This is a genomic window from Agarivorans sp. DSG3-1, assembly GCF_046774965.1.
Lineage (GTDB): Bacteria > Pseudomonadota > Gammaproteobacteria > Enterobacterales > Celerinatantimonadaceae > Agarivorans.
On sequence record NZ_CP177241.1, the window covers coordinates 4,665,066 to 4,780,408 of the forward strand.

At 43.5% G+C, this 115,343-nt stretch carries 108 protein-coding genes, 1 tRNA gene and 1 pseudogene; 54 read left to right on the plus strand and 56 right to left on the minus strand.

Annotation, left to right across the window (positions count from 1 at the left end; translation table 11 throughout):
- Window positions 1–37 precede the first annotated feature (37 nt).
- The 5 genes from ACLD71_RS21660 (at window position 38) to ACLD71_RS21680 (ending at window position 4,729) form a co-directional block, all read left to right on the plus strand.
- Entirely contained in the window at window positions 38–883 is an 846-nt protein-coding gene (locus ACLD71_RS21660) for a DNA/RNA non-specific endonuclease (RefSeq protein WP_411992095.1), read from the plus strand.
- Window positions 880–1,554, plus strand: a complete 675-nt coding sequence (locus tag ACLD71_RS21665) for a hypothetical protein (protein WP_411992097.1) — start codon at window positions 880–882, stop codon at window positions 1,552–1,554. The genes ACLD71_RS21660 and ACLD71_RS21665 overlap by 4 nt, the downstream gene beginning before the upstream one ends.
- Window positions 1,555–1,629: 75 nt before the next feature.
- The gene (locus ACLD71_RS21670; RefSeq protein WP_411992099.1) at window positions 1,630–2,709 is read left to right on the plus strand and encodes a hypothetical protein; all 1,080 of its coding nucleotides are present in this window, start codon (window positions 1,630–1,632) and stop codon (window positions 2,707–2,709) included.
- A gap of 2 nt (window positions 2,710–2,711) precedes the next feature.
- Window positions 2,712–3,755 (plus strand): hypothetical protein, encoded by a 1,044-nt coding sequence (locus tag ACLD71_RS21675; protein WP_411992101.1) that lies wholly within the window; start codon window positions 2,712–2,714, stop codon window positions 3,753–3,755.
- Between the two features lie 716 nt (window positions 3,756–4,471).
- Entirely contained in the window at window positions 4,472–4,729 is a 258-nt protein-coding gene (locus ACLD71_RS21680; RefSeq protein WP_411992102.1) for a hypothetical protein, read from the plus strand.
- Between the two features lie 706 nt (window positions 4,730–5,435).
- On the opposite strand, the gene ACLD71_RS21685 is transcribed toward ACLD71_RS21680, so the two are convergent.
- The gene (locus ACLD71_RS21685) at window positions 5,436–5,960 is read right to left on the minus strand and encodes a hypothetical protein (protein ID WP_411992104.1); all 525 of its coding nucleotides are present in this window, start codon (window positions 5,958–5,960) and stop codon (window positions 5,436–5,438) included.
- A 559-nt stretch (window positions 5,961–6,519) separates the two neighbouring features.
- Between ACLD71_RS21685 and ACLD71_RS21690 the strand changes: the two genes are divergently transcribed.
- Window positions 6,520–7,764, plus strand: coding sequence for a hypothetical protein (locus ACLD71_RS21690; protein WP_411992106.1), 1,245 nt, complete (start codon window positions 6,520–6,522; stop codon window positions 7,762–7,764).
- A gap of 334 nt (window positions 7,765–8,098) precedes the next feature.
- On the opposite strand, the gene ACLD71_RS21695 is transcribed toward ACLD71_RS21690, so the two are convergent.
- The 4 genes from ACLD71_RS21695 to ACLD71_RS21710 all read right to left on the minus strand — a co-directional run bounded on the left by ACLD71_RS21695 (window position 8,099) and on the right by ACLD71_RS21710 (window position 12,717).
- Window positions 8,099–8,890: a DUF4145 domain-containing protein gene (locus ACLD71_RS21695; protein WP_411992107.1), complete on the minus strand. Its 792-nt coding sequence runs from the start codon at window positions 8,888–8,890 to the stop codon at window positions 8,099–8,101.
- 92 nt (window positions 8,891–8,982) lie between these two features.
- Window positions 8,983–10,977: an AAA family ATPase gene (locus ACLD71_RS21700; RefSeq protein WP_411992109.1), complete on the minus strand. Its 1,995-nt coding sequence runs from the start codon at window positions 10,975–10,977 to the stop codon at window positions 8,983–8,985.
- Window positions 10,968–11,489 (minus strand): hypothetical protein, encoded by a 522-nt coding sequence (locus ACLD71_RS21705; RefSeq protein WP_411992111.1) that lies wholly within the window; start codon window positions 11,487–11,489, stop codon window positions 10,968–10,970. Before ACLD71_RS21705 ends, ACLD71_RS21700 begins: the two co-directional genes overlap by 10 nt.
- Complete coding sequence (locus ACLD71_RS21710) at window positions 11,482–12,717, minus strand: hypothetical protein (protein ID WP_411992113.1); 1,236 nt, start codon at window positions 12,715–12,717, stop codon at window positions 11,482–11,484. The genes ACLD71_RS21705 and ACLD71_RS21710 overlap by 8 nt, the downstream gene beginning before the upstream one ends.
- 685 nt (window positions 12,718–13,402) lie before the next feature.
- Between ACLD71_RS21710 and ACLD71_RS21715 the strand changes: the two genes are divergently transcribed.
- From ACLD71_RS21715 to ACLD71_RS21735, 5 genes are all read left to right on the plus strand, one after another.
- Window positions 13,403–14,197: a metalloregulator ArsR/SmtB family transcription factor gene (locus ACLD71_RS21715; protein ID WP_411992115.1), complete on the plus strand. Its 795-nt coding sequence runs from the start codon at window positions 13,403–13,405 to the stop codon at window positions 14,195–14,197.
- 9 nt (window positions 14,198–14,206) lie between these two features.
- Window positions 14,207–14,701, plus strand: coding sequence for a protein-tyrosine phosphatase family protein (locus ACLD71_RS21720; RefSeq protein ID WP_411992117.1), 495 nt, complete (start codon window positions 14,207–14,209; stop codon window positions 14,699–14,701).
- An 11-nt stretch (window positions 14,702–14,712) separates the two neighbouring features.
- Window positions 14,713–15,723, plus strand: a complete 1,011-nt coding sequence (locus ACLD71_RS21725) for an ArsJ-associated glyceraldehyde-3-phosphate dehydrogenase (RefSeq protein ID WP_137671778.1) — start codon at window positions 14,713–14,715, stop codon at window positions 15,721–15,723.
- A 270-nt stretch (window positions 15,724–15,993) separates the two neighbouring features.
- Entirely contained in the window at window positions 15,994–17,214 is a 1,221-nt protein-coding gene (gene arsJ, locus ACLD71_RS21730; protein WP_411992119.1) for an organoarsenical effux MFS transporter ArsJ, read from the plus strand.
- Window positions 17,215–17,262: 48 nt separating this feature from the next.
- Complete coding sequence (locus ACLD71_RS21735) at window positions 17,263–17,628, plus strand: MmcQ/YjbR family DNA-binding protein (protein WP_137671780.1); 366 nt, start codon at window positions 17,263–17,265, stop codon at window positions 17,626–17,628.
- A gap of 96 nt (window positions 17,629–17,724) precedes the next feature.
- Here the strand turns inward: ACLD71_RS21735 and ACLD71_RS21740 are convergent, their stop codons facing one another.
- From ACLD71_RS21740 to ACLD71_RS21750, 3 genes are all read right to left on the minus strand, one after another.
- On the minus strand, window positions 17,725–18,282 hold the full coding sequence (locus tag ACLD71_RS21740) for a zf-TFIIB domain-containing protein (protein ID WP_411992121.1): 558 nt from the start codon (window positions 18,280–18,282) through the stop codon (window positions 17,725–17,727).
- A gap of 331 nt (window positions 18,283–18,613) precedes the next feature.
- On the minus strand, window positions 18,614–19,873 hold the full coding sequence (locus ACLD71_RS21745) for a DEAD/DEAH box helicase (protein ID WP_411992123.1): 1,260 nt from the start codon (window positions 19,871–19,873) through the stop codon (window positions 18,614–18,616).
- Window positions 19,874–20,005: 132 nt separating this feature from the next.
- Window positions 20,006–21,025, minus strand: a complete 1,020-nt coding sequence (locus tag ACLD71_RS21750) for a linear amide C-N hydrolase (protein ID WP_411992125.1) — start codon at window positions 21,023–21,025, stop codon at window positions 20,006–20,008.
- Window positions 21,026–21,276: 251 nt separating this feature from the next.
- On the opposite strand from ACLD71_RS21750, the gene ACLD71_RS21755 reads away from it, so the two are divergent.
- Both ACLD71_RS21755 and ACLD71_RS21760 read left to right on the plus strand, forming a co-directional pair.
- Complete coding sequence (locus ACLD71_RS21755; protein ID WP_137671783.1) at window positions 21,277–23,730, plus strand: EAL domain-containing protein; 2,454 nt, start codon at window positions 21,277–21,279, stop codon at window positions 23,728–23,730.
- 114 nt (window positions 23,731–23,844) lie between these two features.
- Window positions 23,845–24,615 carry a class I SAM-dependent methyltransferase gene (locus ACLD71_RS21760; protein WP_411992126.1) on the plus strand — a complete coding sequence of 257 codons (771 nt, stop codon included), beginning with the start codon at window positions 23,845–23,847 and terminating at the stop codon, window positions 24,613–24,615.
- Between the two features lie 71 nt (window positions 24,616–24,686).
- Here ACLD71_RS21760 and ACLD71_RS21765 read toward each other — a convergent pair whose 3' ends face one another.
- Together ACLD71_RS21765 and ACLD71_RS21770 are read right to left on the minus strand one after the other, a co-directional pair.
- Complete coding sequence (locus ACLD71_RS21765) at window positions 24,687–27,671, minus strand: ExeM/NucH family extracellular endonuclease (RefSeq protein ID WP_411992128.1); 2,985 nt, start codon at window positions 27,669–27,671, stop codon at window positions 24,687–24,689.
- A 255-nt stretch (window positions 27,672–27,926) separates the two neighbouring features.
- On the minus strand, window positions 27,927–29,138 hold the full coding sequence (locus ACLD71_RS21770) for an MFS transporter (RefSeq protein ID WP_411992130.1): 1,212 nt from the start codon (window positions 29,136–29,138) through the stop codon (window positions 27,927–27,929).
- A 121-nt stretch (window positions 29,139–29,259) separates the two neighbouring features.
- Between ACLD71_RS21770 and ACLD71_RS21775 the strand changes: the two genes are divergently transcribed.
- Entirely contained in the window at window positions 29,260–30,147 is an 888-nt protein-coding gene (locus ACLD71_RS21775; protein WP_411992131.1) for a LysR family transcriptional regulator, read from the plus strand.
- On the opposite strand, the gene ACLD71_RS21780 is transcribed toward ACLD71_RS21775, so the two are convergent.
- The gene (locus tag ACLD71_RS21780) at window positions 30,130–30,720 is read right to left on the minus strand and encodes an FMN-dependent NADH-azoreductase (RefSeq protein WP_137671788.1); all 591 of its coding nucleotides are present in this window, start codon (window positions 30,718–30,720) and stop codon (window positions 30,130–30,132) included. The genes ACLD71_RS21775 and ACLD71_RS21780 overlap by 18 nt on opposite strands.
- A 197-nt stretch (window positions 30,721–30,917) precedes the next feature.
- Here ACLD71_RS21780 and ACLD71_RS21785 point away from each other — a divergent pair, with 197 nt between their 5' ends.
- From ACLD71_RS21785 to ACLD71_RS21795, 3 genes are all read left to right on the plus strand, one after another.
- Window positions 30,918–31,751 carry an ion transporter gene (locus ACLD71_RS21785; RefSeq protein ID WP_303510665.1) on the plus strand — a complete coding sequence of 278 codons (834 nt, stop codon included), beginning with the start codon at window positions 30,918–30,920 and terminating at the stop codon, window positions 31,749–31,751.
- An 82-nt stretch (window positions 31,752–31,833) separates the two neighbouring features.
- Entirely contained in the window at window positions 31,834–32,559 is a 726-nt protein-coding gene (locus ACLD71_RS21790) for a glycerophosphodiester phosphodiesterase family protein (protein ID WP_411992134.1), read from the plus strand.
- A 29-nt stretch (window positions 32,560–32,588) separates the two neighbouring features.
- Entirely contained in the window at window positions 32,589–33,092 is a 504-nt protein-coding gene (locus ACLD71_RS21795) for a TetR/AcrR family transcriptional regulator (protein ID WP_137671791.1), read from the plus strand.
- A gap of 1 nt (window position 33,093) precedes the next feature.
- Here ACLD71_RS21795 and ACLD71_RS21800 read toward each other — a convergent pair whose 3' ends face one another.
- A complete protein-coding gene (locus ACLD71_RS21800; protein ID WP_137671792.1) occupies window positions 33,094–33,639 on the minus strand; it encodes a GNAT family N-acetyltransferase in 546 nt (181 codons plus the stop codon).
- 6 nt (window positions 33,640–33,645) lie between these two features.
- On the minus strand, window positions 33,646–33,990 hold the full coding sequence (locus ACLD71_RS21805; protein WP_411992136.1) for a DUF2956 domain-containing protein: 345 nt from the start codon (window positions 33,988–33,990) through the stop codon (window positions 33,646–33,648).
- A 172-nt stretch (window positions 33,991–34,162) separates the two neighbouring features.
- Between ACLD71_RS21805 and ACLD71_RS21810 the strand changes: the two genes are divergently transcribed.
- A complete protein-coding gene (locus ACLD71_RS21810) occupies window positions 34,163–35,383 on the plus strand; it encodes a uracil-xanthine permease family protein (RefSeq protein ID WP_137671794.1) in 1,221 nt (406 codons plus the stop codon).
- 62 nt (window positions 35,384–35,445) lie between these two features.
- On the opposite strand, the gene ACLD71_RS21815 is transcribed toward ACLD71_RS21810, so the two are convergent.
- Both ACLD71_RS21815 and ACLD71_RS21820 read right to left on the minus strand, forming a co-directional pair.
- The gene (locus ACLD71_RS21815; RefSeq protein WP_411992139.1) at window positions 35,446–36,792 is read right to left on the minus strand and encodes a DUF1501 domain-containing protein; all 1,347 of its coding nucleotides are present in this window, start codon (window positions 36,790–36,792) and stop codon (window positions 35,446–35,448) included.
- 9 nt (window positions 36,793–36,801) lie between these two features.
- Window positions 36,802–38,694, minus strand: coding sequence for a DUF1800 domain-containing protein (locus ACLD71_RS21820; RefSeq protein ID WP_411992141.1), 1,893 nt, complete (start codon window positions 38,692–38,694; stop codon window positions 36,802–36,804).
- Window positions 38,695–38,913: 219 nt separating this feature from the next.
- On the opposite strand from ACLD71_RS21820, the gene ACLD71_RS21825 reads away from it, so the two are divergent.
- Window positions 38,914–39,834 (plus strand): LysR family transcriptional regulator, encoded by a 921-nt coding sequence (locus ACLD71_RS21825; protein WP_411992142.1) that lies wholly within the window; start codon window positions 38,914–38,916, stop codon window positions 39,832–39,834.
- Between the two features lie 3 nt (window positions 39,835–39,837).
- On the opposite strand, the gene ACLD71_RS21830 is transcribed toward ACLD71_RS21825, so the two are convergent.
- The 3 genes from ACLD71_RS21830 to ACLD71_RS21840 all read right to left on the minus strand — a co-directional run bounded on the left by ACLD71_RS21830 (window position 39,838) and on the right by ACLD71_RS21840 (window position 42,142).
- Window positions 39,838–40,650: a phosphotransferase gene (locus tag ACLD71_RS21830; RefSeq protein ID WP_411992144.1), complete on the minus strand. Its 813-nt coding sequence runs from the start codon at window positions 40,648–40,650 to the stop codon at window positions 39,838–39,840.
- 32 nt (window positions 40,651–40,682) lie between these two features.
- Window positions 40,683–41,366 carry a hypothetical protein gene (locus ACLD71_RS21835; RefSeq protein WP_411992146.1) on the minus strand — a complete coding sequence of 228 codons (684 nt, stop codon included), beginning with the start codon at window positions 41,364–41,366 and terminating at the stop codon, window positions 40,683–40,685.
- A 182-nt stretch (window positions 41,367–41,548) separates the two neighbouring features.
- On the minus strand, window positions 41,549–42,142 hold the full coding sequence (locus ACLD71_RS21840; protein ID WP_137671800.1) for a LysE family translocator: 594 nt from the start codon (window positions 42,140–42,142) through the stop codon (window positions 41,549–41,551).
- Window positions 42,143–42,259: 117 nt separating this feature from the next.
- Here ACLD71_RS21840 and ACLD71_RS21845 point away from each other — a divergent pair, with 117 nt between their 5' ends.
- From ACLD71_RS21845 to ACLD71_RS21855, 3 genes are all read left to right on the plus strand, one after another.
- Window positions 42,260–43,645: a PLP-dependent aminotransferase family protein gene (locus ACLD71_RS21845; RefSeq protein WP_411992148.1), complete on the plus strand. Its 1,386-nt coding sequence runs from the start codon at window positions 42,260–42,262 to the stop codon at window positions 43,643–43,645.
- A 433-nt stretch (window positions 43,646–44,078) separates the two neighbouring features.
- Window positions 44,079–44,387 (plus strand): hypothetical protein, encoded by a 309-nt coding sequence (locus tag ACLD71_RS21850; RefSeq protein WP_411992150.1) that lies wholly within the window; start codon window positions 44,079–44,081, stop codon window positions 44,385–44,387.
- Between the two features lie 110 nt (window positions 44,388–44,497).
- The gene (locus ACLD71_RS21855; protein ID WP_411992152.1) at window positions 44,498–45,436 is read left to right on the plus strand and encodes a DUF6236 family protein; all 939 of its coding nucleotides are present in this window, start codon (window positions 44,498–44,500) and stop codon (window positions 45,434–45,436) included.
- A 389-nt stretch (window positions 45,437–45,825) separates the two neighbouring features.
- Here the strand turns inward: ACLD71_RS21855 and ACLD71_RS21860 are convergent.
- Window positions 45,826–46,981: pseudogene (locus ACLD71_RS21860) on the minus strand (IS110 family transposase).
- Window positions 46,982–47,103: 122 nt separating this feature from the next.
- Between ACLD71_RS21860 and ACLD71_RS21865 the strand changes: the two are divergent.
- Together ACLD71_RS21865 and ACLD71_RS21870 are read left to right on the plus strand one after the other, a co-directional pair.
- Window positions 47,104–47,553 (plus strand): hypothetical protein, encoded by a 450-nt coding sequence (locus tag ACLD71_RS21865; protein ID WP_411992154.1) that lies wholly within the window; start codon window positions 47,104–47,106, stop codon window positions 47,551–47,553.
- Window positions 47,554–48,022: 469 nt separating this feature from the next.
- Window positions 48,023–48,865: a 23S rRNA (adenine(2030)-N(6))-methyltransferase RlmJ gene (locus ACLD71_RS21870; RefSeq protein WP_411994897.1), complete on the plus strand. Its 843-nt coding sequence runs from the start codon at window positions 48,023–48,025 to the stop codon at window positions 48,863–48,865.
- Between the two features lie 9 nt (window positions 48,866–48,874).
- Here ACLD71_RS21870 and ACLD71_RS21875 read toward each other — a convergent pair whose 3' ends face one another.
- Entirely contained in the window at window positions 48,875–49,714 is an 840-nt protein-coding gene (locus ACLD71_RS21875) for a phosphotransferase (protein ID WP_411992156.1), read from the minus strand.
- A gap of 34 nt (window positions 49,715–49,748) precedes the next feature.
- On the opposite strand from ACLD71_RS21875, the gene thiB reads away from it, so the two are divergent.
- From thiB to ACLD71_RS21895, 4 genes are all read left to right on the plus strand, one after another.
- On the plus strand, window positions 49,749–50,732 hold the full coding sequence (thiB, locus tag ACLD71_RS21880; RefSeq protein ID WP_411992158.1) for a thiamine ABC transporter substrate binding subunit: 984 nt from the start codon (window positions 49,749–49,751) through the stop codon (window positions 50,730–50,732).
- Window positions 50,733–50,739: 7 nt separating this feature from the next.
- Window positions 50,740–52,311 (plus strand): hypothetical protein, encoded by a 1,572-nt coding sequence (locus tag ACLD71_RS21885; protein WP_411992160.1) that lies wholly within the window; start codon window positions 50,740–50,742, stop codon window positions 52,309–52,311.
- Entirely contained in the window at window positions 52,295–52,996 is a 702-nt protein-coding gene (thiQ, locus tag ACLD71_RS21890) for a thiamine ABC transporter ATP-binding protein (protein ID WP_137671807.1), read from the plus strand. Before ACLD71_RS21885 ends, thiQ begins: the two co-directional genes overlap by 17 nt.
- A 65-nt stretch (window positions 52,997–53,061) precedes the next feature.
- Window positions 53,062–53,400: a hypothetical protein gene (locus tag ACLD71_RS21895; RefSeq protein ID WP_137671808.1), complete on the plus strand. Its 339-nt coding sequence runs from the start codon at window positions 53,062–53,064 to the stop codon at window positions 53,398–53,400.
- Between the two features lie 4 nt (window positions 53,401–53,404).
- Here ACLD71_RS21895 and ACLD71_RS21900 read toward each other — a convergent pair whose 3' ends face one another.
- Window positions 53,405–54,163 carry a hypothetical protein gene (locus tag ACLD71_RS21900; RefSeq protein WP_411992161.1) on the minus strand — a complete coding sequence of 253 codons (759 nt, stop codon included), beginning with the start codon at window positions 54,161–54,163 and terminating at the stop codon, window positions 53,405–53,407.
- Window positions 54,164–54,429: 266 nt separating this feature from the next.
- Here ACLD71_RS21900 and ACLD71_RS21905 point away from each other — a divergent pair, with 266 nt between their 5' ends.
- The gene (locus tag ACLD71_RS21905) at window positions 54,430–55,929 is read left to right on the plus strand and encodes a hypothetical protein (protein ID WP_411992163.1); all 1,500 of its coding nucleotides are present in this window, start codon (window positions 54,430–54,432) and stop codon (window positions 55,927–55,929) included.
- Between the two features lie 80 nt (window positions 55,930–56,009).
- On the opposite strand, the gene ACLD71_RS21910 is transcribed toward ACLD71_RS21905, so the two are convergent.
- Together ACLD71_RS21910 and dapA are read right to left on the minus strand one after the other, a co-directional pair.
- Window positions 56,010–56,783, minus strand: coding sequence for a diguanylate cyclase domain-containing protein (locus tag ACLD71_RS21910; RefSeq protein WP_137671811.1), 774 nt, complete (start codon window positions 56,781–56,783; stop codon window positions 56,010–56,012).
- Between the two features lie 144 nt (window positions 56,784–56,927).
- Window positions 56,928–57,800, minus strand: a complete 873-nt coding sequence (gene dapA, locus ACLD71_RS21915) for a 4-hydroxy-tetrahydrodipicolinate synthase (RefSeq protein WP_137671812.1) — start codon at window positions 57,798–57,800, stop codon at window positions 56,928–56,930.
- 317 nt (window positions 57,801–58,117) lie between these two features.
- On the opposite strand from dapA, the gene rsmC reads away from it, so the two are divergent.
- The 4 genes from rsmC (at window position 58,118) to ACLD71_RS21935 (ending at window position 62,435) form a co-directional block, all read left to right on the plus strand.
- Window positions 58,118–59,149 (plus strand): 16S rRNA (guanine(1207)-N(2))-methyltransferase RsmC, encoded by a 1,032-nt coding sequence (gene rsmC / locus ACLD71_RS21920; protein ID WP_411992165.1) that lies wholly within the window; start codon window positions 58,118–58,120, stop codon window positions 59,147–59,149.
- 140 nt (window positions 59,150–59,289) lie between these two features.
- Window positions 59,290–60,510 (plus strand): glucose-1-phosphate adenylyltransferase, encoded by a 1,221-nt coding sequence (gene glgC / locus ACLD71_RS21925; RefSeq protein WP_137671814.1) that lies wholly within the window; start codon window positions 59,290–59,292, stop codon window positions 60,508–60,510.
- Between the two features lie 90 nt (window positions 60,511–60,600).
- Window positions 60,601–62,079 (plus strand): glycogen synthase GlgA, encoded by a 1,479-nt coding sequence (gene glgA, locus ACLD71_RS21930; protein WP_137671815.1) that lies wholly within the window; start codon window positions 60,601–60,603, stop codon window positions 62,077–62,079.
- Between the two features lie 77 nt (window positions 62,080–62,156).
- Window positions 62,157–62,435 carry a late competence development ComFB family protein gene (locus ACLD71_RS21935; protein ID WP_137671816.1) on the plus strand — a complete coding sequence of 93 codons (279 nt, stop codon included), beginning with the start codon at window positions 62,157–62,159 and terminating at the stop codon, window positions 62,433–62,435.
- Window position 62,436: 1 nt separating this feature from the next.
- Here the strand turns inward: ACLD71_RS21935 and ACLD71_RS21940 are convergent, their stop codons facing one another.
- Window positions 62,437–62,652, minus strand: a complete 216-nt coding sequence (locus tag ACLD71_RS21940) for a hypothetical protein (RefSeq protein ID WP_411992168.1) — start codon at window positions 62,650–62,652, stop codon at window positions 62,437–62,439.
- A 74-nt stretch (window positions 62,653–62,726) separates the two neighbouring features.
- The gene (locus tag ACLD71_RS21945; protein ID WP_411992169.1) at window positions 62,727–63,599 is read right to left on the minus strand and encodes an EamA family transporter; all 873 of its coding nucleotides are present in this window, start codon (window positions 63,597–63,599) and stop codon (window positions 62,727–62,729) included.
- A gap of 255 nt (window positions 63,600–63,854) precedes the next feature.
- Between ACLD71_RS21945 and ACLD71_RS21950 the strand changes: the two genes are divergently transcribed.
- A complete protein-coding gene (locus ACLD71_RS21950) occupies window positions 63,855–64,868 on the plus strand; it encodes a helix-turn-helix domain-containing protein (RefSeq protein WP_411992171.1) in 1,014 nt (337 codons plus the stop codon).
- Window positions 64,869–64,958: 90 nt separating this feature from the next.
- On the opposite strand, the gene ACLD71_RS21955 is transcribed toward ACLD71_RS21950, so the two are convergent.
- A complete protein-coding gene (locus ACLD71_RS21955) occupies window positions 64,959–65,366 on the minus strand; it encodes a GFA family protein (protein ID WP_137671819.1) in 408 nt (135 codons plus the stop codon).
- Between the two features lie 155 nt (window positions 65,367–65,521).
- Here ACLD71_RS21955 and ACLD71_RS21960 point away from each other — a divergent pair, with 155 nt between their 5' ends.
- Together ACLD71_RS21960 and ACLD71_RS21965 are read left to right on the plus strand one after the other, a co-directional pair.
- On the plus strand, window positions 65,522–65,992 hold the full coding sequence (locus tag ACLD71_RS21960) for a WbuC family cupin fold metalloprotein (RefSeq protein ID WP_411992174.1): 471 nt from the start codon (window positions 65,522–65,524) through the stop codon (window positions 65,990–65,992).
- A 153-nt stretch (window positions 65,993–66,145) separates the two neighbouring features.
- Window positions 66,146–67,267: a DUF481 domain-containing protein gene (locus ACLD71_RS21965; protein ID WP_137671821.1), complete on the plus strand. Its 1,122-nt coding sequence runs from the start codon at window positions 66,146–66,148 to the stop codon at window positions 67,265–67,267.
- A gap of 40 nt (window positions 67,268–67,307) precedes the next feature.
- On the opposite strand, the gene ACLD71_RS21970 is transcribed toward ACLD71_RS21965, so the two are convergent.
- Together ACLD71_RS21970 and ACLD71_RS21975 are read right to left on the minus strand one after the other, a co-directional pair.
- The gene (locus tag ACLD71_RS21970) at window positions 67,308–68,036 is read right to left on the minus strand and encodes a hypothetical protein (RefSeq protein ID WP_411992176.1); all 729 of its coding nucleotides are present in this window, start codon (window positions 68,034–68,036) and stop codon (window positions 67,308–67,310) included.
- A gap of 218 nt (window positions 68,037–68,254) precedes the next feature.
- On the minus strand, window positions 68,255–70,453 hold the full coding sequence (locus tag ACLD71_RS21975) for a malate synthase G (protein ID WP_411992178.1): 2,199 nt from the start codon (window positions 70,451–70,453) through the stop codon (window positions 68,255–68,257).
- Between the two features lie 295 nt (window positions 70,454–70,748).
- On the opposite strand from ACLD71_RS21975, the gene ACLD71_RS21980 reads away from it, so the two are divergent.
- A complete protein-coding gene (locus ACLD71_RS21980; RefSeq protein WP_411992180.1) occupies window positions 70,749–71,666 on the plus strand; it encodes a hypothetical protein in 918 nt (305 codons plus the stop codon).
- Window positions 71,667–71,706: 40 nt separating this feature from the next.
- The gene (locus ACLD71_RS21985) at window positions 71,707–72,006 is read left to right on the plus strand and encodes a 4a-hydroxytetrahydrobiopterin dehydratase (protein WP_137671825.1); all 300 of its coding nucleotides are present in this window, start codon (window positions 71,707–71,709) and stop codon (window positions 72,004–72,006) included.
- A 37-nt stretch (window positions 72,007–72,043) separates the two neighbouring features.
- Here ACLD71_RS21985 and ACLD71_RS21990 read toward each other — a convergent pair whose 3' ends face one another.
- Window positions 72,044–72,517 (minus strand): YHS domain-containing (seleno)protein, encoded by a 474-nt coding sequence (locus ACLD71_RS21990; RefSeq protein WP_137671826.1) that lies wholly within the window; start codon window positions 72,515–72,517, stop codon window positions 72,044–72,046.
- A 114-nt stretch (window positions 72,518–72,631) separates the two neighbouring features.
- Between ACLD71_RS21990 and ACLD71_RS21995 the strand changes: the two genes are divergently transcribed.
- The gene (locus tag ACLD71_RS21995; RefSeq protein ID WP_411992181.1) at window positions 72,632–73,471 is read left to right on the plus strand and encodes an AraC family transcriptional regulator; all 840 of its coding nucleotides are present in this window, start codon (window positions 72,632–72,634) and stop codon (window positions 73,469–73,471) included.
- On the opposite strand, the gene ACLD71_RS22000 is transcribed toward ACLD71_RS21995, so the two are convergent.
- A complete protein-coding gene (locus tag ACLD71_RS22000; RefSeq protein ID WP_411992183.1) occupies window positions 73,464–74,063 on the minus strand; it encodes a uracil-DNA glycosylase family protein in 600 nt (199 codons plus the stop codon). The genes ACLD71_RS21995 and ACLD71_RS22000 overlap by 8 nt on opposite strands.
- Window positions 74,064–74,075: 12 nt before the next feature.
- On the minus strand, window positions 74,076–75,119 hold the full coding sequence (locus tag ACLD71_RS22005; protein WP_411992184.1) for an NADP(H)-dependent aldo-keto reductase: 1,044 nt from the start codon (window positions 75,117–75,119) through the stop codon (window positions 74,076–74,078).
- Window positions 75,120–75,330: 211 nt separating this feature from the next.
- Between ACLD71_RS22005 and ACLD71_RS22010 the strand changes: the two genes are divergently transcribed.
- Together ACLD71_RS22010 and ACLD71_RS22015 are read left to right on the plus strand one after the other, a co-directional pair.
- Complete coding sequence (locus ACLD71_RS22010) at window positions 75,331–76,698, plus strand: pullulanase-associated domain-containing protein (protein ID WP_161985073.1); 1,368 nt, start codon at window positions 75,331–75,333, stop codon at window positions 76,696–76,698.
- 117 nt (window positions 76,699–76,815) lie between these two features.
- Window positions 76,816–77,472, plus strand: a complete 657-nt coding sequence (locus tag ACLD71_RS22015; protein WP_137671831.1) for an HAD family hydrolase — start codon at window positions 76,816–76,818, stop codon at window positions 77,470–77,472.
- Between the two features lie 71 nt (window positions 77,473–77,543).
- Here ACLD71_RS22015 and bfr (ACLD71_RS22020) read toward each other — a convergent pair whose 3' ends face one another.
- The 4 genes from bfr (ACLD71_RS22020) to ACLD71_RS22035 form a co-directional block, all read right to left on the minus strand.
- The gene (gene bfr / locus ACLD71_RS22020; RefSeq protein WP_137671832.1) at window positions 77,544–78,011 is read right to left on the minus strand and encodes a bacterioferritin; all 468 of its coding nucleotides are present in this window, start codon (window positions 78,009–78,011) and stop codon (window positions 77,544–77,546) included.
- Window positions 78,011–78,490: a bacterioferritin gene (bfr, locus tag ACLD71_RS22025; RefSeq protein ID WP_137671833.1), complete on the minus strand. Its 480-nt coding sequence runs from the start codon at window positions 78,488–78,490 to the stop codon at window positions 78,011–78,013. The genes bfr (ACLD71_RS22020) and bfr (ACLD71_RS22025) overlap by 1 nt, the downstream gene beginning before the upstream one ends.
- A 442-nt stretch (window positions 78,491–78,932) precedes the next feature.
- Complete coding sequence (gene mtgA / locus ACLD71_RS22030; RefSeq protein ID WP_411992187.1) at window positions 78,933–79,622, minus strand: monofunctional biosynthetic peptidoglycan transglycosylase; 690 nt, start codon at window positions 79,620–79,622, stop codon at window positions 78,933–78,935.
- A gap of 54 nt (window positions 79,623–79,676) precedes the next feature.
- Window positions 79,677–80,873 carry a benzoate/H(+) symporter BenE family transporter gene (locus ACLD71_RS22035; RefSeq protein ID WP_411992189.1) on the minus strand — a complete coding sequence of 399 codons (1,197 nt, stop codon included), beginning with the start codon at window positions 80,871–80,873 and terminating at the stop codon, window positions 79,677–79,679.
- Between the two features lie 117 nt (window positions 80,874–80,990).
- Between ACLD71_RS22035 and ACLD71_RS22040 the strand changes: the two genes are divergently transcribed.
- On the plus strand, window positions 80,991–81,560 hold the full coding sequence (locus tag ACLD71_RS22040) for a helix-turn-helix domain-containing protein (protein ID WP_411992190.1): 570 nt from the start codon (window positions 80,991–80,993) through the stop codon (window positions 81,558–81,560).
- A 64-nt stretch (window positions 81,561–81,624) separates the two neighbouring features.
- Here the strand turns inward: ACLD71_RS22040 and ACLD71_RS22045 are convergent.
- Window positions 81,625–81,700 (minus strand) — tRNA-Phe (locus ACLD71_RS22045).
- Window positions 81,701–82,042: 342 nt separating this feature from the next.
- On the opposite strand from ACLD71_RS22045, the gene ACLD71_RS22050 reads away from it, so the two are divergent.
- From ACLD71_RS22050 to ACLD71_RS22060, 3 genes are all read left to right on the plus strand, one after another.
- Window positions 82,043–83,410: an L-serine ammonia-lyase gene (locus tag ACLD71_RS22050; protein WP_411992191.1), complete on the plus strand. Its 1,368-nt coding sequence runs from the start codon at window positions 82,043–82,045 to the stop codon at window positions 83,408–83,410.
- Between the two features lie 179 nt (window positions 83,411–83,589).
- A complete protein-coding gene (locus tag ACLD71_RS22055) occupies window positions 83,590–84,039 on the plus strand; it encodes a Fur family transcriptional regulator (protein ID WP_303510538.1) in 450 nt (149 codons plus the stop codon).
- Window positions 84,040–84,126: 87 nt separating this feature from the next.
- Window positions 84,127–85,572 carry a peptidoglycan DD-metalloendopeptidase family protein gene (locus ACLD71_RS22060; protein WP_137671839.1) on the plus strand — a complete coding sequence of 482 codons (1,446 nt, stop codon included), beginning with the start codon at window positions 84,127–84,129 and terminating at the stop codon, window positions 85,570–85,572.
- Between the two features lie 78 nt (window positions 85,573–85,650).
- On the opposite strand, the gene ACLD71_RS22065 is transcribed toward ACLD71_RS22060, so the two are convergent.
- On the minus strand, window positions 85,651–86,736 hold the full coding sequence (locus ACLD71_RS22065; protein ID WP_411992193.1) for a BamA/TamA family outer membrane protein: 1,086 nt from the start codon (window positions 86,734–86,736) through the stop codon (window positions 85,651–85,653).
- A gap of 57 nt (window positions 86,737–86,793) precedes the next feature.
- Complete coding sequence (locus ACLD71_RS22070) at window positions 86,794–87,147, minus strand: glycine zipper family protein (protein WP_411992195.1); 354 nt, start codon at window positions 87,145–87,147, stop codon at window positions 86,794–86,796.
- A gap of 290 nt (window positions 87,148–87,437) precedes the next feature.
- Between ACLD71_RS22070 and ACLD71_RS22075 the strand changes: the two genes are divergently transcribed.
- Window positions 87,438–87,566, plus strand: a complete 129-nt coding sequence (locus tag ACLD71_RS22075) for a hypothetical protein (protein WP_303510529.1) — start codon at window positions 87,438–87,440, stop codon at window positions 87,564–87,566.
- A gap of 72 nt (window positions 87,567–87,638) precedes the next feature.
- On the opposite strand, the gene edd is transcribed toward ACLD71_RS22075, so the two are convergent.
- The 5 genes from edd to ACLD71_RS22100 form a co-directional block, all read right to left on the minus strand.
- A complete protein-coding gene (edd, locus tag ACLD71_RS22080) occupies window positions 87,639–89,444 on the minus strand; it encodes a phosphogluconate dehydratase (protein WP_411992197.1) in 1,806 nt (601 codons plus the stop codon).
- Window positions 89,441–89,980, minus strand: coding sequence for a gluconokinase (locus tag ACLD71_RS22085; RefSeq protein WP_411992199.1), 540 nt, complete (start codon window positions 89,978–89,980; stop codon window positions 89,441–89,443). The genes edd and ACLD71_RS22085 overlap by 4 nt, the downstream gene beginning before the upstream one ends.
- Complete coding sequence (locus tag ACLD71_RS22090; RefSeq protein ID WP_411992201.1) at window positions 89,967–92,432, minus strand: GH36-type glycosyl hydrolase domain-containing protein; 2,466 nt, start codon at window positions 92,430–92,432, stop codon at window positions 89,967–89,969. Before ACLD71_RS22090 ends, ACLD71_RS22085 begins: the two co-directional genes overlap by 14 nt.
- Window positions 92,433–92,465: 33 nt before the next feature.
- Window positions 92,466–93,461 (minus strand): LacI family DNA-binding transcriptional regulator, encoded by a 996-nt coding sequence (locus ACLD71_RS22095; RefSeq protein ID WP_411992203.1) that lies wholly within the window; start codon window positions 93,459–93,461, stop codon window positions 92,466–92,468.
- Window positions 93,462–93,644: 183 nt separating this feature from the next.
- The gene (locus ACLD71_RS22100; protein ID WP_411992205.1) at window positions 93,645–94,700 is read right to left on the minus strand and encodes a cation diffusion facilitator family transporter; all 1,056 of its coding nucleotides are present in this window, start codon (window positions 94,698–94,700) and stop codon (window positions 93,645–93,647) included.
- 171 nt (window positions 94,701–94,871) lie between these two features.
- On the opposite strand from ACLD71_RS22100, the gene ACLD71_RS22105 reads away from it, so the two are divergent.
- Both ACLD71_RS22105 and ACLD71_RS22110 read left to right on the plus strand, forming a co-directional pair.
- Window positions 94,872–95,504 (plus strand): glutathione S-transferase family protein, encoded by a 633-nt coding sequence (locus ACLD71_RS22105; protein ID WP_411992207.1) that lies wholly within the window; start codon window positions 94,872–94,874, stop codon window positions 95,502–95,504.
- A gap of 172 nt (window positions 95,505–95,676) precedes the next feature.
- Window positions 95,677–96,867 (plus strand): class I SAM-dependent methyltransferase, encoded by a 1,191-nt coding sequence (locus ACLD71_RS22110; RefSeq protein WP_137671847.1) that lies wholly within the window; start codon window positions 95,677–95,679, stop codon window positions 96,865–96,867.
- 109 nt (window positions 96,868–96,976) lie between these two features.
- Here ACLD71_RS22110 and ACLD71_RS22115 read toward each other — a convergent pair whose 3' ends face one another.
- The gene (locus tag ACLD71_RS22115) at window positions 96,977–97,357 is read right to left on the minus strand and encodes a hypothetical protein (protein ID WP_411992209.1); all 381 of its coding nucleotides are present in this window, start codon (window positions 97,355–97,357) and stop codon (window positions 96,977–96,979) included.
- Window positions 97,358–97,664: 307 nt separating this feature from the next.
- Complete coding sequence (locus ACLD71_RS22120; RefSeq protein ID WP_411992211.1) at window positions 97,665–98,696, minus strand: lipase family protein; 1,032 nt, start codon at window positions 98,694–98,696, stop codon at window positions 97,665–97,667.
- A gap of 189 nt (window positions 98,697–98,885) precedes the next feature.
- Here ACLD71_RS22120 and ACLD71_RS22125 point away from each other — a divergent pair, with 189 nt between their 5' ends.
- Window positions 98,886–99,659 carry a hypothetical protein gene (locus ACLD71_RS22125; protein ID WP_411992213.1) on the plus strand — a complete coding sequence of 258 codons (774 nt, stop codon included), beginning with the start codon at window positions 98,886–98,888 and terminating at the stop codon, window positions 99,657–99,659.
- A 181-nt stretch (window positions 99,660–99,840) separates the two neighbouring features.
- On the opposite strand, the gene ACLD71_RS22130 is transcribed toward ACLD71_RS22125, so the two are convergent.
- Window positions 99,841–100,605 (minus strand): exodeoxyribonuclease III, encoded by a 765-nt coding sequence (locus ACLD71_RS22130; protein WP_411992215.1) that lies wholly within the window; start codon window positions 100,603–100,605, stop codon window positions 99,841–99,843.
- 547 nt (window positions 100,606–101,152) lie between these two features.
- Between ACLD71_RS22130 and ACLD71_RS22135 the strand changes: the two genes are divergently transcribed.
- Window positions 101,153–101,887 carry a BRCT domain-containing protein gene (locus tag ACLD71_RS22135; RefSeq protein ID WP_411992216.1) on the plus strand — a complete coding sequence of 245 codons (735 nt, stop codon included), beginning with the start codon at window positions 101,153–101,155 and terminating at the stop codon, window positions 101,885–101,887.
- A 584-nt stretch (window positions 101,888–102,471) separates the two neighbouring features.
- On the opposite strand, the gene ACLD71_RS22140 is transcribed toward ACLD71_RS22135, so the two are convergent.
- From ACLD71_RS22140 to ACLD71_RS22170, 7 genes are all read right to left on the minus strand, one after another.
- Complete coding sequence (locus ACLD71_RS22140) at window positions 102,472–103,638, minus strand: glutathionylspermidine synthase family protein (RefSeq protein WP_411992218.1); 1,167 nt, start codon at window positions 103,636–103,638, stop codon at window positions 102,472–102,474.
- 2 nt (window positions 103,639–103,640) lie between these two features.
- Entirely contained in the window at window positions 103,641–104,240 is a 600-nt protein-coding gene (locus ACLD71_RS22145) for a DUF1190 domain-containing protein (protein WP_411992220.1), read from the minus strand.
- An 8-nt stretch (window positions 104,241–104,248) separates the two neighbouring features.
- Window positions 104,249–104,662, minus strand: a complete 414-nt coding sequence (locus ACLD71_RS22150) for a DUF350 domain-containing protein (protein WP_137671855.1) — start codon at window positions 104,660–104,662, stop codon at window positions 104,249–104,251.
- An 11-nt stretch (window positions 104,663–104,673) separates the two neighbouring features.
- Window positions 104,674–105,321 carry a YjfK family protein gene (locus ACLD71_RS22155; RefSeq protein WP_137671856.1) on the minus strand — a complete coding sequence of 216 codons (648 nt, stop codon included), beginning with the start codon at window positions 105,319–105,321 and terminating at the stop codon, window positions 104,674–104,676.
- Between the two features lie 5 nt (window positions 105,322–105,326).
- Window positions 105,327–106,280 (minus strand): ion channel, encoded by a 954-nt coding sequence (locus tag ACLD71_RS22160; protein ID WP_201798672.1) that lies wholly within the window; start codon window positions 106,278–106,280, stop codon window positions 105,327–105,329.
- 87 nt (window positions 106,281–106,367) lie between these two features.
- Window positions 106,368–107,063: a PspA/IM30 family protein gene (locus ACLD71_RS22165; protein ID WP_137671858.1), complete on the minus strand. Its 696-nt coding sequence runs from the start codon at window positions 107,061–107,063 to the stop codon at window positions 106,368–106,370.
- Between the two features lie 11 nt (window positions 107,064–107,074).
- A complete protein-coding gene (locus tag ACLD71_RS22170) occupies window positions 107,075–107,464 on the minus strand; it encodes a DUF2170 family protein (protein ID WP_137671859.1) in 390 nt (129 codons plus the stop codon).
- 113 nt (window positions 107,465–107,577) lie between these two features.
- Here ACLD71_RS22170 and ACLD71_RS22175 point away from each other — a divergent pair, with 113 nt between their 5' ends.
- Entirely contained in the window at window positions 107,578–107,853 is a 276-nt protein-coding gene (locus ACLD71_RS22175) for a DUF6471 domain-containing protein (RefSeq protein ID WP_137671860.1), read from the plus strand.
- 329 nt (window positions 107,854–108,182) lie between these two features.
- On the plus strand, window positions 108,183–109,760 hold the full coding sequence (locus ACLD71_RS22180; RefSeq protein WP_411992224.1) for a BCCT family transporter: 1,578 nt from the start codon (window positions 108,183–108,185) through the stop codon (window positions 109,758–109,760).
- Window positions 109,761–109,840: 80 nt separating this feature from the next.
- Here ACLD71_RS22180 and ACLD71_RS22185 read toward each other — a convergent pair whose 3' ends face one another.
- Both ACLD71_RS22185 and ACLD71_RS22190 read right to left on the minus strand, forming a co-directional pair.
- Window positions 109,841–110,557: a 3'-5' exonuclease gene (locus tag ACLD71_RS22185; RefSeq protein ID WP_411992225.1), complete on the minus strand. Its 717-nt coding sequence runs from the start codon at window positions 110,555–110,557 to the stop codon at window positions 109,841–109,843.
- Entirely contained in the window at window positions 110,557–112,446 is a 1,890-nt protein-coding gene (locus ACLD71_RS22190; RefSeq protein WP_411992227.1) for a DUF294 nucleotidyltransferase-like domain-containing protein, read from the minus strand. Before ACLD71_RS22190 ends, ACLD71_RS22185 begins: the two co-directional genes overlap by 1 nt.
- A 261-nt stretch (window positions 112,447–112,707) precedes the next feature.
- Here ACLD71_RS22190 and ACLD71_RS22195 point away from each other — a divergent pair, with 261 nt between their 5' ends.
- On the plus strand, window positions 112,708–113,208 hold the full coding sequence (locus ACLD71_RS22195) for a GNAT family N-acetyltransferase (RefSeq protein WP_137671864.1): 501 nt from the start codon (window positions 112,708–112,710) through the stop codon (window positions 113,206–113,208).
- Window positions 113,209–113,298: 90 nt separating this feature from the next.
- Here the strand turns inward: ACLD71_RS22195 and ACLD71_RS22200 are convergent, their stop codons facing one another.
- Entirely contained in the window at window positions 113,299–114,600 is a 1,302-nt protein-coding gene (locus ACLD71_RS22200) for an anaerobic C4-dicarboxylate transporter (protein WP_137671865.1), read from the minus strand.
- Between the two features lie 238 nt (window positions 114,601–114,838).
- Here ACLD71_RS22200 and ACLD71_RS22205 point away from each other — a divergent pair, with 238 nt between their 5' ends.
- Entirely contained in the window at window positions 114,839–115,333 is a 495-nt protein-coding gene (locus tag ACLD71_RS22205; protein ID WP_411992229.1) for a GNAT family N-acetyltransferase, read from the plus strand.
- Window positions 115,334–115,343 lie beyond the last annotated feature (10 nt).

The following is a 115,343-nucleotide window of genomic DNA, read 5'->3' on the forward strand; positions in this document are numbered from 1 at the left end:
ATTATTTAAGGTTAATTTCAGATGCAAGGATGGCGGGATGACAATGGGAGACTTTATGAAGCTCTTTAACAAGCGAATCGCAAACCCTTTAGTTGTTGCGCTTTTAAGCTTTTATTTAAGTGATTCACTTGCCGCTTGCAAACTAAATAAACCTACTAGTGATTTTGCAACATGCAGCTACAAGCGGTTTACCACTATTGTCTCATGCGAAAACAAAGGAACCATACTCTCATATTTCCAGATAGGTGCTGATAAAGGAAACCAAGATACTAGTGCGAGAAACTACTTCCTAGACCCTAGTCCAGACATGGCAGCCTGCCAGCAAACATCAAGCAGTACATATGCCTCGGTGAAGCCCGGCTTCGATGTTGGCCATATGACACCAATTGATATTTTTGATGACGATGCTGAGTCAGCTAGACAAACAAATGTCATGACTAATTTACTTCCCCAAGAACAAAATTTTAATAGAACAGGCTTATGGCGTAAGACGGAAAAAATTGTCGACTGCATGAGAGATGAACCTGACTTAGGCACGTTAGTTGTAATGTCCGGAGCAATTTATGGAAACAACTACAACAACGACTACTTTAGTGAAAGTCATGGCTTACCGTTAACCCCTGATTATTTTTGGAAAGTCGTATATTCCGAGAAAGCACAAGTCTACGATGCTTGGATATTTGTCAATAAGCTTGATGCAAATAGTGAAAGCTTAGTAGACCACTCTAGGACCTTAGAATCACTAATCTTAGTTTTGAAAAATAACAATGCCCAAGTTTACGGTCCGGCTATAAAAGAACTAAAAAACATACAGTTGAGGTCTAAGGGCTTGTCTAAGACACAACTGTCTCTTGAATCTAAATGTTATAGGAGAAGGGGATGAGTCAAGATGAACCTAAAAGTCGAAAGCTTGTAATCTCCAAGACCCAAGAATTAATAAATCGTTCTGGACAGACGGTAAAACCAGTGACGTTAACTTCTGATGATTTTCACTCATGGTTAGATAGAAAAGCAGCATTGTTGATTTTCTTTTTATTGGCAATATTAGGGGGAGCATTAGCCAGTTGGACAGGTTTAGCGCAACCCAAGATAGCATTAGACCTAATTTCAGAACACCCCATTATTGGCGTGGTCATATACCTAAGCATTATGATCCCAATAATAGAGCGTGTAGCAGAAACTTACAGACTCAATTTTCGAAGTGCCGCAAAAGAGCGCAAAGCTGAACAACTAAAATATTACCTAGACCACTATCAAGGTAGTGATAAAGAGGAGCGAATAACCTCTAAGATGAAATCGCTCAAGATACATACAATTTCAACTCAAAGACGGATGTTACAAATCACCTTTACTACAGGGTTTATTCTGTCTTCTATCGGCGCATTAAGGCTTATCCCTTATTTCACAAACAATGAATATCCCGGTTCACTCTGGATGAGCGTTACGATAGATACCGCCGATATTTTACTTTGCTCAGTGTTGGTCGCTGGTGGTTCTAAGGGGTGGAACACTGTTAGCAAAGGCATATTGGATTTTTTTACAAAAAGACCATGAAGAGCAACAAATTCTACCAGCGTAATTACAAACTTTTTATAGAAGTCTACATAATTCATGGAAGGAATTAGCAAAATGAATAAACCACTAGTTGTTGTTGTGCACGGCATGGGCGAGCATACCGCTGAATCAGTAGTCTCTGAAGTATCCAATGCTTGCAACGTAGCCTTAAAAAGCTACAAAAGCCGAAACAACCCCGAGAAACTAATTACAGATTTCGTAGATATTCACGCCATTGCATACGACCATATATTTCAAAAAGAACGGGAAGATATAGGAAAAAATGCTGAGAAATTAGAGGCGTTAACCGCAGGGCTTGGTCTCCCAAAACAGTTCCTTGAAGTACTTGGCAACATTACTGAAGATAACTTTGTCACAACACACATTCTTGACCTTATTTTCTATGCTTCAACTCATGGCCCAATGGTTCAGTTAAGTGTTGCTGAGCAATTAGCCACGCTTCTAGCTAAATACCCAGGTCGAGACCTTCATATCATAGGTCACTCACTAGGGACTGCCGTTGTTAATGATACTATTCACAAGCTTTACAGCTCAGGCATCATTGGTTCAGATGGTCAAAAATACGCTCTTAGTAAACAGCTACACCCTATAAGCAGTTTGTGGATGTTTTCAAATGCCAGTCAGGCATACTTCGACTTTAACCCCTTTAGAAATATTGCCAACATTGCCCCCTACATATCTATCGCAAAACCATCTAAAGATATGTCAACAGCGGTACGCCTTTACTACAACATTATGCACAAATTTGATCCTCTAAACCTTTATCCATTTGAACCTAAAGCTGGAGATGGATGGATTTCAGTTCGAAATTACAAGAACTACTACCTATACCGAGAAACCGAGCACTTAGAACATGACCTGAACCCTCATAGCCTTAGTAATTATATTTTAGACCCACTCGTGAGAACGAGGTTTTTATCGAGAATCATTCCTGAGGGGGCATTTATTGCCTCTCAAGAAGATAAAGCATTAATAGCAAACCTCCCCATTACAGCACCGATACCAGATGAGGTTAGTGATGCTTTTTCTGCTATAAGAAGGCCTGAAAGCTTCAGTGAATGGATATCAAATTTAAAGGTAATCATTGAAGCGATCAAAGAAGGGTCAGACAGAATTAGTAGATTTGGAGGTTAGGCATGAAATGGTCAATAATTGGTATAACAACAGCTCTTTTTAGCTTCACCGCACTTGCAGAGACCTGTACAACCGAATCTATTTACGATCACTTCGATGAACTTAGGAAATCATCTGTAGCCTACGCCGTATCATTAGAAAAAGTAGATGACTCGACCACTCATCACTATATAGCTTGGTATAACGCCACTGAAGTCGCGGGATCGGAAGTCAGCTATGTGCTCAACGATGATAGGATTGGGTTACAAAGCAAAAAACTTGCAGCCACTGCCAAGCCAAACATAATCTCAGACACTTTCGTGCCGCAAATATTGTTTGATAGAAACATGAACGATGAATGGGAACTACAGTTCTTTGCCGGAAAGCAGGTAGCCCAAAATAATGAAGATATAATCACTATAAAGTCAAACGACGAAGTCGAAGAGAAGCTTACCAAAATTCTAAAATGCGATGCTACTGGTCTTCAATACTTATACATTGATACATGGGCTTCTTACTGGACGTTATACAAGTCAAAACTTGCAGAACTCAATGCCGCTGAAGTAGCAAAAGCGGCTATATCCGGTAGTAAGTTGTGGGACAAATACTATTATAAGTCGCGCTATATGTACCCCTGGGAAAAAGCGTTTTCATTAGTGATGAGTGAAAACGAACTCAACGACGGAAAGTTCAAATTACCACCTAAATATCAATATTTCTTACTCCGACCTTGGGCAGCATTAGAATATGTCGAAAATGCCGATGACGGAAGTCAGTTTAAAGGAACGATTACCTTTGAATGGGTAGGCATTAACAAATGGAATGGTTGCTTTGGTTCTGATATTGCCTGTGGCGTGTCACTTGTAAGCACTTATTCTGATAGGGCTGGAGCGGATGATTTTGGCCATGGTGTGATGCTTCATGTTGCGAATAAATACTCTTTTGGGGTGACAAGTAGAGATTCCAAAGCAGGTTTCTTTGTAACAGTAGACCTTCTTAAAGCATTCAACGATAAAGAAGATGAAGTGAAGTATTGGGTTGAAAAAGTAGATAAGTATTTGCCATAGCGATGGACATTAGGCCGCTCGATACTGATAGAGCGGTCTGCTTATACTGTCAAGGTCTCAAGCGCCATTGAAGATAAACATGGCTGAAATACTTAATACTCAGTCCGGTTTTCTAGTCTCATGGTTAACTCAACTGAACAGTTAGTTACCTTTGTCTTCAATTTGGAATATTTGCTCGATGTTATCGCATTCTTTTCAATCTTCACCAACTCCATATTGTGCTTTTCTGGAAAGAAGCCTTCGGGGAATCTCATATTGGTAAGATCTGAGAATCCTAGCCACTTTCTAGGTTCTCAAACAACTATTGAAAAGCACCATGGTTGAGCCAACTAAGCAAGTATATAAATCTGTTTAAGATGAATATTAAAATTATTCAAAAAATTTAGCCCCCCTCCCCATAAAGATAGCTTTTCAAAATCAGTGAAATAGACATGAATATTAGCAGCCATCAATATAAGCTGTTGTTTTATTAGCACTTTAGTATGGTTAAATTCATTGTTATTGCTATGCTACCCCCAAATTACAGCGCAGATCAAACAGAATGCACACAATATCTAGGGGCATAGAATATCTGCTTATAACTCTCAATTAGCACTAGTTCTTGAAGAATTGACAAGCACCAAATGAACTGAGGTCAAGTTGAGAAAAAATAGATAATTCTTTTACCAAAAATTACAAACTACCATTTAAATCAAAACTACAAAAAGGAATCAACTATGACAAAATCATATGAAACGGTATATAACCACCACATTCAACTCGCAAGAAAAGCAGCACGAGGGCAAACAGGATATGAACGAGCTAGAGTAATTTGGCAATACTTTGAAACTACAGAACACCCGCATCCATCTCATACCTTTCGACAAATGGCGATAAATCGCACAAGTGACAATCAGTTTCCGACTGATCTATTGCAAGCAATGGCTCACTTATGTGCGATAAATGAAGCGTACCCTAGTAGGGTTCAAGATTAACCGGTTTAAAAGTTGTAGTGTTCAAGTAAACTTGGGCTTCCCGTTTGTAAGTTCTAAAGCACTGTTGCTCAGCTTTCTAAAGTGAGCTTCCACCATTATCTTAGTGTTAGGCTATGCTGATTGTAATAGCCAACAATGTATTGAGTTATTGCATTTGCGGCCTTAGTGACGTTTTTATACCCAATTCTTGGCATTCAATCTATTTCGGAGCTACGTAAATACCTTTATATAGGGCTATTGACTCAGCAATTTACTGAGCGAATTCCAATCGGAACTTTGCTAATTATATTGCTCTTGTTCGCTTAGTCATAGGTTTCCCTACCTAGAGATAGAGATGATATCACCTCCAATTGGGTTGCCAAATTTATTGTGCAACTACAACAAAGTTGTTTTGATGAAATTAAAACGAAGACAAAATTGGTTAATTTTCATACGCCAATACATTTAGTCACTTGATTTATAATCACTTAGATTGTCTTCGTTTTCGTTCATAACCCTTTCAGCTAGATAGCTGAAGATGGGTTCCAAAAACAACCGCATCAAGTCACTCTGAAGCTTGACTCTTAACACATTTTACCCAAAGACGAGTCAGAGCAGAACGCACAGACTAATTGCTGGACATAAATTGGTTAGGGCTAACAACGCTGCCATAAATAGCGCGAGCGTCCGGTGACTGTAAGGAGCTAATTTAATGGCCTTGTTAGATTCATCTAGCCAGCTTGAAAGTTCCAAGTTCATTACAATCTCTATTTTGGACATTCGGGTGCTCTATATTTGTGCATTGACTATGCGTCGAAATTTGCCCTTGGCAACCGTACGACCCCCAAGCGCCTCCAGGGGTCCATCCTCCAGTTCCAACTGGGCATTTATAAAGTGTTACAACTTCTGAATTGGAAAGAAAATTCGATATCTCTTCTGATACCTCTCCATCAATGCGAGAGATTGCGCCATTTCTAGCTGAAGAAATCTTTGCTAGAGATTCCTTCTCTGAGGTGACAATGGCATTAACTGCATCCCTTTTTATCTCACCAATAACCTCGGCAAGTTTATCTTTATCAGCACTTAAAACGGCTATTTCGCTTTTTATTGAGGAAATTATGCTAGCTCCAAATGCGCCTGCCAAACCAAAAATTGCTGCAACAGCGAACGCCACCTTGAAATAGGTTTCAATTTTTAGGATTCGCTCTTTAGCTTGAGCCAATTCAGATCTTAAAGTGTGCAAACCAGCCATAGCTTTCTCCAAAAATCTATCAGTAAGTGGAAAGCACGAGCTTCCAACCCCATTCAATGAGCACGCTTCCTATCTCGGAAAGTGCGCTCTAGCGCAAAGTCGCCACTATCTCTTTAACTTATAGTCTATGGTAAATCCTTAGAAAACTAAAAACTCTTTCTGTAGCGATCTCTGAGAGCTTTTTAGAGGGGTGTAAAATAGGGGGTTTTATAGTGACTGAGACATATCCCTCCAATTTGTCTGATTCCATGCCTCGCTAGCTCCCTATCTATAAGGTATTGTTAACTAAGAGTCTTAAAAGATCCTTGCCAATTTACCCATTTCGCCGAGGGGCGAATAACTCTTTTAGCAACATAGTGATAGTCGAAGGTTTTCTTCAGCTTCCATAAAATTAATGGCAATCAGTTAGTTTTCGACATTTGATGCGCAACAAATGATGATGAGAGCATAAGGGGGGCGGCTCATTGACTTTGATATACATAGTAATTAACGGTTGTTTGGTGCTAGGCCTTCGTATTGCGCTATCTAAAAGAGACTAAATTTCTGGAATCGAATATTCATGAGTGTTATGCAAGAAAAATGGACAAAGCCTATATGTATTGAAAAGGCAAAACTGTTTAGTACGAGGCAAGAATGGAATCGAGGCCACAATCCCACTTATTCAAAAGCCCGAAGAAAGGGATGGCTAGATGAGCTGTGTGGGCATATGGTGCGTTACGAAGTAAAACCTAATAAACATACTTATTGTCGCTGTAAAATAGCTGCAAGCAAATTTAGAACTCGACAAGCGTGGAATAAAGGTGATAACGCTACATATCAGGCTGCTTATAAGAAGGGGTGGCTTGACGAAATGTGCGAGCACATGGAGCCTTCAAAAACGGCTTTAAAATGGACGTTAAAGTCATTGCTCAAGGATGCAGAACCATATTTAGTTCGCTATCATTGGAAATTAGCAAATCCCGCCGGGTACTTGACCGCTCGAAAAAAGGGGTGGTTGAATCAATGTTGTGCTCATATGAAGGAACCCCATGGACCTTTGTGGACCCTAGAAATGTGCATAGAAGACGCAAAGCTCTACCAATATAAGGGGCAATGGCAAAGAAATAGCTCTGCCTACAAGGCTGCTCTTAGAAACAATTGGCTTGAGAAATGCTGCAAACATATGACACCAGCCCCACCAACGATTAAATATTCCAAGGGTTACCTAAAGAAAACAGCGCTTAAATATAAGCGTATAGTTGATTGGCAACGAAACGATAATAATACCTATGCTGCCGCTCTTCGAAGGGGGTTTAAGAGCGAATGCACTAAGCATATGGAGCCAGCTTTTAAATGGACGAAAGAACTATGTTTGCAAGATGCTCTTCTATATGAATATCGAACTGAATGGAAAAACGCACCGGGCAATGCTTATGGCGTAGCATATAAGAATGGTTGGCAGGACGATTGTGTTAAACATATGAAATCGGGCCAAGGGACTGACAACGACTCATTGTATATTTGGCAAGCCCTTGGATTCTACGATGAATATGAGCTTCCAGTATATAAGATTGGGGTAACCTCTCACAGATTAGGGGTTACGCGAATATCTTCTGTAGCTGATAGGAATGGTTTGGAATACGAAATTGTTAGATTCTTAAAAGTAAAGAAAGGAGTTCGAGCGTCAGTTATTGAAGTGGATCTGCTTAAATTTGGCCAACAGTTTAACATAGGCGATTTCAATGGAAGTCAGGAGTTCCGTTCTCTTAGTGAATATGAGCTAGAGTCAGTATTAACTATTATGGATGGTCATGCTTCCGCTTAAAAATATCGGATAGGCTTTTAGGCATACTTAGACACTGTCGAAGCAATCAAACACCTCAACTATGATCTATAGTGGATTTGTAATTACTTGACCCAACACTCTTCGACAACAGAGCGTGACCAAACCAAACAAGAAGGCTTGTGTGATGTACAGGCGTCTAACAAACTCACTTTTGGACAAAAGCTTGTTAGAGCATTCACTTGTTAGAAGGCGTTTCGGATTAGAGAAAGTATGGAAAAATCGGAATTAACGCCTGCTAAGGTGCAGCTAAGCCACGGACCTCAAGCAAAGCCATCGTAATCACTAAAGCTAACCGAACCAAAAATGCCAAAGGTTAGCTGTCACTCTTTAGCAATTTGTTCAGTTTCTTTTTTGGACGTGAATCTTGTTTATCCGGGTGATAAAAGAAGTTTATATTACTAACTGAAAATTCTAATGACTCGGGCAGCTCTTTTCCGTTATATATTAGTTCAAGTACCGCTCCAAAAACCATTATTGCCTGATAAACAGTATTCTGAAAAACACCGTCACTACTATGGCTCGACTCGTTACCTAACCATTTTATTGCTTCCAGTGCAGTGACAGACTTGGTTTCTACTTTACCTCTTTGTTTAAACTGCTTTAAGCGAGCATGCAAAGAAATTGGCGTGGGATGACCTTTTTTGCTGAGAAGAAGTACACCGGCTCCATCTTTCCGGTATTGCTCTATACCTTTCTGATTTAAAAGCTCTTCAACAGCTATTCTTAGCTTATTTCCACACGATGAGTGGTCAATCCAAAATAGTGAAAATACCTGCTCTAGAAGCATTCTGACTTTGTAAGGGTATACTCTATGAAGCTCAAACATATTTGGAGCAGGGTTGACATAAGATGGCGTGTATAGCATCTCAGGCTCGCTCTGACAATCAGAGTAAACTTCCCCCATCATTACAATTACACCAACCTCGCCGCATTTATCATTCTGGCATAGCATATCACTTCGAAGCATTGCACGAATGTCCCCACCCGAACGCTCATCTGACTGCCTATTACTAACTTCACCTACAGGGAGCATGTCTTCTTGATTGCACGTTGGGCACTTGAATGATGGAACCTGTTCTTCTGAATATAGAGTACCCTGTCTCACTTATTTATCTCCAATAAACTTAACGCCGCATTCAGCGACTAGTCCGCTGCAATGCTTTGTTAACTTGTAAGCCCGACTATAAAAACAGTCACTTAGAGAGTCTTCTCCTTCAAAAGCATATGCTCCTTCTGCTTCCTATTTGGCATAAATAGTACACGATTGCCTTTTAAGGAATCTGGATATTTATTTAATCCTGTTGAAATAATAACCTGAAAGTCAACCCCGTATTTTTGTAAGTCTTCAAGCTGTCCAATACAGTTTTGTAGATAGTCTAATTCAATACCGGCAGTCTCAGGGGTATCTATCAGTAGAAAGCGAGGGAATGCCACCGATTTATCGGACAACGATAAATGCATTAAAGTAATAAAGTACATTAACCGGATCGAAACAAGTGCACTGGTCTCCCGATAGAGTCCATCGTTGATCGAAGGCAAATAGTTATCAAGCCTAATCTTTGCTGATCTGCAATCAGGTAAGGTATTTTTCATCAGCTCATTATAGATTTTACTAAATGCATTTACTTTTGAGGTAACATCTTGTTGAGCTTTAATTTCAAGCTCTTTTCTTTTAAGTTCGGCATTTTTTGCTTTTGAGCTAACCAAGTCAAAGTCTTCTTGAAAACTCTCCAGTTTTGACTCAACTTCTAACAATCGATGTAGATTCGCGACATCCTCTCTGAGTTGCAATATTTTATCGTCAATATCATTTAGGCTTTCAATATCAACAATTTCATCGACTCGCCCAAGCATTTCCTGTAGCTTTTCACGTAACGCCACTGATTGTTTCTCTACCTCCTCGATTTCATTTTTGGTCTCTTGAACTTCGGAGTCACAATCATCGTAAGCTGTTTTAATTGTTGATAAAGCCTTAAGCTTGGCTTTTAGAATATCCTTATATTCTTTTGACGTGTAGAAAAACCTTTCATACTGCTCTTCTTCAATCGAAGCACCACAAACACAATGCCCTTCAACACGATCAACATGCTTTAAGCAATATGGGCAAGTATCGGAAGTAAAAAGGTTTAGCTGATCGTGAGAAAAAATGACTTTTTCAATGCGTCTAATTTCTGTAACAGACTCGTTTCTAACTACGTTTAATTTGTACCTTTCATCGAGAAAAGAAACGAGACTTTCTTTCAATCGACTCAACTTGAGTTCACAATCAATTAACTCCGACTTGCACGACTCAATATCTTGATTGATAGTATTCGAACTAGACCGGTTACGCTTAAATGCCAGTCTTGCGTCATGTAGCTTGTCAATTTGCTTTTCATTGTCCAAAATTTCTTTTTGTAAAAAACTGACATTTTTAGCTTCGCCATTTTTTCGCATCTTATCGGCTAATAACTTATACTCACTTACAACCGCTTTAGCCAAGCTTTTTTTTCTCGACAATTTCTTTTCTTCGACAATTGAGTCGTAGTAATTAGAATAAGCTTCACCAACTAGCAGTTCGAAAATAGCCTTTCTAACCAACTCTGAATCAGATATATATGTTGAATTAGTATCTGGCTTTTTATAAATCCCCTCCGGGTTCGGCTGCTGGTCGTGATAAATCAACCGCATCAAATCGGATATATTAATCTTAAATGTATTGTAACCGTGAAAAAGCTCGACTACAGATATTTTCAGTTTCCCAAGAATCCAGTCAGAAAAAACATATGCATCTTTGCTTCTATTTACGGGATATATTTCAGTCTTATCCTCTGGCAGAACAAACCTTACCTTCTCTTCAAGCAAAGTATTTTTGTCTTCTGAGTATATTTTTTCAACCACCCGCTCATATGGAATTACTGTTACTTCATTATCTCCAAAGTAGCGCCTAAGCAAATAGTTTTCATTATTAATCGATATATAAAGATCAACATAGTTGTCGCTATCTGATGTAATTTCATCGTGTCGCTTATCACTGTTTCTTCGAAATATTGGAACTTCACCACCTAATGCAAAATAAATCAAATTACAAAAAGTGCTTTTCCCTGTTCCATTGTCACCCTCTATCAGGATGATATTTTTATCGAATTCTTTTGATTCGAAGTAATACTTGCTCCCCTCATAAACAAGCTTATTAACTCGCATTAGGCCCATGTTCGAACTCCATTATCAACATAAATTTTATTTAACATGGTATCCAGAGTTAATGATGCTAACCGTCCATATTTCTTTGATATATCTTTTATATTCTTAGATTCAGACGCAAAAACATTACTATTCAAAAAGCCACTGGGAAGATTATTTTTAGTCAAAGTTACATCAATCTCTTGCGCCTTGCCTCGATTCAAACTCACATAACCTCTCTTCTCAAGAACAAACAACAGCTTAAGAATTTCACTTCTTAGAGTTAATCCATTCGAATAGCTATCAAGCAAACACTCGTAATCTTTAGGGTTCAACTTTTCTCCTGAAGAATGAGAAAGCACATAGACTATTTTATCATCACCGATAATATCGGTTAGAAACGCCAACTTTCTATAATCTCTAAAATATTTACCATTACGACAGCCTAAAGAATCCAAAATGACAAAAATGGAATAGCAATAGTGATAGAAATCTTCACCGCTTAGGTACATTAGTCTTTTCTTTGCACTTATGTCAGTCATCGCTATACTCATCAAAAGCTAAAAAACACCCATCAAATAAATTCCAAATAATTCCTTCTATCGTTTTATCATTGGAAATAGTATATTTGTAATCGGTTTTTAACTTAGAAATATCCTCTACCGCTTTCGATACAAGTTTGTTAAGAACAGCATCCAAATCTTCACCACTTTCAGGAGCTGCATACCCATCCATCAAAAAATATTCCTCACAGGCCTCAAAAATACGATATTTCAAAGATAAAAATGATTTGTCCGCTTCACGCTCTTCATACTTAGAGGCACTTGCTTTTCTTGCCAATTGTTTAATTCGTCGGTCTGAAATAACTTCTATTACTGAAAGCACCTTCTCTTTCAAATTTCGCTTGTCGGTCACGTCCTTTTCCAACTCTGCAATGTGTCGCCATGTAGGATCTATACTTTCATCTGGAATTTGCGACTCTGCTTCTTTAAAAATTAGTTTTACATCTGAACTATGAACTAACTTATCAACTAAGTTTTTACTGTTCTGCCTTTCACTCAATTTATCCATTAATAAACAAAATATTATGTTTTCTTTGCCTATATGTTCATTGTTGTGAATAGGTGAATTTTCAATGTCTTTTAAAACCGTCTGTTTGAGTTCATCCTCATTTTCCTGACCGAAATGCCACAGGATTGTACTCAAAAACTCTTTAAACTTATCAACAGTTAGACCTTGAAGTGTACCTAAGTTTCCTGATGTTTTTTTTTCTTTATACTGCAAAGCGTACTCTTCAGAAACAATGTCTTTTACTAAGCTAACCGTCTCATCTGAAGCATGATCTAGAGACTGAATAATTTCTAAAATGGGCTCATCCGGTAAAGCTATTTCTTTACCACTTTCGAGCTTGGACTTTCGCTCCTTTCCTATATTTCTCGTTGTATAAAAACCCAAATATACATTATTACTGGTGCGAAACTGGTCTACATATATGTCAAAAAAGCTGACCAACGTATTAGTAACAGGGGGACTGAAAATTGTGAAATTACCTTTCAGATCATAATTCTTATCTTCTTCGTAGTAATTACTGACTTCACCATCGACGATAGTATGATGAGAAACATCTTCAAGGTTTTCAACCGCAGTAAAAAATATAGTGTTTGCATCCTGCTTAATAGTCTGAAGCATGAGCTTTATCGCTCTTATGAGCTGTAATCTAAAGCCTTTTCCAGAGTCCCCAGCTTCCCTATCTATAGTCTCTGTTATCATATAAAAGTGTCGCCTTGATTAAATTTGTGCAATGTAAGTAATTGCTCTTGAAAAGTTAACGCTAAGTAGGAAGCACGTGCTTCCTATCCCATTCAATGAGCACGCTTCCTATCTCGGAAAGTGTGATTTAGCGCAAAGTCGCCAGTCTGTTCATGCTCTCTCTTTAACTTATTGTCTACTTTGAGGTTTTATTTTAATTTTATCAATAGCCAGAGCTCAAGTTTTGTAGACCGTTTTGACAATAGCAGCTTGAAAAACACTGGGACTGTATATAATCGCAGTGAAAAAGTGCGCAAACCCTTTAGGCTAAGCTTGTTCCAAATTCTCTAGTTACCAACTAGCAAAGTCGAGATGTAAAATCATTAGTTTTGGTATGGTAAGAGACGTGTGTGACGGTGTTGTTCGTAAGAAGACATAACAAACTTTGGGGCAAAGATGAGTTAGGTTGCGCACTTTGTTTGCACACCAACTTCAAAGTAATAAAACTAGTTATAAAATCTCACTATTATGGCGAGAAGCCATCTTAAATAGATAAACTCTTGATCTATAAGAATTACATCCGATTGTAAAAAATTACACTGTAAGTAAAACCTACAGACCCCCATATAATAAGTGCAAAAAAACTTGCTACCACCCAATATACGAAATATCATATATACGATTTTTCACATATTTGGTCTTATTCATGTTGTCTGTGTTGTTTTTGTGTACTGCAAATGCTGCTCGCTCTCAGTTAGCAGAAGCAATAGTTAACCAGCGTTACGCTAAGCATTTTATAGCTTACAGTGCCGGTACGCACCCCAAAGGGATTGACCCGCGCACTTTTACGCTACTAACACAACAAAGCTTGAGTGGTAAGGCTTTAAGCAGTAAAACCATTCAACAGCTAGAGAATCAACTGCAGCGGCAAAAAGGCCAACCTGTGCTGTTTAACTTTATTATCACTTTGTGTGATAGCGCCAAACAAGAATGTGCCCTACTGCCTAATGATGCGGCAATTTTGCATTGGAATTTACCTGATCCTGCCGCAGAAAATGGCGATGCTTTATTTGAGCAAGTCTTTGTTGAGTTAGAGTTGCGCCTTGCAGAGTTTGTGCGTTTTAACCACAACCCTGCAGCAGCCTTACAAATAGCCCCTATCGATGTATTTAAGCAGTTTAGTGACAATACTCGGCTACAGATTTTAATGCTGATTGAAGATGAACAACGCCTTAGCGTTAATCAGCTATGTGTGGCTCTAGAAGAAAGCCAACCTAAGGTTTCACGCCATTTGGCGCTGCTAAGAGACTGCAAATTGCTGTCTACCACTCGCAAAGGTCAACAGGTTTTTTACCATTTAAATCCACTGCTACCAGAGTGGGTAGCACAAACGCTGTCTACCACTCGCGTGGCAAACCCCAGTTATATCAACCAGCCAATTACTCGAATTAGAGAGTTGGCTAATCCCAATTTAACCACCCCATTTGTTAATCAAGATTAAGGTACGTTTATGTCTTCACATCCTGTTTTTGCCGTTGATGTTAGCGATAGCGCTCAATTATTGTTAACCCCTTGCCCGGGTACTAAAGGTGTAGATTTGTCTACTTCACTGCAGCAACTTTGCTATAAAAATAGCCCTGCACTTATCACAATGATGACCAAGCAAGAGCTGGCAGATAACAACTTAGATGATTTACCAAAGCATGCCGTTACTTACGATATGCAGTGGTTTCATTTACCACTGGCCGACGACACCGTTCCCGATGCTGCCTGGGAAGAACAGCTTCAAACCTTACTGCCGCGCTTTTTACAACTGCTAAACAATGGCATGAACCTGACAATTCATTGTAAAGGCGGCAGCGGCCGCACTGGCATGTTAGCCGCGCGCATTATGTTAGCCATGGGTTTTGAACTAGACGACGCCATTGCAAAAATTAAAGCGCAACGCCCTAACGCCTTCACGGTTCCCGCACAACTTAGCTACATTCAGCAATTCGCCAAATAGGACCACCTTAAATGACGATTAAAGTAGGAATTAACGGCTTTGGCCGCATTGGTCGCTTAGCGCTACGCGCCGCATACGACTGGCCAGAACTTGAGTTTGTAATGATTAACGATGTTGCGGGCAATGCCGAAACACTGGGCCATTTACTCGAGTTTGATTCAGTACAAGGGCGCTGGCACCACAGCGTTGAGCACAACGCCGAAGGCATTGTGATTAACAACAACACCATTAAATGCTACCAAGAAAAAGACTTAAGCAAAGTAGATTGGTCGGGCTGTGATGTGGTACTAGAGTCTACCGGTGTTCACCGCTCTAAAGCCAAATTAGCACCTTACCTAGCCCAGGGCGTGAAACGTGTTGTGGTATCTGCGCCGGTTAAAGAAGACGGTGTAGCCAACATTGTTGTGGGGGTGAACGACGATATTTTTGAGCCTAGCCAACACCAAATTGTTACTGCCGCATCTTGTACCACCAACTGTTTGGCGCCAGTAATTAAGGTGATTCAACAGCACTTGGGCATTGAGTCTGGCTGCATGACCACCATCCATGATTTAACCAATACCCAAACCATTTTGGATGCACCGCATAAAGACTTACGCCGCGCCCGCGCTTGTGGCATATCGTTAATACCTACCACTACCGGCAGCGCTAAAGCAATTTGCGACATTTTCCCAGAGTTAGACGGCAAGCTAAACGGACATGCTGTACGCGTCCCCTTAGCCAATGCGTCTCTTACCGACATGGTATTCACTCTAGAGCGTGATACTACCGCTGAAGAAGTAAACAGCTTATTTAAACAAGCAGCCGAAGGCGAGCTAAAAGGTATTTTGGGTTACGAAGAAAAGCCGCTAGTTTCTATTGACTACAAAGGTGACCAACGCTCTAGCATTGTAGATGCGCAATCCACCATGATGGTGGGCAAACGCATGCTTAAAGTGTATGCCTGGTACGACAATGAGATGGGCTACGCAACCCGCACCAGCGAGCTTATTCGCAAAGTTGGTTTAGCAGATAAAAGCTAGGACCTGTTGAACCTTGCTGATGTTTTTTGCAGCAATTTATTAGCCATTTAGGCAAGGCAGTGAGTGTGAATTTAAGTGGGCTTAATAATCACTCGCTAACGCTGAATAAATGGCTAATAAATGCTGTCCGAAGGGTTCAGATAAGCGAACTTTACTCTTTGTTGAGCACTTCTCGCTTAGCCCACTAGGCTTCAAAGTGCTCGCCGCAATTAAAGCCCGCTTATCTCGAACAAAATTTCAACACCAAAGATCAACAGGCCCTAGGCAAACATGATAAAAGCACTACCTCAACAACTTAAACAATACCTATTAGTTACTTTTAACTATTGGAACTTCACCATTACCGACGGTGCATTGCGCATGCTGGTAGTGCTGTATTTTCACCAGCTAGGTTATTCGGCGATTGCGATTGCCATGCTGTTCTTGTTTTACGAGTTTTTTGGGGTAGTAACCAATTTAATTGGTGGCTGGTTAGGGGCGCGTATTGGCCTTAACCACACCATGAACATTGGCTTGGCCATGCAAATTGTTGCATTGTTGGCATTGGGTTTGCCCTCTGCGTTTTTATCTATTCCCTTAGTTATGGCAGCGCAAGCCTTGTCGGGCATAGCTAAAGATCTAAATAAAATGAGCGCCAAAAGCTCCATTAAAGGCTTAGTGAGCGGCGACCAACAACATAGCCTTTACAAGTGGGTGGCTATTTTAACGGGCTCAAAAAACGCCCTAAAAGGCTTTGGCTTTTTTCTAGGTGGTGCGCTGCTTAACTTAATTGGCTTTCAGCTATCGATGCTGGCCATGGCGGCGGTATTGTTTGTGGTGCTGCTATTAAGCTTAAAGCTACTCGAAAAAGACTTAGGCAAAGCCAAAAGCAAACCTAAGTTTTCGCAAATATTCTCTAAAAGCCCACAAATTAACATTCTGGCAGCGGCACGTTTATTTTTGTTTGCCGCTCGTGATGTATGGTTTGTCGTCGGCCTACCGGTATTTTTAAGTGCAAGCTTAGATTGGTCGCACATACAAACCGGCAGTTTTATGGCTTGCTGGGTGGTGGCCTATGGCGTGGTACAAGGTTTTGCACCACGAATTACAGGCAGTAAATCAGGTAAAGTGCCAGGTCGCTCTTCGGTTCTTAGTTGGGTACTAATACTCAGTGCAGTCACTGGTGTACTCGCTTACCTCATTCAACTAGGCTGGCAACCACAATTAACGATTATTGTTGGCTTGCTAATCTTTGGATTAGTGTTCGCGATTAACTCGTCGCTGCACTCCTACCTAGTGGTAAGTTATGCCAGCGAAGACGGCGTATCTATGGATGTAGGTTTTTACTACATGGCTAATGCCATGGGCCGCTTGCTTGGCACAATACTATCTGGCGTAGTGTTTCAAATGGCCGGTTTAGCCGCTTGTTTGTGGGTGAGCTTTGGCATGCTGGTAATAACTAGCGTGATTAGTTTAGCCTTACCCAAAAGCCATATTGAGCAGGCAATATAGCCTGCCCCGTTTACTTAGCTATACAAACACTCATCGCAAGGAGTACCAATGGATCATCAGCAATTTAATCAGTTTTGTGGAGCTTTGGTCGCCACCACTTACGTGGTGCAATGGGGAGGGGCCCATGTATGGAAAGTGGGCGGCAAAGTGTTCGCCATTGGTTTTACCTTAAAAGAAGATAAGCCAGCATTTACCTTTAAAACATCCGATCTTAACTTCGACTATCTATCTGAATCAGAAGGCCACCGCCCTGCCCCTTACTTTGCCAGCAGGGGTATGAAATGGATCCAACAAACCGATACATCCAGTGAGTTAGATGAAGAACTTGAATATTATCTGTCGGAATCTTATCGGATTGTTGCCTCAGGGCTGACCAAGAAGAAACGCGCGGAGTTGGGTATTGAAAAAAAGTAGACGACCAGATTTGATGACTATGACTTTGATTTAAACATCGACAACAACTAATCCATAGTAGCTATTGATGCCATAGTCTCTTGTTTTGTTGCTTGACTACTTTTCTGCTGAATAAGGATCTTCAGCTAAAAGATACGCTCTCAAATCTGCTTTATGATCTTGAGACTTTAACCAAGAACGCATTTCTTTCAGCTTAGCGTATGTTTCATTACCAAATTTAGCTTTATAAATATCAGAGAAGTTTTGTTTTGCACTGTCTTTACGAACATTGCGCTGCCAGTTTTGTGTAACTACGGCATTTAAACAACCAGCTAACCCCTCGCTCTTTAATAACTCCCATTCACCTTTATCTAACCACAACCCACCAACAACAGAACTGTAATCAATTTTATGTTCATTTTCAGAAGATACTCTGAATTTTCGCATTATTGTTCCTGAAGACGGACACAGAATTGCTTTTTTGGTATCTGTGATTTCTGATTCTTCAATCGAGATATCTTCAGAAAAGTTGTAGTCTTCGTTCCTTTCTTTCCAAGAAACATAATCTTCTATTAAAACCCAGTTTCCGCCACAATTTGAACACGTATGCGCGCGAAATTGACCATCAATAAAACTAGGAAATAAAGCTCCATTTTTACAACTTGTACAATTCATAACTTTCCTTAAACCTTAATATCTAATCTGAATTTTGATAACTGCATAACTGTTTATTAAGAGGAAAAATTTCTTGTTTAAACAAAGACCCTTTCCTCTCAACACACATTTATTGGAAGTGAGATTATCATTTTTTTCTCGAATCATCAGCTACCCAAGCCAATAACTGACAATAAACTTAAGAAAAAATCAGATGTTTGTAGAAACAAAAATTGTAAAGTGCTGCGTCGAAAAACCAGCAAAAAATCTCATTTAAGAATAAAACTAGAAGCAACTTAGGCTATCGCTCGTACACGTAACAGCTCTTGTTTAGCAAATTGCTAATAGCACCTTACCTGCGCTTATTACCCTTTTTATTTGATGACTTACCACCGCGCCCTTTGCCCTTGCCTTGCGGCTCTGGGTCGGGTTCAAAGTTGCCATATTCGTCGTCATCTGCTGAATGTGCAATAGCTTTTGGTTTAGGAGCAAAACCTTTAACAATTTCTCCCGATAGCTTACGGCCAATTAAGGATTCAATAGCGTGTAAGCGCTTGGTTTCTTCTTCACAAAACAATGAAATGGCCAACCCCGAGTTGCCAGCACGGCCTGTGCGACCAATGCGGTGTATGTAGTCTTCTGCCTCGTAGGGGAGATCGAAATTCACCACACAAGGCAGTTGGCTTACATCAATACCGCGAGACGCGATATCAGTAGCCACCAGCACTTTTATACTACCGCTTTTAAAACCTTCTAATACTTGGGTTCGAGCATGTTGGGTACGGTTTGCGTGAATAGAGGCAGCGCTGATTCGCGCCTTTTCTAGCTGAGTAACCAGAACGTCAGCCCCCACTTTAGTGCGGCTAAAAACCAAGATTTGTCGCCACTTATTCTTTCTTATCAGGTGTATTAACAACTCACTTTTTCGTGCTTTGTCTACTGAATATAGCCTTTGTTTGATTTTATCAATGTTGCTTTGTTCGCTGGCCACTTCAATCAACTGCGGATTGTTTAACATGCCTTTGGCAAGTGATTTAATCTGTTTAGAAAAGGTGGCAGAAAACAGTAAGGTTTGGCGTTTGCTAGGTAGCAATGTTTGTATGTGGCTCATTTCGTCAATAAAGCCTAAATCTAACATGCGGTCAGCTTCGTCTAGCACCAATATTTCTAGCTGGTCAAAGCTCACTGCTTGTTGATTATAAAGGTCGATTAAGCGCCCAGGTGTGGCAACCAATACATCGGCCCCTTCTTGCAATTGGGCTTTTTGCGGTTCTATTCTCACGCCGCCAAATACAGCGGCGGCGCTAAGGTTCATGTATTGGCTGTAGTTTTTTACACTCTCCGCGACTTGAGCTGCTAGCTCGCGCGTTGGTGTTAGTATTAAGGCGCGTATATGCTTAGGCTGCGGTTGAAACCCGCCTGCTAACAGCTGTACAACCGGCAATGTAAAACCCGCAGTTTTACCCGTGCCTGTCGACGCTATTGCCATAATATCTTGTTGCTTAAGCGCTGCCGGAATGGCTGCGGTTTGTATCGGTGATGGCTTGGTGTAACCGAGTTCGGCGACGGCTTTTAATAGTTCATCAGACAAGCCTAAGGCACTAAATGACATAAACAACCCAGGGGTAGAAAGGAGAAAGCCTATGATACGCGCTATGTACTAAGTAGGTTGCACTATTTTCATTCGCAAGGTGGCTTATCCATCAAAGGCGGCCGAGGCCGCCTTGTTCATGTGCTTATGGATTTATTTTTCTGTTAAAGACTTGGTAAAGTTAGCGTTCGGTGTTGGGTTCTCGCCCAATACCACTCGTGCAGGCTCACTTGTGTCAAACATTTCAAAGCTGTAGCTTTCTACCGCAAAGGTATGCGCGCGGTCCAACATTATGGTTTTGTTGGTACGGTCGGTGAACACGGTCCATAAGCTGGGGAAAGTAGCATTGTCGGCGTAGGGGTCTTGTTCGTTATAGCCTGAGAAAATAGTTGCTTGGGTCGCCTTCATCGAGACAAGCGCTTGTTGGCTGTCGGTAACACCACGCTGGTATAAATCTTCAGTGATTAACTTGGCACGTAAACGACGGTCGGAAGCACGAATGGTGGAGTTTGGCTCTACTTGCTCTTTGTCTAAGTTTAAGTGGAAATCAAAAGCTGGGTCGTTGCTCATATAGCTGGCGCCGTGCTCGGTATACACTTTCATTTCACCGCCAATGTACTCTACTACCGCTACATCACCTGTGGCATCCACCAGCTGGTAATGCACCGGTGGGTATAAGGCTTCATTTTCATGACCAGGAATACCGGTAATGCCAGTAGGAATAACATCTACCGCTTTTAAGCCTTCTAGCGCTTCGGCCACGCTAGCAAAGTTATCTAATACAAAGTTAGGAACTTGGCCAGCATCTACATTTGGTGTGCCTGCAACATCTTGTTGAAACTCGGTGCCAGCAGCAGTACCTAGGTACAAAATACGCGCTTCTAAGCCTTTCTCATTGATGCCTTCAGCTACCGTTGCATCGGCGAATGATTCAATTTTAATAGCGGCGTATTTGGCTTTGGTGCTTACTCCATCGGTGTCGCTGTAGCTATGTTCCATGCCACGCCCCTTGCCTACCACAGTGGCGTTGTCGTAGCCGTTCCAATCCATAGTGCGAACAGTAACTTGTGCTTCGCCGTTGTGATAAGCCGCAGTAGTACACGCGTTGGCTGTTTGCAAGATGCCGAAAGTTGACGCTGCGATAGTTAGTGCAATAAGTGTTTTGTTCATCATTTCACCCTTGGTTTGTTGAGTCTGCATTTCGTTGATGGGTGTAGATTAACGAGGAATATAAGAAAGCAGAAACCCGCACCTATAAGTTTAAGTTATAGGTTGATTTGAGTGTTATAAGGAAAAATAGCTATCTTAAGTAATTAATCAGTTAAGTTCTAAGTATTTGCTATTGTTAATAGTCTCTAATGAATCTATTGCTAGGTTTGATGTTGGAATGATGACATTAGTAATAATGGGTAGGGATTGGGTTAATGGTAATAGATGATACAGCCTTTCAAAGAGTAAAAGGATTTACTCCACAAGCGTGGTCAATAAATCTTGATACAAACCAATTCAACTGCCCACAACAGCTTATATCAACACTGGGCTACCCAAATCAGACCATTCTCACCCTATCTCAACTATTCGCTGCCTTTGAGAAAGCACAACTAACGCAGCTAAAAAAGCACATCAAACTGGCTTTAAAAACCGGCGAGTCAATCATTCAAACGGCGGTACTTAACGCCTATCAACATCGCTATATTGCTGAAATAGTTATTGATGGGTCAACGGCAGATAATAAAGAAGTCACCGGAACAATAGAGCTAAAACAATACTTTCTCACTAAGCAACAAGAGCTGGAGTTTCTTAAAAGCATATTCAACAAATCGAATGAAGGGTTCATGATTGCGGATGTAAACCATACCATTCTTAAAGTGAACCAAGCGATGTGTCGCAACACCGGCTACCCCGAACATGAGCTGCTAGGCCAACCCGCAGCAATAATGAAAAGCGGCCGCTATACCCAAACCTTCTATCAGAAACTTTGGCAACATGTTGACCAACATAAGATTTGGACAGGTGAGCTCCTGGCCAAAACTAAACTTGGTGAAGTGTATGCTCACGAAGCTCGAATACAGCGTATAGACTTGCCCGGCGATACCCATGTTTACGTATCCTCTAGTCACCGTTTAGATACTGCAACAGACCTTTGGGATGAAGATGATCCCAATGGCAGTACCAAAGTACATGTGCCCGACAAAAATGCCTTTACGAAAAAGCTCAACGCTGACTATCAACAACTCGGAAACGAAGTCACCATTATTTGCTTAGTGTTTAACGTCTCCCTCGCCCAAACCGCTAGCTCAATGACTCGCCAATGGCTTATCGCTCAGCGCTTCAGTAGCCTGGTTTCGCAAGGTCACCTTGGAATACTTAATGCCAGAATGTTTTCTGCATACTGGGTGGTACCTAAAAAAATGGAAGACATTGAAACCACTTTAAAGCAAGCAATGAAAGCCCTTGAAGGAAACAACAGCAATGAAGATATAGGCTTATCTGCCACAGTGAACGGTGGTGTATCGGTACTGCAAATTGATGCGACTTCACCGATTCAATTGCTAAGCCATGCCACTCAGGCACTCATTGCTAACCCTCAAGATAATGGATCGTCCTTGTATTATTTTGACCGACGCTTAGCCAAGCGTTTCGACAGAAAGTCGATTTTAGCTGCTTTACTCAAGCAAGCATTAACAGAAAATAAAATAGAAGTTTATTATCAACCCATTGTCGCTACACCCTCGCTAAAAATAGCGAAATTTGAAGCCTTGTTTAGAATCAAGTTAGACACAAAAGTCCCTTATAATGTGCAAGAGCTGATTGAAATTGCTGAAGAATACAGCTGGATAGACCAAGTTGACGCTGCAGTAACAAAACAAGCTTTAAACGATTTACCCATTTTACAAAAACACTACCACAGCGCTAGGCTAGGCATGTCGATCAATCGTTCAGTGGTAAATGACCGCGTTTCACACTGTTGTTTAGAAGACACCTTAACTATTTTTGAGAATAGTGGTATTGACTTGAGCCTAATCACTCTTGAGCTTACCGAGTCTGCCTATTTTGATGACTCTTACTACCACTCTGAATGGTTAGATAAGCTAAAAGCACATAATATTGCGATTGCTCTCGATGATTTTGGAACAGGATATTCTTCATTTTCCTATTTGCGGCAAATTCCGGTAAATATAGTTAAGATTGACCGCTCCTTTGTATCAGGTTTAACCGAGCAGTCGAATGAGTATTCGATGATAGATATGCTCTGTAAGCTCACCCATAAAATGGGCGGGCAAGTCATTGCAGAGGGCGTAGAGACAAAAGAGGAACTCTTTTTACTCTCTAAATTAAATGTGGATATGTTACAGGGTTATATTTTTAGTAAGCCTAGAAGCCTGCAAGATATACTGGCTGATGGTGAAGATAATATTTACCCGCAGCTGACTCAGTATGTTCACAAAGATGACATTGTTAACGCTCAAACCATAATGCAAAGAGAACTCCCCAAAGTTGGCCCTGACGACAAACTAAAAACTGCACTTGAAAAGCTTAAAAAGCATAATTCAAAGTACTTATTAGTTACCGAGAAAAGTCGATGTATTGGGGTATTGCATCAAAGCGATGTAAACGCAGCCGTTAGTCCCTACCTAAATACTAAAGGCGAGCAGAATCGAGACTTAATGACCTTAAACAAACGGGTTCACCAAGTCATGCATAAAGATCATTTACCTGTAGACATGGATACATCTTTTGAGTTGCTACTCACACAGTTCATAAGCAAACCTAATACTGTCGTAGTGGTAGAAGGAGCGAACGGCGTCTGCTTAGGTGTTATTTTGCTAGAAGATCTATTGGTGAATCACCATCGCTTCGTTAATCGCGAACACTAAGATATATCGGTAAAATTCATCATAAAAACTTTGCCGCAGAGCCCTTTTTATCCACTAAACTATTCAAAATTTGGGTACACTTACTGCATTGTCACCTTTTAAATAGTAACTGCGATGGATTATTTAGCCTTAAACAAAGCCGCTTGGGATAAACGTACCGAGCTGCATGTAGATTCTGAGTTTTACGACGCGCCTAGCTTTATCGCGGGCAATAGCTCGCTTAAATCTATCGAGCTAGATCTAATGGGCGAGGTAGCGGGCAAAAAACTGCTGCACCTGCAATGTCACTTTGGTTTAGACAGCCTTTCTTGGGCACGTTTAGGCGCAGAAGTCACAGCGGTAGATTTATCCAGCGAAGCGATTAATCAAGCCAAAGAGCTCGCCCAGAAAACAAACTTAACGGCCGAGTTTATTTGTGATGATGTTTACCACTATGGCGAGGAAACTCAGCCTATTCATGATTGGGTCTTTGTCTCTTACGGGGCGTTATGCTGGTTACCTGATATAGACCAATGGGCGCAAGTAGTGGCCAATAGCTTAAAGGCGGGCGGCAAGTTGTGTTTAGCCGAGTTTCACCCAGTACACGACTTAATTAGCGGTTATGGCTATTTTCACCGAGAAGACGCAGATTTAGACGAAGAAGGCACCTACACCGAGAACGATGATGGCGAAGTAAGCCCTATGTTAACCTGGGGTCACCCTGTATCAGACGTAGTGAATGCATTAATAAAAGCAGGCTTGGTGATTGAGCAGCTGAATGAGTATGACTATAGCCCTTACAACTGTTTTGAGGGTTTAAAAGAACGCCAAAGCGGTGAGTTTATTTATGAGCACGAGCATTACGAATCACCTTTGGTTTATAGCATTGTTGCCAGCAAACGCTAGGCCTTGTTAAAGCAATTCAAACAAAAGGCGAGCTGATTAGCTCGCCTTTTTTTATTGGCTACATCTAGCGTTTAATCGTTATCTTTAATGGTGACCCAAGTACTAGTTATATTGCCTAGTGCCGTTGGGTAAGCACCGAATAACAGTACCTTAAAGCGCTCCTCAGCTTCGCCGTGGCGATCATCAACGATGCGAGCTTGAACGTTTTTAGCACCGCTTTCACCTTCATTCCAAGTAACTCGTTGAATAAACGGTGCGCGGTAATCACGCCAGCTAGCAGAAGACGGCAGGACTAATACCCAAGCACTGGTCTTGCTAGTTGCTTCACCATTAAGCACCACTGGAATATTTATGCTGCCAGCGGCTTCGTCTACTTCTATTTGCGCTTGCGCCATAGACACTGTTAACGCGGTAGCGTCGTCAATCAACAGCTCTACTTGTGGTACGGCCAATTTAGCAGAGCCCTGTTCAATACTTAGCATTAGGTAGGCCGTTTCTTGGCCCTCTGCCAATTCATCGGCATAGGCAGCAAGGCTAAGCGTTTGGCTGCTCATGTCGTCTGCCCCCCAAACAAGCTCCCCGCTTACTAGCGCTAAATCGCTCGCATCGGCATTGCCTGCAACAACTTGGTAATTCACCACTACTTCACCAAAATCACCCTCTAGGCGCTCAAATGCTAATGAGCTTGTGGTTCCTTCAACCAAGTTGGTTTGAGCCGCAACACTAATGGTACCTGCGCTGCGCATATCTAGACTAATCACCACAGGATCATGGTCTGATGCGCGGTAAGCATTTGGGGCGTAAAAATTAGCCAATTGCGCATCTGATTTGTATTCAGTGTTGTAATCCAAGCCTGTAGGTTCGTCGGCATTAATGTGCCAATCGGTGGCATCTAATACCCGCGCCGTTAAGGCCGCACCGGCTAAAGCATGGTCTAAGCTGCCGGCTTCTTCATCGTAATAGTATGAATAGCTGTTGGCTTCAAACATTGGAACTAGGTTGTTAAAGCCTGCAGCTTCAAAGGCTAACATGGGGTCTTCTTTGGCGTAGGCGTTAAAGTCTCCTAAAAGCAGTACATTTTGTTTTTCGCTAAAGAACTGGCTTAGAGTTTGCGCAGCTAAGGTTCGTTGGCCGTTACAGTTACCTTGCCCATCGCCCATGTCTGGATCACCTAAAGCGTTACAATTGCTGCCTTTAGACTTAAAGTGGTTTACCGCAACGTAAAAGCTTTCGCCGCCGTCTACCATGCTAAATTGTTGCACCAATGGAACGCGATGTTTAGCTGTATCAGCATCAAACGGGTAAGCGCGAATTAGTTCTGCATCGCCATTGGCTTGCACCGCTTCTGGTTGGTAAATGATGCCTACTGCAATCATATCGTTACCGATACGATCAACTTGGGGTTTAACCGCAACATAATGCTGTGCTTCTGGCAATTGCGCATTCACGGCGTCAATCAGGTTTTGAATCGCACTGTCTGCTGCAAAGCCATTGTTTTGAATTTCCATCAAACCCACAACGTTGGCATTCATGGCAACCATGGCCGACACTATTTTAGCTCGCTGACGCTCGAACTCTTCTGCGGTATCTGCACCACGAAAATCCGTCGCATTATCAATGTCCAAATCGGTGAAGAAGTTAAGCACGTTAAAACTGGCAACACTAAGGTTACCGAGTTCATCAAGCTCTGGAATCGCCTTTCTTGGGTAAGCATCAATCACAGTTGGAAGCGCTGTTGGCTGCACACGGAACTGACCAAAGCTGTAATTAATCACCCCTTCTACGCCCGTCATCTGTGAGCCTGCACGTAAGCTGTTCAAAGCAGAAAAGTTAGGAAAGTAGCTGATCTCGTCTGGGTTTTGCGAGCTTAAACCATCGTCTAATACCAATCGGTTAAGCATGTTAGCGTCAGCCAAGGCTGCCGCTTCAGGCGTATTTGCTGGGTATACTTGTGTTGATTTAAAGCGTTTACCTAACGACAACACCGACTCACCATAACGGTTAAAGGTGTAAGCAGGGGTAACGTGCAAGGTTTGCGGCAGGCTGACACGCATGCCTTCTAAGTGATATAAGTCTTGGTCTACTAAGGGTAACGTTAGTGTTGTTGCGTTAGGCAAATCCTCATTGCCACACACCAATAAAGCCGCCACATCTTTAAGCTGATTGCCACCGCTATACTCAGCCACGGTAGCTTGTACTCTAACGCGTTGGCCCACGGTAACGGGGTCATTAAAGTGGTAGACAAAAATACCTTCTGAGGTTTGAGCGTCAGCATCCCAGTTAGCATTGGCATGTTGAACAAAAAAACCAGACAATTGGTTATCCGTTCCATTCCCTTGGAAATCACCCACCACCACCGCTTCTACAACAATCTCTTGACCTAATATGTTGCCAGAACGAATGCTGTGAATAGCCGTACTAGGGTCACCACATTGACCGATGTCTGAAACCGGCGGGTCAATTGGACCGCCAGTGTCGTCACAAGCTTGTTGGCCAATACAACCTAAGCCGTTAACGGTGTCTTTAGCGTAGTTAAACCAGCGTGAGGAAATCACGAACTCTTGGCTATTATTGTTGTCTGGCGTGCTTTCGGCTAAACGGCGTAAGGTTTGGTCTTTAGTAGACGCACCACCATCACTCCAAGTTTCTCGCACGCCAATTTGGCCAACACGATCCACTAATACATCGTTGGCATACAAACCAAGCGCATCGTCGCCATTAAAGTTAACCACGCTTGATTCAATACCTACGCCTACAGGAATTAAAGCATTGTCATTATTGCCAATAACTGCATTGCTATTTACATATACCAAGGTGTCGCCAGGTGCTAAAACACCGCTTAAATCTTGGGTGTTGGTAGCACTAGTGGCACCATTTGAGAACAAACGAAGCTGGTAATTAGCACTGGCTAAATCCACCGCTTGGTCGCCGTAGTTGGCAATTTCAATCGCTTTGTTAAAACTACTTCCTTCAATGTATTCACTAATCAATACATCGGCTTGTGAGCTAACACTTAGCGCACATAGGCCTACTAACACTATTTTATTGGGGTTCATAATACTCGTCCCTGAGAAAACAAAAAATGCCACAACGAAGTGGCGCCATTAACTGGTCTAGCCTGACGAGAATTGATGACAGAAAAACACAATAACTGCGAACAAAATGTGACATTTTGTTGACAAAAAACAATAAATACAAAGGGATAAGCAAGAAAAAGCCATTTAGTGGAGAGTTAAATAGCCTTATTGATGAGCAGGTAGCAGTGTGATTAGGCGGCGTACTTTAGCCAAATTACCAGTTACAAACATGACTTACGGATTAGCTGGATGAAGCTGGTCTGTCGGTTTTTCTAAGATGAAATAAGCCAATAATGTTACACCAAGCAACGCACTAACATTAAACGCCACAATACCCTGCCAGCCCCAAGCGCTATAAAATGGTTGCATTAATACGCCGCCACCGGCAGCCCCCACATAATAACTAATGGTGTATAAAGCCGACGCGCTGGCCTTGGCTTTAGTGGCGTGTTGATTCACCCAAGCGCTGGCCTGTGCATGGCTAAAGAAAAAGCCCATAGAAGACACCACCATCGCCAGCAAGATCATCCAAAGTGGCTCAAATAAACTCAATGCACTAGCAACGGCCATCACTAACAAGCCCAGCAAAATACATAACTTGCTGCCGTAACGCTGAGCAATTCGCCCAGCTGAAGATGCGGTAAATGTACCGCCTAAATAACTTAAAAATAATAAAGAGGTTAAGCTTGCAGGTAGCGAATACGGTGCGTCGGCCAAAATAAAAGTCAGGTAAGAAAATTGATTAATGAATACGCCAAAGGCAACCCCTCCCACTAAGTAAGCACATACTAACTGGGGATTCCTTAGGTGACGTTTATAGTTCGCCAGGCTGCTACATAAGCGCCAAGTTTGGCGAGTATGGGCTGACTCTTGTGGCAGCAATACAAACACCAACACCACCATTAATAAACTCAGTAGCGCCACCACGATAAAGGCCATTTGCCAGGAACCGAGTAGGTCGGCACTCCAACCGCCCAATAAGCGCCCGCCAATGCCGCCTAATGAGTTAGCCGCAATAAAAATACCCACTGCTTTAATCAACGCGCGTGAGTCTAACTGTTCGGCTAAGTAAGCAATTGCTACCGCAGGAACACCGGCTAAACATACGCCCTGTAAAAAACGTAGCGCAATAATGGCATAAAAAGACTGGGGATGAGCCAAGCCAATAAACAGGCTTAAACACGGAACAACAGCAATCGATACCAATAGAATTTTGCGTCGACCTACGGCATCAGACAGTGAGGCCAAGAATAATAACCCCAAGGCCATACCCAACATAGCGGCCGACAACATGGCGCTAGCGGCTAAAGGTGAAATAGCGTAGTTCTGAGCAAAAATAGGCAATAGAGACTGAACAAGGTAAAGATTGAAGAAGGTAACTAAAGAGGCTGTAGACACCGCTGCGGTAACTTGCCAAAAACCTTTACTGTTTTGCTGATACTTCATTAGTACACTCTTAAATAGCACGTTCTTCACGCTCTGATGTACTAATGCTATGCCTCCGCTTTGAATAAATAAAATATATTAGTATTATCGAAGCTATAACTTTTACTTATGAGTAACGATTGTGGAATTAAGACAATTACGCCAGTTTGTCAGTGTGGTGCAACTGGGTAGCTTTACTGCAGCGGCTAAACAATTGGGCGTTGCCCAGCCAGCGATTAGCGCCACAATCAAAAAACTCGAGCAACAACTATCGATACAACTGCTACAACGTAACGAGCGAAATGTCAGCTTAAGTACCGAAGGAAAAGTACTATACCAACACGCCATTCAACTGCTTAAACAAGCTGAAGACGCCGAGCAAGCGATGCAATCTCTAAAGGGGCTGGACAGCGGTACCGTAACCATTGGGATCCCTAGCATGATGGGCTCTTATTTCTTTCCGCCCTTGCTCATGGGTTTTAAAAGTCTCTACCCACAACTCAACCTTTCTGTGATTGATGCAGGTACCGAGTTGGTTAGGCAAAAATTGCTTAGTGGTGAACTCGATTTAGGCATTGTTGTCACCCAAGATGTGCCGCCAGAACTGCACTGTGAACCTATTTACAAAGGTGAACTACTGGCTTGTTGCAGCCAAGATAATCCACTTAGCGCACAAAGCAGCATTAGCCACCGTGAATTTCTAAACCATGAATTGGTGCTGTTTCGCGAGGGGTACTTTCACCATAAGGTGATTGAACAGATCAGTCGTGAACAGCAACAGGTGCCACAAGTCTCTTTTCAAACCAACCTGATCCCGCTCATTAAGTCGATTGTTGCCAGAGATTTTGGCATAACTACCCTACTTAGCATGGTAGTTCAACCGGGTGACTCTCTGCATTCGCTAAGCTTTGATCCGCCGTTTCACTTAGAGCTAGGGCTGGCTTGGCGACGCGATGCGTATATGTCGCGCGCCAATCAGAGGTTTAAGGATTTTGTGTTAGAAAATTGCACACTAAACGAGGGCAGCTAGTTGCTCTTGTGCGGCATCCATTTGCTGCTTGGCGGTTTCATCACCCATGCTTAAGGCTTCGGCATAAACCACTTCAACATCAGTGATGCCTAAAAATCCTAGCACTACCATTAAGTGAGGAATTTGAGTGTCGGTAGCAGCGTGTTTATGAATCCCGCCTCGTGTCGTGACCACAATCGCTTTCGTATCCTTTATCAAACCAACTGGGCCTTGTTCGCTATATTGAAAAGTAAGTCCAGCTCGCACCACTAAATCTAGCCAATTCTTTAACTGTGTGGGAATCGAAAAGTTATACATTGGCGCAGCAATCACCACCACATCGGCGGCTTTAAGCTCATCCACTAAACTGTTTGATAAAGCGAATACTTTCCGCTGTTGTTCGCTTAGTTCATCCCCACCTTGCAGTGCCGAGATTACTTCAGCACTCAACACCGGCAGAGGCTCTGCGGCTAAATCTCGACTCACCACCTTTGCATGTTGCGCAATGTAACGATTACTCAGTTGGTCAATCAGTGCCGATGAGCTTGAGTGCTCTCCCAAAATACTTGATTTAAGCGTTAATACTGATGTCATAGTTGTGTCTCACTTGATGCCATAATTTTAGATGAGCTACTGTATCAATATAAAAATGGAACAAAAAACACAAATATTAGCCACAAGCATTCGACTAAATAGACAGGATTGATATTTAGCGGGAGTTTAGCGACTCACTTCAAATTCAAACATTTATCGATATACTTAGCCTATTAAAACCTTCAAGGATGAACTCTGTGTCTAGTGAACCCACTACCCAAAGCCCTATGCAAAAACGGCTTTACGATATAATTTTTGGCTACAATACCCCAGCCGGAAAGCGCTTTGATTTACTGCTAGTAAGCGCCATTATCAGCAGTGTCATCGTGGTAATTCTCGATTCAGTGAGTGAGTTTGAACAGCTCTACCACACCTGGTTTATCGCCATTGAAGTGGTATTTACGGTGTTTTTCACCCTCGAGTATATCGCCCGTTTATACTGCTCGCCGCAACCTAAAGAGTATGCCAAGAGTTTTTATGGTGTGGTCGATTTGCTGGCAATTTTACCCACTTATTTAGCCCTGCTCTACCCAGCTGCGCAGGTAATGCTGCTATTCCGCTTATTGCGGATCCTACGGATACTTCGCGTTTTAAAACTAGTGCGATATATGAGTGAAGCCAACGTGCTATTACGAGCGCTAATGCTGGCTCGTCGTAAGATTTTAGTATTCTTATTTTGTATTTGTTTAACCACCACTATTTATGGTGCCTTAATGTATGCCATTGAAGGGCCAGAAAATGGCTTCACTAGCATTCCTCGCAGTATTTATTGGGCCATTGTCACCATTACTACTGTAGGTTATGGCGATATTTCTCCTGCCACACCTCTAGGCCAAGCACTGGCAGCCTTGGTCATGATTACCGGTTTTTCGATTATTACCGTGCCTACCGGCATTGTAGGTGCAGAGCTAGTTAATGAGATGCGCCGTGAGCAAAGTGAACACCGTTGTGTGCACTGTGAACGCGCTGGTCACGACCACGACGCTGATTACTGTAAACATTGTGGAGCCGATTTGTTAAATGTGTCATAAAAATGTATAACTGCCTGCTTACATTACCCAGCTACACTAAAATGATTGATGGCATGCGCCTGAGAACCAAAGAGGAATTAGCATGGCAGTTATTGCAGGACACCGTGGCGTAGCAGGCAGCTCCCCGGAAAACACCCTAGCGGGCTTAGACCGCGCCGTAGAGTTAGGCCTAGAATGGGTCGAATTTGATACCTTTTTAACCAAAGACCACCAGCCCATTGTATTTCACGACGAGCATTTAGAACGTTGCACGAATGGTAGCGGCAAAGCCACCGAATACACCTTAGCGCAATTACATTCGCTAGACGCTGGCGCTTGGTTTTCTTCATCGTTTTCCGGCCAAGCCTTACCAAGCTTACGCCAGTACCTCATCCATGCCAAAAAGTTGGGTTTAAAGCTCAACTTAGAGATGAAGTATCACAACCAACCGCGCCAACAATTAGTTGAAGCTGTAGTCGCCGAAATAGCCCATTGTGATTTTCCACTCGACCGTTTGCTTATTTCTAGCTTCGATCACCAATTGTTACTGTTTATGCACCGCCATGCTAGCCAATTTGACTTAGCCCAGCTCTATGAAGAAATCCCCGAGAATTGGCTGCAACAACTTCAAGACATTAATGCGCTAGCCTGCCATTGCGATTACAAGACCTTGAGCGTTGCCCAGGCCAAACAAATCAAACTGGCGGGTTATCGTTTGTCTACATACACTGTAAATGAGCCCACCGAAATCACCGCATTGTTACCATGGCTAGATATGGTTATCAGTGACTTTCCTGAGCGATTTAACGAGCCCATGAGCACAAGCTAACACTTGGGCTCTTTCGCAGGAAGCGAATCATGTCCCCAGTCAGCTTGTCGCCACAGCAACAACTTAAGGAACGGATCCTTGATCAGGTATTGGCATTTTTGCTTGAAGGCGATTGGCAACAAATAGAAATGGGCAACATTGCTAGGCAGTGTGGCATTAGCCAAGCAGAACTCAATGAGTGCTTCCCTACCCTGCAATCTATTACTTCTGCGGTAAATAGCCGTTTAACTCAAAACTTTATCCAACATTTGGATTTAAGTTCACGCGAGAGTTTGCGGCTGACTTGGCTCGACAGTTTAGAGTCCCCTCGGTTTCGCGCCATTGTGCATTTGTTTATTGATGCTTCGCAGCAAAAAAGCGTTGCCTGGCGCTTAGCCAATGTAGGTTGGAGCCAATTTACCAACCATGTTGCTAGTCACTTAGGTTACCAAGCGGTAAACCAAGACTTACCGTGGCTATTGGGCAAATCGATGCTGAAGTTTATTAACCAACGCAGCCGCAGTAGCAGCACCTTAAAAAGTATCGACAATTAGCTTATTGCGGCGCGGCCAAGTCATCGGCGATCAATGAATAAATCGCTGCGTGGCAGGGTTGGCCAAAATCAATAACTCGTGACCTAGCTAAGCTTTCGTAATGTGCGCCGGCTTTTTCAGCCACTCGACGGCTGGCAATGTTTTGCTCGGCAATCACTAATTCTAAGCGATTTAGCTGCAAGCCATTAAAAGCGTAATCGGCCATTAAACGCACCGCTTCGGTAGCAATACCTTTACCACTGGCACTGTCTCTTACCCAATAGCCCAAATTAGCTGCGCGGTAATTCCACTCAATGCGGTTAATAGCAATAGCACCTAAAAACTGTCCACCTTGATTGGCAAAAATCCCCATATCAAAAGCAATGTTTTTAGCTATCGCCGCTTGGCTCAGTGCTAGCCAAGATCGACTCTCTTCTTCTGGGTAATCTTCTTCCATCCAATCTAACCAGCGGTGCCCGCCAGCAGCGGTTTCACGCACGGCCTCAGCATGAGCAATGGCATCTTCTGGTAGGTAAGGTCTAATGAGTATTTGCTGGCCACGCATCATGCTCTCCTAGCTTGGCGAATAACTATAAACATAGGCAGCAAAACCTAACCATGACAAGCCCAGTAACACCCAAGGCAATATAGATGGCTTAGTATTATCTTTAGCTTCTGCTAAGTGATCAGCACCAGCGCATTGCTCCGCGTTTTTACTAGATTGCTTTTTACGCTGTTTGTCGGCTTCGCGCATTTTGGCTTTGTGTTGCTTTTTATACTGCTCAATGCCTTTTTGAATACCCGCCGAGATTAATTTGTTTTGCTCTTTAGTTTGGCCAGGGCGTTGGTTCGCCTTGGTTAAGGCTTCTGCCGTTGCCACCACTTCATCAGAGACTTTATTCTTGTTTGCTTTAGCCACATTACCTCCTAAGGTTTTCGATTACTTTGAACCAAACCGCTACATAAGTCTAAAAGATCGCGCAACTATAATAAAACAAAGACTTTTTTCTAGACTAAGCACCTTGATCATTTTTTTATCACGCCCTTCGGCTTACACTAGATGAATTTTTTTGTTCAGGGAGACAAAACGGATGAACACCCCACTACTTGGTGCGCAAATGCTACTGGTTGCATTTGGTGCTACTACCTTGGTACCACTACTAACAGGCATTAGCCCTAACCTCGCCTTATTGGGTGCAGGTATAGGTACGCTAATCTTTCAGTTTTGTACGCGTCGCCAAATTCCTATTTTTCTGGGCAGCTCATTCGCCTTTATCGGACCAATTATTTTAGGTATTCAGCAGTTTGGTTTACCCGCGACCTTAAGTGGCCTAATGGCTGCAGGCCTTATGTTCATTATTATTAGTGCCATTGTAAAAGTACGCGGTGTTAAGGTTATTGAGCGCTTTTTACCGCCGGTAGTGGTTGGCCCAGTGATTATGGTCATTGGTTTAGGCTTAGCCCCGGTTGCTGTAAATATGGCCTTAGGTAAAACAGGCGATGGCTCGGCAGTTTTAGTAGAGCAAGACATCGCCTTGCTGATTTCTTTAGCATCGTTGTTTACCACCATTGTGGTATCTATCTTTGCTAAAGGCATGCTCAAATTAATGCCTATTATCAGTGGTGTAGCTGTGGGCTATGTATTGAGTTTGTTCTTTGGTTTAGTTGACTTTAGTGCAGTAGCTAGTGCCGCATGGTTTGCGATACCAGAATTTGTTACGCCTGAATTCAACTGGCAGGCCATTTTGTTTATCGCGCCTATCGGCTTAATTGTTACTATTGAACACTTTGGCGACATACTGGCTATTTCTAATGTGACTGGCAAAAACTTTGTGGAAAACCCAGGGATTCACCGCTCATTATTAGGCGACGGTTTAGCCACCATGACAGCCGCCAGCTTTGGCGCGCCACCTGTAGTAAGTTACGGCGAAGTAACCGGCGCGGTAAGCCTGCTTAAAACCTACAACCCTATCATCATGACTTGGGCAGCAGTATTTGCCATTGGTTTAGCATTTATCGGCAAAACGGGTGCCTTGTTATTGTCTATTCCGGTGCCAGTAATGGGCGGCATTATGTGCCTGCTATTTGGTGCGATTGCAGCAATTGGCTTAAATACCCTAATTAACAAGCAAGTGGATTTGTCTATTCCACGTAACCTTGTGATTGTGTCTGTCACTTTAGTATTTGGTATTGGTGGCATGGCTGTTGGCCTCGGTGAATTTACTCTTAAAGGTGTTGGCCTGTGTGGCATTGTGGCCATTATTCTTAACTTGGTATTACCTCACGAAGATAAAGCAGCTAAAGCCAAATAAACTTTATTTAGTACTAAAAAGGCCAGCAACTTGCTGGCCTTTTTTATTACTTATGTAAGGTATTAGCTAAACATCGAGAGATGAGTTTGATTAAAGTTACTTAAGCTTGGGAACAAGTCCAATACTTCACTATCACTCAAACCAAACCAGCGAGCTAAACTGGCAAAATATTGCTCGTTGGCCACTTGTGGGATCATTCTGCCACCACCCACATCGTAAGCACTGTCTAAAGCCTGTTCGATAACCGAACCGTAGATTTCGCCGCCGTTGACTGCACCGCCCATCACCAATTGGTTACCTGCCCAGCCGTGGTCAGTACCATCACCATTTGAACTCAAAGTTCGGCCAAAGTCCGACATGGTAAAGGTTGTCACTTGGTTTGATAAACCTAAGGTACTCATAGCGCCATCAAACTCAGCCATGGCTTGTGAAAGCTGCATTAATAAGTTCGGATGATTCACATTTTGGTCGTCGTGAGTATCAAAGCCGCCCATGCCAACAAAGAATACTTGTCGGCCTACGCCAAACTGCGATTGCACCGACAAGGTTTTCGCTACCGCTAATAGTTGCTTAGAGAGGTTGCTGTCGCTGAATACATCTGTAAATTCTGAGGCACTTTCTAACGCAGTATTGAGCTGCTCAGTATTGCCAATTGAGGTATCCAATTTGTCACTGTAGCTTTTGGCTAAAGGATGGCTTGCTTGGCTAAACATTTGCTCAAGTTGCTGGCGCAGCGCTTGGGTACGCGGAGAGCTACTGTTGTAGGCATTAACGCGTGTAATACCTGATTTATTCATAGCAAAAGGAATCGCGTTAGGGCCAGTTTGCCACAGGTTATTACCCGACAACGAGATGTTAGAACCAAAATTATTATTTTGATTAAGCATCTCTAAAATACGTCCGCCCCAGCCATAGTTAATACTTTCTTTCTCGCGCCCCTGCATCCACGTTGATTGCTGGTCATTATGCGAGAACAAGTTATTAGGAATAGCCGCACTTTTTGCTTTGTATTGCTCCAAAGTGATCGGGGCCACTAAGCTACCCACCCCAGAAACCACCGCCAAGTTTTGCGCGTTAAATAGCGGCGCTATTGGCGAGAGAGCAGGGTTAAGGCCTATTCCACCGTCTACCGCAGTAGTTGGGTTAATCGCAATAGCGTCACTTACCGCTAAGTTTTGGCGACTATTTAAATAGGCATCGAGCGGGTCACCACTTTGAGGGATCAGCATATTAAAGGAGTCATTACCTCCTTTGAGAAAAATACACACCAACGCTTTAAAGTCGCCTGCGCCAGCGGCTGGCGTTGCCAAGCTAGTCATTGCTTTTAGCTGCATGCTGGTAAGCGCAGCCATTGATACGCCACCTTTTAGGCACAGCGACAGAAACTCTCGCCTGTTTTTATAATTCATCTCAGGCTCCTATAGCTGAATGACGTAGTCGGGTGAAACCGACACGGTAAATAACAAAAGCGCCACTTGGTGGTATAAACCCCAATCAGCATAAATATCTTGTACTTCACGCAAGGTTTGTCGCTGTGCCGTACTCATGGCACCGCTATAAAACAGGGTATCGTAATAGTCGAGTAAGGCTTCTAAACCTTGTAGTTCCAGTATATCTGCATGGTTTTGCATACTAAGCAAAATGCGTTTATCACTTGGCTCAGTAATCACCTCTTTAATATTCCATAAGAAGTTGCTGTATTGGTTATTAAACTGGCCAATTAACGCGGCATCGTTAGCAATTTGTAACTCTGGTGCCACTATTCCTAATTCCAACAAATCAGCAGGCTGATAATCAGGTCTAAAGAAGTTAAATACCGAAGGAGAACCAAGAGGTGTTTGACCATGACTGTCGTTTAACGACCAAGTAAAGTACAAATTGGCAGGGCTGTTAGCATCCAGCTCACGCCAAAACTGTACAGTCCGCAACAAAGGCTCACGCACTTTGCCGTAATAGTTTAATACTCCAGAGGTTTGCCTTGCTTCTTCATCCAATAATATCGCGCTAACAACGGCTCCTAAATCGCCTCGTACACCACTGCCGTTGTCGTCAAAAACATTGGCAATACGCTCTACGTATTGTGGCGTTGGGTTAGAAGTGACCAAACGTTGGATTAATTGCTTTCCTATAAATGGACCAACATTAGCGTGGTTAAACAAATTGTCTAATGCCGCGCTAAGATCATCCTCAGCGGATTGACCACCAGCTAATACTTCGCCATTTAACAAGACCTTTTCTTTTTCTGAGTGGTAATCAGAATAGGCTTCCATGGGAATGGTGAAATTACGGCTTGGTCGCTTCCAGCGAGCACTCGCGCCAAAGGTCCAGCCAGTAAAAACTCTGGCAAAACCTTCAATTTGATCTTGGCCGTAAGTGGCAATGGTGTTGCCTTCACCGTCAAGTTTAGGGCTACCATCTTGGTTCAGCTCAGCTAAACCAATGGTGAACAACTGCATCACTTCACGGGCGTAGTTTTCATCTGGGCGAATGTTTAAAGCTTCATCGGCTTTCTCATTCCCCAAATGGCTTAAATACGTCCCCATTACTGGCGATAGCGTTACTTCTTCTAGTAGTTCTCGGTAATTACCAAAAGCATGTTTTAACAATATGTCTTGATACTGCGCCATGCCTTCAGGCTCGCCGCGCAAGGCATTGTTACTATCAGACACCACTAAAATTTCGCTCAAGGCAAATGCCACTCGCTGGCGCAGTTGGTCCGGGGCATTCAGCGATGCTTTCCACCATGCGTCAATGCGATTGATTTGGTTCGGTTCGTCTCTATCGGGATAGTTTTGTACTAAGGGTAAATGCTCGGTGATTGGCAGCTGCATTTGCTCGCTTAACCATTCTTCCTCACTGACTCCTGTAGCGTGAGTTATTTCGCTACCTTTTGGCCCTAGCGTAGCTTGATGTAGCAAACGCGCCGCTTGTGCCGAGCTCATCGCCCGTTTCACTTCAAAGCTTAATTGCTGGCGAGTCACCTGTTGTTGGTCGTTAGTAATAGCAACTTCAAAAGTGTAACTATCGGCCGCTAACGCGGCGTTGCTGGCAGGTGTAATAGGCAACTCTAAACTGTCGGTTTGCTCAAAACTAATGATAGGCCCAGCAATTTGGCGCCATTCAATTTTGTTAATGGTACCTACGCCAGAAGCTTTAGCGCGCAAAGTAACTGGTTGGCCTTTACGTGCGGTTTGGCTTAGCTCTACTTCAACACTGGGATTTTGCGGCTGGCTTGGATTTGACTCATCTCCCCCACCTCCACCACAAGCAAACAGCGACAGAAATAAAGCGATAGTAACTAGATTTCGCATTAATACGTCCATGTTCTAATTGACAAAAAAGTAGATTCTCTTGATTTGACTCATACAAATCAACAACTTGCTAACATGTGGTTTCCTGCCCCTGTTAGCCAAGCTTTACACTAGCAGATTTGCCTCTTAATAAATGTGCTCAGAGGACAAGTTAACAACACGCTAACAAAATGCGGTACATTTAGGTATTGAGGCGCACACTCTTCGTTAAGGAAAGCCATGAATCTCGCCGACTTCGATTTAAACCTTTTGAAGACCTTGTTGGTATTACTACAAGAAAAAAACACCCGTAAAGCCGCTGAACGCTTAGGTGTAAGCCAAGCAGCCGTTAGCCGAGCACTAGCAAAAATACGCGGTAGTTTTGACGACCCCTTATTTGTGCGCCAAGCGCGAGGCTTAAAACTCACCGATAAAGCGGTTGAGCTAGAACAGCAGCTCCCTAAGGTATTGGGTTTGTTAGAGGCTACTTTACAAGGCGATGAGTTTAACCCTGCGACACTCACCGGCCGCTTTCGTTTAGCGATAAATAGCTATTTGTCTGAAAGCCATGGGCTTAAAATTGCTCTGGCGATCATGCAAGATGCGCCTAACATTGAATTTGAGCTATATAGCTACAGCCCGGCCACAGAAAGCCAACTGATCAACCAAGAGTTAGATGCGGGAATTAGCTTTTACCCCATTGAAGTCTCAAAAGAGCTGCGCCAGATCCCGGTTGCCAAAGCCATTGTTGGCGGAATATGTAATGCCAGCCACCAACTAGCAGGTAGCACCATTAAGCTCAACCAGTTACTTGATTATCCATTAGCAGGGATGATTTTACCCGGATACAACAACCAGTTTATGCAAATCCAGCAGTTGTTTACCGAGGGCGTAAAACTGCAGCCCAAATTCCGAAGCCAGCAATTAAGTAATATTTTGAAATATACCTCACAAACCAATGCAGTATGTGTAGCGCCACACACCACTATGGAAGGCCTAGCTAAAGATGACTATGCCTTTATTCACTTTGAAGATCCTGAGCAGCGCTTAAACCTAGATATTTCACTGAACTTCAGTAACAACCAGCATCGTAGCGCTAAATATTTGTGGTTAGAAAAAGTAGTGAAAAGCTGTTTTTCATCGGCTAACTCGCCACAATGAACCCTAAACAAGTTGTTGGGCTATCTCTAAAGTTTGCGCTGCACTGGCAACAGGTAGCTTTTCAGACAGCCTTCCTGCAGCCACTAGTGGCGTCCAAGTGCTGAGTTGATGGTTATTGGTGGAACACAATTGATGATAATGCTGCTGGTAAGCCGCTAAAAATTGTTGTTTCTTCAATTGGTAGGCTTGCTGCTCAGCGTGGCTGCCGGCTATTTGGCTAGTGGAAATCAACAGCACAGTTCGCGCTACGTCGCTAATTGGCAGCCCCTGAGTTGCGTCTACCCAATCAATAATCACCGGGCCATTGCTCGACAGCAATACATTGGCAGGATGAAAATCGCCATGACATAAGCGGCTATCTAAGGCTTGCAGGTTAAGCTGGTTAATCGCCTTTAGCTTGAGAGGCTCTGCGATATTAGACCGCTGAATCTTTAAAGCCAAACGCTGTGATGTGGTGTCCAAAGGCTGGGCCTGACAGCGATGAACATCTGCATGCAAACCAGCAAATAGCTCACCCATAGGCACAATGTCACTAGGGTGCTTGAGCAAGTAGCTATCTAAGCTTGGCCCTAAACACCTTTCAAGTATTAGCGCTGGGCGAGATTCCACCTCCAGTACATCAATCACCTTTGGCGTAGGCAGGCCTTGCTGATAAGCAAACAGTGCTTTAGCCGCCTCGTTCTCGGCTTCATCTTCCGGATACCCCGGAAAATACACTTTCAGCACCTTGCTATCTTCAAAGGCAAATACCTCGGCCGTATTCCCAGTGGCAATTCGGCTCAATGTACTTAAGTTAATCAATCTGCCTCTAATCACATTAAACCTTCACCAAAACCCTTCATCAAACCCTAGGCTTTTATTGAAGAAGTCACTGTGAATTTTTTACGCTTTGACGCAATCCCCAACATACATAAACCAAACAGTGCAGCACTCACCGGTTCTGTAACCTTAACTACGTTCAATGATAACTGGTAACTCACTCGCTCTTGGCCAACGTACTCAGCCCAGCCGGGAAAAATATCAGCCGACCTGCCAGTGGCTTGAAAGTGAAACAAACCTTGGCCAGATACGCCTAAATCTAGACCTGAGTGCGTACGATCCCTAGGTCCATATATTTCACTGTTAAAATCAGCGAAGGAGTATTGAGTAACAAGGTAACTATGGCCTCCTTGCACTAAAGCTTCTTGGCCCAAAATACTAAAGTTTATGCTGCTGATTTTGTAATTACTTTCAAGCTCGAATAGTACATCGAAGATATCGCCATCGTCATAAGCCAATGAGGAATAATCAAAGCCCTCGGGACGTAAACGCCCATAGCCAATCGACTCCAAGTAAGCATCGTATTCAGCATCCAACTTAGTTATCGCTGAAGTAGCAAATGTCCCCGTAACTACATTTACCCCTCGCCCTAGCTGTAAAGTGCTTAACTGCTGCGTATTAAAATGACCATCTAACGCTTCGTCATAGTGCAACACCCCAGCATTTGCCGACGCCATAACAACAAAAAGTAACAATCCAAGTATCTTTCTCATTACACAATCCTTGTAGTAAATAATTGCTTAGCCATAGGCCAGCTAAAGTAAAAACTCTATCAACTATTTACATAATTATTATTAAGGAAGATCAATAAGACAGGACTTAAGTTGGAAACTTAGCCTTAGTGAATTTACGCCAATAGACACTAAGGCTGAGCTAAATGGTTACAGGGAAAACACTACACCCACAACAGCACTACGCAACCGGCTGTAAGAAAAGACATAGTGATATTAAATCGCTGCCTAGCAATAGGCGCACTTAACCAACGAGAGATGAACTTACCAAAACTTACCCAAATTGAGCCCGTAACCGGATTCACTAAAAAAAAGGTTAATACTAAGGCCCAAATTGATTCCCAATAAGCCTCGCCCGGAATCGCAAAACTGGCGACTGCAGAAGAAGTCATCATCCACGCTTTAGGATTTAAGTACTGAAAGCCTAAGGATTCGAAAAAGCTCAGCGGTTTCGCCATTTCTTGTTTAGCCAGTTTGCTTTGACGCAAAATACGTAAGGCAAGATAAAGCAAATAGGCGCTGCCCAAGATTTTTAAGGCTAAATGCACGCTAGGGTATTGCTGAAAAACCCAACTTAAGCCTAATCCCATCAGCAGTATCATGGTGGCAATTCCTGTTGGGATCCCCGCCATCTGAGGCACCGAACGCTTATAACCAAAGTTGGCACCAGAAAAAGTTAGCAGCATGTTGTTAGGCCCAGGAGTACCAGCCATTACCACCCCAAACAAAATCATTGATGAAAACAACGCAATATCCATATCTACTCCTCCAAATAATTGTATCGATACAAAATAGCCAAAAACGCAAAAAACCGTCTACAACTCACAATATTCACGCTAATATACTGTGTAGAAGAGATCAAAAGGTTTATTGTCATGATGACAATTTGGCAAGTGTTAGAAAGCGAAGGCAACAAAGCCGCTCAAATTGTGGATCAAATCAGAACACTGGTTGAGCAGCAACACCTACAGGCTGGCGATAAACTTCCGCCACAGCGGCATCTCGCCGAGCACTTAGCGGTCACCGTAGGCACCATTAGCCGAGCCTATGCTCAAGCAGAGCAACAGGGTTTAATTGAATCAAAAACCGGTAGCGGCAGTTACGTAAAAAGTCCCACCAATTATCAACAACAATGGGGAAGCTTAAAGGGCAATAGCCAACATATTGAGTTATGGCAAAACACCGCATTTACTCAATCACGCGCCCAACACTTAACACCCTTGCTGCAAAGCTACAGCCTCGCCGGCGATCAGCTCGATACACTGTTAGATAATGACCACAGCCAAAACTTGCCCAGCCAACGAGAAGCCGTTTGCCAATGGCTAAATCAGCAAGGCGGCCACTTTAAGCCAGAACAACTGTTTTTTAGCTACGGCGCTCAACACGGTTTAAATCTATGTTTAATCGCCATGGAGTTAGTAGGCGAACGGCTACTGTGTGAGGCCTTGTGTTACCCCGGCTTAATTACCTTAGCTAAACAGCTAAAAATAGAGCTAAAAGGCGTAACCTTAGATGATGACGGCATTTGCCCCAACAGCCTGCTTAATCACATTGAAAAATACCACCCTAAAGCCTTGTACCTCACCCCTACGCTGCAAAACCCCACCACAGCCATTATGTCGCAGCAACGCCGCCAGCAAATTATTGATATTTGCCAACAACACCAAGTAATTATTATTGAAGACGATGTATGTGGTTTACTGCCCGACCAACGCCCTAAAGCTTTTGTAGAACTGGCACCAGAGCAAGTGATTTACCTAAACAGCTTTTCCAAAGGCGCTTTTAAGGGTTTACGCTTTGCTTACTTACACGCCCCGCAGCACCTTCAAGTTGCCATAAACAGCGCAATTAGAGGCAGCACATGGAACATTAGCCCACTACTGGTTGATGTAGCCATTCAATGGATTCAAGCCGGATTAGCCGATAAAGCCCTGCTTGAACAGCGCAGATTAGTAGGCCAACGCGCCCAATTGCTGCATCACTACATGGCGGGTTTAGATTACACCTACCAAGAAGGTGGCTTGCATTGCTGGCTGCGTTTACCTGCCAGTTGGCGTTGCGCACAGTTTGTAGAAGCAGCGCAACAGCAAGGGGTTGAAGTGGCTTCGGCCGAACACTTTGTGGTAGACAATCAAGCCAGCCCTAATGCGGTAAGGATCTCGCTAGGACAAGCCGAATCGAATCAACAACTCGACCAAGGTTTAGCCATTTTAGCTAAGTTACTAAAAACAGCGCCGCAACCCAGCCAGCAGATTATTTAGTCTCCCCAAAAAAGGTGAACTGTTTTTGCAGACTCTTAAGACGTTTATGCCCCAAAGTTTGTTACGCCCTCTTACGAATTACACGGTTACACACGGCTTTTTTCATACCAAAACTAATGGTTTTGAATCTCGACTTTGCTAGTTGGTAACGAGGGAATCTTGGAATTAGTTTAGCTTCCAAGGTTTGCGCACTTTTTAACTGTGTATTTGCACAGTATCCCTGGTTTCGTTTGCGTCATTTGTCAAAGCAATCAATGAAAGCTTTGGATCGACGATTGATTGATACCGAGTAAAAAACTAAGGTAGACAATGGGTTAATATCAAATCATTAATTGATGAGCGAATGTGATAAAGGTCATGTTTTTTGAGATAGGCCGCGCGCTCATTGAATGGGATAGGCCGCACGTGCGGCCTACTTAGCGTTAGTAGTCTTATGAAAGTAAAGCGTTATCTATCGAGTATGCTTTTTTTAGGTGGTTGGCTTTATATCAACTATCAAATTTATCTCGGGGCAACAACTGGCGAGTTTAATCCTATTGGTAGGGGGGTAGGTTTAGTTTCATACGATGCATCGCCAATATGGTTTTATATCACCATCGGATTAACAATTATATTTAGCGTTATTTACTCAGCACTCATTCTATGGTTTGTGCATAGTGCCATTGATCGTAAAGTCCGAGCTTATGGTGGCAACTATAATGCAAATACTTTTAAAGCCATTCTTAGAGGGCTAAGAAAATAACTACTAACAAGTACATCAATGATCGCCCACAAAAGGGCCTGTGGGCTGGACCGTCGCTACGCTCCGGCCCATTATGTAAGCGTTACATGCGGTCGAGAATAGGAATCTAGATGAGTAAGCAAAGAGGCATAGTTTTTTGTCCTCACTTTGAAGAGAATGATGGTGATGTTTACATCCCTCATGTTCAAATCAGGGATGATCAAATGCAGTTCTTTTGTTTGTACTGGGATTACATCATCCAGCCTGTGTCCGCTCAACTTCCTCGGTGGAAAAAGTCTACAAACGAAAAAGTATTAGAAAGTTCCGGAATTCTTATCAATGATTACCAAGATCTTCCAGAAGATGCTAGAAAACTAGAAGTCAAAGAGAATGCATATAGCTTAAAATCAGAGGGGGCTAAGGAATGGGCTCCAAAATTCCTTGAGTTTCAAGCCAGCTCTCTCGAAAAAGCACAAAAAGAACAGCCTGATGTAATTTGGACTCCGCAACAATCAACCCGTGAATTTTTTTCAGCTAACGATAAAGCCTTTGACGCGCACTGCATACAATTGAAATTACATAGTAAGTTACCCGTGCCCTCTGGAAACGCGACCATACGAAAGATTGTGACTTTCAAGCACGAGAATCAGGATTTATTTAATGAGCTCAAGCGGTCAATTGATAACTTCACCCATTTTGTTGCGCAAGCAGGTGATGCAAATGAATACTCTCTAAATTTGGCAGAAGATGATATTGAGAAAATAACACGTGAGATCAGTAGTGCTTCTAAACAACGCTTTGGCAAACTGGTTAAATTTGAAGATTTCAAGATTAATATTGGATCTGCCAATTTAACTACTGTTCTCGGTAATTTTGTAAAAGGTAGTACTCTCTCAAGTGTTTCAGGAGATCCAGTTTTAGCTATGTTTGGCGGTCTTGCAAATTCAGCTACTAGCTTCATTAAATTAGAGCCTACCATAGCTAAGCGTCTGAAATGTATTCCTGATGATCAGATTGAGTTAGGCTATTTAACTAAAGCGAAAAATGAGCATATATTAAGTGGCATGTAACAAGCAGCAGCATCGGACTCGTCAACCTGTCACTTGTTTTGCAAAAAGCCGCAAAACAAGCGCCAGCTTAACTCGCCGCTGTGCTGGGCGTTGGTATGACTCCCCATGTCAAGTTGAGCGCCTAAACCCCTAGCTCGTGTGAACCATTGCTCTTTGCCTAAAGGGCGAGTTAATGCATGAGCTTGAAGCAAGTAAGTTCGTCGGTTCTCATGCTGATATCCGTAGATTACCCAAACAGCGGGCAGCGCTAACCTTACTTATTCCGTCGTGGCACCTGTCTTCAGTCTATGCTCGTAGGTCAATTACTTTTCGATAACTGCCATCCTAACGCCGTCGGTGGTTGTGCCACAGCCGATGCTTAAGCTCATACATCAACTCTATTTTTGTCATTATGCGGGGACCCTAGCTAAACGATGTTTGGGGTTAACATCAATTAATACCACTTGTTTTGCTATGGCCCAGATATAGGCAATCATTTCACGTGCAATGGCGGTGACCACCACATTGTAATGTTTGCCTTTGTGCATTAAACGCTGATAACGACGACATAAACGTAGTTGTGCTTGCCACGCCTTATCAACAACTGTTTTGGGTAAGCCCTCCTGCCTTAGTTGTAAATCTGTAGAGATGTTTGCGGGATAACGGTAGCTATGGGCCCCTTCAATAAGTAAACGCCTTGCTCTGCCATTACCACATTTGGTGATGGCGCCTATATGCCGTCTCCCTCCGCTAGAGTGCTCACTGGGCACTAAGCCTAAATAACTCATGAGCTTACGTGGGTGGTCAAAGCGGCGTATATCACCGAGCTCTGCTATCAAGCCAGTAGCCACTAATAATCGAACACCACGCATGGCTTGTACGGCTTTCACTAACTGGGTAATAACGCCATGCTTGTACCTGATGCGCTAATTCATTATCAAGACGCTTTAGGCGAGCAATACGTTCATTAATGGTGTGTAAGTATTCTTGTAGCGCAATTTGTTGTGCTGGGTGGGGGAGCACTAACTCGGTGAGCCAGCGTAGGTGCTTAGCCGACCAATTGGCAGTGCCCGCATAGTTAATGTTATTACGTAGTAGCAAGGCTTTTAACTGATACTTGGCATCCTTTAAGTCTTTCATAGCGGTCTCACGCGCACGCGATAAATCCCGTACGGCTTCATCCTCAGGCTCTGGGACGTAAATAGGTGTTAGGTCTTCGGTTTTTAGCAGCTTGGCAAGTTTGAGTGCATCACGCTTATCGGTTTTTATCTTATCGCCTGGCTTTTTAGGGATAAGTGACGGGGCGACCACATAGCAACAATGGCCAAGGCTGGTGAGCAGGCGGTATATCCAGTAACCGCAAGGCCCCGCTTCATAGACAAAGTGTAAGGTGGCTCTTGGGTATTTAGAGTGAAGCTGTTTGGCCAGTTTAACAATGGCGGCTTTAGCGCTAGATATTCTGCCGAAGTGAACCGCTTGCGCCCCTCGTTGGTCTTCAATATAGGCGACTTCAACAAACTCTTTGTGAGTATCTAGGCCAATAAAAAGTATGTTATGTTTATTCATGCTGAGCTCCAATCTAGTTTATTATCATTAACTATTATGGCTCTGGCTTTCAGCTAACCCACGAAGTTGGAGATCAGCACCTTCTTGGGGAGTCATTATGTCTATACGTTGGACTCATCACCATGCACTTTATTTCAATGGAAAACTTTAAATTAAAATGGAGATGGACGGACTCTGAATATTGTTTACTGTCTGAAAGTGAACTATCAAATATTTATCCATTGGACGTTAATTCAGCGAGCGAAGCTTGGGATAAATCCTTGGCATTTATTGAAAAAGGATCTGAATTTTCACCAAATTTGATATTATTCGATTCAATTGAATTTGTTGATATTAAAGCTCCAATTGATTTTAAAGCTTGGTTAAAGAATAATATGTCTTCCGAAAGTATTATCATATCTTGGCAACCAGATACTGCAGTTAAAACTAAAACAGAATTATTTATAAAATATTGGGATGAGTTTTATTATTCATCTAGTGATGATGTTTCAATTTGGCCTGAATCTAAAACTTGGGTAATACATATAAGTCATAAAGAACAAGCTTGTTTTGGTAAGGCAAAAAACGTATAACAAAGCTAATCAAAACCGACGCAAAACACTCCGCTTTCATTGTGTTTCGCTTCGCGAATTATACACAATGAAGGCTCCGCGTTTTTGCGCGGCTTATTAGAGCGTTAATACTGAGTATGCATGGCTTGGGTTTAGCCAAAACATTACAGCATAAATTACTTTCCTAACGAGTTTATGTCTAATAACTTCTTAGCACGCTTGGGTTAACTCAGGTCTGCACAAAAGTAAGGTACGTATAAATCAGCCTAATGTCCTCCTCTCATTTCTCGTCAGTAAATAAGCCAAATACGCTCAAAGCTCTGCTCAACTTTGCCTCGTTGTCAAAAACCGCTTTGCGATCTCGTTAGCAGATCATCTAAGCCGCTGCTTTATGCGGTTAAACTTGCATCTGCGCCAGTCTCTACCTAGACTAGCGCAATATCGCCAGCCACTGCTGCGCGTCCTTTTATACCAATATCGAGATAACACTTTGCTAAGCTATCGCCACTCCTACCATGCGGGTAATTTCGCCGATGTACTTAAACACCTAGTACAACAACGGATCATTTCTTACCTAACCCAAAAAGATAAGCCGCTTTGCTATATCGACACCCATGCTGGAGCAGGTGCTTACAGCCTAAATAGCCCAGAAGCGAAAAAGAAAAGTGAGTACGAAAACGGTATTGGTAAGCTGTGGGACGCTGATGATTTACCCCCCTTATTAAAGAACTATCTCAAGCTAGTGAATCAAATTCATCCTGAGAAAACCCGCCAGCATTACCCTGGTTCACCGTGGATAGCCAAAATGATGCTACGCCGCGACGACCGTTTGTTCTTGCACGAATTACACCCAAGCGAACAAGCTCCGCTTGCCAGTTTGTTTCAACGCGACCGCCGCTGCAAAATTCGCCAAGAGAATGGCCACCAAAGTTGTGTAGCCTTGCTGCCACCAAAAGAACGCCGCGGTTTGGTGTTAATTGATCCTTCTTACGAAGTAAAAGACGAGTACCAAACAGTAGTAAAAACGCTAGTTGAATCGCATAAGCGTTTTGCGTCTGGCACTTATGCATTATGGTACCCGGTTGTTGAGCGCTTCCGTATCGACAAACTTGAAAAAGCTCTGATCCGCAGCGGCATAAGTAACATTCAACTGTTCGAGTTAGGTATTCAACACGACAGTGACGAATTTGGTATGACTGCCAGCGGTATGATTGTGATTAACCCTCCGTGGACATTAATGAAAGAGATGCAGGAAGTACTGCCTTACCTAGCAGAAACGTTAGGTGAAAACGGTGAAGGTAATTGGCGCGCCGAAATCTTAGCTGAAGAATAAGCTAAGCTGCTAAATTGAATTAGCTAAACCTTGCGCATTCAGCCATTGCTGAGTGCGCAATAGTAAACCCTGCCACTGTGGCTGATATTGCCAATACCAGGCTAAATCTAATAAGGCGACTGCAACAACTAGTAGCTCAAATTGCCCACTGTTTAAGTCCGATATTGCGATTAAATCTGCGCGCTGCTCAGCCGTTACCGGGCACCTTTGCGCAACACTGGCGGCATCCCAGCCTTGCATAGACGTTGCGGCATATTCCCAATCCAACACTAACAACTTTTGCTCGCTACTCAGCAGTAGATTATCAAGATGTAAGTCGTGGTGGTTAAACGCCTGTTGCTGCGGCCAATTTTGCTGCTTAATCCACTGCAAGGCTTGGCGTCTAAAGCTTGCAGCCTCGCTGGCACTAATGTCATTGACATAACGTTGTAGGTACTTGAGCATATCAAAATGCGGTAAGCCCTTACCGGCTGAGGGAAGTTGATGCAATACCTTTAATAATTGCGGCCAAAGCGTGGGTTGTTGCCATTGTGTAAGGCTTACTACTTCACCCTCTTGAAACTGATACAGCAAAAACTCACCGTTTAAGCTCAATGGATGCATGTTAATTACCCAAGGCAAGTGGTTAAGCTGTTGTAATACTTCTCTTTCGCGTTGATAATCCAAGCCATAACAAGGCTGTTGTTGATTTAAGCGTAATACCAAACGTTCTGTATTGGTTTCTAGCAACCAAGAATGCTGATGCCCTCCCGCTAAACGGTCTACCTTTAAGATGCATCCTAGGTGCCGCTCAAGGTAACTAAGTAGGTTTTTTTCTAGTGCGGAAGTAGGCAAAGCGAGTGATTCCATCAACGGTCATAAATCTATTATCAAGGAGTGTAAGATGAAAAATTTGCTATGGCTAGCATGCTGTGCGATGAGTGTTGTGGGCTTTAACAGCCAAGCGAACAGCGAGTTAACGGTGTACACCTACCAGAGTTTTGTATCCGATTGGGGCCCGGGCCCAGCCTTAACTAAAAGCTTTGAGCAGCAATGTGACTGCACCATTAATTGGGTAGGTTTAGACGACGGCGTAGCCATTTTGAATCGCCTAAAATTAGAAGGTAAACGCAACAAAGCCGACGTAATTTTGGGCTTAGATACTAACCTCATTCCAGAGACTGAAGCGATTAACGCGGTTCAAGCCCACCAGCTTACCCTTCCAAAGCTCGCCATTGACTGGCAAGACAACAACTTTGTGCCCTTTGATTATGGTTACTTCGCGTTTATTTATAACACCGAAAAACTCAAAAATCCGCCAAGCTCGATGAAGCAGCTTGTAGAAGAATTTAACGGCAGCATTTTGTATCAAGATCCACGCACTAGTACCCCCGGCCAAGGTTTAATGTTGTGGGTTAAAGCCCTTTATGGTGATGATTCAAGCCAAGCTTGGAGCAAACTAAAAGATAAAACAGTCACCGTAACTAAAGGCTGGAGCGAAGCCTACGGCATGTTCCTAAAAGGCGAAGCTGATTTGGTACTAAGCTACACAACATCTCCGGCTTACCACATGGTGGCCGAGCAAGAAAACCGTTACCAAGCTGCTGAATTTAGCGAAGGCCACATGAGCCAAGTAGAGGTGGCCGCGATTAGTGCCACCAGCCAACAAGTAGAACTTGCTCAGCAATTCCTCAGTTATTTAGTGAGCGCACAGGCACAGAAAATTATTGCCACAACAAACTGGATGCTACCGGTTAATCCTGATGCCGAACTACCAGAAGCATTTTCTACGCTAGTGCAACCTAAGCCATTAAGTATTGAGCAACACACCGTTAGCCAACAGCGCCAGCAATGGACTAAAGAGTGGCGTAACGCGGTAAGCCAGTAACTACTCAATGATTAAGCCTGCCTCAATAGCCGGGTACTGCGCCAGCATATTTATAGCGCTAGTGGTAACGGCAGCGTTTTGGGGCTTGGCTGAACAAGCTCAAGCGCTAAGCTGGTCGGCGTTTAACGACCCTTACCTATGGCGCGTATTGCGCTTTAGTATTTGGCAGGCTTTATTATCGGCAAGCCTTGCTTGTATAGGTGGCGTGGCCATTGCTAGAGCTTGGTTTTATTTACAGCCTAAATCGATAAATTGGCAGCTGCGTTTGGCCAATTTATGTTTTGTAAGCCCAGTAATCTTGGTGGTGCTAGGCTGCGTAGGTAGTTTTGGTATTAACGGTTTTTGGCAGCAATTAAGTCCATTTTCGTGGAAGTTATACGGCTTACCCGGGATATTAATTGCCCACTGTTTTTTAAATATGCCACTTATTGCTCGATATTGTTACTTGCAATATAACGATATTCCCGCCAGCTACTGGCGCCAAGCCAAGCAACTTGGTTTTAGCCAATCGCGTAGTTGGCAGATAATTGAATGGCCCATGTTGCGCTCACGTTTAGCCGGACTCTTTGGCTTAGTATTTTTGCTGTGTTTTGGCAGTTTTACCGTTGTATTAGCGCTGGGTGGCGGGCCTAAAAGCACCACCCTTGAAGTGGCCATTTACCAAGCTCTACGCTACGACTTCGACCCATTATTTGCAATGCAATGTGCGGTGTTACAACTGCTGATTGCAGTTAGCCTTGGTTGGTTGTTACTGGGCCGCGAACAACAAGAAGCAAAGCGCATTCAACAGAACATTCTTGTTCAACATCAACTCAGTAAAACTCAGCGGCGACTTCATCAAGCGGTGGTACTGGGTTACTACCTGTTTATAGGCTCCATTTTACTTGGCATATTCAGCCCACTTAGCCAACTTAATTGGCAGCAACTACCTTGGGATAAATGGCTTAGTGGTATTGGCTGGTCATTGCTCATTGCCTTGCAAAGCACCTTGTGGGTAGTGATATTGGGCGGGGCTATTTTATGGCAATACAGTAGCAATGTTGTCAAACAACGGCGTATGTTAGCTGGCAGAGGCCAAGAGCTATTGGCCTCTATCATGTTGTTAGCGCCCGCGATGGTCATCACCACTGGCTTGTTTTTCTTGCTGATCAGCCGAGCCGACATCAATGCCTACACCGCACCTTTGGTGGCACTAATTAACGCACTAATGAGCCTGCCGTTTTTTATTCGCAGCTTAAAACCGGCCTTAAGTGATGCCATTAAACAATACGCTAAGCTAAACCAAAGTTTAGATTTACCGGCAATCAGCCAATTGCATTTAATTTATTGGCCGCTTATCCGTCGGCCATTAGCACTAGCCATAAGTTTATGTATGGTCTTGTCTTTAGGTGACATGGGCGTAATTGCGCTGATTGGCAGTGTAGACGTGGTAACCTTGCCGTTGCTGCTTTACCAACAACTAAGCACCTACCAATATGCTTTAGCCAGCGCTACCGGTTTAATTATGCTGCTGCTCTGCACGGTAATATTTTATTTGCTCGAACTTACCCTAGGACGCCACCATGTTAAGCATCTCTAAACTATGCTGTGTTCGCCAGCAACAGCAGTTTCATTACCAACTGGAGGTGAACCCCGGTGAAGTGGTGGCATTATTAGGCGCCAGTGGTTGCGGTAAAAGCACCCTGTTAGAGCTTATTGCAGGCTTTGTTCCTGCCAGCAGTGGCAGCTTGTCGTGGTTAGGTGAAGATTTATTAGACTTACCGATTAAGCAACGCCCCGTTACGAGCTTGTTTCAACAGCACAATTTGTTTCACCACTTAAGCATTGAGCAAAACATTGCGCTGGGGCTTTCACCGTCATTGACACTTAATGCGCAACAGCGAGAGCAGCTTAGCCAAATTGCCAACAACTTAGGTATTGCAGGCTTACTAAATAAACGCCCCGACCAAGTCTCTGGCGGTCAACAGCAGCGTGCTGCGTTGGCCCGTTGTTTGGTCCGTCAGCAGCCTATTTTGTTGCTAGACGAACCCTTTAGCGCCTTAGATCCCATGTTACGTTTAGAGTGCTTAGAGCTGGTTAAGCAATTGGCCGAAGAGTGGCAACTAGCGGTAATAATGGTCACTCATCAATGGCAAGATGCCCAGCGTGTGGCCGAGCGAGTGGCATTTATTGAAGCCGGAACCACCCGTCAATTTGCTAGCCCAGCAGAGCTATTAGCCTCACCAAACAATGCCCACATTGCACGATATTTAGCCTGTAGTTAAAGATTAAATAATGCTGGCCGATAAACACTTAAGGCTGTGTTTTTTAACTTAAGGAGAGAAGACTTATGCAGGTGAATAATAACCTTCAAGCTGCATCACTCGAATCAACTTATGCCGCTCGCCAACGCATAGAAAACAGCGCACCACGGCAAACCATTACTGAATACACCGCGCAACGCCAAATGACCAACCCCGGTACGGCAGTGTTTGGCAATAACGACGTTCAACCAGGTTTAAGCGCCACTCAATTGCGCGATAGTGATGATGCTAAACAAGCCAATCGCAAAGCTATTCGCGAAGCAATGGGACGCAGCGTAGATCAATCAGCGACCCATATTCGTTTGTATTTTCAGTATATGGAAGAAAAAGGCACTCGCGGCCCACAGCTATTAGCAAGAGCCTAAAAGCTTATTCTGCAATCGCTAAATCATAGTGACTCAATATGGCTTGCAACTCTCCAGATAAACTCAACTGCTTAAAGAAGAAATTTAACTGCTCAACACTTAACGAAGAATCAGCCCGTTGTAGAGCATGTAAGCTATGCACCGGACTAAAATGTGCAATGCTTTTTAGTGATTGAAGTAAACTCGGCTTTTGCCGAGTAAGGGGTAAATAAAAACTCTCGTTTACCATAGTGAAATCAGCCCGCCGCTTTACCACTAACTTAATACAGTTCATGACATGGGAGCAGCTTTTTACCGCAAACCCTTCATCGGATAAATGCGGGCTTTGATAGGCCGCGTCAAACAGCACCACAGTATAATTGTGTCCTGGTGTAAACAACTGCTCTTGCTCACTAAGGTTTTGCTGATGAGTGAGCAACAAATATTTGTCTAAGACCAATGGAAGGCTTTGCTGAACATTGAGACTCTGCCAGCCCCACTCTAGGTTTTCAAACAAAATGAGGTCGAAACGTTTACGGATAAAAGCTGCATGGCGGTTATGCCGAGAAGTCGACACAAATCGAAAGGTAAACTTGTCTTGAAGATGATTAAGCGCGCGAAGTATATCTAAACTCACCCCGCTGTAGCGGTTAGTTGAAACGTTGTGACTGACATAGGGAGGGAAGTCATAACCGCCAACTTTTATTTCAATGGGCGCGGCAAAAAGACCTATTGGCCACAGTAGTAAACACAAACACCATCCTTTTCTAGCCCATCGCAGCATTTCAGGTTCCTTTGCTCTACACAGGGGCAATATAAAACAAACATCAAACCCGAAAAACCAATTAACACTACAAATGCTTGCTAAGGCACAGTTTTAGCTAACAATCTCGTAACAAAGCAAAGCCAAACACTAAATTAACAGCAAACAAAAATATAAAATAAAAGTGAAGCCCATATTCAAAGGCAATGAATGGGCAATAAACGGTGCGAATATTGCTAATAAAGTGACAACAACAATATTTTGACTCGTAGTTTGAGGAAGCAGTAGTGAAAAAAGCCATATTACCCAGTTTAGTCGCCACTTTTTTGTTAAGCGGATGTGGGGGTAGCGATAGCTCATCACCTGGTCCTTCAACTCCACGTTACAACTGGCAGATCATTCAGTTACAAACACTAAAAGAAAGCGATGTTAAATCGGGCTGTGTCATCTACGGAACCTCTGAGACCGACAACAGCCGAGTGATTACCGCGTCGATAGCGAATACTGGTTATAACGTTTTATTTCACAATGCTGACGGTTCAATTATTGAAGAACACACCATTCAAGCTGCCGATGTGCCAAGCAATGGTATCGTGAATTTTGACAGCGGATGGGTACCCGATGAAGGCTATGTTTCTCTAGAAGAAGTAGATCGTAACTTAAGCGGAGAGCCCGATGTATATATGTATAGCGTGCAGAAACAGTATTTAGGTAACAAAGTACTAAATGTTCGCTCATCACAAACTGGTAGCAATTGTTATGCGGGTAAAGACTACCGTTCGGTCACCGATATTAGTGATACCGCAGCATTATCGGTACTGCAAGAAAGTGGCGTAAGCTACTATCAAACCAGTTACTCCGCTGATTTGGTTAGCGGCCATGATCTATCAGCTCACATCCCTGTACGCTCTCCCCTACCAGCAGTAAAAGACACACTAGTAACCGCCTTTTATTCCAGCCAAAACGGCCAACATACCGATTTAGCCTACTTCGGTTTTCTAGAACCTAGCTACGTTTACGATACCGATGAAAGTAACGACATCGTAGCCGCTAGCCTAAGTAACGCTGACCTAGAGCCAATGTATTGGCAAGTGGCTAGCAACTTAGCAGTAGACGATGGTAGCTCTGTATTGGCCATTCACAACAACAATAGCTACCAGTGGCAAACCTTATACAAAGATGTAGACCAGTTCACCATTGCCCCTAATTACGACCAAGTAAGCCATTGGGTTGGCTTGTTTTCAGGTACCACCAACGACAGTAATTGGCAGTTTAATAGCGTAATGGCCATTAACGCTGATAACGCGGCGTTAGACCTAGAACTTGCAGAGTTAAACAGCATTGATAACTTAGATTTGATAGAGAACTGCTCGGTTGAACTTAGCCACGCTAATCATTGTATCGATAATGCTAACAGCTTTAACAGCGGCGACTTTGCCTTACAACGCAGCCAAGTAAGATTGCGTTCACACAACAATAGTCGCACCTTTTATCAATCAATTTACGCTGCGCCTAAAGCTCAACAAGCCTTAATGCAAAGTAGTGCCCTAGAGCTAGCCACTAGCCAAATCGACAGTATTGAAATCGCCTTAATCGACAGCGAGCTTTCTGCAGATCAGCAAGATTACTTTATGGCTAACTTCATCGACAGTCGCAGTATTGCTGAAACCGGAACGGTGACTCAGTATAGCGATGCGAATGGTCTCATTTTAAACCCTACTGAGTATGAAGACTTATACTTAGAAATGTTGAAAGACAGCGCCACTATTGTTCAGAACGCGAAGTAAGCCTTATTAGTTAGGTTTATCACAAAGAACGCTAAACACTGTTTAGCGTTCTTTGTTTAACAACAGCCAAGCAAATGTGATTAAGGGGATAATTGCTGAACCGCGTCTAAACGGTGCGCTAACAAGGTATCTGCGTTATCACCGTGCTCTGGGTAATAAGCCCAACCAATTTTAAGGCTATCTAAGGCCACGCCCTCTAACTGTCGTTGTAATTCGCCCGTAAGCTTTTTAGCAACGTTATCTGCCGCTGTGCGACTCGCTCCGTATAACAAAGCAATTAACTCACCCTCACTAAACTGAGCAATGCTGTCTGAACGGCGTAACTGTTGCTGAAGCACTTGGGCAACAATTGCGCAGACTAAGGACGAGTCATGGCTGGCGTAATGTAAGGTTAGAATCGCAAAGGGCTCGTGATTTCGCTTACTTAAGCGCATCGCTTGAATCAACAGCTCTCTAAACAATGGCGCCGACAGCAAACCGCTTTCTGGATCGCGAAGGTTAGTTTCATCGTTAATCACCGGCATGGTGAGTGGAAGCACACTGGCCAACAAATATTGCTGTTGTTGGATTTCAACCGGCATACCATGGATCCGCAACCATTCATCTTCGCTGTGGCAGTAGTGACAAAAAAACGCTTGGTTATTAGCTAAACTTGCGTGCATGGCTTGCTGAAAGGCAGCTCGACAGCGGGAATCAATACGCTCCAACCACTGCTCTAAATCAAGGTGTTCTGACTGTTGGTCTTGCCAAGGGTAACGCACCGAAACTTTGCCATTTTCTGGCTGCAATAACCAATAGCCACTATCGGCCTCAACAATTCCATGGAAAAAACTGACTAGATCTAGCTCTGCCACAACACATCCCTTTAATTTGCGTAAACTTAACTATAGCAAAGTTAAATCATAGGCTTAGCTTAAGTCAGCCAAGCAGCATGCGGGAAAAAGCTAAGTTAATAAAAAGGCCGAGCAAGCTCGGCCTTATAAACAAAAACAATAATATTAGATTAACTCTAAACTCTGCATAACATTGCGAATACGCGTTTTGGTAGAGTCCGACAATTCGGTAACTGGCAAGCGACATTCTGCTCGACACTTGTTCAGTAAAGACATCGCATATTTAGCGCCAGCTGGGCTTGGCTCAGCAAACATTGCTTGGTGCAGAGGAATCAACTTATCTTGAATCTCGCTAGCTTTAGCGTAGTCACCGTCTAAAGTGGCTTGTTGCATTTGCGCACACAGTTTAGGGGCTACGTTCGCCGTTACAGAGATACAACCTTGGCCGCCGCTAATATTGTAAGAAACCGCAGTGGCGTCTTCCCCACTTAACCAGCAGAAGTCTTGCTCAATCAATTGGCGTTCAAATAGTGGGCGAGACAAATCGCCGGTAGCGTCCTTCACACCAACAATACGCGGTAACTGCGCCAGTTTAGCAATGGTTACCGGGCTTAAATCTACCACCGCGCGTGGTGGAATGTTGTAAAGCACAATCGGAATATCGGTGGCGTCGTGCAACATCTTAAAGTGTTGAAATAAACCATCTTGATTAGGGCGGTTGTAATAACCCGCTACATGCAAAGTTGCATCGGCACCCACTTGTTGGGCAGCCTTGGTGTACTCGATAGCTTCAATAGGGTTGTTTGAGCCAGCACCCGCGATAACAGGCACACGCCCTTTAGCTTGCTCTACTACCGTTTTCACTACAGCAATATGCTCATCGTGAGTTAGGGTTGGGCTTTCGCCAGTAGTTCCCACTGGCACAATGCCATGAGTCCCTTGGCCAATGTGCCATTCAACTAACTCGCGAATCGCCGCATAATCAACCTCACCTTCAATAAAGGGAGTAACCAACGCTACTATCGATCCTTTAAACATGCCCGCTCCATCACTTACTTCTAAAATAAAAAAACCCGGTCACAGTGGCCGGGTTCAAAAATACTATTTCGATTTAGTTGCACCCAGCCGTTAACCACCCGCGTTTTAATTCGGGTCGTTTATATTTCTTTAACTTTAAAGAAATCGACATCACAGATGTGTCCTTAACAAACGAAATTCTTGCTAGCTAGTTTCCTTAGCACGCACTAAAAGTCAAGTAACCTTAAAAATAAATACTTAGAAGCGGCGATGAGATAGCCTTTTCAACGAAAACTTTCTATTATTGCAGCCAATTATGACCGCGATAAAGCCCTATTATGAACACCTCGCTACACGCTACCAGCCAAGTACTCGCCCGCCACGACCAACTTTTTGCCGAGCGGCATTTAGTGGTGGCTGGCCAACTCGCCGACAACTACCCGCTTAGCCTGCTTGAGCAAGTCGCGTCGTTGCAAATTTGCTGTAGCCATTACGGTCACTTTACCCACTTTAAGAAAACGGATGATGACAAACTCTCTTGTCAGTTTTCAGTTGAGCCTCGGTTAGCCAAAAACAGCAATGCGCTGCTGTTTTTTATGCCTAAAGCAAAGCAAGAAGCCGCCTACTTGTTTGCCAGCATATTGCCGCAACTAAGTGATGATGCCGACATATTTGTGGTGGGAGAAAACCGTGGCGGGGTTAAAAGCTGCGAAAAACTGCTCGCGGAGTTTGGCATTAAAATGAACAAAATCGACAGTGCTCGACGCTGTGGTTTGTATTTTGGATCTCTCACTAAAGCGGCTCCCGCCTTTCAGCCTGAACAGTGGTTAAGCCAATTTGAAGTCGCTCTGCCAAGTACTCGCTTGCAAGTGATGTCACTGCCTGGTGTGTTTAACCACGGTAAACTAGACGACGGTAGTCAACTGCTATTAGATAATTTGCCTGCCTTGCACGGTAGCGTGCTCGACTTTGGGTGTGGTGCGGGCATTATTGGTGCAAGCCAAGCCTTGTTACACAAAGTAGACATTACTCTGCTCGATGTAAGTGCATACGCTGTGACTAGCACTAAAGCCACGCTAAAACAAAACCAGTTGAATGGAACAGTAATTGCTTCTGATGGATTAAGCGAAGTAAACCAACGCTTTGATTTCATCGTGAGTAATCCACCATTTCATGCTGGAATAGATACTCAGTACGAAACCACTGAAACGTTTCTTGCCCAAGCCAAACAGCACTTAAATGCCCAAGGCGAATTATGGTTGGTTGCCAATAGCTTCCTGCAGTACGAAGCATTAATAAAGCAACACTTCGCGCGCTACGAAAGCATACTCGACAACAAAAAATTTAAAATTTTGCGTTGTTGTGTTTAGTAAGAACATTATTTTTATTGTGGATTTAATAAAACCCTAGTTTCTGCTATTTACATTAAGGTAAATATCTGGAAACTAAGCCAAGCCACTTTGAAAACGATTTCACGAAACTGACATAATTATTAGAGGTACAAAGTCCCATGGCAGGTATATTAACGATGATTCTCGCCGGTGGTGAAGGCACACGCCTTTATCCACTTACCGACAGCCGTACTAAGCCCGCGGTTCCATTTGGAGGCAGTTATAGGCTAATCGACTTTGCCTTAAACAACTTTGTGAACTCAGATTTTCTTAAGATTTATGTACTTACCCAGTTTAAGTCGCAGTCACTCAACATTCACCTTCGCCAAGCTTGGCATTTATCCGGCATTACCGACCGCTTTATTGATGCAGTACCGGCACAAATGCGCGTAGGTAAACGCTGGTATGACGGTACGGCTGATGCGATTTATCAAAACGCTCGGTTCATTGAGATTAACGAACCTGACCATGTTTGTATTTTTGGTAGTGACCACATCTACAAAATGGATGTACGCCAGATGGTTGATAACCATAAACATAACGAAGCTGACCTCACCGTTGCTGCGATTAAAGTGCCTAAAGACCAAGCCGATCAGTTTGGTATTATCGAAGTTGATACCGAAGGCCGAATGATAGGCTTTGAAGAAAAGCCTAAGGTAAACCCAAAAACTATTCCCGGTGATCCAGACCACGTACTCGCCTCTATGGGTAACTACGTATTTGAACGAAAAGTCCTGCTGGACGCGCTGCACGATGATGCCAAAGAAGATGATTCTAGCCACGATTTTGGTAACGACATTATTCCTAAGCTTTATCCCAAAGGTAAAGTGTTCGCTTACGACTTCACTCAAAACAATATTCCAGGAGAAACCGCCAGTGGTTACTGGCGCGATGTAGGTACCCTAGATGCGTACTGGGCTGCTCATATGGATTTGTTAGACGAAGAACCAGCGTTCTCGTTGTACAACCCTAAGTTTCCATTACACACCCATTACCCACCACTTCCGCCAGCCACCTTTAAAGATGTTGGCGACAAAAAAGTGAGTGTGAGCCAATCATTGATTTCTGCAGGGAGCTTTATTTTAGGCTCAGAAGTGAATCGCAGTGTATTGGGTTTCAGAAGTCACGTACGCCCAGGCTCAGTAGTCAGTGAGTCGGTATTAATTGGCAACTGTAGAATTGGTGAAGGCTGTCAGATTCGCCGCACCATCATTGATAAAAACGCTGAAATTGCTCCAGGTACCATCATTGGTGAAAACTTGGAAGAAGATCGCAAGCGCTTTACGGTATCTCCAGAAGGAATTGTAGTGATACCGAAAAACGCCAAGGTTGGTTTCTAGGCATTAAATTGCCTTGATAACACAAGCAATTACTCTAATATTGAACCATATAAGGCACCCTTTGGTGCCTTAATCGTTAAGGAGTTCTCTGTGACAGCCCATCCTGTCAGGATATTGTTTTTAGCCTCAGAAGTTGAAAGCCTAGCAAAAACTGGCGGCTTAGCCGACGTAGCTAAAGCCTTACCGCTTGCCCTAAAGGAACACGGACAAGACGTAAGAATTATTATGCCGTTTTATAAAACCATAAAACGCCACGACGAAGCCGAGAAGATTCTCGATTTACGCTTACCTACAGCAGAAGGCTGTGCCGATATAGATTATGCGGTTTACCGCCTAATGCTGGAAGATGTGCCCGTTTACCTGATTCAGCATAATGACTATTTCGAGCGCGACCAACTCTACAGTGAAGGCGAGTTTGCTTATGATGACAATGGCGAACGCTTCACCTTTTTCTCTCGCGTTGTATTTCAAGTAGCTGAAGCTTTAGACTTCAGACCTGACGTATTCCACTGTAACGATTGGCACACTGCTTTAGTGCCTTACTTACTCAAGCAAAAATACGCCCATCATCCATTTTTTTGCAACAGTAAATCAGTTCTTACGATTCACAATGCGGCCTTCCAAGGCATTTTTGAGAAGCATCAATTCCAGTTACTCGAAGGTTTAGCTGATGGCTTAGTGGATCAGATTCTAGATGGCTATAACTGCATCAACCTGCTGAAAGCAGGGATTCGATTTGCCGACAAAATTAACGCGGTAAGCCCTAATTACGCCCAAGAGTTGCTCACCCGTTTAGGCTCTCACGGTTTGTGTGATTACTTTGAACAGCGGCGCTCTGATTTAGTGGGGATCTTAAATGGCTGTGAATATGCCGATTGGGATCCCGAAACCGACAAGCTAATTCCTGCCAACTACTCAAGTAGTGACTTAAGCGGAAAAACCGTTTGTCGGCAAGCTCTGCAATTAGAGACTCAACTCGCGCAAATTGATGTGCCAATATTTGGCATGGTATGTCGCTTAACCGAGCAGAAAGGGTTTTATCTTTTACTACCGGCACTGCAACAATTTTTGCGTCACAACGTACAGGTGGTGATTGTAGGTACTGGCGACAGCGGTATTGTTACCGAACTAGAAGCCTTACAACAGCAATGGCCAGACAAACTGCGCTTTATTCACGCCTACAGCAACGAGCTTGCTCACTTAGTAGAAGCAGGGGCAGACTTTTTCTTAATGCCATCATTGTTTGAGCCTTGCGGCTTAAATCAGATGTACAGCCTAGCTTATGCCACTTTACCTATTGTGCGCGGCGTTGGTGGGTTACGAGATACGGTTTCAGATTATGATGAAGATCCTAGCCAAGCCACTGGCCATATTTTTTATGATCCTGAACCCAGCGATTTACTGAATATTTTGCGCCGAGCGCTGTTGTTGTATCTAGAGCACCCAGAGGAATTTCAAGCGATGCGTCGTCGCGCCATGCAATCTAGATTTCACTGGCAACAATCGGTTTGGCAATACGAAGCTTTATACAATGACGCCTTAAATGTGAATCCGGTTCAACAACAATAACAATAATGGCCCAGAGAGTGGCGACTCTGGCTATTCTTATATAACCTGAATGTATACATTTATTTGAGGGATATTACATGCGCTTATCAGAGGAAATTCATAACTTTACTGAGTTCCTAGTGGGTGAACAACTGCATGCTTTAGGAATTCACAAGCGCTGTGATTTAGATACTCTACAGGATTTATGCTGCTTGGTGCTTAACCGCTTGCCGCCACGTTACATAAGACACGATGTAGACGTGCTCAGTGCTATTAGCGACGCTGAACGTGAGCAACTAGTAGAGAAAACTAAAGTTGCTATTGAAGAGTGTTTACAGTTTCTAGAGCAAGACCGCCGCCAAGGACCTCGCAACTAGCTTACTTAGGTAAAGATATTTCTAATTCAATAGCGGTACAGCCCTTGGTGCAATAAACACCTGGGGCTTTTTCTTGCCCAGGCAATACCACAAACAAGGCTTGCTTACAGCTTTCACACTGTTTTAGTTTCCCTGCTAATACTTGCTTAATCAATTGGCGTTGCTGCTGATAAGAGTTAGCACTGCGTTTATTCAGCTCTTTAAATCCAGACATCATAAAATCTCTTGGTAACAATAGCGCCACTTTAGAGCCTAGCGCCCTCGCTTTCAATTGCTATTTAGTGCAACAACTCATCGCGCTAAACGAGCGCGTAATTTTGCACCAAATACACAGCATATTAATCCCAATAATACCAAGCTAGTTCCCGCCCATTCGCTTCCTGTTAAACGCTCATCAAAAACCAAACTTGCGGTAAACATTCCCACCACGGGCACTAACAAAGCAAAAGGAGTAACCGTGGCTGCGCTGTATTTAGCCAGTAAGCGCCCCCACCATGCGAAAGCCAACAAAGTAGAGATAAAGCCTACATAGGCTAATGCCAGCCAAGTAGCCCCGCTTGCATTCAGCAGTAATTGTAGCGGCTGGTCATTTTCAAAATGGTAAGAGAACAGCAACAAAGGCAGAGGTGGAATTAAACTCACCCACACCATAAAGTGCAATACATTTACTCCGCCCGCTTGCTTCATAAATAGGTTAGACACAGCCCAAGATAACCCCGCCAGCAGCAGTAATAACAAGGCAGTTAAACTTAAGTTTTCTGAGCTAGCGGTAAAAAACAGCAAGAAACCCGTACAAGCAATGAGGATCCCGATAAGCTGATATTTAGTCACCTTCTCTTTAAACCAAATAGCGCTAAGCACAATGGTAAACATTACCTGAGCTTGCAGCAGGAGTGATGAAAGCCCGGCTGACGCTCCCACTTTCATCGCGACAAACAACAAGCTAAATTTAATGACGCCGAGGAAAAAGCCCACCGCTAGAACATTACGCCAAGCTGTTTTGGGAAAAGGCACTAGCAAAACAGCCGGAATAGCAACAATGGCAAAACGTAACGCGGAAAACAGCACCGGCGGAAGCTCTAACAAGCCAAGCTTTATCACCGAGAAATTTACGCCCCAAATACTGGCAACAAGCAGAGCAAACACGATGTCTAGCGGTTTCATACAGTCCTTGATGGTGAACCAACTTACTTGTAACCAGCCTACCCTGAGTAAAACCCGTGGTCAAAGCACTGCCTTATTAGCCATTCGAGCAAAAAATATGACCAGACTCATCCTCTCGATTTTTACATTTAGCTATCCCTGCGCACAGGGCTTGTCGAGAGTTGAAAATATCCGTATAAAGTACACTTTGAGTGCATATCTATAAAATATTGATTTAAAGTGTACTTATATTAACGATAAAAAGAGCAGGGCTTGATGAAAGACATTAACATTTCGTTTATTCGACTGAATTTTATCAAGCCTATTATTGATGGCTTGCAAGCCGAGTTCGCCATTACTAGTCAAGATTTAGGCATTCCTAATAAGCTTTTAGAAGAGCCTCTATCAATCATTCCTGTCACCATTTTGAACCGCTGGTTAGAAAAAGCTGAGCAACTCACTAACGACCCCTTATTTATGCTCAAACTGGCTGATTATTTACGCTTTGAAAACATTCAGTACTTTAGTAATTGGGTCTACTTCACTCCAGACCTGGCCATTACCTTTCGTCGAGTGAATTACGGCACCTCTTGCTTACAATCGGGTTCCACCTTCCACGGTTTACAATCGGGTCACATTATTAAGTGGTGTTACAACAACCCATACTTGAACAAACAGGGACGGCTGCACGACAGTATTCGTATCGCATTGATGATGGTAAACATGCTGACTTATTACCACGGAGATAACTATGTCCCCTTGCAAATCAACCTTACTGGCCCGAGTAGCAACCAAGCCAAGCTAGAGGCGTTTTTTGGTTGTAAGGTGAACGTCTCCAGCGCGCAAACCGAGGTGTGGATTAACGCCTCGGTAGTAGAGCCGAGTGATAATAATCAATGGAAAAAACAATCTCCTTTGCGACTTAACGATGCTCAGCTAGACGACCTAATCAATATTCCTCAACCCCATGATATTGCCAAATCTCTTTATTCATTGGTGAATTTCTCTCGATATTATGGCCGACCTACAGTGGATTTTTTAGCCGATTGCTTGGGTATGTCACGGCAACAGTTACAGCGTCGTTTATTAGTTCACGGCTGGAACTTTTCCTCAATGACCAGCTATGTGCTGAGTAATGAAGCCATACAATATATGTTTAAAGGCTACTCCATTAGTGCCATTGCAGAGCTTTTAGCTTACAGCAATGAACAAAGCTTCTCGCGAGCCTTTAAACGACTGCGAGGCATTACGCCGAACCAATACCAACAAAAGCTAAATAAGAAAGGCTAAGGAAGTAAGCGACTGAGCGTTTTCTCTACCCACTACAAACGCCTCCATGGTATTAGGCGCAACTCATACTTGTAAAAAAGCTAACGGCATTTACTCTCTGCCCTCTTTAAACTGAGGCAAGTGATCGGTAATGTCGTGCCAACAGGCTTTGTATTCCACAAAAATATGCGCGTCGGGTTTTAGCGTAACCTCGCTGTCTAAACTTGCTAAGCTAAATTCAATAAACTCGCCACTATCATTCGCTGGCGCAAAGGTTAGGCTTGAACCGCAATGACCACAAAACTGTCTCACAGTGCCGTTTTCGGCTTGGTACTGCTGCAATTTGCTTTGACCACTTAACCAATGAAAATTTTCAGCTTTCGCTTCGCCATAAGTGGCAAAAGCAGCACCATGAAATTTTCTGCACATACTGCAATGGCAATGCCCCATTCTAGGCTCTAAGTGATCGACTCGGTAAGAGACTTGACCGCATAAACACTGTCCGGTGTATCCATCCATGTTAATTCCTCTTCGCTAATGCTAACGCTGCACATCTATACACCCTACACCCAAAACAAGCATTTGTTGAGTGAAGGTAATTGTGCCACCATATTGCCAATTATTTGCTCGTGCTGAATACCGCACAGACACCATAATAAATAGGACTATTTTCGATGTTGAAAATCATCAGTACTAAGGACTTTGCAAACTTTAGTGATAATGCCAAAGCCGCGCCGCGCCAGCGCAGCCACCACAACCTCCACGACACTCTCGATGCCAACGTACAGCGCTTGTTTATTGCTACTGAGCCAAATACCTATATGCGCCCTCACCGCCACAGTGAAGCGCATAAATGGGAGCTTTTTTTGGTATTACAAGGGCAATTAGATTTACTTATTTTTAATGATGAAGGCGAGCTAACCCAGCGCCATAGCCTTTCGCCCGACACTAACCGCGCTATCGAAATTCCACCCAAGACTTGGCATGGTTACGCCTGCATGCAACCAGGAACAGTTGGCTTAGAGATAAAAGAAGGTGCTTACGTACCAACACCAAACGACGACTTTGCGCCTTGGTCTCCCGCCGAAGGTGAAGAAGGGGCAGACCAGTATCGTGAATGGATGCGTCAGGCCGAAGTAAAATAGAGCAAAGCGCAGTTAAAAACGTTAAGTGCCACGATCACTTAACGTTTTTAAACAAAACACGCTGTCCTTAAAGAGTTTATTTCGTAATGAGTAAAAAGCCGCTAATATCAAAGCACTATTCTCACTTTGCTTAATGGAGCACTTGCAAAATTGATGCGTCTGCTTGTTTTACTTGCCTGTAGTCTTATGTTTAGCTCTTGTTTAAGTGCAGAAGATGAGCCGGCAACCCCACCTGAAGATATTCCCTCAGTGAGCGAGCAGTTTCAACAGGACTATTTTAGTGCTTTAGACTTAGATGAAGACAAAGACTGGATCCAGTTAGATTCTGGTGAAGTGATTCAAGGTGAACTCGAAGAGCTTTATCAGAAAAAAGCCTTATTCGACAGTGACGAGCTAGATGACTTATCCATCGACATTGAAGATATTCAGCGACTGCGCACAGCTAAATGGTTTCAAGTAAATCTACGAGGATTAGGCGTGGTTCGAGGCCGCTTAATGGTAGATGAAGAAAAAGTCACCATAGTAGGTAAAGATACCCACTTTGCCTCACGTTACGACGTTATCTCGGTCTATCAAGTGGCAGAAAGCGAAGCCGACCGATGGGAAAACAAAGCCACGCTAAGTGCAAACATTGCCAGCGGCAATACCAATACCCTCGAAATTAACGGAAAATTAAACAGCGAACGCAAAACCGCCCTAAGTCGTACCATTATTACTTACCTAGGCGTTGTGTCGGAATCAAACGATGAAACCACGGCACGCAATCACCGTGTTACGTTATCTCACGATTTATACAAGCACCAAGATTGGTTCTTTCGCCCGGTATTAGCCGACTTTTATCACGCTCCCCTTAAAAACATTAAGTTACAAAGCCAACTCGCTTCTCAAGTGGGTTACATTGCCGTTGAGGATGATGACAAAAAGTGGGAGTTATCGGTGGGTCCGTCATGGCAACAAACCCGTTTTGAAGAAGTGACCGCTGGCACCTCTAATAAAGAAAGCAGTTTAGGTTTATCTTTTGGTTCCAACTTTGAAATCGATATAACGAAAGATATTGAGCTCAACCATGATTATCAAATGACCTTATCACAAACCAAAACTGGTGGTTATCAACACCATAATCTCCTCAATTTTGCGATAGATATTACCGACGATTTAGATTTAGATATCGATTTTATTTGGGATTACACTGCCTCCCCCACGCCGGATGCAGATGACATTACGCCAGAAAAAAATGACTACCGGGTAGTTATTGGCATAGGCCTCGATTTTTAATCACAAAAAAGCCCCTTAAAGTTAAGAGGCTGTAGAGGTATTACAAAGTTGTAGAATCAGCTTCGCTCTGCAGTTGTTTAGCTTTTACGCTATTTGCATTGGTATCGTCATTTAGCTTAGCCATATTACGAATATGCGCGACACAAAACTCAACCGAACGTGCCAGCTCCTGTTTCAATCCATCACCATTTTGAAGATCGATATAAGATGGGGCCAACTCTGTATCTGCATATTCAGGCAAATTTCCGCATGCTTCTTCGGCAATAACACTGCCTTTTTCCCTATCAATTAAACGAGCATGCACTTGATAGCTCACGCGGTAGTTATCCCAATCGCTAGTGTAATAAATCGATCCCCAGCCTAGAGTTCGAACATCCAAAATATAGTCATAGTCACCGTATAATTGGATGATGTGTGGAATCTCCGGGCTGGTTAGGCTTTTTGATGCATCATCAACCACCTTAACCTTATAACTATTGCTTAAACCACTGGCTAACTCTCGAGCAATATCTAGCGCGGGGTCTTCTACTTTGTTATCTACAATCATCGCGTTACCGTTAGATATAGCCGTGGCTAAACCTATCAAACCAAATTGAACATTAGCGGCAGTTTGCGCAGTAAAATCAGGTAGTGACCCATAGCGAGTATAAACGAGGGTTTTATCGGCCAGCGATAACGACTCACTGGCTTCAAGTTGATCTGTTTTAATACTTGAACAAGCGCTAAGCGAGGCCGCGACTAATACAAATAATAGCCTTATAAACAACATGTTAATCCTTTATTCTTTCTACATTACGGCATATCCATGCCTAATCGTTGATGTGAGCTATTACTGGTTAAATAGCGCCGCTACGATACCATTATTTGTTTTTGAGTCTAGTATTCTATTTATCTTATATTGATAATAATCAATAGATTAAATGCAGAGTGGGCCGATTAAATATAAAAAAAGCACCCTTAGGTGCTTTTTTATTACCAAGTTCTAATTTAGCTAGCTTTAAACTTGCGTCGCCAGGCATGTAACAAAGGTTCGGTATAACCGCTAGGCTGCTCACACCCTTTAAACACCAAATCTAAAGCTGCTTGATAAGCAAAACTACTCTGCGCCTTACCAGCCATATTTAAATACAGCGGATCACCTGCATTTTGCTGGTCAACCAAGTTAGCAATAACTTCAAAACGCTGCTTAACTAAACTTTCACTCACCACCCCATGCTTTAACCAGTTAGCCACATGCTGGCTAGAGATACGCAAGGTGGCTCGGTCTTCCATTAGGCCCACACCATTAATGTCTGGCACTTTTGAGCACCCCACACCTTGCTCAACCCAGCGAACCACATAACCCAAAATACCTTGTATATTGTTATCTAGTTCTGCAATAAGCTGTTGTTCAGACCAATCTGTTTGCTCGGCCAATGGCGGAGTCAGTAAATCAGCTAGACGCTGAGTACTGTGTTGTTCTAGATGCTGGGCAAGTTGCTGCTGAACAGAAAACACATCCACCTGATGATAGTGAATCGCATGTAAAGTTGCTGCAGTAGGCGACGGTACCCAAGCGGTGCTAGCACCACTTTGTGGGTGAGCTTGCTTAGCTTGCATCATAGCGGCCATCATTTCAGGCATCGCCCACATACCTTTACCTATTTGTGCTTTACCTTGTAAACCGCATGCTAAACCTGCTTCTACGTTGTTTAACTCGTAAGCTTTAATCCAAGCGCTTTCTTTAATCTCACCTTTTGGCACCATCGCTGCTGCGTGCATACTGGTATGAATTTCATCACCGGTTCTGTCTAGGAAACCGGTATTAATAAATACCACCCGTTGGTTTGCCTCGGCAATACATGCCCGTAAGTTTACGCTGGTGCGGCGCTCTTCATCCATAATGCCAAGTTTGATGGTATTAGTCGCTAAACCTAAAAACTCCTCAACCGCGCCAAATACCTGATTACTAAAAGCGACTTCTTCAGGGCCATGCATTTTAGGTTTTACAATATAAATAGAGCCTTCGCGCGAGTTGCGATAAGGGCTATTACCAAGCAAATCATGTTTACCAATTAAACTAGTAAATACGGCGTCAAGCAGCCCTTCTGGCACTTCATTACCATCGGCGTCGAGCAGTAAATCACTATTCATTAAGTGGCCAACATTGCGCACAAACATAAGTGAGCGGCCACTTAAGCTAAAACCGTGGCCTTGGCTGTTAACATAGTGGCGATTTGGCTCTAACTCTCGAGTGATCGTTTGGCCATTTTTACTGAGGGATTCACGTAAACTGCCACGCATTAATCCTAGCCAGTTTTTATATACCTCGACTTTATCTTCAGCATCAACCGCCGCGATAGAATCTTCGCAGTCCATAATAGTGGTTAGCGCGGATTCTAAAACGATATCTTTAACATTGGCACTATCTTGCTCACCAATTTGATGCTCAGCATCAAATTGAATCTCAATATGAAGGCCATGATGTTGCAACAAAATAACACTTGGCTGTTCAGCATCTCCCTGAAAACCCGCTAAATGAGACGCTTCAGCTAAGGTAGTGTTAGAGCCATCTTTTAGGCTCACTAACAAGCCGCCTGATAATACACTGTAGCGTGTGGCGTCGGCATGGCTACCGTGAGCAAGCGGGCAATGTTGGTCGAGCAAAGCGCGACCATAAGCAATAACGGCGGCACCGCGTTGTGGGTTATAACTGCTACCAGGTGCCAACTCCCCGCTTCGGTCAATAGCGTCTGTACCGTACAGTGCGTCGTATAAACTCCCCCAACGAGCATTGGCTGCATTAAGGGCATAACGCGCATTCATAACCGGCACCACTAATTGAGGGCCGGCTAACAAAGCTAATTCTCGGTCGACTTTTGAGGTGCTTAGGGTCACATTTTCAGGAGCATCAACTAAATAGGCTATATCGCTTAAAAACTGTTGATAAAGGCTGGCATCAAACGGGGCTGGATGCTGTTGGTGCCATTGGTCTATTTGGGCTTGTAGCTGTTCACGCTTAGCAAGCAAAGACTTGTTTTTAGGTATGAAGTGTTGCAGATAGCTTTCTAAACTTGACCAAAACAAGGCTTGGTCAACACCGGTTTCTGGCAGTACGTCCTGGTTAATAAACTGGTACAGCAAGTTAGATACTTGGAAGTGTTCCAGCTTGTGGTAGCTTGATGCCGCAGTGGTCGGTTTAGTCATCCAATTGTCCCTTATTTTATAGTTATTATGTGTTGCACGATGGATTCAACCTCGCGCTTTAATTCATGTTACCCTTAGTTTCTTGCAGCAGGTTCGAAGCTCGACCTACAATAATTGTCAGATTAGCATCCCATATAAGGCCCTAGATAAACAATTGGCCAAACGTAGCATTTGCAATCATACAACTCTTTGATAGTATTTTTCAAACACTTGTTTGAACTGAATTACCAATTACACTTTAATAATGTAAACCAGAGTAAACAGGGCTTAGTTTACCTATTCAAGAGGCAAGGATTTGCTGGCATTTATTTCTCGATTCTCAACACAGTTACTGGCTAGCTGCGTATTAGTAGGTTTTGCCCTACCTAACTTTTCAAATGCTTTATTACCCTTATTACCCGCGGTATTGTTTTTTCTGATGCTGCTCACCATTGTTAGCCTCAACATTAAAACTCTGGTAACCGACTTAGCTCAGGCCTCTGTTTGGTTGTACGCTGTTTGGCATACGTTTGGCGTTACCATTTTGATCATGACGTTAGCGTGGTTACTTAATATTGATAGCAAACTCTACCTCGCTATTGCCGCTACTTGCGCAACCGGTTCCTTATTTGCCAGCCCGGCTATTGTGCGCTCCTTAGGGTTAGATGCGCAGCGCTGTATGGCCATGACCATTGCCTCAACCTTGCTGATGCCTTTGGTATTGCTACTCAACGGCTGGCTATTTAGTCGCTTTAACGGCAATGAGCAGTTACAGCTTGATATGCAAATATATAGTCTGCGTTTAGCTATCTTTATTGTTTTACCCATCATGATCAGTTTGTTAGTCCACAAGCTACTAAAACAAAGCTTGATTGAACAAGCTTTAAAGCAAATTCGCCCATTTACCATCGTGTTGGTGTTTTTCTTTCCTTTAGGTTTGATGGGAGCTTTTAGAGAAATATTCGATGAAACTCCCAGTAAAGCACTGGAATATTTGCTCATTGCCAGCGGGGTGTGCCTAGTATTGTTTATCAGTAGTTTTTTGCTGTATTACCGACAAGGAAAAAACCTAGCGATTATCAGTGCCATTACCGCAACCAACCGCAATGTATTGCTAACCTACAGCATTACTGGCAGCTTTTTAGGCTTAGAATACATGATATACATGGGCGCAATTCAATTGCCTATTTATCTCTTGCCAATGCTGGTGAAACTGGCAGTTCGCCCCAGCTAATCTAGGCTAAATAGAAGTGTGATTGATTTAGGAAGATACTATGAGTGATGAACAAGCCTTAAGTCCTTCGGCTATTCAAATGGCATTAAAACATTTACCTGACTGGCAATTTAACAACAATAGCATTGAAAACAGCTACCGTTTTAAAGATTTTGTACAAGCATTTGAGTTTATGGGCCATGTCGCTGACTACGCCGAACAACAAAACCATCATCCGGATTGGAGTAATTGCTACAACCGCGTCAATATCGCACTCACCACTCATGAGTTAGGCGGAGTAAGCGAGCGAGATTTTAAATTGGCCACATTGATCGAAGAGCTTTACCAAAAATATTATTGAGCCATCGAAGTGCTGGGCTTCAATGGCTCAAAAAAGATTATAGTTTGGCAGCATCAATCGGCTTAATCTCTGGCCAATGTTGATTAGCATCCACAATCAGCTCGTTAGTATTTTCTAACCAACGTTGTTGCACTTTTTTATCTAAGTTTAGATAAAGCTTTCCATCAACAATTTTCCAGGCCGTAGGGTCAGTTTCAAACTTTTTCTCCATGGCTACACCAAAGGCACAGTAACCACCATACTGAGGCGCGAATTTAGCAGGGTCTTCTTTAAATGCGTCCCGATTGCTAGCGCTAGCAAAATGGTAAATAGCATTGTTATGACTCGCAGTAAAATCACCAGAACCTTGAGTTGGTTGGCCACTAACAAAGTATGCAACGGGGTCGTAACCTTGTATCGCTAAATCGTTGCTATCTACGCTCATTCCGATATCTGCAGCTGCGCTCACGCCACTAAATGCCAATGCTGTTACTAAGGTGGTATTTCTGATTAGGGCTTTCAAACTGTTCATTTTATTTCTCCATAAATTAACCGCTAACTGCGATAGTGAAAATTTAACCGCTTAGTCCGGTCTGTTGGGATACAATCGTCCGCTTGTTGGTGCGAAAAGTACGGAGTGTTATTGATGGACCAATTATCTGGCTTACTAAGGCAGTTCTCTGTTACTGCTGGTGTTTTTTATTCAGGCCAATTATGTGGCTTATCTGATGTGGAAACCGGTGATGACTTAGTGGGTCATATTCATGTGTTGAACCAAGGTAAATTAAGCATTCTGCAAGCCAATAAAAAAATCGAAGTGACTCAGCCCAGTTTGGTGTTTTTTCCTAAACCGCTTGCACATCGTTTAATGGTTGATTCAGAACAACCCGCAGAACTAGTGTGCGCAACCATAAGATATGGGAATGCTAACAGTAGCCCTTTAGCCAACGCCCTCCCAAAGCAAATAGTATTGCCGCTAGCTGAACACCCACAGTTTTCAAAAACTATCGATTTACTATTTAGTGAAGCCTTTCAGCCTGCCGATGGCTCATTGGTGATTATGGACCGCTTAGTAGAGGTGCTAATTAGCTTATTGCTGCGCTACAGCGTTAATAAGCAAAACCTTGATACAGGCCTATTAGCCGGGTTAATACATCCTAAGCTCAGCCTAGCATTGGCTTTATTACATGAAGACCCAAGTAAAACGTATCCTTTAGAGACTCTATCCCACGCTGCAGCCATGTCTCGCACTAGCTTCATTGAAACCTTTACTAAAGTAATTGGCAGCTCACCGGGGGATTACCTGGTAGATTGGAAGATTCACCACGCTCAGCAACTACTAAAACAAGGTAAAAGCATAGCGTGGGTAGCATCGTCTGTTGGCTACCAAAGCTTATCGGGATTTAACCGAGCTTTTCGCAGTAAAACCCAAATGTCACCTAAACAATGGTTAGACGGCCAAAATCTCAAGCATGCTGCTAGCTGAGCACCAACTTTGCGAGTACATTTTGTAACTGCGGAACTAAAGACAGCTCAAACCAAGGGTTGTTCGCTATCCAATGCCGGTTGCGTGGTGAAGGATGTGGCAAAGGCCATAATGCCTGCTCACTGTAATATGCAAAATTAGCCACATTTTCGGTTAACGATGTTTTACTTGGTGTATTCAAATACAAGGCTTGCGCATATTGGCCAATTAATAAGGTAAGTTCTATATTAGGCAGCTCTGCCAATACCCGTTTATGCCAAGTGTCAAAACACAGTTTAGGTGGCGGTAAATCACCTTGTTTTCCTTTCCCCGGATAACAAAATGCAGCCGGCACAATAGCCACCTTTTGGGGGTTGTAGAATATCTCTTTATCTAGGTTAAGCCACTGGCGTAGTCGATCACCACTCATATCATCCCAAGGTATGCCACTTTTATGAACCTTGCTGCCCGGTGCCTGACCAATGATCAACAAACGAGCTTCAGGACTCGCTTGAATAACTGGCCGAGGATCAAGCTGAGCTTTACACAAGGTGCAGGCCCTTACTTGCTCAAGTAAAGGCACCAAGTTATTTTTTCGATCAGTGCTGATCATCTCACTCACCTATTAAGGACAAGGAATACGAAACTCGTCGCCAATTTCCTGAAGGCGCCGCTCAAGTTCATCAGAGATCACTACTTGAGTGCTCGATAAGTTTTCTTTTAACTGCGCTAAGGAAGTAGCACCAATAATGTTAGAACCAACAAAGCTACGCTGATTAACAAATGCCAGTGCGAGTTGAACGGGGCTTAAGTCAAACTCACGTGCCACATCTACATAACGCTGAATAGCCCCTTCGGCGATATCGCTTCCATAACGGGCAAAACGTTTATAAATAGTTAAACGCGCCCCCTCTGGCCATTGATTATTTAAATATTTACCGCTTAGTGCACCAAATGCTAATGGCGAATAAGCCAATAGGGGTAAGTTTTCACGGTGAGAGACTTCAGCCAAGTTGATTTCGAAACTACGATTTAGCAAATTATAAGGGTTCTGGATCGACACGATCTTAGGCAGGTTGTGCTTCTCAGCTAGCTGAACATATCGCATTGCTCCCCAAGGCGTTTCGTTTGAGATCCCCAAATATCTTACCTTGCCGGATTTAACGAGATCAGCCAAAGCCTCTAAGGTTTCGATGATCGGTGTTTGAGCGGCGTCTTCTTGGTGTTGATAATTCAGTTGACCAAAAAAGTTAGTCGCGCGATCTGGCCAATGCACCTGATATAAATCTAAATAATCTGTCTGTAGTCGGTTTAATGAATCTTCTACTGCTTGGTGAATACCATTCCAAGTTAAGCTCATATCGTTGCGAATGTAGCCACCGCGGTCACTCTTAGAGGGGGCAGCCACTTTAGATGCCAAAACAACCTCATCTCGGCAATCCCGTTGAGCGAAGTAGTTGCCAATCATGGTTTCCGTAGCACCTTGAGTGCTTTGCTGCGGAGGAACCGGATACATCTCAGCAGTGTCGATAAAATTAACACCATTTGCTAAGGCGTAATCCAACTGAGCAAAGGCATCAGCTTGAGAATTTTGCTCACCCCAGGTCATGGTTCCTAGGCATATTTCACTCACATTTAAATTTGAGTCGCTGAGTTGACGATATTTCATAGTTTGTTCCTCTAAAGATCTTACCCATTGCTTTCTTGCAATTTTTATCAACAGCAAAACTGTCTTTTTTTTGTACAAAAATCTACTGCAATTGGAGCTAGGTCAATTTTTCTTTAAAATTTAACACCATATTGGTGATCTAGTTGCTACTTCTTTACTGTTTTTTTAGTTACTATGGCGTTATGCGACTTAACAAGTTAATGGAGTAATTGTGCAAAGAGCATCAATATTTATATTACTTTTCTGGTGTGTGAGTACAGTTGCCACTGCGGCCAACGTCACAGTGCATTATAAAAGTATCACTAACAACTATGATGGTTGGGGTCTTCACATCTGGGCTGGCGAAGAAATGGTTAATGGCAAAGAAGTAGGTGCCAGAACCGATTTTCGCTTGCGTAAAGGTACAACCCCTGCCGATCCACTAATGCCAAGCAAGTTTGACGACTTCGGTGTGGCATTTACTATTCCTGTTCGCCCTGATGCGAAACAGTTTTCTTACACTTTAACTAACGGTGAACTTCACCATATGAAAGTTGAAGAGTGGAAGTGGATTAAAAGTAAACACGGTATGGATATTTGGATTGTAGAAAAAGATCCAAAAATCTACACGGGTCTTCCTAGACAATTCGCTAATAATGCTAAAACAGCGACAGCGAAAAAGACCACTACCCCACCTAAAGCTAAAACTGTGTTGCCGCCACCGGTACCTAAAGTAAAAGCAACAACGACTACCGCTAAAGCTAAAGTAGCGCCAAAACCAAAACCGAAAGCAAAATCAGTAGCTAAGAGTTCTGGTCCAAGCCCTGAAATGAAGCGCACGTTAGCGGTATTAAAAGACGATTTAACGAAAAAGAATCGTAGTATTAATAAGTTGCAATCGGCACTTAATGATACTCAAAAAATCAACCAACGTTTGCAGAATGACTTAAATAGCAAACTAATTGATTACCAAGCGTTGTTACAGCTTAACGATAAGATCAGTAATGAGAACCGTACTTTAACTGCATCTAACCAAAGTTTGTACAGCCAAGTAGAGCAAGCTGGTAGCAGTAATGCTGAAGCTCAACTACTTGAGCGTAACCAACAGCTAGAGAATCAACTGGCTGGTGTAAACGAGCAAATATTAGGTCTTCAAAAAACAATTTCTGAGAATACTGGTAATTCAGAGCAACAGAAACAGTTACAAGACCAATTCAACCAAATGCAGACTCAGCGTGACGAATTACGTGACCAAAACAATAAGCTAAGTGCTCATATTGTTGAATTGGTGCAACGTACCGAAGACGCAGGTCAACCAGAACAATCAGGCATTGCCTGGTGGTTATTTGGCGCTGTGGTTGCGGTATTAGTAGCACTTATAGGTTTAGTATTCTTTGCCACAAGCAAACGCCATAAAGATCTTCAGTTAGATATGGAAGATGCGTTAAAACGTAAAGAAGAAGAAATTAAAACAGAGAAAATCTACGCAGCAGCCGCTAACGAAAAACTTCGTAAGGTATTGCATGGAGAAGCTCAGCAACGCAGTTGGTCACCGTTACCTGACAGCTTGCCAGAGAATCTCAAGAAAGACTCTGCATAATCAATCAAGGCCAGCTTAGCTGGCCTTTTCTTTATCTGCTTCACCCAATATCATTGAGCCTCCCCAACAATTTATCTAGCATGGCAATTAGCAGCCTTGAAAATGGAAGACGTTTGAGTGGACTTACATATATTTGATTTAGACGATACCCTTATAGCGGGTGATAGTGGAGTGTTGTGGCACCAGTATCTAGTAGAACAAGGTATTGTCACTCAAGCTGGTTTCTTAGCGCAGGATGCCGCAATGATGGAGCAGTACGCCCAGGGAGAGCTGGCACTTGAAGAATACATCCGTTTTAGCCTCAGTCCTATTCAATCACTTAGCTGTAGTCAAATAGATCAGTTAGTCGAAGACTTTATACAACAACACATTCGACAGATTATTTACCCTGAAGGTCAAAAGCTAATCGATGCTCTCCTTTATCAGCAACATCAGGTGCTTATTATCTCTGCAACGGTAAGCTTTATTGTCAAACAAGTCGCCAAGCAGCTAAGCGTAAAAGACTTTCTAGGGGTAGATTTAAAGCTTAAAAATGGCAGCTATAGCGAACATATAGACGGTGTTGCCAGCTTTAGAGAAGGTAAAGTAATTCGTTTACTAGAATGGCAGGAAAACAAGCCACAAGCTTACCAGCGTAGCTACTTTTATTCTGATTCTATTAACGACCGAGCGCTATTGGAACATGTAGACAAGGCCTATGTGGTAAACCCCTGCCCTAAACTAAAACGACTTGCTATGGAGAAATCGTGGTCAATGTTGAGTTGGCAACTATAGAAAACATAGTAATGAAACATACAAAAAAGCCGAAAGCATCTGCATTCGGCTTCTAAATAAAACCAGTAATTTTATAGCTGGCTTTGCATATAATTTTGTAATCCAATCTTATTAATTAAACCAAGCTGTTGTTCCAGCCAGTAAGCATGGTCCATTTCTGTATCGTCAATTAAAGTTTGTAGCATATTACGCGTTACGTAGTCTTGTTTAGTTTCGCACAAGGCCATCGTTTCTTTCAGCAAGGCGTCGACCTCATATTCAACTTTAAGGTCGTTCTCCAGCATACTTGGTACATCTTTACCAATGCGTAAAGGCTCACGCTGACTTAAATCAGGAGTACCTTCCAAAAACAAAATTCTCTGGATCAACAACGAAGCATGACCTTTCTCATCATCAAACTCATGGTCGATTCGCTCATAGAGCTTATTTAGTCCCCAATCTTCGTACATACGAGAGTGGATAAAGTATTGATCCATTGCTGTTAGTTCATTCATTAACAGGCGATTTAACGCGTCAATTACTTCACTATTACCCTTCATTAGTCGTCTCCTTCAGTAATTTGAGCAGCTAAGTAATTTTCAATGCCCATCTTATCAATTTGATATTGCTGAGTTTCAATCCAATCAACATGATCTTCTTCGTAATCTAGAATTTCTTCTAATAAATCACGACTTACAAAATCTTTGGCAGCTTCACAACTGGCAATAGCATCTTTTAGCACCGGAAGCTGCTCAAGCTGAAAGTCCATATCGCATTGCAACATCTCTTCCGTTGATTCACCAATCCGCAATGTACCCAACATATGAGCATGAGGTAAGCCTTCAAGGAACAATATGCGTTCCATAATTTTGTCGGCTTGTTTCATATCTTTAATCGACTTTTTATAATTCTTCTCATTGAGCGCTTCTAAGCCCCAATTGCGGTACATTCTGGCGTGTAAAAAGTACTGATTTATTGATGTGAGTTCGGTAGTTAACACCTTATTTAGTAAGGCTATTATGCTCGGATCGGCTTTCATTTCTTCACTCCATACTGCCATTTAAGCTATCGAAAAAGTATACACCTATCCAAATAATTTCGCATATTATATTTACATTTCATTAACTTACGATAAAAGTAATAACAAGCGTTATCATTTAGATTTAAGTCACAATAAGTAATAGTGTCACATTTAACCCCTTATGAGTTAACGATCACACTGTCATTAATCGTACAAAAAAACAGCAGAAAAAATTGATCTAAGACAAGTTTGTAAGTTCAGTATTCACTGGCACTTGAGTATAATTATTAGTGAATTATTTCCAAGGATGGCTAAACACAAGTGAGGTCATTATGTTCATCGGATTCCTAAAAACACTGTCTAAAGCTACTCTCATTTCTTTATCGATTTTCTTAATTTTGCTGGCGCTTAAGTTGTCGTCGCAGTTCGCGATAGGTTTGTACCAGGCAGCCTTATAACGTTACTTTGTAAAATTGAGGTATGCGCCACCTAGCTGGCGCATTTGCTGTTGAATCCAGGTAACTCGCTTTTGCATGTATGGCGTTTTTGGCCACAAACTGTAACGATAGGGACTTGGTAATAAGGCAGCCAAACTAGCAGATTGATAATGGCTTAATCTGGCAGCTGGCAGCTTAAAGTAATGTTTGCTGGCAGCTTCTACTCCGTAGATACCAGGTCCAAACTCGGCCACATTGAGATAAATTTCAAGTATTCGTTGTTTGGGTAAATTCAACTCAAGCAGCAGACTAAAGCCAGCTTCAAAAGCTTTTCGCCAATAGCTCTGAGCGGGCCACAACCAAAGGTTCTTAGCGGTTTGTTGGGTTATGGTACTCGCGCCACGCAACTTGCCACCTTGCTGATTATTCTTAAACGCCATCATGATAGCGGAATAATCCACACCCCAATGCTGGGGGAAACGCTGATCCTCTGCCGCCACCAAAGCTAACACCATACTTGGCGAAATCGCATTCAGGTTTCGCCATTGGTGAGCAACATCCTCCGGATAACTGCTGGGTGGGTATAAGCTTCGATGCAATCGCCAAGACCACATTGGGGGATCAATCCAGCGTAAGCTCAATACCAGTAGTTCAGCAGTCACCATGAATATAAGTAAACCGTAGCCAATCTTAGCCGCTATTTTTTTCAGCATATTGTTTACATATAGTCTTGAGTCAAATCATCACGTTAGTATACCTAAATGGTCTTAGGTTCCACCTGTTTCAGTCTTCATTAACTGCTTTTTCTTACTAACAGCTTGCGTGAAATAATGCACCAACATGCCTAAGCTTAGCCCCCAAAATGCGCTGCCAATACCAAAGAAGTTCACCGAAGAAGCGGTCAACAAAAAGGTGCATATCGCCGCTTCCCTACCCTTTGTATCAGCCAGTGCACCAGCTAAACTATTGGCAATAGTGCTTAATAGCGCTAAACCAGCTACTGCTGCTACTAGCTCTTGAGGAAATGCCGCGAATAAACTCACCACCGTTGCTCCCAACAAGCCAATAGCGATATAGAAAATACCAGCCCAAATAGACGCTAGGTAACGCTTACTTGGATCACTATCGGCCTCCTTACCCATGCAAATAGACGCAGTAATGGCTGAAAGGTTAAACGCGAAACCTCCAAAAGGCGCGAGAACCAAGCCAGTAACGCCGGTCCAAGTGATGATAGGTGAAATGGCAGGGCGATAGCCATTACCGTGCAAAGCCGCTATTCCCGGCATATTTTGTGAAGCCATGGTCACAACAAACAAAGGTAAACCAACGCCAATCAGCGCCTTCCAAGAAAAATCTGGGCTTACCCATTCGGGCTTAGCAAGCTGAAAACTCACTGACGATAAATCTAACAAACCTAGTTGATAAGCTACGCCACATCCCACCAACAAAGTTAGCAACATGACATAACGCGGAGCAATATGGCGACCAATGAGATAACACGCAATCATAGCCACTACCAAGATTAACTGGCTCTCTACAGCACTAAACAATTGCAAACTAAACTGCAGTAAAACCCCGGCTAGCATGGCCGCTGCTAAAGACTGGGGGATCCAGCGAATCAACTTATCGATAAAGCCGCTCAATCCGCTCAGAGTAATCAGCAAAGAACTAAACAAAAATGCGCCAATCGCTTCGTTTATCGACAAACCTTGTAAACTAGTTACCAGCAAGGCGGCTCCCGGCGTAGACCAGGCAGTAAGAATTGGCTTTTTGCTATGCCAAGATAAGCCAATGCTGCTCAGCCCCATGCCCACTCCCAAAGCCCATAACCAAGAACTTATTTGCTGCTCACTGGCACCTGCCGCCGCAGCGGCTTGAAATACAATCACCGCCGAACTGGTATAGCCAACCAACACCACAATAAAACCCGCTGAAACACGGGAAGCAACAAACCAGTCACGCATTGTTAAGCACTCCTTTTGCTATTTAACCTTGCGTGCGCTATAGCGCACAGCGTGGACAAGCCTAGCACTTGTGCGTTATAACGTACAAATTATTTTTTGAATTCATTAGGTGGCTAATTGCACGCGCTCAACCAATACCTCGCTCAAGCCTTAAAAACACAACGTCAACAAAAAAAGTGGAGCTTAGACACCGCAGCCAAACAAACTGGCGTGAGTAAAGCTATGCTAGGCCAAATAGAACGTGGTGAGTCTAGCCCTACTATTGCCACCTTGTGGAAAATAGCGGGAGGCTTTTCTACTTCACTGTCTACCTTTCTAGAGCCCAGTATCAGTGAACAAAGTTCGCTACAAATAAGAACTGCTGACCAGCTTCGTCAACAACCTGCCAGCGACAACATGCTAGTAGCTACTCTCTTTCCCTATGAAGAAAAATACGGCTTTGAGATGTACGAGCTCACCCTATTAACGGGTTATCAACGCGTATCCGAGCCTCACGAACCGGGTGTGAGCGAGCATATCATTGTAATAAGCGGAGAAATGGAAGTACTGGTTAACGGGCAATGGCTACGCTTGCAAAAAGGCCAAGCGCTTCGCTTTGCAGCGGATCAAGAACATGGTTATAGAAATTTGCACCCGCAAACAGCGGTGTTTCACGACATCATTCATTACCCAAATACAGGCAACTAAGGTGTCATTATTTTCCAGAGGACGGAAATGAAAAAAGCCTGCTAAAAAGCAGGCTTTTAAAAGGTGGTGCCCGGAGGCGGAATCGAACCACCGACACGAGGATTTTCAATCCTCTGCTCTACCGACTGAGCTATCCGGGCAACGGCGGCTATTAAACGTTTTTAGCCTAAACAAGTCAACCGCTTTTTCCAAAATTAGTGTTGAGTGACCACAAAGCGAACAAAGCATCTAAAAATCCACCAATCTAAGCCACTTTTATTAAATATTTGCGCATTCTAAGTCTGTTTAGCGTAAAACCCTCAAAAATCAGTTTACCAAATCATGCTTTCTCATTACCCTAGGCGCCGCTATTCACTAGCCATAAATTATAGCCACCAGCCGTTTTATCCTTTTAGGCTTAAAACCGCCTAATCCTATAGATTTATCAGCTAATTTTTAGGGCAGAAGTCACGTGCTTCTGCCTTTTTTATTCGAGAGAATTGATGCTTAGTATTTTTGATGTGTTTAAGGTGGGTATAGGACCATCTAGCTCACACACCGTTGGGCCGATGATTGCCGCTCATAACTTTATTCAACAGTTAACCCAAGCCAAGATACTTAAACAAGTAGATAGCATTACCGTTGATGTATATGGATCCTTGTCTTTAACAGGCAAAGGCCACCACACTGACACAGCCATTATTATGGGTTTAGCAGGAAATCTACCCCACAATGTAGATATCGATGCTATTGCGGGCTTTGTACAACACTTAGAACAAACCGCAATACTTAAGGTAGCCAACAATCAACACCAAGTGGCGTTTCCTGCTAAGGCATTAACTTTTCATTCCACTTGTTTGCCGTTACACGAAAACGGCATGGTGATTCATGCTTGGCAAGGCAACCAGAACATCAAATCGATAACCTACTACTCTACTGGCGGTGGCTTTGTAGTAGAAGAACAACACTTTGGCCAAACAAACACTCAAACAATTAGCGTGCCTTTTCCTTATAATTCAGCAGCATCCTTGTTGGAGCAATGCCGCGAAAACGGAATGTCGATAAGTGGTTTAGTTCGAGCCAATGAACGAGCATTTAACTCCCAAACCATCATCAACCAACAAACCAGCACACTTTGGCAAACCATGTCACAAGCCATCGACCGAGGTTGCAAAACCGAAGGCATACTGGCGGGTCCATTACGCGTGCCACGGCGAGCAGCTTCTTTGCTACGCCAACTAAAAGGGCGCGGTTCAATGAGCAAAGACCCTATGGACATTATTGATTGGGTGAATTTGTTTGCTTTAGCAGTCAGTGAAGAAAACGCCGCTGGCGGCAGAGTGGTAACCGCCCCCACCAATGGCGCAGCGGGTATAATCCCCGCGATTTTGGCTTACTATAACAAGTTCATCGAACCCTTAAATGAAGAAACCGTTCAACGTTTTTTGATGTGTTCAGGTGCCATTGGCATTTTGTATAAAACCAATGCGTCGGTATCGGGTGCAGAAGTTGGTTGCCAAGGCGAAGTGGGTGTTGCCTGCTCCATGGCTGCCGCGGGTTTAGCAGAGCTACTTGGTGGTAGCCCAATGCAAGTCTGTGAAGCGGCCGAAATTGGTATGGAACACAATTTGGGCCTAACCTGCGATCCAGTGGCTGGCCAAGTACAAGTGCCGTGTATTGAGCGTAACGCGATTGCCGCAGTAAAAGCGATTAACTCAAGCCGCATGGCGTTGAGGCGAACCAATGAGTCTCGCGTATCCCTCGATAGAGTCATCGAAACCATGTATGCCACCGGTAAAGACATGAACGCCAAATATCGCGAAACTTCACAAGGTGGTTTAGCGATTAAAGTGGCGATGACATGTAGCTAAACAACGACGGTTTTTAATCCAGCCTTTACAAAGACTTAAATACTGAGCTAACAATCACAAACAGCCCTTTCAATAGGGCTAGTAGCTTGCTAAACCACGACCAATGTTATAATGTAACGCTCAAATTTTGAGGGTGTTCACAGCTCCCCTCGCTAACCCTTGTTTTTACTCGGTATTTCATGATTACTGCTAATTATATACAACGCGTAAGTGATTACTGTCATCAGCAGAAACTCAAGCTCACTCCTAATCGTGCCGCCGTGTTAGCCATTTTACATAAACAAAATGCACCACTTAGCGCCTACGACGTACTCGCAGAGCTGCAACAGCAGCAGCCTAAAACCAAACCGCCAACGGTTTATCGAGCTCTAGAATTTTTAATTCAGCATCACTTCATTCAGCATATTGAATCTACAAGTCGTTACTTAGTAAGCCAGCAGCAAGAGAGCTTTGCACCGCACCCCTTACTTATATGTACCGATTGTAAAAGTGTGACTCAAATGAATTTATCCAGTGAGCTAAAGCTAGAGTTAGATCATTTTGCAGGGCAACAAGGGTTTAGTCTGCATCCTCAAAGTTACGAATTTCAAGGCTTGTGCGCCAGCTGCCAACCTAGACAGAGCGCATGAATATAGCACTGATTATGGCAACCATAGCCACTAAAAATACTATAACAACAGCTGCATTAAGACAGCGTTTAATAGGTAAAAGACACTATGTTTAACAGTAAAGCCCAACTGTTTGGCCGCCCAAGCAGGCTGCCCAACAAACATTGGCAACTCATTTTGGCCTGCGGAGCCGTTATCACCATCGCAAGCTTTTGGCCCTCGTCAAAAACCACCACTTCAAGTGCGGGTTCTCGCCAACTGATCGAGCTGCCACAAAACAGCTTCACTAAACAAAACGATGGTTTAGTTTTCGACTTAAGCAGTAGCTCACGTGAAGCCATTGATTTAGTTAAACAAAAACCTCGCCCAGAACCCAGTTCAGCGCAGTTTAAACAGTCAGCAGTAAACACTAGCAAGCAACAAGCTGACTCAGCTGTTCAATCGCCAGAGTCCACTACCGCGTCAAACAGCGAGCCACTAGTTGGCGGCGTACGCAGTTACCAGTACACCATCAAAGAAGGTGATACTTTAGGTAAGATTTTCACCCGTTTCGAGATAACGCAAACCACAATGTATCAAGTATTAGAAGCTGACATCTCGGTGTTGGCACTTGATACTCTAAGCCCAGGGCATGAACTTACCTTTACTATCGATCACGACAAACAGGAGCTACAAGCTCTACAACTGGCTTTTAACCCTGCTCAACAAATTGTCTTTAAACGTGTCGACCCTACTACCTTTGAATACGAAACCGTTAGCATTGAAGGTCAATGGCAAAAACAAGCCATTAGCGGCACCATTGAAGGCAGCTTTTACGTATCTGCCCGTAAAGCCGGATTAAGCCCAAGTGAAGTGGAACAAGTGGCCACCATGTTCAAAGACAAAATTCGTTTTTCACGTGATTTTCGAGCGGGTGATGTATTCCAAGTGGTAAGAAACCGCCAATACATTGATGATGAGTTAACCGGTCAGAGCGAAATTAGCGCGGTGCGCATGTTTAATCGTGGCAATGAATATAGCGCTTACCTATTTAGTAACGGCAACTACTACGATAAAGATGGTGAAAGCCTTGCACGAGCCTTTATGCGGGTACCATTAAAACGCGCCCAACGAGTTAGCTCCGGGTTTAACCCTCGTCGCAAGCACCCGGTAACAGGGCGAATATCCCCGCACAACGGTACAGATTTCCCGGTAGCCATTGGCACCCCAGTTCTCGCAGCAGGCGATGGTGTGGTGACGCGAATAGAAAACCACCCTTATGCCGGTAAATACTTAGTGATTCAACACGGCGGCAAATATCGCTCGCGCTATCTGCACTTAAATAAATTTAAAGTGCGAAAAGGTCAGCGAGTCACACGCGGTCAAATCATAGCAGAGTCTGGTAATACCGGACGTTCTACCGGCCCTCACCTACATTATGAGTTTCATATAAATGGCCGTGCGGTAAACGCAATGACAGCTAAAATCCCGCTGGCATCGGCAATTGATAAACAAGAGCTAACAGCCTTTAATAAGCTAGTGAAAGATATGAATCAGTTAATTAAAACCGGCTAAATAAGCTAGCTGAACAATAAACTTAAAACGGAGCGTAATGCTCCGTTTTTTATTTCAGATTTACCATACATTTAAGCGCTACCATGCTGAGCCGAACTGCAAATACACAGCGGTATCGTTTTTGTGCTGCGCAATATCAATACCCCACTTCAAGCCTAATTGGCGAGCGATTAAGTGTCTAAACCCACCACCATAAATAGTTTGTAACTCGCTATCTTGGCCTTGATTATAAGCCGAGCCTGCGCCCGTAAAACCAATCAATTCCCAGCGCGAATTTAGCGCGTAGGCAAGTTCTACTTCTGCAGACGCTACCTGTTCACCTTGATAGCGCATCGCCGGGATACCGCGAATATCGATAAATGGAAGCTCCCAAGCAGGCGCCCCCTCACTAACTGCGGTAGCAACCACACGGCCAGAGACTCGCCACTTATCCGACAACGTTTGATAAGCATTAATGTACGAGTTAAATCGAGTAAAATCGTGGTCGCCTCCAGCATAGCTGCCGTGTTCAGATACTTTTACGCGAGCCTTAATACCGTTGTTTGGAGAGAACTGGTTGTCTAAGGATTCGTACAGCAAGCCATAAGAAAAAGCCGCATCTCTAGACTCCGTTTTACCCACACCTTCAAAGTTTAGATCTCCACCACTCAGCTTGTAGCCCCCATTCACAAACCAGTTACTGTTGGCGATACGAATATCTAGGTCATGCTGAGTAAGAAATCCATCGGCAGTCATTTTTACCGGATCTCCCGCGCCGTAAAAATCAATGTTGATTAAGCCTTGGAATATGCCCCCTTCATAACGAATGCCATCGTTGAGCCAGTTACCAGAGTGGAAAGCCCCAAAAAACTGGGTACCGTTGTTGGTACCGCCACCCACAATGCCAGAAACGCTCGGCGAGATAGTTGTTGCAGTATTCGTTCGCCGGCGTTCCTCTTTTTGCTCTTCTGTTTCGTGGAAAAAAATGGCACCTAATAGCCCGCCATTTCCAATAGCTGGATCGGTAATTAGCGCCGGAAACAGTAAAAAGCCGTGGGCATTTTCTAAAGCCCACTCAGAGACATCTAGCTTACCATCTAAGGGGTCACGAAATTGATCCCAGGTCGATTTAGCGCTAATCGTTCCCGCTAGCAGGGCTAAGGTCCAAACGTATTTTTTTAACATACGGACACACTCTGAAGGGGGCATTGAACGCAGGCCTTAAAAAGGCTAATCATTAACTTACTCACCGTAAATAAGTTCTGCGTCAATCTCATCATCTAAATGCTGCTGGTAGATATCTTCAACCATTGCATCTTCAACAAACTCGCGTTCATAACGGGCACACTCTTCTTCATCATAAGCGCCAGCAATCACCCCAGCCCCAGCGCCTATGGCCGCTCCATTGCCAGCATTGCCTACAATAGCCCCCGCTACACCACCAATAATCGCGCCATCTACCGCATCAGTAATCACATTACCATCACAGGGATTAGCGCTAACTAACGCAGTATTAAACACACCGAACACTAAAGCGGCCGCCACAAATACACGCTGTGAAGGTGGCTGTTTACGCTGTTTGTTACTCTTTCTCATGAGACTTCTCTTAAGCAATTGATTTTTATGGCACAAGTGTGGCGATAAGTAAGAGAAATGGAAAATGAGCAGGTGTAAGCGGAGCTTATAGGAATAAATATTTTGCTACATCAAAAGCTGAACACGAATAGCTGAAGCACCGAAAAACGATAAAAAAGGACTACGAAGAACCCAAAATCAGCAAATAAAGTAGCCTTGAGTGGGCTAAGCGGGACTTGTTCACGTTAATTTATGAATGAAATTGCCGTTTACGCGGTCTAATGTAATGTAGGTAGCAAGAGGTCGCCTTTATGAACAGAATTACTCTTACTATATTGTTGTTGATCCCAATAGCCTTGAGCATTGCGGTGGGTATTAAAGTGAGTCATGGCATTTCCCTAAACTCGCCGTTAGTTGTGCAGAGTCAAGCTAACGCTTAGCTCCGCACAGCGTGCCGACACAAGCCAAACAATGGTGTTGGCTAAGCCGTTTCACCTTCTTACTAATATTAACTAATCAAACAATACACTAGCGCCATTTTCGGCACTGCCAATTAAGCGGCGGAATGGTTCAAATAGCTCTCTGCCGGTGCCAAAGTGCTGCTGATTTTTGCTGTCTTGCTCAATCTCTCTCGCACTTAACTGCTGCGGATCTAATTGGCAGTTAAGTGTGCCAGTTATTGCATCGAGCTGAATCAAATCTCCATCGCGTAACTTCGCCAATATACCACCTTTAGCTGTTTCAGGGCTTAAATGTAAGGCAGAGGGTATTTTGCCTGAAGCACCCGACAAACGACCATCTGTTACCAATGCCACTTTAAACCCTTGTTTCTGAAGGTTACCCAGTATCGGCATCAACTTGTGCAGTTCTGGCATGCCATTGGCTGCAGGCCCGTTATAACGAACCACTACCACCACATCTTGATTCAATAGACCTTGTTGGTAAGCCTCTACCACTTGATGCTGGCAATCAAAGATTTTAGCGGGCGCTGTAATTATTTGCTGGCTCACGGCTACAGCGCTGGTTTTAATCACTGCCCTGCCTAGGTTACCGCTGAGTAATTGTAAGCCACCGTTTTCGGCAAACTGATGCTTGTCAGCGGCAATCACGCTGCTATTTAGGCTTTCACTTGCACTGCGCCAACATAGCTCGCCATTCTCCAAATAAGGAGATTGTAAGTAATCACTAAGCTGGCCATAAATGGTATTCGCGTCCATATGCAACAAACCGCGTTGCGCTAACAAACGCAATAGGCAAGGTACCCCGCCCGCATGCTCAAAAGCATTAATATCGGCTGGGCCATTAGGATACATACTCGAGAGTTGCGGCACTGCTTTAGCCAGTTGCGCAAAATCATCCCAGGTTAATATCAACCCTGCAGCACGGGCTATCGCTATCATATGCAGGGTGTGGTTAGTGCTGCCGCCCGATGCCATTAGCGCAACCAAACCATTCACCAAAGCCTTTTCGTCAAGCACTCGATACAAAGGCTGATAATTGGGGCTGCCCATGGCAATTATTACCATGTGTTTAGCAAGCTGCTCGGTGAGTTTTTCTCGAAGAGGTGAATTCACTTCAACAAAGGCGCTGCCCGGTAGCATTAATCCCATGGCTTCAAATACCAATTGGTTAGTATTCGCAGTGCCATAAAAGGTACAAGTGCCGGGTGCGTGGTAAGCTTTATTTTCGGTCTCTTGTAAGGCCGATTTATCCAGTTCACCCGCTGCGTATTGCTGACGAACAGCCACTTTTTGCTCGTTTGAGATGCCGCTAGGCATTGGACCACTTGGCACAAAAGCAGTAGGTAAATGACCAAAAGACAAAGCGCCCATTAGTTGACCAGGCGCTATTTTGTCACACACACCTAACAGCAAACACCCATCAAAGCCTTGGTGACTTAAGCCAATAGCGGTACTTTGAGCAATTAGGTCACGTGAATACAAAGACAAATCCATGCCTTCTTGACCTTGGGTAACCCCATCACACATTGCTGGCACGCCACCCGCCACTTGAGCACTGTGGCCCAAGCTCGCCAAGCAATGCTGAATCTTTTGCGGGTATACCGCATACGGTTGATGTGCGCTTAACATGTCGTTATAAGCACTAATAATCGCAATATTAACCCGAGTAAAATCTAGCAAGCGCCCTTTTTGCTGCTCACTACAGGCAGCCACAGCATGTGCCAAATTACCGCAACTTAAACGCGCCCTAGAGCAGCCTTTTGCGGCTTGCTGCTGCATTCGTTGCACATAATCATTACGTAAGGTTTTGCTGCGCTGGCGAATGGTTTGAGTCACTTGCTGAATAATCGAGTTCATGGTTTGCTCGCCTCAGCGAGATGACTCGCCGCATGAATACAACGCTGCATAACCATATCAAATCGCCCGGTTATCGAAACACTCACTACATCGTGCTCCGCAGCTGTAGGTAACTCTAAGTCTTGGTATTGGCTGCTTAACAAATCACTGGGCATAAAATGCTGCTCTCGTTGTCGCAAGCGGGTTTCAATTAAAGCTTGCGCGCCAACTAAATGAATAAACCCCACTGTGCCAGACATCTCTCTCAATTTATCGCGATAGGCTTTTTTTAAGGCTGAGCATACAATCACAACGCTTTGCCCACGCTGGCTAAACGAAGCTGCAGATAGGGTCACTTGTTCTAACCAAGGCCAGCGGTCTTGATCATCAAGTGGCTGGCCGCTTTTCATTTTTTCAATATTACTGGTGGGGTGTAAATCGTCTGCATCTACAAACTGAAAACCCAAACATTCCGCCAGTGCTTTACCAACACTAGACTTTCCAGACCCGGATACGCCCATAATAATATAGATACTGGGGGGCTTAATGTTCGTCATATTCAACCTTTTTCGCGCGTGTTGTTTGAGCCGAAAGTTCTGTCTCTATACCGCTTAGTGTTACCGTTAGCGAGTAATGCTCACCTGGTGTGAATCCACCGATTAGCAGTGTATTGGTGCTTTTATTCGAGATGGTAAGTGTAGTACTTTGCGAAACGTTAGCACTTACTGAAATACACTTCTGTATAGCGTTTTCTGACAGAGCTTGTTGCACAAACTCAATATCAAATGTCGCGCCGCGAAACTTGCGGTGAGCCGAGGCATGTAACCATTCTTTGGGTAACTGCGGGCTTACCAGCAAGCCTTCGCTGCAACCGCGCATGCCAAATAACTGTTCAACCAGTAATTGATAAAACCAAGCACTGGTTCCTGTATTAAACAAGTTACTAGAGCGACCAGCAGTACGCGGGTATTGGTAGTAAGCACCGCGATAATAATTTGGCAAATACACCGGAAGCTGACCACGAATACTTAAATCCTCATTCTCATTGGAGGGGATCATTTTTCGCAATACCTTAAACGCGCGTTCACCCAGACCATTGGCATACAGCGATGCGGCATAAAACGCCGCCGCATGGTTATACACCGAACCATTCTCTGCGCTGCCGGGCCATTTTTGGGTCACTCGGCCAACATCATCGCGCATTTGGGTAAATGCAGGCGCGTTCATCATTACCCCAAAAGGCGTGTCGAGTTGCTCGTCAATCGCTGCCAACATTTGTTGGCTTTGCTGCTGATTAGCGGCTCCACATAATAAGGCCCAACTTTGAGCATTAAGAAAAATACGCCCTTCAACATCCTTACTTACGCCAAATAATACGCCGTTATCGGTAATCCCTCGGCCATACCACTGCCCGTCCCAAAAATACTGATTAATACGCTGATTAAGTTGTGTGGCATGTTGCTCAAATTGGTTTGCTAGCTGAGTTTGCTCAAGCTTATGGCAAACTGGCACCCACAACTGCAAGGCATAAGAAATGGCTTCAGCTAACCAACCCGACACCCCTTTGCCTTGGTAACCCACCATATTCATTGGGTCGCACCAATCACCTTGAGCAATATACGGTAAACCTCGCTCATCATTCGCCTCGCATAAAACCTGCATCGCCTTAGAAACATGTTCAAATACACTGCTCTGCGTTGCTTGGTCTGCCCACGCTAAAGGCAGCTCCAACAGACTGTAATCATTGGTTTCTTGAAGGTAGGCACTTAATACAATAGCTAGCCAAACGGGGTGATCGGTATGCGGCACCTGATTGATGTATTTCAGCTCAGCTTGTTCACTAAGCAAAATGCCATCAGGCATTTCACCACTAAATTTCTGTTGTTGAAGCGCGGTGATTATGGCCTTTTTACAGGCTTGGGGGTTGAGATACACCATGCCCATGGCGTCTTGCAGGTAGTTACGTGTTTGCGGGTCGGTAGTAAGGCGATTGCTATCGCCATGATAAAACACCTGTCGAGGTAACCAATTATTCACAAAGTGATTAAACTGCTGATCGGGTGTGTTCACCTTCATGCAGCCTTGCGCCTGCGAGAAATAATCTTCAGATTCCGCTTTTATTTGCTGCTCATCAATCTGTAAATAGCGTTGATTAAGTTGTTGAATCTCAGCCTTATCTTTGGCGGGCCCAAAACATAAACGCAAACTGTCGCTAGCTTTAGGCGCTAACAAATATTGAAACTGCATAATAGCCGCAGGCAATTCATAATGGGCCTCACCGTTAGCAAGGTTACCGCCATGTTGAAGGCTACTAGGGTTATGTAAGCCTCCTTCGCCTTCAAAGGCAGCTTGCGATACTTCATAATAATCAGGAATTCGACTAGCAGACAAAAACGTCAGATCTTTTAGGTGTTGATTTTTGAAGTAATCATCTACTTTCTGATAAGGGGTTACGCTGCTACACACAATCGCATTTAGCTCAGTGTTGTATTGCCCTCCCATATTCATCCACGAGGCATAACCTACCGGAAAATAAGGTATAAGCGAAATGTCTCTAAGGTGGTTACTTACATTAACCACGCGTATTTGCCAGAGCTCTAGTACATCATTCGCTGCCAAACTAAGCGTAATAGTGAGCTCAATATCCAGTTTTTCAATTTTCCAGCGAATATCTGCCAAGCCAGGTTCAAATGCATAAGCATCTAAACTTACCCGCATCGGCTCATAAGGTGCCGAAAACATCTCGCCCGTTTGGTTATCTCTTAAATAAAAAAAGCGCCCTGGATGATGACTAAAATAAGGCTGCTCTGGCTGCATAAAGCTTTGCGCAGCTAAGTTAGGTACATGGGTGTATTTTCGTGGTTCAGGATCCATATATTGACTCACTGCATAACCACGACAGTTCATATGCAGCATCATTTTTTTGTTCCACAAATAAGCGGCGCTATTCGGCGCTATGCATGGGTCGTCAAGCTGATAACGCGTTCCGTCTTCAATAAACTTAGCCATGGTTTAACTCTTGTTTGTGATCATCAAAGGACTCTAAGGTGTGCTAGCACGTGCGATAAAACGAGGTGATTCCACTTTAGGAATCGTTAACTGCAAATCGTAAGCCATGTTGAGTACTCGCCGACAGGCAGCACTGGCCATTTGCTCTATAGGAATGCTAATGGTGCTTAAGGGCGGAGAAGCATAAGCAGCAAAGTCGACATTGTCGTAACCCAATACCGCCACTTGTTGAGGTACCTTAATGCCGGCACTTTGCAGCATTGATAACGCCACTAACGCCACCTTGTCGTTACCACAAAACAATGCGTCAAACGCGAGGCCACTGCTTAACAATTGATGAATGGCTGCTCGGCACTCTTCAAAATCAAAGCTACCTTCAATAACCAACCTGGGATTAATTGGGCGGTCTTGTCTGGCTAACTCATTCACAAAGCCCTGCTGGCGCTGCTGGGCATCTTGGGCGCTTAATCGCCCAGTGATACAGGCAATGTTTTGGTGGCCCTGTTTAAGTAAGGCGGCGGCAGCTAATTTGCCCCCCAAGTAATGATCAACACTAAAAGACTCTGCAGACAGTAAATCTACCGAATGATTAATAAAGACTAACGGCGGGTAGCTGGCTTGTGCGCTAAGCAAGTCAGATACAGCCATTTCTGGGCATACCATTAATACCCCATCACAATCGCGACGAATTAAGTAATCGAGGTGCTGTAAGCAGGCTTCATTACTGCCCGCACCTTCGGCATTGGCCAAAATTAGGTGTTTATCGTGACGCCGCAGCTCTAACTCAATGGCGTGCAATATATGCTGGTAAAAAGAGCCTGATAAAGAAGGTAACCACACGCCAATAATATTGGAACGCTGTGTTGATAAGGCCCGAGCAAAGCTATTAGGCCGATAATTTAGTTGGTGCATGGCTTGGCTAATTCGCTGTTGTGCTTTAGCCGATACTCCACCATTTCCCGACAATGAACGCGATACTGTGCCTACGCCAACCTCGGCTAATTTTGCCACATCTTTAATGGTCGCCATTTGCTCGCTCTGCTTTGCTCATTGCTGTTACAACCAGCATGAGCACCCGCCAGACTAGGCTCAAGCATCAAAAACGCAAAATGGAACCGATTCCATATATTTATGAAACAAATAGCAAGCGCTTAGAATAATTTCATCAAGGCAATAAAAAGAGCGCTCTTTTTTGCTGCTAGCTTAAGTTAACTATACCTGTTCGCTGGCGAGTTCATCATCACAATTGTCACAGCAGGGGTTTAAGATTCGTTCGGCACAATTAAATGGCTCAATGTGAATAATCACATCCACCACTTCATCTAACTCTTGCATCAAATGATCTTTAAACTCTTCACTAATGGAATGTGCTTTATCTACACTCATGTCTGGGTCAACCAATAAGTGAAAGTCTACCAAAATGGCACTGCCCACGCGGCGATTGCGAATCGCATGAACTTCTTTTATCTCATCATTACTAACCGCATGATGCTGAATTTTCTGCTCTAACTTTTCATCTGCTTCTTTTTCGGTAATCTCTTGCATGGCAGGCCATATAATTTCCCACGCCGCCTTTAGAATCATCGCAGTAACCAATAAAGCAGCGATTTGATCTAAATAATGCAAATGCGGAAAGAAGTAGTTGGCCAATACCGCTACTGCAACCGGTAACGAACTTAGGGCATCACTGCGATGATGCCAAGCGTTGGCGTGCAAAGCGCGGCTGTTAACACGTTTGGCTTGAATTAGTGTCCAACGGTACAACACTTCTTTTACGACTATCGACACCAATGCAGCCGCTAAGGCTAATACCCCAGGGTTACTGGTTTCATTGGCGGTTAAGGAGTTTATCGAATCCCAAGCAATGCCAACGCCGACCAATATTAACAATGCACCAATAAAAATATTAGTGAGCGTTTCAAAACGACCATGACCATAGGGGTGTTCTTTATCGGCAGGGGCAGCCCAATAACGAGAGCCAATTAAAATAGCAGCATCGGTGACTAAATCAGAAAAACTGTGTACTCCATCGGCGACCAGCGCTTGGCTACCAGTAAGCTTGCCCACACCAATTTTAAGAATCGCCAAAAACACATTGGCAATAGAGCCAATCCATGTTGCTTTGCGAACAGTTTTAACCACTTGCTGTTGCATGATGAGTCCGTCTACCACTAAAAAATGAGCACATAGTCTACCCAGTTCAGACCCAGAAAACGAGCCTAGGCTACCGACATCTATTATCTTTAAGTGATTGAAAATAAATATCATTTAGATTCAGGAGAGCAGAGATAAGATAAACGCTTGAAGCGCTTAACTATCTGCACTTAGCCACTGATAGCTTTTTAATCAATTAAAGCCACTAAACTATAGCGATAGGCTCCACTTGCTTCTATGCTATAGCTGAATTTGCCCTTGTTGTAGCTAAAAAGGATTGCCTCAATGATTACTTTGTATGGCTCGCCACGCACTCGCTCTTTGCGCGTATCGTGGATGCTGGAAGAATTACAACTCGAATGGAGTTATCACTACCTTAACCTTCAAGCCGGTGAACACCGCAGCGAAGAATATTTAAGCATTAATCCCTGCGGTAAAGTGCCTGCATTAAAAGATGGCGAGCTAGTCTTTAATGAATCTGCCGCAATTTGCCTTTATTTAGCCGAGAAATACGGCCCGCACTTTTTGCCCACTCCGGGCAGTGATCAATCCGCTCTACATCATCGCTGGGTAAGCTTTACTATTTGCGAATTAGAGCAAGCACTTTGGAGCATGGGCAAACATCGCTTTGCTTTACCTGAAGAACTACGCGTACCAGAAATGCTAGAAACCGCTACTTGGGAATTTAATAAAGCGACTGCCATTGCCGAGCTTTGGGTGCCAGAAGAAGGCTACCTATGCGGCGAGCAGTTTACCGTGGCAGATGTTTTACTCTGTCACACCCTAAATTGGGCAATGAGCTTTCAACAACAACTTCCCCCCAAGTTAATGGCATACCGTAAACGCACCAGCCAGCGCTCGGCCTTAAATACTGGCCTTGAAAAAGAAATGAACGGCAAGGCCATGAGCAATTTGTAAGCAGCTTCATCTCAGTAAGTAGTTAATAAAGCCAAGCCGAAAAGCTTGGCTTTTTCGATTTCGACTTAAGCTACCAAAAACGCCTGCTTTTGCTGAATAAAGCCAGACTATACTTGGGTTTTGCCAAGCAAGACGCTTATAATGCGCGGCATTACCAATTAGGAAGCAAAACATGAGCGGCATCATTACCCTTAAAGCCAAACGCGACAAAGCATTGTTGCGTCGTCATCCGTGGATTTTCTCTAACGGCATTCATAAAGTGTCGGGCAAGCCGCTCTCCGGTGAAACGGTTGAAGTGTACAGTGCTGAGGGGAAATACTTAGCCACCGCCGCTTACTCGCCTGATTCTCAAATTCGCGCGCGAGTATGGAGCTTTGATCAACAGCAACAAATTGATAAGCAATACTTTATTCAGCGCTTACAAGATGCCGATGCTGCTCGTAGCATTTTGCCAGAATTTGCCGATACCAATGCTTACCGCTTAGTCGCTGGCGAAAACGATGGTTTACCGGGCATTACTATTGACCGCTATGCCAATGTATTGGTTTTGCAGCTATTAAGTGCTGGCGCAGAGTTTCAACGCGCTAACTTAGTAGAGGCCCTAAAACACTGCTTCCCAGACGATGTTATTTACGAACGTTCAGATGTAGCTGTGCGCAAAAAAGAAGGCCTAGAACAAACCCAAGGTCTCATTCATGGTGAGCTTCCAGCTCAACCGATGGAAATAGAAGAAAACGGCCTGCGCTTGTTAATTAACGTAGAAACTGGTCACAAAACCGGTTACTACCTTGATCAGCGTAATAACCGCAAACTAGTTGGCCAACTGGCCAAGGGCAAAAAGATCCTCAACTGCTTTTGTTACACCGGTGGTTTTGGCACCTATGCCTTAGCTGGCGGCGCGAAAAAAGTAGTAAACATTGACGTGTCTGATGCGGCCTTAGAGATTGCCAATCAAAATGTTGAGCTAAATGGTTTAGATGCAAACAAGATTACTCAGTTAAATGCTGATGTATTTAAGCAGCTACGCGCTTACCGCGACTGTGACGAGCAGTTCGACATGATAGTGCTAGACCCACCAAAATTTGTTGATAGTAAAGCCAGCTTAAACCGCGCTAGCCGAGGTTACAAAGACATCAACATGCTAGCCATGCAGATGTTACGTCCTGGTGGAATATTGCTGACTTACTCCTGTTCTGGCCTTATGCCAACTAGCTTGTTCCAAAAAATCGTGGCCGATGCAGCCATTGATGCCAAACGAGAAATGCAATTTTTGAAAACCCTAGAACAAGCCGAAGATCACCCCGTAGGCGGCCCCTACCCAGAAGGCCACTACCTAAAAGGCTTTTTGTGCCGAGTTAAGTAAGCCACGCTCAAACGTCTTAGAACGATAAAAAACCGCAGGCTAGCCTGCGGTTTTTTATTGCTTAATCAGCAGCAAACAACTGGCCTTCAGCCAGAATAAAAGCACACGGCTATGCTGTTTTCTGCAGTAATTGATACTGTTGGTTAAGCTCTATTTCTTGCTTGCTCAAGCGGTAAACGGCAATAAATACTAAGGCAGTAATTGGGTTTAAAAATGGAATAATTTGAATACCGATAAGTGCCAATAGCTGGCCAGTTTTCCTTTTAGCAATAGCGCTGTGAATCCAATATACATACGACATAGCGCCGGCTGTCATAACCAACAAATAGGCAATAGAAAAGCCTAATTCTTCTCCCATTATATTCGGGAAGAAAAGCCAAACTGCACAACCTAAACTGAGTATCGCTACGATAGCCCAGCAAGCGATAAGAAAAAGTTTTCTAAACATCCCTAAAGAAGAAAACGACAATTGATAGTTGTTAATGTCCATACAAATTTAAAACCTGATTATTCTCTTTCACGTTTACGATGGCAAAGAGGCTTAGCGCATTCTCGGCACTGGAATGGCAGAGATGCTAGCATGTTTTAATCATATTCTTCGTGAAATTAAACACGAATGCTGGAACAAAACCCCGTCATTAAAGACCTATTTGTTACATTCCAAATCATGCCCAAACTCAAAACAGTCAACAACTTTTAGGTTATCAATAAGTAGAATCAGTGTTTAAAGGGCCCTCGCCCATGTTCAAACAACTACGGTAATAGGCGTTGGTGCTTTTCAGCTAAGACTTTCAAGCTCAAGCACTCGGTTTTGAGGATGCATCAGCCAAAACACCAGCCGCCAGCTCGCCCTGCAAGCTATTCCATAGTTTTAAGCAGTAATAAATCGGCATATGATCGGTAAAGCTTATGGAGGTATCACCATGCAAACGCTTAAGATTGTCACGCCATTCTTTAAAAGAATCCAAAAGGTGCTGGTTTATTTCTGCTAGGTCTATGCTCAGGCTTTTACGGCGTGCTTCTTGGGCCTGAAAAGTACTTACAATCAGTTCCTTATATTGTTCCGAACTCATCTCTGGCCGTTGGTAATCAATACGCTGATCACTGTGGATGTAAACCAGCTCGCCAGTATCTTCAAAACAAAACTTAATAGCAGGTACGTTCGGCGGCAACATTGGAATAGGATCACGCGCATGCTCTACTCGCCACACCGGTCGCTGCTTAAGTAAGTGGGTAAAGTCGCTGTCTCCTAGTCGCGGCGCGCCATAAATGTACAAACCGGTGGCTTGGGTTATTTTGGCAAAACACAAGGTCGCCAAAGCGCCTCCTAAGCTATGCCCAGTCATCCAAATCGGCCGTTCTGGATACTCGGCAATTTGTTGTTCAATAAAGGCTGCTAAGCCTTGCTCGCCATCCCAGATTTCATCTAAGGCTTTTTGAAAGCCGGTATGCACTTTGCCACCTTCACTAAATCGAGTAGGCAATGCATCTAAATCACTTCGCAATTCATACAATGCCGATAGCGACTTCAATTCAGTACCGCGAAAACTAATAATTAGTGCCTGTTGGTTACCAGCCGCCATGCACTCTGTGCCTTTACCTTGGAAAAAACTAAACTGATTAAAGCCCGCCAATTGATAGGCCATTCGCGCAAAACCTGGGTGGGTATAGGCCAACAACGAGCAATCGGCCAACCACCAAGCATTAACCTTAGAAAACTCAGTATTACTGGCCTCAAAGGGATGTGCAGACGCATCATTAAAATAGCGATAGTCCATGTCGGGCGGCACTATATCGTAGTTTTTAGGGTCAGGAATGGGCTTTATCATGGCAGTTTACTAAGTAAAAATGGCGGGTTTCATCTTACCTTAAGTTCAAACCATTTCACCACAGAGAGCTAAAGCAGTAATGGAAATTTGAACTGTTCACAGTTTTCATCCAAAGCGGCAATTGCGGAAGCGGTTTATTTAGCCATCTGATATAACTAGTCATTTAAGATGACTATTAGGGAGTAAGCAATGCGAATGACCCAATTAGCGTTAATACCTGCCTTGTTAGCAAAAATCCTATCATTTGTCGGTTTAGCCTGGTTGTTGAACGGCTGTGCTCCTAGCGTACAAACGGTTTATCTTACTCCAGAGGTAAAGGGACAGGTGGTGGTGCTAAAAAATGGAGCAAGCGCGCAATTCTTCCCCTTAGCAAAGAGCAACATTTATCACCGCAAGTATCCTGAAAAAGCGGTTGAATCAGATACCAATGGGCAGTTTACCCTAGCAGCAGAAAGCCAAGTAGAGGCTAGCTGGCTAATGGCCGGTCATGCCTTTAATTACTACCCCGTGTTTATAGAAAAAGGGCCTTTACGCTATCAGTTATTGGCTGAAGCATCGGTTAAAATGCATCATTTAGAAACGCTCACGTTAAGCAGCATAATTGTTGAAAGCGAGTTAAAGGGTGAGCCATTACTAGAAGACTCCGCCCCCAGCGCGCTACACCGCTGCAATTTTTCTTGGCTTACCCAGTTACGTCGCTCTTTGGCTGTTAATAGTGTTTTGGAGCAGCACTTTACGCAGCGCTCGGCGCTATCAACCCAAGAGCAAACTTATGTAGACGACCAATATCAGCAAACTCGATTATGGTTAGCACAAGTAAAGCGCAGCTGTGATTGGAGAGACAGGCATGGCCTACCCAACTACGATGATATGAAAGCAGGCAATGAGTACTTTAAGCAAATAGACAGCGCGCTCAGCAATAAATCACTGAGTAAACATGACAATGAGAGCAATACAAAGTGAACAAGAACTGAGCATGCAAAAACCTGGGCTGCTTTAAGCAAATCAGTAAAAGCCAACCAGAACTTGCTCACCCTGAATACGAGCCAAATGCTCGGCTAATAGCTGGCGAACACCGATTAGTCAGCCATAAAAAAAGGCTGCTCAATATACCGAGCAGCCTTTAGTAAATCTCTCTATTAGCTTAAAGCGCCACATCCACCTGCACTGGACAGTGATCTGAACCCATTACATCATTAAGAATGTCTGCATCGCTCACTTTGTCAGCAAAAGCTTCACTCACCAAGAAGTAATCAATTCTCCAGCCAATGTTACGCCCACGCGCACCCGCGCGGTAACTCCACCAACTGTATTTAACTTCATCTTGTTTCTTCAAACGGAAGGTATCTACAAAGCCTGCTGCCGTTAAGTTATCAATGCCATCAATCTCGGCCTGAGTATAACCAGCACTTTTGTTGTAATTAGGCTTTGGTCGAGCCAAATCAATATCTTTATGGGCTACGTTTAAGTCACCACACACAAATACCGGCTTACGTGCTTCTAAACCTTTCAAGTAAACCAAGAAGTCTGCATCCCACTGTTGGCGATACTCTAAACGTTTTAACTCACTGCCAGAGTTAGGCGTGTATACAGTAACTAAAATAAACTGCTCGTATTCTGCGGCAATCACTCGACCTTCTTGGTCGTGCTCTTCAATGCCCATATCGTACTCAACACTCAGCGGTTTTTCTTTAGTAAGAATGGCTGTGCCAGAGTAGCCCTTTTTTACCGCTGAATTACTGTAGATGTGGTAACCCTCTAGTGCAGCTAATGCTTCTAGCACTTGGTCATCCTGAGCTTTGGTTTCTTGTAAACACAATACATCGGTTTGCATTGATTCTAGCGATGCCAAGAATTCCTTCTTCATCACCGCTCTAATGCCATTCACGTTCCATGATACTAAACGCATTCGCCCTTCCTTCCTTCAGATAGTAAAAAAGTGAGGTTCAATTGTCGCCAAATACGGCGCACTGAATCAAATAAGGCAAGTATTGTAGCAGGCTTGAAGCAGGCTAAAAAACCTTAAAGTTATGAGGATTAGCGAGAATGGAAAAATTCTCAATAGTAGCTTGATTAAGTAAACGTTTAAGGCTTTAGCGAAAGATAGAGGCTTAACTAAGCCTGATGACTAGCACAATGTGATTTGATCGCTATACGCTAAGACGGCCTGAGAAACATGCGTGAGGAGTCTTATTTCTGTTACTGCCTCTACCCTCCTCCCTTTTAACGACACTGAGCTTATACAGAAAATGACGACTCCTTCTTTCCACAAAAGCTTGCACCCTTTCATGCTGATATTTTTGTTATTTTTAGAGCTAGGTGACTGATAAAAATAAGAAAAGATGATACATTAGCTTTTATCAAATAAGAGGAATTCTTGTTTAAACAAGGTATTTTTCCTCTCAATAAGCTCTTAGAACCCACCAACCTCTGTCATATAAAAGGAAATTAAGAAAATGGCTGAACTACACAGTAATGTATATTACAAACACAAAAGCCCTGAGGTAATGAAATATTTAGATAAGCTATTTCAAGAGGTAGAAGGTGAAGAAGAAATACATAAACTTTGCATCGCAATTAATCCATCAAACGGAGAGGATTTAGCTCAAAAGCTAATCGATACCATTGACGATCCTTATCTTGAACTTGCAGCGGAGGATTTTGAAAAAATCGAAGGGTATTCTGTTTGTAGTTTCGTACACGGAACAATGGGCGACGAGATTGTAGGCGAGATTGTATCGTTCTTATATGCATTGTGTCCTGACATTCATGCTCAAGCCTGGGGCTGCGGCGACGATGATCCATGGGAATATTGGTTTAAGTTCGAAGACGGTTCTCTTAAGCGTGAAGATGATGAGCCCGCAAATGATGACGAAGAAGATGAAGAGATACTTCAAACAATATATGAGTGGTGGCATAAAACTATGCCAGAATCTATCCGGGAAGGCATCTTGAATGAAATAAATATTGAAGATGAATATATTGTTTTTACCGGTAAGATGGAAAACGGAAACCGTGAAGATATGGAGGAGCTGGCAGAAGAATATGGGGCCAATGTCCAGAAATCAATAAATGGGAAAACTACTATATTGGTTGTTGGTAGTAAGCCAGGTCCATCTAAATTACAAAAGGCTAAAGACCTTAAAGTGACAGTTATTACTGAAACTCAATTTAATAACATAGTCGAATAATCACATTAAACTAAAAAGTAGACTGTTCTAACAAGGTCAGGCAGGAGGAGCGTCAAAGCGACGTTTAGTTGGAATGAAGAAGACGAGTATTGGGAAGGCGCGTATTTAAATCATAAAATTAGCATTTCCTATGACGGCTACTCCAGTCCGGTTCCTGAACTCGTCGAAGACTTAAAGAGTATTCTTCTGAAAGCTAATTTTCCTTCAAATCTTTTGAATAAGGTATTGGAACAAGCGAAATCTGAATCTTCCGAGATGCCAGAACTGAAGCCAAAAGATATAATTTTTCAAAAGCCCGGCTTAATTTTAATCCAGTTCTTTGGTCCAGAAGACCTGTAGTGACAAAGTATTTATCCGGTGCGACACGTAGAACTTAACAAAGTGAAGCTCCCGGCGTTCGGGGCTATAGACAAGAAATTCACTAGAGTTCATTTTTGTCGGTGGTCAACGACGCTACGCACTCTCTGGAAAGGGATACTTTGAAAAACTTGAATCATATTGATATTTCTTCCCCGCAATTAGCAGCAGTACCAATGGCATGCAATGATGTCACCCTAACATCAACTAATGCAACCATTGCTCACTTATAAAATAATATGCGGTAGATAGCGGCTCATATCTTGAGTTACCAAGCTACTGTCTTCACGAATAGATATCCCTGCTGCTTGGTCGTCCACCAGCCAACTGCCGATTAGGGTAAAGTTATCGCCATAACGTGGTAGCTCATGCAGGGCTTGGTATATGTAGCCTTCTTCACCGTAAGGGCCGTGGGTATTGGCTATTTTCTCTTCGCCGCGCAATATCGAGATATTGGCACCTTCTCGCGAGAATATTGGTTTCTTTACAATGCCAGCACTAAAGTTGGCTTGCGAAAGTTGGTCTTCAAAAAATGATGGCAATAAGTTGGGATGATTAGGAAACATTTTCCACAACATTGGCAGTAAGGCTTTGTTAGAAATAATGCTTTTCCAAGCGGGTTCTAACCAACGAGTATTTTGCTGGCCTAAACTATCGCCAAACTCTTCATCAAACATAAACTCCCATGGATAAAGCTTAAACATCCAGGTAATGACTTCATCGTTTAGGTTGGTAAAGCGTTGTTCAGCGTCGATGCCAATGTCTTCAACAAATACAAACTTGGTATCTAAGCCGGCCGCAATGGCGCAGTCTTCCATGTATTGCACAGTGCCGCGATCTTCGTCGGTATCTTTACAGCAGGCAAAATGTAACTCTCTGCCGGGGGTGAGGTACTGCAAATCACTAAAGCGATTAACCAGCTTTTCTTGCAAGCTATTAAACTGATCACTGGCGGGGTTAAGCACGCCTTGGTCTACATTGTCTTTTAGCCATAACCATTGCCAAAAGCCACTTTCGTATACCGAGGTAGGCGTGTCGGCATTATTCTCATATAACTTAGCGTCGCCCTTGCCGTCGTAGCAAAAGTCTAAACGCGAATATAAACAAGGTTCGCCGTTGAGCCATGATTGACGCACAAAATCCCAGTGTTTTTCAGGAATACAAAAGCGGCGCATTAGCTGTTCGTCACGTACCACTTTATCCACCACCTCTAAACACATTTGGTGGATTTCTTCGGTGGGCGCTTCTATGCCGTTTTCTATTTGTTCCAAGCTAAACTGATAATAGGCCGACTCATCCCAGTACTTGTCACCGTACATGGTGTGATAATTAAAGCCATATTCTTTGGCTTGCTCTTGCCAATTGAGTCGTTCTTTTATCGGTACTCGTAGCACGTTTAACCGCCCCAGCTAGATTTAGAGCCGCCCCAAGATGACTTGGCAGAAGCCTTAGCGCCAAAGCCGCCACGCGATACTGTGCGGCTTACTGTAGCTTTAGGTTTGTAAGCCGACTGATTAACTTTGTAGTTGCGCTGCCCAGCTTTACCAATCACCGAACCATCGGCCGTGATAATAGAATCACGGTACGAAGAACCACGTTGATTGTATTTATATACCGACGAAGGACGGTTGGTATCCATCATTCGGCCAAACAGGTAACCGTACATAATTGGCGTAAAAATTCCGTTACTGCTGGCACGACAACCTTCATAACCAAAGGCTTCTTCACAGTCTTGACGGCTATTGTATTTAGGTGCGGTGCGAGCGGCTTCGGCCTCGGCATTTTGATAAACCGCTACACACTGCTGTTCATTAAGTGTGGTTTTAGTGACACAGTCATCTACCGATTCAATCACAATGGCGTCGTCTTGAGGTTCTGAACAAGCGCTCAGTATCGCGGTAGATACCGCAACCACCAAAGGTTTAACAATAAACGAAGGCCTAGCCGCAGGTAACTTACGCATTGCGGCTAAGTTAATAAACTTAGTACGTTTCATAAGGCCTCCTAGTAGGTCATGCAGGCTGCATTTAACATACCTACCGACACACTGGTAGCGGCTAGCATAATACCGGCACTCACTTCATTGGCTTCAATGCGCGACACAATGCCAGGGATAAAGACAAAACGAACAATGACAAACGCGGCAATTTGTGCGATTAAAGCAATTGCGCCCCATAAGGTAAAATCAACAAAAGAGATGGAGTTACTGGCTGCGCCAGCTAATGCCAATGCAAAGCCCAATACTGCGCCACCAAAGGCAATCGCCGCACTGGTATTTTTGCCTTCTTTAATTAACTCCCACTCATCATGTGGCGTCACTCGCACATAAATCACTTTAAATAGCATTAAGAAAACAATTGATGCGGCAAAGTAAATTGCAAAGTTTGCAACGGCCATAAGTAATTCAGACTGTTCCATTTTCTGGTCCTTTATCCGTGAATAGTAATTTGGGTTGATGATACGGTCATGCCAGTGCTAATAACTAAACAGCGCTCTAGCGCATTGTTATTCACCACTTCTTCGGCAGACAAAAATAACGATTCCATTTCACCATTGTCTAGCTCTCGCTCAAACAGCATGGTGAATTGGTCGGTAGTAGAAAAATCCGTGTTGTCTTGGTAGGTTTTCTCTTCCATGTGTACCGGGTTGTGGTACTCAGTGGTAGATGTCCATACGCGGTGGTAGGTATGCCCTTCTAGCTGGTAACTACTGGCGCCTATTTTGCTGTTTAGCAGCTGGTCCCACTCAGCTTGATTGGCAATGTCTAAGGTATCGTAGTAGTGGAACATTTTCACATCAACTACGTCTTCTTCGCCGCTACCATTTGCCACTACCTGCAAGAAACCTTCGTCGTCGGTATAGAAACGGTACAAGGTGGTACCGTCTAAATCAACAATGCCGGCAGCCTGAATAATTTGGGTAGCGGCTACTTTGCTCACTACCATATCAGCCATCACTAACCTAAGCGCTAAGGCGTCTAGCTCAAAGCTTCCGCCTAACTTAAGCCCCATCACATTGGGTGTTCCCGCATACTTATCTGTTTCGGGTTTATTTCTTTTAAACAAAGACTTAAACATGATGTTTATCCATTGTTGAAGTTAAAACACTCAGCGTCACTTAAGCGCCGCTCGGCAATGTAATACAACGAGTCTGCCTGATGTAGCTGAGTATCTAAACTGGGATTTAACTGTAGCTGGCTATCTCCGGCAGCTTTAAAACCGATAATAGTGGCTTGTAAATTTTCTTTAAAGTGACGAAATACAGCGGCAAACTCAATTGAGGCAGAGCCTGAATACTGTACCGAATATTGGGTCATACCATGGGTGGTATCCAACAGCTGCTGATGAACTTGCGCAGAGCCAGGATCCATTGCCGAACGCGCCAGCATCTCAACCGTTACCGAGGGAATAACTTCTACTTTAGGACAATGGCTGCGCAATAAGTCGGCAACGGTTTGGTCTTGCAAATACGCGGTTTTGTGGCAACTAGGGTTAAGTTTGGCGCAATACAATGCACAGGTTAGCGTGACATCGTCTTGATCGGTATCGATAATAATTCGGCTGGCTTCCGCCAAATTAGTCCGCGCCATTGTTTCTGCATGAGAATATGAATCAACCTGAGCAAACTCTATTTGCCCGGGTAAGGGATTTTCTATCTCGCTATCTACACACAATAGAATTGAGTCTGAAGAGCCATTGGTAGACGCCTTAAGCAACTCAATTAAACGCAGTGTTCTATTGCCATTCCAACCAATAATAACGGTATGATTTGATAGTTTCAGCATGCGATGGCCTCGCGCTCCTTTGGTGTAGATGTCGTTGATGATAAATCCGGCTTTAGTCACCACAATGGCAAAAATACTGATGCCAATGGGGATTACCCACAAGCTAACAATAAGTCGCCCTAAGGGAGTTGACGGGCCAAAATCGCCGTAACCTACCGTAGAAGCGGTAACGACCATCCAATAAAGAAAGGTTTCACTGTTGATGAGGTCATGCTCGCCTACCAGCATTAAACTGAAGTAGGAAATTAGCACATAAAATAGCACCGAGAGGGCTATTGCGGTGCCATTAGCACGAAAAAAAAGCGCCGAAAATATTCGGCGCACTTTATAAAGCAGCACTTATTTTGCCTGTTTTTGGGCCAGTATCTGCTTAAGCTTATCACTACCTGAAGATTGACCGCCAGACTCAATGCCCGCTTGCTTCAATTTTGCGTCTAAACTGCTACCGCTATCTTCAGCTGCTAACTCTTCGGCTGCCGATAATTCAGCGCTGCGTAGCGCTTGTTTTTCTTTAATTCGCTCTAAGCTATCTAAAGCCGTTTTCACTTTAGAGTTAGCGCCTACATGGTGCGAAGAACCGGCAACTTGGGCTTTTTGCAAAGACTCAGTGGCCTTTACTTGGTCAATTTGAATACCTAAACGCTTAACGCTAGCTTTAGCAGTCGCAATATTCGCTTTAAGCGAAGTTTCGGTATTTAGGTAGCTGTTGTAAATCTCTTGCTCAGTGGCTAATTGCACTTCTAAGTTCGCTACTCGCTCTGCACATTCTAAGGCTAGAGCTTCATCATTTTTCTCACTCGCTGCAACCGCATGGTTGGTGTAAGTGTCAATGTCTGACGTTAAGCTTTCAACTTTAGTTTGCGCTAACTTACGTTTAGCCATAATAGTGGTTAGGTTGCGATCACAGGCTTCAAGCTCTGATTTAGCATCGCGCATTTCTTGATCTAAGATACGCATAGATTGGCTGTCTGCCACTGCTTCCAAGCCTTCATTGGTTGCGCCTCGAAGTGCGTTCCAAATTCGTTTCAAGCTCATACTGTTCTCTCCTACTGGGTAAACTCGCTGTACAATTCGACAAATTCACTAACATTTGAATAAAGCGTTTCTATCTCTTCTATTACTACTTCATCTAGGCTCTTAGTTGATAAGGCGCCAAATGCGATGTAGTAATCTTGATCACCAATATGCTTAATGCCAATGGCCGATAACGGTAATAAGTGATGAGAGCGTAAAATCAAGGCATTCAGTTTGGCACTGTCTGTTACGACATCGCAGCCAAATAGCACAACTTCAATAAGCATTTGTTGCTCGCCAATGTAAGCAAAGGCATCAATGCCTTCATCATTGGTGATACACAAACAGCCACCGTCATTATCTACTGTCCAATCAGGATGAGCCTTAGCAAGTAATTCAAGTGATGCTGAATTCCACGACATAACGTTTCCTTATGTGTTAGTTATAGCTAACAAATATAGCAAGTTTGACTCTTGTGTCAACGTTTACTAACATTCGTTGCAAGTTATCAAAAATTATAAGCGCCCGAAGAGCAATGAACCCAGAACAGAGTATTAGAAATCGACAAGCCTTGCAGCCTTATAAGGACAGTATTAAGCGATATATTCGTTCGGCGATGCAATTAAAAGGGGTTCAGTATAAATATTTGTCAGACGAACTGGCCAAGCGCGATATAGAAATGAAAGAAGGCAACCTGCGTAGCAAGGTGTATGCAGGCACCCTACCCACAGACCTATTTATTATTTTGGTAGAGATATTAGATATGCCAGAACATGCTCTTAGCGATATTATCGCCAATAAGGATAAATAAGCTTAAGGCCTTTTGTTGTTATCCTAAGCAATTAACCTAGCAGTGTTTTACTCCAATTAAACTTCATTAAACCTTCACAAAGCCTACTTAGGCTAAATGTTCAGGCTTAGACAAGCGATGAGTATCGCGCCTTTACAGGCAATTCCTCTAACGAAATAGCCGTACTGAATGCTCTAATACCTGATTAAAACCTACCCTCAAGAATTTCTTGTCTATGATCTAGACAGTAATATCAGCTCTTATTGTCTTCAGAATAGGCGGCAAGTTATCGCCCAATAAAGTAAACTACGTTTACAAAATCGCATGGAAGTTGTGCTAAACGAGGATTAATGAATACCAATAAAGATAAATACAGTATTGATAATACTGATTACACCGTAGGACAGGATAATGTTCAGAAATGGGGGTTTGATGTACATAACCCTGTTTTTGGGATTAGCGCCTCTTTAATCGGCATATTTTTAATCGCTATATTACTGGTTGACCCAGAAGTATCCAAAGCCGCATTAGACGGAATTAAGTGGAAAATTATTGGCGCATTTGACGGCCTATTTATGTGGTCTGCTAATATTTTTGTCATTTTTTGTTTGGCTATGATTGTCTCTCCGTTTGGCAAAATTCGCCTCGGTGGTGATGAAGCTAAAACGGATTACTCAATGCTGTCGTGGATAGCCATGCTATTTGCTGCAGGCATGGGCATTGGCCTAATGTTTTGGGGAGTTGCTGAACCCGTTGCCTACTTTACAGGTTGGTACGAAACCCCTCTTAATGTGACTGCCAACACGCCAGAAGCTGCAAAATTAGCACTGGGTGCCACCATGTTCCACTGGGGGCTTCACCCATGGGCCATTTATGGTGTGGTATCACTGTCGTTAGCCTTTTTTGCTTACAACAAAGGCTTGCCGCTTTCTATGCGCTCGGTGTTTTACCCAATCTTAGGCGACCGCACGTGGGGCTGGCCTGGGCACGTAGTTGACATATTAGCAGTGCTTGCCACTTTGTTTGGTTTAGCCACCTCGCTAGGGCTTGGCGCTCAACAAGCAGCCAGCGGCTTTCACCACGTGTTTGGCCTAGACAACGGCTTGCTGATGCAAATTGGTATCATCTTCTTGGTGACCTTGTTAGCAGTAGTATCGGTTGTTCGTGGGATTGACGGCGGCGTTAAAGTCATTAGTAACATCAACATGGTGTTAGCACTTGCCTTGGTGGTATTTGTTGCTCTGGTAACATTTGCAGTATCTATGGGCACCGTACCTACTACGGTAATGGGATACCTAGAAAACATTATTCCACTGAGTAACCCAATTGGTCGTGAAGATTCAGCGTGGATGCACGGCTGGACTGTGTTCTATTGGGCATGGTGGATTTCATGGTCCCCATTTGTTGGTATGTTCATCGCACGTATCTCACGTGGTCGTACAATTCGTGAATTTGTTACTGCAGTGCTTATCGTTCCAACGGTAGTAACCACTTTATGGATGTCTGTATTTGGTGGTGTTGCGATTGATCAAATCGTTAATAAAGTAGGTACCCTAGGCGATGATGGCCTAACCGAAGTACCACTGGCTATGTTCCAAATGTTTGATGCATTACCAATGGGCAGCATTTTATCTCTGCTTGCCGTGGTATTGGTATTGGTGTTCTTTGTTACCTCGTCTGACTCAGGTTCACTGGTCATCGATAGCATTACCTCTGGTGGTAAAGTAGATGCGCCTGTTCCTCAGCGAGTATTTTGGGCCACTATTGAAGGTGCCATTGCTGCCGCTCTAGTATGGGTAGGTGGCACAGAAGCCATTCAAGCCTTACAAGCCGGCGCCATTTCAACGGCCTTGCCATTCACCATTATTTTATTGGTGATGTGTATCAGCTTGTTAATGGGTTTACGCACAGAGAAACGCATTGGTTAATCATTAACCATTGAAAACAAAAAAGCCGAATGACTTAGGTCACTCGGCTTTTTTATTGCCTAGCTTTTGTAGAGCAGATTTTATAACCACAATTTATTGATGGGCGTATCAGGGCTGAAATGATGGTGAATTTGCGCTTGCAATAACTCAGCCGTGGCAATGGCGTCGGTTAATGCATCATGCGGAGGATAAGTAGGTAGGTTATAACGTGTTCGGCTGCTACCTAAACGAATTGACACCGCTTGCGGCTTTTTAAACCAGTCAATCACCTTTTTAGGCCGTGCAGCTTGAATGTCGGCTTCAATTTGCATGGTATCCACCAAGGGAAAAATAATCCCTTCGTTAATTAATCCGCGCAGCGTGGCGTGTAAAAAATCACGCTCAATACGTCGGTAATGCACCACCACCACTTTGCCGGCCAACTCATCCAATAATTGCTCCAAAATACGCAACAAGCTAGGCGCACCTTTCAAGTCGGAGTGGGTAATACCATGAATCACAATTGAGTCTTCTTGAAGTTTATCTTCTGGCGTTACAAACCAATGCTTAGCCTCTTTGCAAGCAATGCGCTGCAAGGTAAATGGCACTAAACCAATACTGATAATGCTATTCTTTTTGGCGTCTAGACCGGTGGTTTCAAAATCTAGAGCAACAAAATCAATATCTCTAACTTTGGTTTCTGCATCATAAGTACTGGCATTATAAAAATGACTTAAGCGCTTATCTTTGCTTTCCGCGGCCTTAATCTTTAAAAAGGCCTGCCAGTTTAAGATTTCTTGATTGTTAATATTGGGCATTATTTACCCTGCTGCATGCTGTTGGCGGTGTAGCGAAACTTCAAAAAGTTTTGCGCACTGCTTAATACCAAAAAGGCATCTTTTAGATTCCGCCTTTCAAAATCAGACATGTTCTCTGGCTCAATATTGTTATCAGGCTCTTGGTCAGACTCTATGTCTAAGGCTTGATGTCGAATACGCACCAAAGAAATAAACTCCATGGCATGCTGTAGGTCTTTACCCTTTGAAGGCGGCAAAATTCCCGCTTCAATAATGTCTTCCAAGCGGTCAAACGAGTTCTGAGATTGAGAGCCAATCGCCAACCCATGCACTCGAATAAGATCGGCTAAAGGCGCAGTACCACGTCGTTTTAAGTTTATTGAGTTTTTATGCCGCCCGTCTTTCTCCATCACAAAGTCTTTAAAAAAGCCGAGCGGTGGAGTTCGATTTAGGGCATTTCTGGCCAAACATGCCAAGAAACGGTTGTTCTTTTTGGCTTTTCTTAAAATAAACGCATTGAGCTGCTCAGCCCATTTAGGCCTGCCATACACCCCGTTAAGGTCAAAGAAGATAGAACAGTTAAGCAGCGCCTGAGGATTAGGGTTATCAATCCAATCTGCAAAACACTCTTCCCATTGGCTTTGGGTTTTTCGATACTCTGGATTAGTGGCCATAATGTCGCCGGTGCAATAGGTATAACCACAAGCAGCTAAGCCGTCACACACATACTTAGCGAGTTCTTCAAAATATTGGCCGTGCTCAGCTTCTTGATACTCGTTGTCGAGAATAATCGCATTGTCTTGATCGGTAACGATCAGCTGTTCATCTCGCGCCATAGAGCCTAATGCTAAGAAACAATAGGGAACTGGCGGCGGGCCTAGCTTTTCTTCTGCTAACTCTAGCAAGCGCTGTTTAAAGCTTCGGCCAATTTCCGACATCGCCCGCCCCACCATATGGGAGTTGGCATCTTCGTTAATCATTCGTACAAAACAGTCTTTTAGCTGATGCGACAATAGCACCAAATCTTCGATGCTATTTTGCTGAAAAATGCTGCTTACAATCAATAAACTGTTTTGAGATTCGTAACGAATAATATCGCTAACTTCAATTAAACCAATTGGTTGCTTGTTTTTTAAGATCGGTAAGTGGTGCACGTTATAACGAAGCATTAACAGCATTGCTTCAAAAATATAAGCGTTGTGATCCAAAGATATTAGCTCGGTAGACATCACCTCTACGACTTGGGTTTCAACGTCTAAACCTTGCGCTATCACTTTGGCACATAAGTCGCGCTGGGTAATAATGCCAACAAAACTGTCACCACCTTCATCAGTAAGGTTTGGATCATGAATCAGCGCCGCAGAAACATTCTCTTCAGCCATTGTAGTGGCAACGTCTTGAATAGTCGTAGTGGACGCTAGCATTACAGGCTCGCCACTAAGAATGGTTTTAACCTTTGAGGTGGTTAACGAGTTCGCGTCATCACTATTGTCTTCAACCGCCTGCTGCAAGCGAATAGTGCCTTCTACTTCCACAAAATCGGCAAATACATCGTAACGTTCGCAAAAATCTTCAAAAATATTTTCTGGAATACAATACAACAGCGTATCTTTAATCGCCTTGGCAGGGAAACGAACTTTATTGCTGGTTAACAGCCCCATTTGACCAAAGACACCGCCCTGGTCAAGCCGGTTATACAGCTCGCCATTACGACGATAAATCTCCACCACACCACTACGGATCATAAACAGATCATGTATTTTGTCACCAAACTCAATAATCATACTGCCAGCGCGGTAGTAAGAAATTTCGACACTCTTCGACACTTCAATGAGGGCTTCTTCGGGCAACTCATCAAAGGGGGGGTATTGGCTGATAAAGTTTCGAATTTCGAGTAGCTCAACTTCCATTATTCACTCAATAAAGAAGGTAGTTTTAATAGTTACTTAATAGTATATGGTATCTGCTAAGCAGTTGCAGTGAGCCCGATAATATCTCAGCGGTATTATTAGCTAAAAGCAGCAAGTTTTAAGCGGACTCAAGCACTTAGTGAAAACGGCGAAGGTTACTGAGGGTAGTCTCGCACCTCAGTCAATGATTCCCTACTTTTTAAGGTATCTCTGGGCGATAATGCTTCAGCATAAGCCGCGCTTTACACGGAGTACCACCATTTGAACATTCATTCTCGAGAGCTACTGAACACCGACTTTCAATCCATGAAAGAGCTATTACTCACTGAAGGACCAAACCTGTGGAATTACATCACTGAAGAAAGCATCAACCAACAATTTACGCTTATCGTTAATGGAGATGCTGTGGCTGTTCTATTGGAAGATAAGGCAATTGTGGGTTTTGCGATTCTGATTTTTAAGCGGGCGTGTCCTGAAAAACTAAACCAATATGATGACTTATCAAACATTGCTTATATAAACGATGTGGTAATTGCGGCGAGCCAAAGCGGTAAAGGCCTCGGTAGCCTGCTCCTTAAAGAGGCGGTTCGCCTCGCGAGTTTACAACAATGTAGCAAAGTATATATAGAGCGCCATGAAGAAAATCTCGCCTCTGGCGGCATGATGAGAAAGGCAGGGTTTGAGATAGTAGAAACCTTTTATGACCCTAATAAACGTAGCTCGGGTTCAAGAAACACCACTATTCAACGAATAAGCATCTAATCGTCTTAAAGCAAAACGCCCAATATAGTCAGACCATATTGAGCGTTATTGTTCATTCTACTAAGCCTTGCTTAGGAAACAGCCAAGCGCTTATAAAATAATACCTGCCAATATAAAGCCAAGAATAACCGAGCTAGTAATAGTGGCCACGCCTGGTACAAAGAAAGGATGATTAAATACCCACTTACCAATACGAGTAGAACCAGTATCATCCATTTCTACCGCCGCCAATAGGGTTGGGTAAGTTGGCAATACAAACAGTGCGCTAACTGCTGCAAAAGACGCAATTGCCGCTTCTGGGCTTACCCCTAACATAAAAGCCGACGGCATTAAGGCTGCAGTGGTAGCGGCTTGAGAATACAAAAGCATGCTAGCAAAGAACAAAATAAGCGCCAGCATCCAAGGGTGATCTTCTAACAAACCACCCGATAAGGCTTTAATCTCTTCTAAATGACCAGATACAAAAGTATCGCCCAACCAAGCGACACCCAGCACACATACACAAGCACTCATACCCGATTTAAAAGTAGCAGCGTTAACCACTTCGCCAGTATCTACTTTACAGAACATCGCAATAGCAGTCGCAGCGGTTAGCATGAATACCATAATCGCTTCGTTACGCGGCAAAGTAGGGTTTTCAATTAAGCCTACAGCATCACTAATCGCAGTGGCGTAAAACACAACCGCAACAATCGCCACCAAGAAAATCATAACCGAACGCTTAGCACTTGCCGGTAACTGCTCGGCTGTTTTCTCACGTTTGCTCACCAAACCATGGGCTAAGCGCTCTTGATAGATAGGATCATCTTTCAACTCTTTTCCCATAAATTGGGCAACAAAAGCGCCTACCATACAAGCAGCGAAAGTCGCAGGAATACAGATCATCAGCAAGCTAATGTAACCCACACCTTTGTCTTCAAGCATACCGCTCATTAATACTACTGCCGCCGAAATAGGCGAAGCAGTAATCGCAATTTGAGAGGCGACTACCGCAATACTTAAAGGGCGAGACGGGCGAATACCCTGCTCTTTAGCCACTTCGGCAATCACAGGTAAAGTAGAGAATGCAGTATGTCCCGTTCCGGCAAACAAGGTCATTACATAGGTCACTATTGGCGCCAAAAAGGTTACTTGCTTAGGATTACTGCGTAACACCCGTTCGGCAATATTCACTAAAAACTGTAAACCGCCGGCTACCTGCATTGCTGCAATTGCCGCAATCACCGACATGATAATGAGGATCACTTCAATAGGAATGGTGCCCGGGGTCATGCCTAAACCTAGGGTTAATACCAATACCCCTAAACCACCCGCAAAACCAATACCAATGCCACCTAAACGTGCACCTAAAAATATGGCCGCTAATACCACCAGCAACTCAATTGTTATCATAAATCCTCCCAAGCTTTAATTGCGACGCACTTTACTGCAAACAGAAGCAAACAAATGGATGATTAAATCAAACAAACCACCATTAACAGACTAAAAACCCAACGAAACCCTATATGACAGCTCAATCAACCACCCGATAAGTAAGGAAAAGATCATTTAGTTTTAACCAAGCTGCAACATTCGTTAGTAAGACTAGCATTAATTAATTGTATGTAATGATTAAATTTTTGATAAAACAATGATAGAAATTTGTCGTGCAGATCCCAAGAGTTTTCAAAGTAGAGAATTAATCGATGCGTTGTCAGCTTCTTTGCTTAAATTAACTGGAAACCCCGCTTTTGAGCGCTTTGATGAAGGCGAGTTTTACGATGACAAAGCAGTATTCTTGTTAGCTAAACGCAATGGTGTAGCCATTGCTTGTGGCGGGTTTCGTTACTTACAACCCGGTGTTTGTGAGATAAAGCGGGTCTACTCTCACCAGCGGGGAGCTGGCAAACTGGTATTGCAGGAGTTAGAACAAACCGCCTTGGCCTTTGGCTACCAACAAATAAATTTAGCCACTCGACAAGCCAATACTCTCGCGGTGAAGTTTTATCTCAAACATGGTTACCATGCTATTGCGCCTTTTGGCCCCTACGTAGAACACCAACACTACTTAAGCTTTGCTAAATCTACTGCCGATGTTCAGCAATCATCAGCCATAAAAAAAGCGCAGTTAAGTTACTGCGCTTAATCAGTTAGCG

Coding starts and splice junctions, on each gene's coding strand:
- ACLD71_RS22125 (WP_411992213.1), top strand. CDS start 98,886: ATGCGAATGACCCAATTAGCGTTAATACCTGCCTTGTTAGCAAAAATC.
- ACLD71_RS21970 (WP_411992176.1), bottom strand. CDS start 68,036: ATGTTGTTTATAAGGCTATTATTTGTATTAGTCGCGGCCTCGCTTAGC.
- ACLD71_RS22000 (WP_411992183.1), bottom strand. CDS start 74,063: ATGATCAGCACTGATCGAAAAAATAACTTGGTGCCTTTACTTGAGCAA.
- ACLD71_RS21995 (WP_411992181.1), top strand. CDS start 72,632: ATGGACCAATTATCTGGCTTACTAAGGCAGTTCTCTGTTACTGCTGGT.
- mtgA (WP_411992187.1), bottom strand. CDS start 79,622: ATGCTGAAAAAAATAGCGGCTAAGATTGGCTACGGTTTACTTATATTC.
- ACLD71_RS21780 (WP_137671788.1), bottom strand. CDS start 30,720: ATGACATCAGTATTAACGCTTAAATCAAGTATTTTGGGAGAGCACTCA.
- ACLD71_RS21765 (WP_411992128.1), bottom strand. CDS start 27,671: ATGAACCCCAATAAAATAGTGTTAGTAGGCCTATGTGCGCTAAGTGTT.
- ACLD71_RS22105 (WP_411992207.1), top strand. CDS start 94,872: ATGATTACTTTGTATGGCTCGCCACGCACTCGCTCTTTGCGCGTATCG.
- ACLD71_RS21850 (WP_411992150.1), top strand. CDS start 44,079: ATGAAAGTAAAGCGTTATCTATCGAGTATGCTTTTTTTAGGTGGTTGG.
- ACLD71_RS21715 (WP_411992115.1), top strand. CDS start 13,403: ATGTTGTCTGTGTTGTTTTTGTGTACTGCAAATGCTGCTCGCTCTCAG.
- ACLD71_RS22175 (WP_137671860.1), top strand. CDS start 107,578: ATGAACCCAGAACAGAGTATTAGAAATCGACAAGCCTTGCAGCCTTAT.
- ACLD71_RS21710 (WP_411992113.1), bottom strand. CDS start 12,717: ATGATAACAGAGACTATAGATAGGGAAGCTGGGGACTCTGGAAAAGGC.
- ACLD71_RS21895 (WP_137671808.1), top strand. CDS start 53,062: ATGCAGGTGAATAATAACCTTCAAGCTGCATCACTCGAATCAACTTAT.
- bfr (WP_137671832.1), bottom strand. CDS start 78,011: ATGAAGGGTAATAGTGAAGTAATTGACGCGTTAAATCGCCTGTTAATG.
- ACLD71_RS21705 (WP_411992111.1), bottom strand. CDS start 11,489: ATGACTGACATAAGTGCAAAGAAAAGACTAATGTACCTAAGCGGTGAA.
- ACLD71_RS22205 (WP_411992229.1), top strand. CDS start 114,839: ATGATAGAAATTTGTCGTGCAGATCCCAAGAGTTTTCAAAGTAGAGAA.
- ACLD71_RS22005 (WP_411992184.1), bottom strand. CDS start 75,119: ATGAAATATCGTCAACTCAGCGACTCAAATTTAAATGTGAGTGAAATA.
- ACLD71_RS22095 (WP_411992203.1), bottom strand. CDS start 93,461: ATGGCGACCATTAAAGATGTGGCAAAATTAGCCGAGGTTGGCGTAGGC.
- ACLD71_RS21845 (WP_411992148.1), top strand. CDS start 42,260: ATGATGACAATTTGGCAAGTGTTAGAAAGCGAAGGCAACAAAGCCGCT.
- ACLD71_RS21675 (WP_411992101.1), top strand. CDS start 2,712: ATGAAATGGTCAATAATTGGTATAACAACAGCTCTTTTTAGCTTCACC.
- ACLD71_RS21725 (WP_137671778.1), top strand. CDS start 14,713: ATGACGATTAAAGTAGGAATTAACGGCTTTGGCCGCATTGGTCGCTTA.
- ACLD71_RS21745 (WP_411992123.1), bottom strand. CDS start 19,873: ATGTCATTTAGTGCCTTAGGCTTGTCTGATGAACTATTAAAAGCCGTC.
- ACLD71_RS22145 (WP_411992220.1), bottom strand. CDS start 104,240: ATGAAACGTACTAAGTTTATTAACTTAGCCGCAATGCGTAAGTTACCT.
- ACLD71_RS22155 (WP_137671856.1), bottom strand. CDS start 105,321: ATGTTTAAGTCTTTGTTTAAAAGAAATAAACCCGAAACAGATAAGTAT.
- thiQ (WP_137671807.1), top strand. CDS start 52,295: ATGTTAAGCATCTCTAAACTATGCTGTGTTCGCCAGCAACAGCAGTTT.
- ACLD71_RS22075 (WP_303510529.1), top strand. CDS start 87,438: ATGAACAGAATTACTCTTACTATATTGTTGTTGATCCCAATAGCCTTG.
- ACLD71_RS21835 (WP_411992146.1), bottom strand. CDS start 41,366: ATGAGAAAGATACTTGGATTGTTACTTTTTGTTGTTATGGCGTCGGCA.
- ACLD71_RS21950 (WP_411992171.1), top strand. CDS start 63,855: ATGAAAGACATTAACATTTCGTTTATTCGACTGAATTTTATCAAGCCT.
- ACLD71_RS22165 (WP_137671858.1), bottom strand. CDS start 107,063: ATGAGCTTGAAACGAATTTGGAACGCACTTCGAGGCGCAACCAATGAA.
- ACLD71_RS21825 (WP_411992142.1), top strand. CDS start 38,914: ATGAATCTCGCCGACTTCGATTTAAACCTTTTGAAGACCTTGTTGGTA.
- ACLD71_RS22150 (WP_137671855.1), bottom strand. CDS start 104,662: ATGGAACAGTCTGAATTACTTATGGCCGTTGCAAACTTTGCAATTTAC.
- ACLD71_RS21760 (WP_411992126.1), top strand. CDS start 23,845: ATGGATTATTTAGCCTTAAACAAAGCCGCTTGGGATAAACGTACCGAG.
- glgC (WP_137671814.1), top strand. CDS start 59,290: ATGGCAGGTATATTAACGATGATTCTCGCCGGTGGTGAAGGCACACGC.
- ACLD71_RS22190 (WP_411992227.1), bottom strand. CDS start 112,446: ATGGAAGTTGAGCTACTCGAAATTCGAAACTTTATCAGCCAATACCCC.
- thiB (WP_411992158.1), top strand. CDS start 49,749: ATGAAAAATTTGCTATGGCTAGCATGCTGTGCGATGAGTGTTGTGGGC.
- ACLD71_RS21935 (WP_137671816.1), top strand. CDS start 62,157: ATGCGCTTATCAGAGGAAATTCATAACTTTACTGAGTTCCTAGTGGGT.
- ACLD71_RS21810 (WP_137671794.1), top strand. CDS start 34,163: ATGAACACCCCACTACTTGGTGCGCAAATGCTACTGGTTGCATTTGGT.
- ACLD71_RS21770 (WP_411992130.1), bottom strand. CDS start 29,138: ATGAAGTATCAGCAAAACAGTAAAGGTTTTTGGCAAGTTACCGCAGCG.
- ACLD71_RS22110 (WP_137671847.1), top strand. CDS start 95,677: ATGAGCGGCATCATTACCCTTAAAGCCAAACGCGACAAAGCATTGTTG.
- ACLD71_RS22130 (WP_411992215.1), bottom strand. CDS start 100,605: ATGCGTTTAGTATCATGGAACGTGAATGGCATTAGAGCGGTGATGAAG.
- ACLD71_RS22180 (WP_411992224.1), top strand. CDS start 108,183: ATGAATACCAATAAAGATAAATACAGTATTGATAATACTGATTACACC.
- ACLD71_RS21740 (WP_411992121.1), bottom strand. CDS start 18,282: ATGAATTGTACAAGTTGTAAAAATGGAGCTTTATTTCCTAGTTTTATT.
- ACLD71_RS21685 (WP_411992104.1), bottom strand. CDS start 5,960: ATGGCTGGTTTGCACACTTTAAGATCTGAATTGGCTCAAGCTAAAGAG.
- ACLD71_RS21990 (WP_137671826.1), bottom strand. CDS start 72,517: ATGAACAGTTTGAAAGCCCTAATCAGAAATACCACCTTAGTAACAGCA.
- ACLD71_RS21865 (WP_411992154.1), top strand. CDS start 47,104: ATGCACTTTATTTCAATGGAAAACTTTAAATTAAAATGGAGATGGACG.
- ACLD71_RS21665 (WP_411992097.1), top strand. CDS start 880: ATGAGTCAAGATGAACCTAAAAGTCGAAAGCTTGTAATCTCCAAGACC.
- bfr (WP_137671833.1), bottom strand. CDS start 78,490: ATGAAAGCCGATCCGAGCATAATAGCCTTACTAAATAAGGTGTTAACT.
- ACLD71_RS22120 (WP_411992211.1), bottom strand. CDS start 98,696: ATGATAAAGCCCATTCCTGACCCTAAAAACTACGATATAGTGCCGCCC.
- ACLD71_RS21960 (WP_411992174.1), top strand. CDS start 65,522: ATGTTGAAAATCATCAGTACTAAGGACTTTGCAAACTTTAGTGATAAT.
- ACLD71_RS22065 (WP_411992193.1), bottom strand. CDS start 86,736: ATGTTAAAAAAATACGTTTGGACCTTAGCCCTGCTAGCGGGAACGATT.
- ACLD71_RS21790 (WP_411992134.1), top strand. CDS start 31,834: ATGGCAGTTATTGCAGGACACCGTGGCGTAGCAGGCAGCTCCCCGGAA.
- ACLD71_RS21680 (WP_411992102.1), top strand. CDS start 4,472: ATGACAAAATCATATGAAACGGTATATAACCACCACATTCAACTCGCA.
- ACLD71_RS22115 (WP_411992209.1), bottom strand. CDS start 97,357: ATGGACATTAACAACTATCAATTGTCGTTTTCTTCTTTAGGGATGTTT.
- ACLD71_RS21720 (WP_411992117.1), top strand. CDS start 14,207: ATGTCTTCACATCCTGTTTTTGCCGTTGATGTTAGCGATAGCGCTCAA.
- ACLD71_RS22035 (WP_411992189.1), bottom strand. CDS start 80,873: ATGCGTGACTGGTTTGTTGCTTCCCGTGTTTCAGCGGGTTTTATTGTG.
- ACLD71_RS22050 (WP_411992191.1), top strand. CDS start 82,043: ATGCTTAGTATTTTTGATGTGTTTAAGGTGGGTATAGGACCATCTAGC.
- ACLD71_RS21735 (WP_137671780.1), top strand. CDS start 17,263: ATGGATCATCAGCAATTTAATCAGTTTTGTGGAGCTTTGGTCGCCACC.
- ACLD71_RS22090 (WP_411992201.1), bottom strand. CDS start 92,432: ATGGCTAAGTTTATTGAAGACGGAACGCGTTATCAGCTTGACGACCCA.
- ACLD71_RS21815 (WP_411992139.1), bottom strand. CDS start 36,792: ATGAATTATAAAAACAGGCGAGAGTTTCTGTCGCTGTGCCTAAAAGGT.
- ACLD71_RS21885 (WP_411992160.1), top strand. CDS start 50,740: ATGATTAAGCCTGCCTCAATAGCCGGGTACTGCGCCAGCATATTTATA.
- ACLD71_RS21855 (WP_411992152.1), top strand. CDS start 44,498: ATGAGTAAGCAAAGAGGCATAGTTTTTTGTCCTCACTTTGAAGAGAAT.
- ACLD71_RS21975 (WP_411992178.1), bottom strand. CDS start 70,453: ATGACTAAACCGACCACTGCGGCATCAAGCTACCACAAGCTGGAACAC.
- dapA (WP_137671812.1), bottom strand. CDS start 57,800: ATGTTTAAAGGATCGATAGTAGCGTTGGTTACTCCCTTTATTGAAGGT.
- ACLD71_RS22060 (WP_137671839.1), top strand. CDS start 84,127: ATGTTTAACAGTAAAGCCCAACTGTTTGGCCGCCCAAGCAGGCTGCCC.
- ACLD71_RS22070 (WP_411992195.1), bottom strand. CDS start 87,147: ATGAGAAAGAGTAACAAACAGCGTAAACAGCCACCTTCACAGCGTGTA.
- ACLD71_RS21750 (WP_411992125.1), bottom strand. CDS start 21,025: ATGATGAACAAAACACTTATTGCACTAACTATCGCAGCGTCAACTTTC.
- ACLD71_RS22170 (WP_137671859.1), bottom strand. CDS start 107,464: ATGTCGTGGAATTCAGCATCACTTGAATTACTTGCTAAGGCTCATCCT.
- ACLD71_RS21800 (WP_137671792.1), bottom strand. CDS start 33,639: ATGATGCGTGGCCAGCAAATACTCATTAGACCTTACCTACCAGAAGAT.
- ACLD71_RS21965 (WP_137671821.1), top strand. CDS start 66,146: ATGCGTCTGCTTGTTTTACTTGCCTGTAGTCTTATGTTTAGCTCTTGT.
- ACLD71_RS22200 (WP_137671865.1), bottom strand. CDS start 114,600: ATGATAACAATTGAGTTGCTGGTGGTATTAGCGGCCATATTTTTAGGT.
- rsmC (WP_411992165.1), top strand. CDS start 58,118: ATGAACACCTCGCTACACGCTACCAGCCAAGTACTCGCCCGCCACGAC.
- edd (WP_411992197.1), bottom strand. CDS start 89,444: ATGAACTCGATTATTCAGCAAGTGACTCAAACCATTCGCCAGCGCAGC.
- ACLD71_RS21945 (WP_411992169.1), bottom strand. CDS start 63,599: ATGAAACCGCTAGACATCGTGTTTGCTCTGCTTGTTGCCAGTATTTGG.
- ACLD71_RS22085 (WP_411992199.1), bottom strand. CDS start 89,980: ATGACGAACATTAAGCCCCCCAGTATCTATATTATTATGGGCGTATCC.
- ACLD71_RS22135 (WP_411992216.1), top strand. CDS start 101,153: ATGGCTGAACTACACAGTAATGTATATTACAAACACAAAAGCCCTGAG.
- ACLD71_RS21660 (WP_411992095.1), top strand. CDS start 38: ATGACAATGGGAGACTTTATGAAGCTCTTTAACAAGCGAATCGCAAAC.
- ACLD71_RS21955 (WP_137671819.1), bottom strand. CDS start 65,366: ATGGATGGATACACCGGACAGTGTTTATGCGGTCAAGTCTCTTACCGA.
- ACLD71_RS21820 (WP_411992141.1), bottom strand. CDS start 38,694: ATGCGAAATCTAGTTACTATCGCTTTATTTCTGTCGCTGTTTGCTTGT.
- ACLD71_RS22185 (WP_411992225.1), bottom strand. CDS start 110,557: ATGCCCAATATTAACAATCAAGAAATCTTAAACTGGCAGGCCTTTTTA.
- ACLD71_RS21795 (WP_137671791.1), top strand. CDS start 32,589: ATGTCCCCAGTCAGCTTGTCGCCACAGCAACAACTTAAGGAACGGATC.
- ACLD71_RS21755 (WP_137671783.1), top strand. CDS start 21,277: ATGGTAATAGATGATACAGCCTTTCAAAGAGTAAAAGGATTTACTCCA.
- ACLD71_RS21700 (WP_411992109.1), bottom strand. CDS start 10,977: ATGGGCCTAATGCGAGTTAATAAGCTTGTTTATGAGGGGAGCAAGTAT.
- ACLD71_RS21900 (WP_411992161.1), bottom strand. CDS start 54,163: ATGCTGCGATGGGCTAGAAAAGGATGGTGTTTGTGTTTACTACTGTGG.
- ACLD71_RS21670 (WP_411992099.1), top strand. CDS start 1,630: ATGAATAAACCACTAGTTGTTGTTGTGCACGGCATGGGCGAGCATACC.
- ACLD71_RS22055 (WP_303510538.1), top strand. CDS start 83,590: ATGATTACTGCTAATTATATACAACGCGTAAGTGATTACTGTCATCAG.
- arsJ (WP_411992119.1), top strand. CDS start 15,994: ATGATAAAAGCACTACCTCAACAACTTAAACAATACCTATTAGTTACT.
- ACLD71_RS21840 (WP_137671800.1), bottom strand. CDS start 42,142: ATGGATATTGCGTTGTTTTCATCAATGATTTTGTTTGGGGTGGTAATG.
- ACLD71_RS21985 (WP_137671825.1), top strand. CDS start 71,707: ATGAGTGATGAACAAGCCTTAAGTCCTTCGGCTATTCAAATGGCATTA.
- ACLD71_RS21875 (WP_411992156.1), bottom strand. CDS start 49,714: ATGGAATCACTCGCTTTGCCTACTTCCGCACTAGAAAAAAACCTACTT.
- ACLD71_RS22100 (WP_411992205.1), bottom strand. CDS start 94,700: ATGATATTTATTTTCAATCACTTAAAGATAATAGATGTCGGTAGCCTA.
- ACLD71_RS21940 (WP_411992168.1), bottom strand. CDS start 62,652: ATGATGTCTGGATTTAAAGAGCTGAATAAACGCAGTGCTAACTCTTAT.
- ACLD71_RS21690 (WP_411992106.1), top strand. CDS start 6,520: ATGAGTGTTATGCAAGAAAAATGGACAAAGCCTATATGTATTGAAAAG.